This is a genomic window from Bacillus sp. AR8-1, from assembly GCF_008042345.1.
GTDB lineage: Bacteria > Bacillota > Bacilli > Bacillales > Bacillaceae_G > Bacillus_A > Bacillus_A cereus.
The window spans coordinates 1-115,343 of record NZ_QNUB01000006.1; the positions used below are offsets into that span (position 1 = coordinate 1).

Here is a 115,343-nt window from a genome sequence, read left to right on the forward strand (position 1 = left end):
TAGTTTAGCTAGAGTATTAAGGAAGGAGGGAGTAACAGAAAAAGATATAGTAGCAATTATGGTAGATCGGTCTTTGGAAATGATTATAGGGATTTTAGGAATACTAAAGGCAGGGGGAGCATATTTACCCGTAGATCCGGAGTATCCAAATGACAGAATAAGTTACATGTTAGATGATAGTAGAGCTTCTATACTTTTAGTGAAAAATCAATTAGCAAAAGACGTTATGTACAGTGGTAAGGTGATAAATTTAAAAAATCATTCATTATATGAACAAGAAAAGAGCAATTTACTGAATAGTAATCAGCCAAATCAATTAGCCTATGTAATTTATACTTCTGGAACTACGGGAGCCCCAAAGGGAGTGATGGTTAAACATAAGGGAGTTGTTAATTATATTTATTGGGCAAAAAAGAGCTATGTAAATGATGGTAAATTTGATTTTCCATTATATTCTTCAATAGCGTTTGACTTAACAGTAACTTCTCTGTACACGCCGCTTGTTACAGGAAACAAGATTGTTGTGTATGAGGGGACAGATAAAGCGCTACTGATAAGAAGAATAATAGAGGAAAATAAAATTGATATTATAAAATTAACACCAACGCATTTAAGATTGTTGGAAAATATGGATTTATCAAAATCAAAAATAAAGAAATTAATAGTTGGTGGGGAAGAGCTAAAAGTAGAACAGGCCGAAAAGATATATCGAGCATTCAATGAGAATATAGATATATACAATGAGTATGGACCGACAGAGGCAACGGTAGGATGTATGATCTATAAATATAATGTTGAAAAAGATAAGGGAATTTCAGTTTCGATTGGTGTGCCCGCAGATAACACAAAACTATATGTTTTAGGGAAGAACATGGAGCTACTTCCAATTGGCGTAGCCGGAGAATTATGTGTAAGCGGTGATGGGCTTGCAAGCGGATATATAAATAGAGAAGAGTTAACAGCGGCGAAATTCTTGGATAACCCATTTGAACCCAATAGTAAAATATACAAAACTGGAGATGTAGTGAAGTGGGTACCAGATGGTAATATGGAATACCTAGGGAGAATGGACAATCAAGTTAAAATAAGGGGTTATAGAATAGAAATCGGAGAAATAGAAAATCAGCTTTTAAAGATCAAAGATGTTAAAGAAGCTGTAGTTATGGCAAAAAAAGATCAAAATAAGAATATGTTTCTCTGTAGTTATATAACGTCTAATAAAAAAGTGGAAGCTTCAAAGATTAAAGAAAAATTAACCAGGGAACTTCCGATGTACATGGTACCAAGTTACATTATTCAAATTGACAAGATGCCTTTAAGTTCAAATGGAAAAATAGATACAAAGGCGCTTCCTGTCATTGACGTAGCAGAATTAATAGAATCAAAATACGAAGAACCAAGAGATAAAATAGAAGAAATTTTAGTGAAAGTTTGGGAGAAAGTTCTAGGAATAGATCCGATAGGTATTAACTATAATTATTATGAAATCGGAGGAGATTCAATAAAGTCAATATTAATCGTATCGGAACTTCGGAAATATCACTTGAGACTCGAGGTAAAAGACTTAATGCAATTTCCTCGAATTAAAGAATTACGTGAACATATTAAATTAGATGATATCCAGGTTGATCAGTCGGCAATTGAAGGTAAAGCTGAATTGGTTCCGATTCAAAAATGGTTTATTGAACAAGAATTTTCACAAAAAAATCATTATAATCAAGCTTTTATGTTTTACAAGCAAGATGGCATCAATGAAAAAATATTAAGAAAGTCATTTTTGGAAATAGTAAAACACCATGATGCCTTAAGAATGATGTATATAAAAGAAAATGATGAATTTAAGCAATGGAATAGAGGCATTGAGCAAGCTGAAGATGCATTTAGCTTAGAGTTATATGATGTAAGAGGAGATGAAAATCCTGAAAGAAGTATTGAAATGTTATCTAGTGAAATTCAAAAAGGAATGAGTTTAGAAGATGGCATCTTAATAAAACTAGGTTTATTTAAGACTAAAACAGGAGATCACTTACTTGTAGCAATTCATCATATGGTTATTGATGGGCTATCGTGGAGAATATTGTTGGAAGATTTAGAAACACTGTATTTAAAAATAGAAAATGAGGAAGAGGTAAAATTACCTCAAAAAACTACAGCCTTTAAAGAATGGACTCAAAAGCTCAATGAATTTGCAAAGGGCAAAGAAATTCAGAAAGAATTAGACTATTGGAAAGCGTTGGAGAGCATACCATTTGAGACGCTACCAAAAGATTTTTCTGAATGTGAAAGCTTATATGAAGAGAGTCAAGAGATTAGCATAAACTTTACAAAAGAACAAACAGAGAAACTCTTGAGGAAAACAAATGCAGCATATAATACACATATTAATGATATACTGCTTTGCTCATTAGGATTGGCTGTAAATAAATGGTGTGGAATGGACAAAGTGTGTGTGAGTCTTGAAGGACATGGGAGAGAGGATATTTTAAAAGATGTTTCGATAAATAGAACAATAGGCTGGTTCACTTCAGTATATCCAGTTACTTTGGATATGAGCTATAGCGATAACCTCTCGTATTCAATTAAACTAACAAAGGAGACATTAAGACATATTCCTAACAAAGGAATAGGGTATGGAATTCTTAAATATTTATCAAACGTTGAAAAAGGTATCTATTTTAAGTCAAAACCAGAAATTAGTTTTAATTATCTTGGTGAATTTGGTCAGGAAGAAAGCGATGGTCTGTTTCGCTATTCTAATATCCCAACTGGTATTAGCATTTCAAGGGAAAATAAAAAATCACATAGTATTGAGATCAATGGTCTCGTTATTGAAGGACAGTTAAGATTCATATTTAGCTACAATACGAAGGAATATAAGTGGGAAACAATAGAAGAATTAACAAATGTTTATAAAACTAGCTTAAGTGAAGTGATAGAGCATTGTGAGAACAAGAAAGTAGCTGAAAAAACTCCATGGGATTATGGCGATCCAGATTTAGATTTAGTGAATTTGAAAAAAATAACTGCATGTGGTAAGGCAATTGAGAAGATCCATTCTCTTTCCCCAATGCAGGAAGGTATGTTGTATAACTCTATTATTGAAAAAGATTCAAGTGCCTATTTGGAGCAGAGTGAACTGACTATTGAAGGAATAGTTGATGTGGAAATTCTTAATAGCATATTAAATAAAATTATAGAGAAATATGAAATATTAAGAACGGTATTTTTCTATGAGGATATTAGTGTGTTTAAGCAAGCGGTTTTAAGAAAAAGGAAGATTAAAATACATTATGAGGATATAAGTCACTGGGATATCGAAACAAAAGAAAATTATATAGAGCAATTTAAAATAAGGGATCGAAACACTCGCTTTCAATTGACAAAAGACTCTCTAATTCGAGTATCAGTGATAAAGGTTCAAAACAACATATTTAAAATAATATATAGTTTTCACCATATCATTATGGATGGCTGGAGTATTGGAATCATACTTAAAGAAATAATGGATAATTATAAAGCATTTGTTAAAGGAAAAGAAATTCCGATAGAAAAAACTGTATCATATAGCAGGTACTTACAATGGCTTGATCAACAGGATAAAGTAGTCGCATTAGAGTATTGGAAAAATTATCTTCATGCATACGAACAAGAGATAGTGTTTCCAGAACACCGCTTAAAGGTTGATAAATATAAACGTAGACAAGAGCGAATATCGCTTACTGAAACAATAACAGCCAAATTAAAAAATTTAGCAGAAACAAATAGTATTACCTTAAGTTCAATTATACAAACAGCTTGGGGTGTGTTGTTGCAAAAGTATAATAATACAAATGATGTTGTATTTGGTTCAGTTGTTTCGGGTAGACCAAGTGAGATTAATGGTATTGAAAATATGGTTGGCTTATTTATTAATGCTGTGCCTATAAGGCTAAGAATAAAAGATACTACATCTTTTATTGAACTTGCTAAAAAAATAAATAAAGATTTTATTGAAGCTAATACATACAGTTATTGTTCATTAGCAGAGGTACAGGCGCTGACCAATATGAAGAATAAACTTATCAATCATGTAGTGGTATATGAGAATTATCCACTTGATATGAATCTAGCAAGTTTTCATAGCAATTATGAATCAGAATTAAAAATAACTGCTACTTCGGGGTTTGAACAAACGAATTATAATTTAGAGCTTCTAATCATACCTGGCAATGAGTTAAATATGAAAATAACATATAATAACAATATTTATAGTAAAGAAGTAATAAGTGCGATACTTCAGAATCTAGTGAATGTTTTAAATCATTTAGCTTTTAATCAAGAAGTGAAAGTATCAGATATTGATATGGTAAGTGGTGTAGAACGGAATAAGTTATTGCGGGAATTTAATGATACAGAAGTAATATATTCAAAAGAAAAGACTATTCAAGAGTTATTTGAAGAACAAGTTGAAAGAACGCCGACAGCAATTGCTTTAGAATTTAATGGAGAATCCCTGACTTACAATGAGTTAAATAAAAAGGCGAATAAATTAGCACGAATTTTGCGAAGAAATGATGTGAAGGAAAATACTGTTGTTCCTATCTTAGTAAGAAGATCTTTTAATCTTATTATAGGGATTTTAGGGATATTAAAAGCTGGAGGGTGTTACTTACCGTTAGATCCAGAATATCCTGTAGACAGAATTGACTATATGTTGGAAGACAGTAAAGGAAGTTTACTTTTAACAGAAGAGAACCTTTCGAATCATTTGAGCTTTACTGGATCAATTATTAGTATTGATTCACAGGAGTTAGAATATCAAATGGATTCTAATGTAGATAAAATAAATAAAGCTGAGGATTTAGCTTATGTAATTTATACTTCAGGATCTACTGGGAAGCCCAAAGGAGTAGCCATCGAGCATCGAGCGTTTCATAATTTTATTAAGGGAATAACAGAACGAATTGACTTTACCTATAATAATGTAATCCTTGCGGTGACTACATGTTCTTTTGATATTTTTGGTTTAGAGACGATTTTGCCTTTAATCAAGGGGGGGAAAGTAGTCATTGCCAATGAGACGGAGCAAAAAGATCCTTATCTATTAAATAAAGTTATTGTTGATTCGGAAGTAAATACAATCCAACTTACTCCTTCTAGATTAAAATTAATGTTAAACAGTAGTAATAGCAAAGAATGTTTTGAAAAATTGAATTTGATAATGGTAGGAGGAGAGGCTTTTCCTCATGATTTACTTTATCAACTTAAAGAGTGTACAAACTCCAAAATTTATAATATGTACGGCCCAACTGAAACTACTATATGGTCGACTATAAAAGATTTAACCAAAGAAAATAGTATAAATATAGGGAAACCTATTGCGAATACGCAGGTTTATATTATTGATGACGTTGGGAATACAGTGCCTATGGGAAGTGTAGGTGAATTATGTATTGCTGGAGACGGTCTGGCCAGAGGTTATTTAAATAAAGAAGAATTAACTGTAAAAAAATTTGTGGAAAACTCATTTGTTAATGTAGGAAAAATGTATAAAACGGGAGATCTGGCTAGGTGGTTACCTAATGAAGAACTAGATATTATCGGAAGAATAGACAATCAAGTGAAAATTAGAGGATATCGAATAGAATTAGGTGAAATTGAAAATGTCGCAAATCAATATGGAAAGATCAAGGAATGCATAGCAGTTGGCAAAACAAATTCATTTGAGGTACAAGAATTAGTGCTGTATTATGTAGCGAAAGAAAAAATCAATACATCAGAATTAATTAAATATTTATCGTCTATGCTGCCTACGTATATGATTCCGCAGATATACATGGAGATTGATGAAATTCCGTTGACCACAAATGGAAAATTAAATCGAAAAGCGTTGCCCGAACCTACTCGTAATCGTCCAGAGTTAAATAGTAATTACGAAGAAGTGGTGACTGATATTCAGAGGGATATTAGGAATATATGGATTGGTATTTTGAATATTAAAAAAGTTGGAATCCATGATAATTTCTTTGAGGCAGGAGGCAATTCTATCAAAATTGTAGCTATGCATAATGAAATTAAAAAACTGTATCCTAAAAAAATTCAAATTACTGATATTTTTGCACATCCAACTATATACAGATTGGCACAATTCATTGAATCTATTGAGAAGTTTGAAGAAATATCGACTTCAGTAGCCAAAGATATAACGCCAATTGAATTACCTTTAGAATATTTTTGGTTGGAAGATTGTTTAAACGAAGAACCTCTTTTGAAATTTAAATTAACAGAAGATGAGTATTCAGGATTACTGGGGATTTGTGGTGATAATTATGAAATATACCATCTGTTATTAGCATGTTATGTGTTCCTATTAGCTGATACGTGTGGAAAAAACCTTGTTACTATTCAGCTGGATAATCAAGGGGAAGAACAAATAAGTCAAATATCTGTTGATGTATCAGGGGTAGAAAATTTTTATGACATTATAAGAACTATCAAAGATAAAATTGGAAATGTAGCAAAATCTCAACAGTATTCTATCGATTCTCCAAGTGAATTATTTGATTCAGTAATTGATCATTGTATTTTTCCATTGTTTAGAGTATCGAACAATTCAAATGTTAATTATTTAAGGACTTACGATTTAGTGTTTGAAATTCATGAGGGACATAGTGAAGTAGAAATTATATGTATATATAATGACCAAAAACTGAATCAAAGTAAAATTAAGGATTTATTTTACAACTATATTAAGCTGATTCAAGTTATAACACAAAGTACAGTAAGTGGTTCAATATAAATGTAAGAATGAGGCAAAGTTAATCTTGCATTTTTATATGAGAGGTAATCAAAGTGTAAGGTTAACTTCGCTAAGTTAAATTAATTATTAAAAATAAGATAGATGGAGGCTTTAACATGCCAAAATTAGGTTTTTTATTTTCAGGACAAGGATCTCAATATATAGGAATGGGCAAAAATTTATATAATAATTTCGCTATTGCAAAGGAAACTTATGATGAGGCAAGTGAAGTATTAGGGTTCGACCTTGGAAAATTATGTTTTGAAGGCAACGCTAATGAACTTTCTCAGACTGAAAATACACAACCTGCAATACTTACAACTAGTATGGCTCAATTCCGAGTTTACATGGAAGAGATAGGGGAAGAACCTCATTATTTAGCGGGACATAGCTTGGGAGAATATACTGCTTTGGTATGTGCGGGTGTCATTGATTTTTCAGATGCTGTAAAGCTTGTAAGAGCCAGAGGTATGTTTATGAAAGAAACAGCAAATGATGGATTAGGAGCTATGGCTGTTATTAGAAATATAGATGAAAAAATTGTAGAAGAAGAAAGTTATAAAATTTCTTTAAGTGGAAGGGTTATCGGTATATCAAATTACAATGGAGAAAAAGATGTTGTGGTATCAGGGGAAGCAGAGGCTGTTGCACAGGTTTGTGAAGAGCTGAAGAGTAAAGGTGCAGAAATTTTCAAATTAAATGTTAGTGCTGCCTTCCACTCACCGATAATGGAATTAGCGGCTGATAAATTTAAAAATGAGTTGAATAGATACGCCTTTAAAGATCCTAAATATAAGGTCTTATCAAATGTTACGGCGTTGCCTTATGAAGATAAGGATCAAATATTGGACATTTTAGGGAAACAGATTGTAAAACCTGTGAATTGGTATGCAATAATGAAATACTTGGAGCAACAACAATTAGATAACGTGATTGAATTTGGCCCTAAGGCCACGCTAAGGAATCTTGTAAGAAACAATATATCAAATATTGGAGCATACAGTTATGACAAAGAAGAAGATATAAAAGAAATGAAGGAAGAAATCTTTGCAAAAGAAGTCTCTCATCGAAAAAACAGGTATTCTATTATTTCAAGAAGTTTGGGGATAGCGGTGGCTACTAAAAATAATAATTGGAATAATGAAGAATACACTAGAGGTGTTATTGAGCCTTATGAAAAAATTGCGATGCTTCAAACTGAACTAGAGGCAACTAACAAAATGCCTACAATAGATCAAATGCAAATGGCTGTAGAAATGCTAAAATCAGTATTTCAAACTAAAGGAACTCCTAAAGATGAACAACAGGAAAGATTTAATCAATTGTTTGACGAAACAAATACAAAACACTATTTTGAGAACTTTGAAATTTAATTTAAGATACCAAATTTTGCTTACTATTAGTGAGGTGAGAAGATGAAAACAGATTTTATAAGTTTAAGTGATTTAAAGGCTGCTGCTTTTAAAAATGATAAATTAGGAATTAAAGAGAAGCAGAGGAAAGAAGTTATTGGAATTAATAATATTTCTGAAAATGATGTTGCAATTATAGGGATTTCTGGTAAATTTGGCAAGGCTAATAATTTAAATGCTTATTGGGATCTATTAATAAACGGAGAAGAATTAATCAGGGATATTCCGATAAACAGAAAAGAAGACGCTGATAATTATTTAGAATACAGTGGTGCTAAAAATAAAAATAAAGATGTGAACTACACAAAAATAGCCTATTTAGATGAAATTAATAAATTTGATTGTGATTTTTTTGAAATAATTCCTAATGAGGCTAAGTTAATTGATCCTAGACAAAGATTATTTGTCGAAACAGCATGGAATGCTTTGGAAGACGCGGGCTATGGAGGCGGCAAATTATGTGGAACCAAGACAGGAATATATGTAGGGCTAAGTAGTGATGGATCAAATGAGTATTTTAAGCTAATTGAAAAGGGAGATCAATCATTATTAGGTTTAGCAACTGCGGGTAATATTAAGTCGGTTATTGCAAGTAGATTAGCATATATATTGGATTTTAAAGGCCCTACTATGGTAATTGATACAGCTTGTTCTTCATCACTTGTTACACTCCATACCGCATGTCAGGCTTTAAGAAATCGTGATTGTGATACAGCTTTAGTTGGAGGAGTAAATATAAAGATTTTTCCTAAAACAGAAAAAGAGAATGAATGGAATATTGGTATTACATCGTCTGATTCACTTGTAAAAACATTCGATGATAAGGCTGATGGAACAAATAGTGGCGAGGGTGTGGCTGCAATTCTGCTTAAACCGCTGAATAAGGCAATTCTTGATAAAGATCAAATTTATGCAGTTATTAAAGGAAGTGCAATTAATCAGGATGGTAGTTCAGTGGGAATCACAGCTCCTAATGTAGCTGCACAGGAGAATGTTATTTTAGATGCCTGGAAGGATGCACATATAGATCCTAAAACGATTACATATATAGAGGCTCATGGTACAGGCACTAAATTGGGTGATCCAATAGAAGTAAGTGCGATACAACAGGCTTTCAGCAAATTTACAGATCGTAAACAGTTTTGCGCGATTAGTTCTGTAAAAACCAATATTGGTCACTTGGATAGTTTGGCAGGATTAGCAGGTTTAATTAAAGCAGTCATGGCATTAAAACATAAAAAAATTCCCCCAAGCTTAAATTTTAAAGTTCCAAATAGAAATATTAATTTTCATGAGTCGCCTGTTTATGTAAATGATAGAGTGCTGGATTGGACTAATAATGATGGAGTATATCGATGTGGTGTTAGTAGTTTTGGTTTAAGCGGAACCAACTGTCATGTCATTTTAGAAGAACCACCTAAAATTGAACAACGTGAAGAAACTGTTTTTTCTGAAAATATTTTTACAGTATCAGCAAGAACAAAAAAGTCATTATTCAATTTACTAAACAGTTATATCGAATTTTTAGGGGAAGAAAAAGAAGTTAAATTACATGACATTTGTTATACGATGAATACTGGAAGGCTAGCTAATAAATTTAGAATTGCCCTTATTATAAAAACAAAAGAAGAATTGTTAGAAAAACTAGAATTATTAGTTCGATCGGAATGGAAAACATATCTGGATAAAGATATTTATTTTCAAATTATTGAAAAAAATACCAGGTTTATAGGGAGGAACATTTTTTCAACTCATATTAATGAGTCGCATACAAGCCATGAGATAAAGAGGATAATTAATAGAATAAGAAAAGATGTCACTCATATTAACAAATCTGATTTACAGTTTTTAAGTGAATTGTATTGTAATGGAGCAGATGTTAATTTTGAAGAACTATATCGGAAATTTAATTTCCGAAAAGTGAGCTTACCTACTTATTCTTTTGATGGAAAAAGAATGTGGATAGATTTAAAAGAAAAGAGTAATTCAATATCTAACAAGAAAGATAAACATCCTTTAATAAATAATCTTGCTTTACAATCATTTAATATGGAAGTCTATGTGTCACATTTAAATGTTAAAGATTATTGGATTTTGAATGAGCATAAAGTGGACAATTATTATGTTGTTCCTGGTACTACATATATAGACACAGCAAGAGAAATTGGAAAAAGATATTTTGGTGATTCATGGAACATTGTTTTAAAGAACGTAATGTTTCCACACCTTTTGCAAGTAAAAGATGTGGAAACAAGAGAAGTCCATACAATTATAAATATAAAAGAGGATACGTTAGAATTTAGTGTTGTAAGTAAGTTAGGAGAAGGGGAATGGGTCAAGCATGCAGAAGCGTTAATTGTTAAGGAAGTAAAAGAGAGGCCCAAAAAATATGATATTGAAGTTTTAAAAAAGAACTATGAATCTGTTTACATCATTCAGAAAAATAATCGTAGTTTAGTAGATGTAAACCAAAAAGACTATGAATCTGTTTATTTTATAGAAGATACAAACAGGTCAGAAAGTATAGTAAGCGTTGGTGATAGGTGGAAATGCACCAATGCAATCTACAGGAATAATGAAGGAGTGTTATGCGAACTAGAAATTAAGAAAGAGTATCAGAACGATTTTGATTACTATAGTTTGCATCCTGCCATGATGGATTGTGCTGTAAATGCAGCTACTTTTACGATAAATGATGAAAGCTATTTGCCTTATTATTATAAAAACTTTCGAATCTTTGGATCTACGCCTAAAAAGTTTTATAGCTATATAACAAAGAAAACTAACGATAATGAGGAAACTGGTAAATTTGATATATTGCTATTAAATGAGGTTGGAGAGGTATTTGGGGAAATAAGTAATTATATTGTAAAGAAAGTTCATGGTTCCACAGAAAAAATAGATAAAAGCAAGCAAATGTATCATAAGTTAGCATGGGTAAGTAAGAAAGACTACACATTTGAAAAGAAATATGATAATCGTAATATTTTATTATTTAAAAATGAAGGGGAATTATCTAACAAGATTGCAAAGCAATTAAGAGTGGATGGGAAATCTGTTATTGAAGTAGAGCCAGGGAAGCGCTTTTCTAAGATTAGTAATTGGAAGTATACAATTCGTGGAGAACAAGAGGATTACGACAAATTATTTGAAGCTATAGCAAATGAAAATATTACTCAAATTATTCATTTAATGACAATCAATAATGAAACAGATGAAGAGCTACTACAACTTCAGAAAAAACTATCTATAGGATTAGACAGCTTATTTTATTTAACTAAGTCAATAATTAAGAATACGAAAAATAGTATAGAACTATTGTTATTCACCGATTTCGCGCATCGGGTTAATGGTGAAGAATTTAAAATAAAACCACATAATGCAGCTTTCTTTGGTTTTGGAAAGGTCATAGAAAAGGAATATCCAAAACTAAGTGTGAGATGTATTGATATAGATGATAAGATTTGCGTGGAGGATTGTATTACTGAAATAAACTCAAAAAAACAAGTAGAACTGGTTGCATACAGAGATAAAGATAAATATGTTCAAGAATTGCAAAATGTTGATATAAAAGCTCTTCCAGAAGAGAAAGTGGAATTTAAGAAAGATGGCGTCTATGTTATTACTGGTGGCATGGGTGGAATAGGCTTAGAAATGGCCAAATATATATCGTCCAAGGAAAATGTTAATTTAATTTTAATTGGGCGTTCTGGTTTGTCAGCAAAGGCGATTGAGGAAAGTAAGATTGCTTATAAAATCAAAGCTATTAATGAAATACAAGAGAGTGGTTCGAGAGTTGAATGTTATAAAGCGAATGTTGCGAATGAAAATGAAATAAAAGAAGTATTTAGAGAGATAAGGAAAAAATTCAATAAAATAGACGGTGTTATACATGGGGCTGGTGTTTCTGGAGAGGGGTTTATTTTTAGAAAAGAGAAAGAAGTATTTGATAATGTAATTAAACCCAAAATTCATGGAACATGGATAATGAATCAACTTACAAAAGATGATCAATTGGACTTTTTTATTATGTTTTCATCCATCACGTCATTGGGAGGCAGTGTGGGACAAGCTGATTATGTGGCAGCCAATGCTTACATGGATTCATTTGAGGAATTTAGGAGTCTAGTAGCCCCTGAACAAAAGACATTGACTATTAATTGGTGTGGTTGGAATGATGTAGGGATGCTCGCTGAATATATTGATAAGCGTAAAGAAGAGCATAAGGATAATAATGGGTTTAAGACTATTAACTCTATTGAAGCAATATATGCATTTGATGAAATCATACAAAAGGAAATTTCAAAAGTTATTATTGGAGAAATTGATTATAAAGTACTTGGTGTTCATAAAGGCTTGATTAAATTTCAGATATCTTCAGATATTTTACAACGCATAGATCAAACAGTCTCAAAAGATAAAATCAGTGAAGAAATGAATTTTGTACAGGTTAATCATATTGATTATAACAGTATAGAAAATAAGATTTTAAAGGTTTGGATAAAAGTTTTAGGATTAGAGCAAATCGGTATCGATGATAAATTTTACGATTTAGGAGGGGATTCAATATCGGCTATCTATTTGATGAAGGAAATAGAAAAAGAATTCCCATCACTGATCGATGTATCAGATATTTTTACCTACCCATCAATTCGTGAAATGGCATCTTATATTGAATCTGAATTAAAAAATGATGATGATTGTGTACCTAGCCAAATTTTTGAGGATAATCATAAAGAAGATGATATTGATGCTATTTTGAGTAAATTAGCTTCCGGTGAGTTGGAAGTAGGTGAGGCAAATAAACTGATATATTCAGGACAAAAATCATAGAAAGACGTCTTGGTTGTGAAAAAAAGAAGGTTCTTTTTTTCACAACCAAGACAGCCATAAAAAGGGTTTATTTTTTGGAATAATATTCGGAAGTGTGAAGGCAGATGAAGTGCCATTTCTTAGCACTGCTCAAAGAAATATTTGCTTTGGGATTTTATGTAATTGAATATTAAGAACCACAGAAATATAGTGGTTCTATTCGCCGCAAAGGTCAGAATCGACGGTTTGCCCCTAATAACAAAAATGAATTAATACAAAAAATTTATGTAGGAGTGATTAAAAAATGAGTGTAATTCAAACCTATATATTAGAACAGGTAAAGCAGCGCAAGATAACACAGGAACAAGCAAAAAAGATGCTTCAAGAATTAAATAGTGAAAGTATGCAGAGTGAGGATATTGCTATTATTGGGATATCTTGTAAACTACCTAAAGCTAATAATACAGAAGAATATTGGAATAACTTAATAAATTCTTTAGATTGTAAGGTGAATTATCAGGAAGAAATGATTAAATATATTAAACCTATTGTAAATAATAAGGGATTTACAGATTTTCTTGGATCTGGATTTTTGACAGAAGAGCAGGCAGATGACTGGAAGCTTGGTGGTTACTTAGAGGATGTGGATAAATTTGATGCTGAATTTTTCAGTATCTCTCCTAAAGAAGCAAAGGCAATTGATCCTTCTCATAGAGTATTGCTGGAGACCGTATGGACCGCGATTGAGGATGCTGGGTATGGTGGGGATAAAATTTATGGAAGTAATACTTCTTTATTTGTCGGAAAAGATCATGTGAATAATACTCTGTATCGTTATATTACGGAATTAGAATCTTCAAGTATGACAGGGAATTGGCCTGGTTTGATGGCGGGAAGAATAAATTATTTATTGAATTTAAAAGGAAATTCTATGGTTTTAGATTCCGCATGTAGTTCAGGTTTACTAGGGGTGCATTTAGCTTGTAATGCTTTAAAAAGCAAGGAATGTGAAATGGCAATTGTTAGTGGGATTTCATTAGGGTTCTTTCCACGTTTCGAAACATCTCGAAAATCTATGATGGAATCTAAAAGCGATAAAGTAAACGCTTTTGATAAAAATGCAGATGGTACATTTTTTAGTGATGGAGTAGCTGCTGTTATATTGAAGCCCTTAAATAAAGCTAGACAGGATGGCGATAATATTTACGCTGTCATTAAAGGGAGTGCAATCAATAATGATGGAGCTTCTAATGGCTTAACCGCACCTAATGCAATAGCGCAGGAAGAAGTTCTAATTAAAGCTTGGGAAAATGCACAGGTTAATCCAGAAACTATTCAGTATATTGAGGCGCATGGTACAGGTACAAAATTAGGTGATCCTATAGAAGTTAAGGGGATTACTAACGCATTTTCGAAATATACAGATAAAATACAGTTTTGTGGAATAGGATCTGTCAAATCTAATATAGGTCATACTGTTGCTGTTTCGGGTTTAGCGTCTTTAATTAAAATTGTTTTGTCAATGAAACATAATATAATACCTCCAAGTATTAATTTTAAAGAACCTAATTCATTGATCAATTTTGTTAAGTCACCGGTATTTGTAACTGATAAGCCGCATAAGTGGCCAAGAGGTAGTGTACCGAGAAGAGCGGGAATCAGTTCATTTGGATTTGTAGGAACTAATGCTCATGTTGTTGTAGAAGAACCGGTTATTCAATCAAATGATGAGTTAAGTTCAAAATTAACGTTTGAAGTATTCACGTTATCAGCTAAGACAGAAAAATCTTTAATTCAATTGCTCAAAAAATATAATGAATTTTTCAAACAGGGAACTCAAAAAAGTCTAAAGAATATCTGTTATACCGCAAATACCGGCCGAGGTCATTATGGCTATAGGTTAGCTATCATAGTCAAAAGCTATGAAGAACTTATACAAAAAATTGATTTGCTCTGTAATCAAAATTTAAATGATATATCAGAGAAAGGAGCATATTTCGGCTATCATAAAATTGGCTCTGATCGAAAGCAAATTATGGATGAAGGTGAAATTACGTTATCGGAACATCGAAAAATGAATACGAAAGTAGATAATTTATTGTTAGATATTTCAAACGAGAGTAATGAATATTTAGTGTTAAATCTTACAGAAATATGTGATTTATATATTAAAGGAGCTAAGGTTAATTGGAAAAAGATATACGTAGATGAAAAAAGAAATACTGTTAGTTTGCCTACGTATCAATTTGAAAGAATACAGTGTTGGGGAGAGGTGAAAGATAGACGAGATGAAACACCGATTCAAAAAAATATTAGTCATCCTCTGATTGATCAGTGTTTGGCAGATTCAATGAATGAAACTATTTATTCTACAACATTTAATGTGGATAAAGATTGGGTGTTAAGTGATCATAAAATTATGGGAGTTAGTGTAATCCCTGGAACAACTTATTTAGAGATGGGGCGAAAGGCAAGTTCTGAATTTTTCGGGAATAACAATTTGGAATTAAGAGATGTTATCTTTTTTACCCCATTACTGGTACATCAAGATGAAAATAAAGTTGTTCATACCATTATAAAGAAAGAAAAAGAGGGTGTCCGATTCACCATAGCTAGTAAGGAAGGAGAGAAATGGATCACTCATGCGGAAGGGAAAGCTTATGAATTAAAGGAAATGAAATCAATAATATTTGATTTGAATTTAATGAAAAAGGATGCCAGCAGAGAAAAAATTAAAGTTGAATACAAAGATGATACGCAATTGACCAGCAATGTATTTACGTTTGGACCTAGGTGGCTAAATTTTAAAGAAGTAATCTTGGATCATGATGAACAATTGGTGGAATTGAAACTATCTGATGAATTTAAAGGGGACTTAAAAGATTTATTGTTACATCCATCTTTACTGGATAATGCAGCCAATGTATTTATTGGAGAAGATGACGATGACAGTACATTCCTCCCACTTTCTTATAAAAGTGTGAAGATATATTCAGCGATGCCTCAGCATTTTTATGCACATGTCATAAAGAAATCAAGCAATAAAGAGACGAAGGTTTGTAATATACAATTAATTGATACTGCGGGTGTTGTTTTTGCGGAGATTACGGACTATGTATTAAAGAAGGCTAATCGCTTAAACACTATTTTTGATGAAAATTTAGAAAAAGAAAGTTCGTTTTATCATCTAAAGTGGGTTCAGGGATCAACCCCAGTTAAAGTTAATGCCACTACTAATGAAACGATATTAGTATTCAAAGATAAACAGGAGATTTATAAAAAAGTTCTCAAAGAGCTACAATACGATAATCATAATATTATCCAAGTAGAATTTGGGAACCGCTTTGAAAAGATTAATGATCAACAATTTATTATTAATGGAATGGCAGACGATTATATTAATTTAATAAACGAAGTAAAGGGACGAAATATTACTAAAATCATTCACTTATCTTCAATGACTAATGGTGAAGCAATTCATTTTAGTGACTTAAAAGAATTACAACATAACGGATTGTATAGTCTATTTTATTTAGTTAGGGGTATAAGTGTTAATAAAGTCAAAAGAAATATTGATTTGATTTTAATTTCTAACAACGTGACAGAAGTAACTGGGAATGAGAAGACAATTAATCCTTTGGGGGCTGCAATGTTTGGGTTAGGCAGTGTAATTTCACAAGAGTTTTCAAATATAAAATGTAGAGCGATAGATATAGATGATCACACCGCTATTACCTCCATCATTGAAGAAATAAAGAGTGAAGACAAACATTATCAAATTGCCTTTAGGCATAACATCCGTTATATAAGTGAGCTAGATATATTTGAACATAATCATGATAAACAAGGTACTGGACTAGAGATTAAGGAAAATGGAGTTTATATGATTACAGGTGGAACTGGTGGAATAGGACTTGAAATCGCAAAATATTTGGCTGGAAAAAATAAAGTGAATATAGTATTGCTAAATCGTTCTAAGTTACCAGAGATGGAATTATGGGAAGATATTATTAATGATGGCTCAAATCAAAAGCTTTCAAGAAAGTTAGAGACAATTAGAAGTATTCAGGGAATGGGATCAGAAGTAAAGTGCTATAGCTGTGAAGTTTCCGATTTTAGTAGTATGAGCAAAGTTATTAGAGAAATAAAAGAAAAATACGGAAAAATAAACGGTATATTCCACTGCGCAGGAGTCGCAGGTGAAGGATTTATATTTAGAAAACAGGAGGCTGTTTTTGAAGAAGTTATAAATCCAAAGATAAGTGGAACTTGGTTAATTGATTACTTAACCAAAGACGAAAATATAGATTTTAGTATCTTGTTCTCTTCAATCAATTCGATTTTTGGTGGAGCTGGACAAGGTGATTATACAGCTGCGAATGCATATTTAGATTCTTTCTCTTATTATAGAAACAAAAAAGGAAAAAAGACTATTTCTATAAATTGGCCAGCGTGGGATGAAGTTGGTATAGCTGTAGATTATGGAGTTACTGATGAATTTTCCATTTTTAAATTATTAACGGTTAATAAAGCCCTTAGTATATTAGATACAATGGCAGATAATGACCTAACAAATGTTATACCAGGTAAATTAAATATGGATATATTAGAAGTTGCTACAGATGAATTACCTTTCGAACTGTCAATAAGTGTAAAAAATAAACTAAAAGAATCTAAAAAAACTAAGGTTGAGACAGAAAAAAGTTCTCTAAAGAATAGTGCTAGTGATGTTGTAATAAAAGGTAAAGGAGAATACTATTCTGAAACAGAAAAAAACATTGCACAAATGTACTCTATGGTTTTAGATATTCCAGAATTAGACTTATATGAGAGTTTTAGTGCCATGGGTGGAGACTCAATTATGGCAACACAGTTATTAAACCTCATTAATCAAAAATATCCTAATCTGGTTGACATTTCTGATATCTTTACGTACCCTTCTGTTGTTGAGTTATCGGAATATATTGATAGAGAAATTAATAATAATGATAATTTGAAAAACGGAGAAACGAATGTAAGTAACGATAATAATTTAGAGAAAGAACTTAGGGATTTATTTGATGATCTTCAAAAAGGAAATATAGATATACAAGATGGATTGAAAATATTAGGAAATTAAGTGCGTTTTAAAAATGTGATGAAAGGGAGAGTAAATATGGGAAATAAAACAGCTATTATTATTGGAGCGGGTGTTGCAGGAATGGCTGCAGGATGTTATCTACAGATGAATGGTTATAAAACAAAGATTTATGAAATGGGATTATTACCTGGAGGGCTTTGCACTGGTTGGAGTAGGAAAGGCTATTATTTTGATGGATGTATTAGTTGGCTTGTCGGTTCAGGACCTAATAATACATTCCATAAATTTTGGAAGGAACTAAACATTATACAAAATATGGAGTTTATTAATGATGAAGAGTTTGCAGTTGTTAATTTTAAAGATGGATCAACATTTACACTGTATTCTGATGTAGATAAATTAGAACAAGAGTTTCTTAGAGTTGCTCCGGAAGATGAAGAAACAATTAAAGTTTTAACAGATGCTATTCGAGTAATTTCTAGTGTTGATTTGGATTTAGATAAGGCACCAGAGTTGTTAGATCTTTCAGATTTTGAAAGGTTTAAAGCCAAAGCGGGCCCTTATATGAAAGTTATGAAAGAGTGGGGAAAGGTTACAATTGAGGAATTTTCCAAACGCTTTAAAAGTCCCTTGGTGCGAGAAAACTTTAGCCGAATTTTTTGGTTTAATATCGATACATCCATATCTTATTTTATAGCAACTATGGGGTGGGCCAATAGTAAATCTGCGGGCCATCCTGTAGAAGGATCATTACAATTTGCGAAGATAATAGAGAAAAGATATGTTGATTTGGGTGGGGAAATACATTATAAATCAAAAGTTGCTAATATTTTAGTTGAAGATAATAGAGCAATAGGAATAAAGTTGAAAAATGGTCAAACATATAAAGGGGATTTAGTTATCTCCGCAGCAGATGGATATAATACGATTTATGAAATGTTAGAGGGGAAATATGTGAATGAAGATTTGAAATATTGTTATGATAATTTTAAAACAAGTGCGCCACAAATTTATGTAGGATTAGGGGTATCAAAAGCATTTGAGAATGTCCCACACTATATGAGTTTGGAATTAGAGCGTCCTCTTAATGATCACGGTTGTAAGGATGTAAACAATATATTTGTAAAAATATATAATAAAAACCCTTCTTTTGCTCCAAAAGGAAAAACCAGCATTGTGGTATATGCAAAGACCTCAAGTGAATATTGGGAGGCTTTGCAGAAAAATAATCGTGTAAAGTATGAGAATGAGAAGAAAGCAATAGCTAATGAAATCATTGATTTATTAGATAAAAGGTTCGGAGATATTAAATCAAATATTGATGTAGTAGATGTTTCTACGCCATATACAATCAGAAGATATACAAATAATAGAAATGGAAGTTGGCAGGGCTGGGAGAAACAAATGGCTGCCATTATACATGAAAAAAAATTAAAAAGAACACTTCATGGTTTAGAGGATTTTTATATGGTAGGGCATTGGAGTCAAGTTGGAGGCGGATTGCCAAGTGTTGTATTACAAGCGAGAAATTTGGTTCAGGTATTGTGTAAAGAAGATGGGAAAATATTTAATACAAAAATAGATGAACCTCATTATGCCAATTTACTTTAAGGGGGGAGTTCTGTAATAAACCATAATACTACATGTATCTCAATAAAGAAGACAGTATAAGGGTGATAAAATCGTGGATGATATTTCTATAATAAATAAATATATCTTAGAGCAAGTAAAAGAGAAAAAAATGGATAGTGAAATGGCTCTACGTATTTTAAAGGAGCTATCAAATAAATCGCAAAAAAGTAATAGAGATATAGCCATTATTGGTATTTCTGGCAGATTTGCTGAATCCAATAATATAAAGGAGTATTGGAATAATATTTTGAATCGTACTTGTTGCATTAGGGATTTGCCGCAGCAGAGAAGAATGGATATTGATCCATTATTAAATAACCCTAATAAGAATTCATATTTTAAAGCCGGATTTTTAGATGAGATTGATAAGTTTGATTCAGCATTTTTTAGAATTTCACCAAGAGAAGCTATGCTTATGGATCCGAAACAAAGAATATTTTTAGAGACAGTATATCAAGCAATTGAAGATTCAGGATATGCTGGGAATAAAATATATGGATCAAATACTGGTATTTTTGTTGGCCATGATCACAGTGGGGATCTAAAGTTTTCGTATGATTCATTGGTAAAAAATGCGGATATGATTGCAATGACAGGGACATATCCTGGAATACTTGCCAGCAGAACTTCTTATATTTTCAATCTTAAAGGACCGAGCCTTGTTATTGATACTGCATGTTCTTCTGGATTAGTTTCAGTCCATTTGGCATGTGAGGCTCTTAAAAATGGAGAATGTAATATGGCTATTGCAGGGGGGGTGAATTTATTTTTACGACCTGAAAACATAGGTACGATGAATGAGATAGAAGCAGAAAATGCACATATAAGTATTTTTGATAAAAATGCGAAGGGAACAGCATGGGGAGAAGGTATCTCTGCCATAATATTAAAGCCACTAAATAAAGCTATTGAAGATAGGGACAATATATATGCTGTTATTAAAGGGAGCGCTATTAATAATGATGGAGCTTCAAATGGAATTACAGCTCCGAATGCGGATGCACAAGAAAAACTAATTTCTCGGGCTTGGGAGAACGCTAAAATCAGTCCAGATACTATATCATATATTGAAACTCATGGAACTGGAACAATTTTAGGGGATCCAATTGAGATTAAAGGGATAACAAATGCCTTTAAAAAGTACACTGATAAAAAGCAGTTTTGTGGTATTGGTTCAGTAAAACCTAATATTGGGCATACTGTAGGAGCATCAGGAATGGCTTCCTTGATTAAAGCTGTTATGGCATTAAAAGAGCAGGTACTTCCTCCTAGTATCAATTTTAATGAACCTAATCCTTTAATTAATTTTACGACTTCACCTGTGTATGTGAACGATAGAATACGTAAATGGAAGAAAAATGAAACGCCTAGAAGAGCGGGGGTCAGTTCGTTTGGCTTCAGTGGAACAAATTGTCACATTGTTTTAGAAGAAGCTCCAATAATAGATGAGAAAATAGGCCAAGAACAGGTTATGGAAGTATTCACTCTTTCAGCTAAAAATAAAGAATCGTTATACAATTTAATAGAAAAATATACGGATTTTGTTATTGAAGAAACTGATTTAAATCTTTCAAATCTTTGTTATACAGCTAACACAGGTAGAAAGCACTGGGAGTACAGGATATGCTTAATGGTAAAAGATAAGGAAGATTTAAAAAGAAAAATTGAAAAGTTACGAAATGTGTCGCTTGATTTTCAAAATGTAATAAAGCTTTCATATATGGAAGAGCGTAAACTTAAAAACATTGCGAATCAAAAGATTGAGTATTATAAACAAAGTGGTAAGAAAGATATGACGGTATTACATGAAATATGCGAACTTTATAAAAGAGGTATTGATATTGATTGGGAAAGTTTATATGAGGGGGAAGAGAGAACGAAAATTAGTATGCCTGTATATGCTTTCTTACGTGAAAGACATTGGGTAAATCTACACAAAAAATTACCAGTGCAACAAAAACAGAACATTAATATTGAAAATAGAGTTGAAAAGATTTGTCTTAATGGTAGACAGGATCATCAGTATTCAGAGATAGAGACGATGGTCGGACGAGTATGGGGAGAAGCTCTTGGAATAAATCCAATAAATGTAACATCAGATTTCTATGAAATGGGTGGCGACTCAATTATAGCAATTGAAATTATTAATAGAATTAATAAAAGAATGAACATCAATATTTCAGTAGCAAATTTATTTAAATATCCTGATATAGAGAAATTTTCTAGTTATATTAAAAGACATTATAAGAGTAGTCATACGGAACTCAATGATTATATGGCTATTCCAAAGGTAGAAGAGGCAGAGTATTATGAAGTGTCTTCAGCACAAAAGAGAATCTTTATTTTAAATAAGTTGAATCATAATAGTACATCATATAATATACCATTTTTTCTAATGATAGAAGGACAGTTAGATGAAAAACGCTTAGAATTAGCATTCAGGAAACTTATTAAAAGGCACGAAGTTCTAAGAACTTCTTTTGGTTTTGTGGATGAGAAGCTTATACAAGTAATAGAGGAAAATGTTCATTTTCACTTAGAGAGATATAGTGCTAGGGAAACTGAACTAGAACATGTAATCAATAATTTTGTACGACCTTTTAATTTAGAAAAAGCGCCTTTAATACGTGGAGGATTAGTGGAAGTTAGTAGTGATAAGCATCTTTTAATGATAGATGTACAGCATATTATAGCGGACGGAGCATCTATACCGATATTACAGAAGGAATTAATCTATTTATATGAGGATCAATCATTACCGCGATTAAAAATTCAATTTAAAGATTTCGCAAAATGGCAAAATAAATTATTTGAAACGAATGATATGAAAAAGCAAAAAGAATATTGGTTAAATGAATTTAAAGGAGAGCTTCCGATTCTCGATTTACCAGGAGATTTTTCAAAAGGTTCTGATGAGAGTGATCAGGGAGCGCGACTCTCATTTTTTGCAGGAAAAGAGCTTACATCTAAACTAAATCAATTTAATTTAAAAGAAAAAGTCACTTTATTTATGACTTTAATGGCATCATTTAATGTGCTTTTATTTAAACACTCGGGTCAAGAGGATATAATTATTGGTTCACCTATAGCTGGGAGAAAGCATAAAGAACTTGAAAATATGATAGGTATGTTTGTAAATACAATTGCACTAAGAAATCACCCTTCGGCAGAAAAAAACTTTAAAGAACTACTTGAACAGGTGAAAGATAGTGCATTAAAAGCATATGAAAATCAGGATTATCCATTTGAAGAGCTTGTTAATGCATTAAACATTGACAGAGACTTAGATAGAAATGCCTTATTCAATGTAATGTTTGTACTCCAGCTAATGGACAATCCGACAATTGAAATTAATAAATTGAAATATACACCATATAATTATGAGAATAAAACAGCTAAATTCGATCTGTTGCTTCAGGCTTTTCCTGGTCAGGAGGATATTAAATTTGAATTCACTTATTCTTCGAAAATATTTAAAAGAAATACTATAGAAAAGTTTTCTCAGCGATTCCTTATGATTCTTGAGAGTATTGTTTCGCAAGAGAATATTTTAATTGGTGATATAAATATATTGGATGAAAATGAGAAAAAAGAAATTACTAGTCATAGTAATATATTAATACCAAGTAACCGAAACAATGGAACAATCTGTGATATTTTTGAGAAACAGGCAGAACTGATGCCAAATCATGTTGCAGTTATGGGATTAGATGGAACATTAACTTATAGAGAATTAAATAAGAAAGCAAATCAAATTGCCAGATTACTCATTAAAAAAGGGCTTCAAAAAGAAGACGTTGTTGGAATAATAGCAAATCGTAACACGAACTTTGTAGCAGGAATAATGGGGATTATAAAAGCTGGTGCAGCTTATTTACCATTAGATCTAAATTATCCTGAAAAAAGAATTAAGTATATGCTAGAAGATAGTGGTGCCCGCATGTTGCTTACTGAAAGTGAAAAAAGAAATCTAGTTAAGCATAGTATAGAGGAACTATATTTAGAAGATATAGATTCAGAAAGTAGTGATAATCTGAGCGATAGAGTAGTACCAGAAAGCCTTGCATATGTGATATATACTTCGGGATCAACTGGATATCCTAAAGGAGTTATGATTGAGCACAAAAGTATAGTGAATTTAGTTAATGCGCTTGATGAAAGAATTTATAACATGCATGGTTCAAATTTGAATGTTGCTTTGCTAGCTCCTTTTGCATTTGATGCGTCGGTAAAACAAATTTTTTCAGCACTGCTTCTCGGACATTCTCTTCACATTATACCTGAAGATGCCAGACAAGATGTTACAAAGCTTGCAGTATATTATAAGGAACATAAGATTGATATATCAGATGGTACACCAGCCTATATCAGCTTATTATCTGAGACATTATCTTATAGTGATATAGGGGTAAAGCATTTTATCATAGGTGGGGAAACGTTATTAATAGAAGAAATTAAAAATTTTTATAATAATTTCAAACTGACTAAACCGCCGTATATTACGAATGTGTATGGACCTACTGAATGTTGTGTTGATGCCACGACATATATGATTGACCCGGAAGCAATTGACTTTATTAAAGAAATATCAATTGGCAAGCCAATAAAAAATTGCTCAATCTATATACTTGATGAAAAGAAAAAACTAGTACCTAAAGGAATCGTTGGAGAAATATATATAGGAGGAGAAGGGGTAGGAAGAGGATATCGTAATAATGAAAAGTTAACTGATTTCAAGTTTATTCCAGATGTATTTAATCCAGAAGTGAAAATGTATAAAACCGGAGATTTAGGGAAATGGACAGAGAATGGTAATATTCAATTCATGGGAAGGAGCGATCGTCAAGTAAAAATAAGAGGGTTTAGGATTGAGCTAGATGAGATTAAAAATAGGATTCTATCTTTTCAAGGAGTAAAAGAAGCTGTTGTGATTGTAAGACAGGATTCTATTTACGCATATGTTGTATGTAAGGATGAGGATTTACTTTTTCATTTGAAAGAATATCTAAAGCAATATCTGCCGGATTATATGATTCCTTCAGGTATTATGGCTATCGAAGAAATCCCAATTACAAACAATGGGAAAGTGGATATAAGTGTATTGTCGAATTTTGAGAAATCGATAAATGATGAAACCCAATATATTGCTCCTAGAAATCATATCGAGGAAATAATAAGTACAGTTTGGGCTGAAATACTCAATATTCCTAAAATTGGTATAAGAGATAACTTTTTTGTTTCAGGTGGTGATTCAATAAAGGCAATTAAAGCTGCTAACAGAATGGAAAAGTATAACGTGAAACTAGAAGTGAAGGATATATTCCAATATCAAACAATCGAGGGGATAGCTAGTAAGATAAAAGATAGAAATTGGGTAGTTGATAACAGTGTAGTTACTGGTGAAGCTGGACTTGTACCTATACAAAATTGGTTAATGGAACATCATAAAGAAACATTAAATCATAGAAATCTTTCTTTTATTTTATATAGAAAAGAAGGGTTTGGAGAAGAAAACATTAGGAAGATTTTTACTAAGATTATTCAACATCATGATGCTCTAAGAATAATGTTCAAAGATAAAAGCGGAGAACTAGTGCAAATAAATAGGGGATTGGAGGGGGAATTATTTGATTTTCATATTATCGATGCAGTGGATTCGTCAAACATTAATCTGGAAGTAAAAGTAAATCAAATACAATCGAGTATGGAATTAGGTAAGGGACCGCTCGTGAAACTAGCTTTAATCAAGGCGATGGATGGTGAGCATTTGTTAATAATTATTCATCAAATGATTATTGACCACGTGTCCTGGAGAATTATATTGGAAGATTTCAATATTGCATATACTCAATTAAAAAATAATAAAGATATTAAGTTGCCGAATAAAACAGATTCATTTTTAAAGTGGTCAAAATATCTTTATAAATATGCGGATAGTGAAAAATTGTTACGCGAGAAAGAATATTGGAGCAAAGTTGAAAGTATTCATATGTTGCCAATACCTACTGATTTTGATTCTAATCTTAATAGAGTAAAAGATAATCAGTTGATATATAGACAGTTTGGTCAACAAGAAACTAAAAACGCAATAAAAATAATTAAAGCCAACAGAAATCTAAAAATCGAAAGTATATTTTTGACTGCCTTGGGATTAACAATGAAAAAATGGATAGGAAGAGATGAACTTGTTGTTAATTTAGGAAATCATGGACGCAATTATTATGGTGAAGATATTGATGTTTTCAGAACAGTAGGAAGATTATCTGTGATCTATCCTGTAGCTTTGCAACTGGTCGAAACCGAAAATATCGGCTCATCTTTAAATTATGTTAATGATTACTTGGATAATATCCCTAATAAAGGGATAGGACATGGGATTTTAAAATATTTGAGCAGCAATAAATCGGAGATGACTTTTACGTTAAAACCGGAGATTTCATTTAACTACATGGGTGAATTTGATACGGACATAAATACGGAAAACTTTACTGTATCCTCATTACCAAGTGGGAAAGACATAAGTAATGAGGAGGTTTGGAACTATAAATTGAAATTTATTGCTTTGGTAAGAGAGAATAAATTAAATATTAGGGTTGAATACAATCAAAAGCAGTATAACAGAGCAACAATTGAAACACTGTTAGATCAATACATGGAAAATTTAAATAAAGTGATAAAAGACATAGAAATCATAAATGCATAAACTTAATTTAATCGGGGGTTAGCGATATGACTAATACAATTAAAGATAATTCTCAAGAGCAAAAAAAATATCCTCAGGCCGTGGTCATGCAAATGGTATCAGGGTTAGGGTTTTCTCTTGCAGTTAGAACAGCGGTAGAACTAGGAATCTTTTCTGCATTTAAAAATGGGAAGGTTTCAATTGAAGTTTTAGCTGACTCATTACATTTGAACGCTTCGGCACTAAGTAGGCTATTAAAAGTGTTAGAATCTATTGGGCTAGTAATTCAGGAGGAAAGTTCCCACTATGATGTTACAGAGTATGGTGCTACTCTTGTACCTGGTAAAACACCAAAGTCTATTGAACCATTGGTAGAATATTTGTTACATGAAACAGTGGTACAGTCTATGTTCAAAATGGATTACAGTATTCGTACTGGAAAATCTTCTTTTGAAGCAGTGTACGGTGAAAAATGGTATGAATATAATAAGCATGATCAAGAATATTTGAAAATAATGGATAAAGCTATGGAAATTTATTCTAAAATGAGTTTACCAGCCCTAGTGTCTTCATATCCTTTTGAACAATTTGATGTTATTGTTGATGTTGCGGGAGGAATGGGGCAACTAATAACAGGGATATTAGATTCAGTTCCTGAAGCAAGAGGCGTATTATTTGATTTGCCAAAGACGATATCAAGTGCGAAAGATCGTTTTGCATCTACAGAAATTGGTAAACGTTGTGAATTTGTAGCTGGCAGTATGTTTGAACAAATTCCTTCAGGCGGTAGCTTATATATTATAAGTAAAGTATTAAATGATTGGGATGATGAAAATGTGGTAAGAATCCTTAAAAATATATCTGATGTTATGTCTGATGATTCAAGGCTTATTATTATTGAGAACGTACCGAACAATGAGAAGCTTTCACCAGAAGAAGCTTTTCGTGATTTGTTATTTTTAGTTTGTTCCGATGGTGGAAGGGTTAGAAAGGAAAATGAATTTGCCAAGTTAATTGAAAATGCAGGGTTAAATTTATTGAATGTTATACAAACCCCAAGTAAGTTTTCGATTTTGGAATGCAGAAAAAAATAATAGTTTCATTTTACCAGTGGGCTGATATATTTGAATGATAAATTTTTAACAGCCTAAGCTGTTTCCTGAATGGAAACAGCTTTTTTAATTGCGCGCCCGGCTAGTTTAGGTACAGCTTAATGGTGAAGCCAAGTTACCTAAAAGCTGACAGGCACTGGTGGAGAAATCCCAAGGTTGAAGCACTATGACAAAGTAACTTAACCACTAATAGAAGTGCGCCAAAATCAGTGAATCGTAATATAAAGTGAACCTTGCAGCTTCGTTAAAAGTTATAAAGTCTTCCGGAATTTCATATGTTTTATGACAAAATTTATTGTTCTGATATTTTGAATGAAGCGTGGAGAAGGGCAAAATGGAATAGAGGAAATGGTGGAATAGATAGACAAACAAGGGGGATTATTTATCAATATGAGGAATGAAACGCTCTCAATGAATTAATTATATATGAAATTGAAAAGTAAGTCCTATCATCCACAAGTTGTAAAAAACTATATTCCAAAGGGGGATGGGAAACAAAAGTCACTTGGTATTCCTATTATCAAAGAGGTTCTGGTGCAAAAACTCTAAACTTTTGAAAATAATCTCCCAAATCCGGACATACTGATAGTATTACTCTAGAAAAAGATTATTTGAATGGCATATGAAAATTGGTCGTACAACCAGAATTCATTAATCTGTAGATGAAGAAGATGAAAAAGTTTATATTGGGCATTGTGGATGTCATTTAGGGACAACTTCTTATTGTTATATTTATATACAATAGTTATTTAGAATTGTAGTAGGGGTATATCTTTGCTAACTAAACCAGTACAACCGCCATAGTACACTCATGTCAGCCTATAAAAATATTAAAGATGAAAACTTTAGATACTATATTTTAAAGCAAAAAGCAGACGTATTTCATGCGATGAAAAGCTTTTTTAGAGAAGAATCAGGCGAGAAAATGGCAGAACCTCTTTTAAAGAGGTTCTTTTTTTGTAAACTTTTTATTTTTTTAGTTGACAATGATAATGAAAATCATTATCATTTATTCGAGAAATGATTACATTTCGAATTATATATTTCGGAGGAGATGTAAAGTTGAAACAAAATAAAAGAAAACGTATAAATGCAATGATTATAGCGGCGGCGTTATCACTTCCGTTTGCTGTTTATTCAACACCTGCTTTAGCGGCAGTAGCAATTGAGGCGAATAAAACTGGACAAGGTTTAGAAGATGGTACATATGACGCTGTTATTAAGGCATACAAAGATAAAACGAATGAAGAGTCTATGGCAGCTGTTTATATAAAGGACCCGAAATTAACAATTGAGAATGGAAAGAAAATTGTAACAGCAACATTAAGTGATAGTGATTTCTTTCAATACTTGAAAACAGAGGATATTCATACTCCAGGTGTGTTTCATGATGTGAAAGTAATATCAGAAGACAAAAAGAAAAATGGAACGAAAGTGATTCAGTTTGAAGTAGGGGAATTAGGAAAAAGGTATAATATGCGAATGCATATTTATATTCCAACAATGGCCTATGACAATAAGTACCAAGTACAGTTTGAAGTAAATACATTGAATTTAGATAAAGATGTTCCAGAAGCACAAAAGGAAAATAAAGAGGATAAAGTGGATCAACAAGATGCGAATGTAATAGTAGATAAGCAATTACAAAGGCATATTAATAAATATAACTTGAATAGAGAGAATCTAGATAATCCAATAACTAAGGAAGATTTATTAAAAGTTAAATCCTTAATAGTCGTTGAAGCTAAAAGTAAAGGAATAAAAGCCGTAAGTGGTCTAGAATATATGACGAACTTAGAAAACTTAACGTTGGAAGAAGTTAAGTTAAAAAATATAAAATTTATCTCGAACTTGAGACAATTGAAATCATTAAGTATAACCTATGGTGAACTTGAAGATATTGGACCTTTGGCTAAGTTAGAGCATATTGAGTTTTTAACTTTGAGAAACAATAAAATCTCAGATTTAAGTCCATTAAGCCAAATGAAGAAGATTAAAATGCTAGATTTAAATAGTAATTATATAAAAGATATTAAACCATTATTTACAGTGAAATCTTTAAGGACTTTGACTGTAGCAAATAATCAAATTAGTAATGCAGGTCTTGAAGGAGTTCACCAATTAAAGAATTTAAAGACATTTGAAATAAGCAATAATGGATTGAGTAATGTTGAACATATTAATGGAATGAATAAATTAATTGAATTAGGGCTTTCCAAAAATGAATTAGTAGATCTTACGCCATTATCAAAATTGTCAGGGTTACAGAAATTAAATCTAGAAGAAAACTATATTTCAGATATAATGCCACTTAGTCAATTAACAGGTTTATATGATTTAAAACTAGGTTCAAATGAAATTCGTGATGTTAGACCAGTTCAAGAACTAGGAAAAAGAATGTATATCGATATTCAAAGACAAAAAATTTTTTTAGATGATGTAGAAAAAGATAAGGAAGTTAAAATACCTATCTATAATTTACAAGGAGAGCCACTTGATACTATTCAATTGAAGAGTGAAGATGGGATCGTTAATAATGGTTCTGTTAAATGGGGGACTACCGGTGAAAAAACATATGAATTTATGTTGGATATAAATCCAGAAGAGAATCGTATTAAGTTTAATGGAACAGTAATTCAAAATGTTGTTGAAAGATTAGACGAAATCAAGGAAACAATAAAAGAGAATAATGAACAAAAGGAAAATGTAATTCTCGATAAAACTTTACAACAACATATTAATAAAGAGAATTTAGGTAGAGAGAATGTAAACGCTCCTATCACAAAAGAAGATTTATTACAGATTAAAAAACTAGAGATACTTAAAGAAAAAGGAAATGAGATAAAAAATATAACAGGTTTAGAGTACATGACGAACTTAGAAAACCTCACTTTAGAAGGAGTAGACCTGAAAAATATTGAGTTCATCTCAAACTTGAAGCAATTGAATAATGTGAATGTATCTCATAATCAAATTGAAGATATAACACCACTATCTTCATTGGAAAATTTACAGTGGTTAAATCTTGCGGACAATCATATTAAAGATGTAACGGTTATTGGTTCTATGCTAAACTTATTTAGCTTAAATCTAGCTGGGAATGAGATTCGTGATGTAAGGCCGTTAATACAATTAGGTCAGTGGTTTACAATTGATGTTGGAAGACAAAATATCATTTTAAATGATGCAAAAATAAACGAAGAAATTCAAGTTCCTGTATATGATTTAGAAGGAGAAAGTATTGAAAATATTCAATTGGCAAGTGAGGGAGGGACGTTTAATAACGGAGTAATAAAATGGAATACCCTAGGTGAAAAGGTGTATAAATTTGATTTAGATTCTGATGAAATTAGCATCAGGTTTAACGGAACAGTTATACAGAATATAGTGGAAAAAGAAGAAGTAAAAGAACCAACAAAAGAAGTCGCAGAAACAAAAGAAGAAGTGAAAGAACCGGTAAAAGAAGTTGAAGAAACAAAAGAAGAAGTGAAAGAACCGGCAAAAGAAGTTGAAGAAACAAAAGAAGAAGTAAAAGAACCGGTAAAAGAAGTTGAAGAAACAAAAGAAGAAGTAAAAGAGCCGGTAAAAGAAGTCGCAGAAGCAAAAGAAGAAGTTGAAGAAGCGAAAGAACCAAAGAAAGAAGTAAAAGAATCAGCAACAGGATTGGATCAAGAGCCAAAAGGGAATAATCAAGTTGTTGAAAACGAGGGAAGAAAAGCAGACACTTTAAATAAACAACATACTAATAAGCCGGAGGAAGGCAAGAAATTTTTACCATCAACAGGCGGTGAAGCTAGCACATCGACTTTACTTTCTGGCATAACACTTGTTCTTTCCGCACTAAGTATGTTCGTATTTAGAAAGAGATTATTTAAGAAATAAATAACGTTTAATCTTATTATTATATATAATTAATTTTTTCTTTTTTGAGAAGATATTATCATGGCGGTTTTATTAGAAACATGCATATGATGGTGTCTTTTGTATAAGAGATAGAATAAAACCCCATTCGTATGAAAATTATATTTCATACGAATGGGGTTTATTTAATTTACTTTCCCGCCTTTATTAATAGGGAATTCAGGATTAATTTATTGGCCGAATACTTTATTTAAAAGAGGTGCTAATCGTTACATAACTTTTTTTACTTTTTGCGTAACTTCTTTCGTTTGCAAATTAACATCTTCTTTTCGTAGCTCTTTAAAGAGTGAAATGACCATAAGAACGACTACAATAGAAAATGGTAGCGCAGCAATTATAGCTGCGATTTGTAGTGCATTTAATCCTCCAGCTTGTAATAAAATAGCGGCAATTATCGCGATTGTTAATCCCCATATAAGTTTTAAACTATTTTTCGGTGATAAGCTTCCGTTACTCGTTTGCATGGAAACAACAAATGTTGCTGAATCGGCAGAAGTAACGAAAAATGTGGCTACTAAAATTAACCCGATAATCGTTAAAAATGTAGAGAATGGTAGATGTGAAATAACAGCAAATAATCCAATCTCTGTACCATTTTTTGCAATTTCATCAGCTATTCCAAGCGATTGGAACATTTCCATATGAATTGCGGTACCACCAAATACTGCAAACCAAAATGTACAGATAAGAGTTGGGACTAATACAACTCCAAAAATAAATTCTTTTATTGTACGCCCTTTAGAAATACGTGCGATAAATGTGCCGACGAATGGAGACCAAGAAATCCACCATCCCCAATAGAAAATAGTCCAGTTTTCAATCCAAGAAGAAGATTTTTCATTAAATGCTCCTAAATTTAATCCCATACTAGGCAAAGCTCCAATATAAGAACCGAGTGTAGATGTGAAATATTTCATAATAAATACGGTTGGCCCTAAAAGTAAGAAAGAGATGAGTAAAATACCTGCAAGAGAGAAATTCAAGTTACTCAAATATTTAATCCCACGATCTAAGCCAGTTTGTGCACTTGTTAAATATAAAACAGCGAAGATAGCTATAAGTACGAGCTGGGTAAGTAAAGTGTTATGAATGGAAGGGAATAAATAGCTTAATCCTCCAGCAATTTGTTGAGCACCAATCCCAACAGATGGTACAATGCCAAACACTGTGGCTAAAACAGCTAAAATATCAACTGTTTTTCCGATACGAGAATTTTTCGATCGATTAAATAATGGAGTAACTGTAGCCCCGATAGTGCTACCTTTTTGTTTGCGGAATGTGAAATATGCAATTGTTAAAGCGACCATTGCGTATAGTGACCACGGAAAGAGTCCCCAGTGGAAAAATGAATATTGCATAGCGAGTTTGGCGCTTTCTTCTGTACCTGCTTTTCCTGTTAATGGATCTGTAAAATGTGAAATCGGTTCAGCGATTCCATAAAAGAGGAGTCCAATTCCCATTCCTGCCCCAAACAACATGGATAGCCAAGATGGATAATTATATTTTGGCTTTTCTCCATCTTTACCAAGACGAATAGAACCGTACTTAGAAAATGCTAAATAAGCAGCCAAAATAATCATTGTAGTCATAAGTAGAGAGTAAAACCACCCAAATTTATTGAGGATAAATGAGTTTAAAGAAGATGTAACACTTTGTAAATCGTAGCCTTGTATCCAACTTGCTGGGGTAATTCCCCATATAATGAATAATGTTGTTAGCAAGAAGGAGATATAAAATACACTGTTTTCTTTTTTTATCATAGAATCCCACCCTTATTTAATAAAGTTAACAATTATAGTAATCATAACAATTAAGTTTTTAATTGTCAAAAAACTCCCTTTTTTTAACATGAAAGGATGTAATTTGTTTTAGGGAGGTAAAGAGCAATGCGTTCACGATATGTACAAATTATAGGAAGAAATAATATGAAATATTGCATTTTATATTGTTACATCCAGATTTTATGTTAAATTCTTGAATGGAATATTAAAATAGGGGGCAAGGATATGAACAAGAAATCAAAGATCAATAAAGTGATGCTTAGCATTAGTACAATGGCTTTATCGTTAGGCGCACTTCAAACTCATGCAGCAGCGGAAGAAAAAGTACCGTATAACGTGTTGAAAACGAAACCGGTTGGAATTGAAAAGTCGGTAGATGAAGTTGGACATATTTCAAAAGTTGATGAAACTTTATCATTTCAAGAACGTTTAAAAGTAGGAGATTTTTCACAGCGACCAGCATCTATTACGAAGAAAACTGCAGTAAAGCAAGTTAAAGAAAGCTATTCAATGGCTGATTTAAACAAAATGAATGATCAAGAATTGGTTGAAACGTTAGGCAGTATTAAGTGGCACCAAATTACAGACTTATTTCAGTTTAATGAAGATGCAAAGGCTTTTTATAAAGATAAAGGAAAAATGCAAGTCATTATAGATGAATTAGCTCATAGAGGTAGTACATTTACAAAAGATGATTCAAAAGGAATTCAAACGTTTACTGAAGTGTTGCGTTCAGCTTTTTATCTTGCATTTTATAATAGTGAATTAAGCGACTTAAATGAAAGAAGCTTCCAGGATAAATGTTTACCTGCTTTAAAAGCAATCGCAAAAAATCCAAACTTTAAGCTTGGTACAGTTGAACAAGATACAGTCGTATCTGCATACGGTAAATTAATTAGTAATGCTTCAAGCGATGTTGAAACGGTTCAATACGCATCGAATATTTTAAAGCAATACAATGATAATTATACTACTTATGTAAATGATCGAATGAAGGGACAAGCAATATACGATATTATGCAAGGTATTGACTATGATATACAGTCGTACTTAACTGAGGCTCGTAAAGAAGCGAATGAAACGATGTGGTATGGAAAAGTAGATGGGTTTATTAATGAAATAAATCGTATTGCTCTTCTAAATGAAGTAACGTCAGAAAATAAATGGCTCGTTAATAATGGCATTTATTTTGCTAGCCGTTTAGGGAAGTTTCATAGCAATCCAAATAAAGGATTAGAGGTTGTTACACAAGCCATGCATATGTACCCGCGCTTAAGTGAACCTTATTTTGTTGCGGTAGAACAAATTACAACAAATTATAATGGTAAAGATTATAGTGGGAATACAGTAGATTTAGAGAAAATACGTAAAGAAGGAAAAGAGCAATACTTACCAAAAACGTATACATTCGACGATGGATCAATTGTGTTCAAAACAGGAGATAAAGTATCAGAAGAAAAAATTAAGAGACTATATTGGGCTGCGAAGGAAGTAAAGGCACAGTATCACCGTGTAATTGGAAATGACAAAGCGTTAGAGCCAGGAAATGCGGATGATGTATTAACGATCGTAATTTATAATAGTCCAGATGAATATCAGTTAAATAGACAATTGTATGGATATGAAACAAACAACGGTGGAATTTATATTGAAGAGACAGGAACATTCTTTACATATGAGCGTACGCCAGAGCAAAGTATTTATAGTTTAGAAGAGTTATTCCGTCATGAATTTACTCATTATCTGCAAGGGAGATATGAAGTTCCTGGTTTATTTGGAAGAGGAGATATGTATCAAAATGAAAGGCTAACTTGGTTCCAAGAAGGAAATGCAGAGTTTTTCGCAGGATCTACTCGTACGAATAACGTTGTACCAAGAAAGAGTATAATTAGCGGATTATCATCTGATCCTGCAAGCCGTTATACAGCAGAGCGTACACTATTTGCTAAATACGGTTCTTGGGATTTCTATAATTACTCGTTCGCATTGCAGTCTTATTTATATACGCATCAGTTTGAAACATTTGATAAAATTCAAGATTTGATTCGTGCGAATGACGTGAAAAATTATGATGCATATCGTGAAAATCTAAGTAAAGATCCTAAGTTAAATAAAGAGTATCAAGAGTATATGCAGCAGTTAATTGATAATCAAGATACATACACTGTACCAGAAGTAGCTGATGATTATTTAGCTGAACATGCAACGAAGTCATTAGGAGCAGTGAAGAAAGAAATTAGTGATACGTTGCCTATGAAAGATACAAAAATGACAAAACATAATTCTCAATTCTTTAATACATTTACATTAGAAGGTACGTATACAGGTAGTGTCACAAAAGGTGAATCAGAAGATTGGAAAGAAATGAGTAAAAGAGTAAATGAATCTTTAGAACAATTGGCGCAAAAAGAATGGAGTGGCTACAAAACTGTTACAGCATACTTTGTCAATTATCGTGTGAATAGCTCAAATGAATTTGAATATGATGTAGTCTTCCATGGAATCGCAAAAGATGATGGAGAAAATAAAGCTCCAACGGTTAATATAAATGGCCCTTATAATGGTCTTGTAAAAGAGGGAATTCAATTTAAAAGTGATGGCTCAAACGATGAAGATGGAAAAATTGCTTCTTATTTATGGGAATTTGGAGATGGAAGCACAAGTGCAGAAGTGAATCCAGTACATGTATATGAAAGAGAAGGTTCTTATAAAGTATCGTTAAGAGTAAAAGATGATAAGGGAAAAGAGAGCAGAAGCGAAACAACTGTTACGATTAAAGATGGAAGTTTAACAGAATCAGAACCAAATAATCGTCCAGAGGAAGCAAATCGTATCGGGCTAAATAGTACTATAAAAGGTAGTCTTATTGGTGGGGACCACACTGATGTTTATACATTTAATGTAGCATCAGCGAAAGATATCGACATTTCTGTTTTAAATGAGTATGGAATTGGGATGACATGGGTACTTCACCATGAATCAGATATGCAAAATTATGCGGCTTACGGTCAAGCTAATGGGAATCATATAGAAGCAAAATTTAATGCAAAACCAGGTAAGTATTACTTGTATGTATATAAATATGATAATGGCGATGGAACATACGAATTGTCAGTAAAATAAGTACTTTTCCAATGTATGTTTAACTTTACTTTTTGTGGAAAATAGTATATTATATAGATATATAATATATCGGTTATTTTCTAGGAGGAGCCTGTCACAATAGGTTTCTCCTGTTCTTTTTTAGAGGCCTGTCTTACAGGCTTTTATTTAAAAGGTAAATAACTGAAAATTAAGAACGATAATCTTTGAAAGAGGTGGGGCATACACATAACAAAAAAGGATTGTTTAAGAGAGGGGGATAAGAAATGGCTTTGTTTGGTTATCCACTTGAAACAATTTATTTATATGGATTTATTATTGCTACTATACTCACTGTTATTTATATCTTTTTTGGAGATATATTTGAATCAATATTTAGTTTTGGGGGCGGATCTGTATCCGTTGTTACTTTATTACTTAGTTTTTTCGCCATGTTATGTGGGCTTAGTTATATAGGAGAGTACTTATTCTCCTTTAATAGTATTACTATTTTCGGGGCTGCATTTGCTATATCTTTTATCGGTGTTTTCATCATGAAAATACTAATTTTAAAACCGATTGCAGAAGCAGAACAAAATACGATGCAACGTATGGATGAATTTATCGGTTGCAAAGGAGAAGTCATTACGACAATTCCTACAGAAGGATTTGGTGAAGTATTAATTTCATCCCAATTTGGAAGTAATGCAATCCCAGCTAAAACTGTTGGAAAAAAAGATATTTCGCAAGGAACAGAGGTTATTATAGAGGGAGTCCAAGATGGTGTTTTACTTGTACAAAACATCGCTTATTCTTTAAAGAAACCAAAATTATAAGGAGGAATTTACATGACGATTCCATTAATTATCGGTGGAGTTTTACTCGCAATTTTAATTCTACTCATTTTAGTATTTATTACGAAGTATCGTACGGTTGGTCCGGATGAAGCGTTAATTGTTACAGGGAACTGGCTTGGTGGAGGAAAGAATGTAGTTACCACTGATGATGGAAAGAAGATTAAGATTATTCGCGGGGGCGGTACTTTCGTAGTTCCAATTATGCAAAGAGCAGAGCCTTTAAGCTTATTAAACTATAAATTAGAAGTTGGTACACGTGATACGTATACGAAACAAGGTGTACCGATCACAGTAAACGGTGTTTCTATTATTAAAGTGGGATCAACAATTGAAGAAGTTTCCACAGCAGCTGAACAATATTTAGGAAAAGAAACAGAAGAGTTAAAAATAGAAGCAAAAGAAGTTTTAGAAGGGCATCTCCGTGCTATCTTATCTTCTATGACAGTAGAAGATGCGTATAGTAATAGAGAGCAATTTGCTCAAAAGGTACATGAAGTAGCTTCTACAGATTTAAAGAAGATGGGACTTCGCATTGTTTCTTTCACAATTAAAGAAATAATGGATAAAAACGGATATTTAGATGCGCTTGGTCAGCCGCAAATTGCGACCGTTAAGCGTGATGCAACAATTGCGAACGCAGAGCGTGAAAAAGAAGCACGTATTGAAAAAGCACGTGCTGAAAAAGAGGCAAAAGAAGCAGAATATCAACGTGATGCACAAATCGCTGAAGCTGAAAAACATAAAGAATTAAAAGTACAGTCCTATAAGAGGGAACAAGAACAAGCACGTGCAGACGCTGATCTTTCTTACGAATTACAACAAGCGAAAGCACAACAAGGTGTTACAGAAGAGCAAATGCGCGTTAAAATCATTGAGCGTGAAAAGCAAATCGAGTTAGAAGAAAAAGAGATTGCGCGTCGTGAAAAGCAATACGATGCAGAAGTTAAGAAAAAAGCAGATGCAGATCGCTATGCTGTTGAGCAATCAGCAGAAGCAGAAAAAGTAAAACAAATTAAAAAGGCAGATGCGGATCAATATAAGATTGAAGCTGAAGCGAGAGCTCGTGCGGAAGAAGTACGTGTGGAAGGTTTAGCGAAGGCGGAAATTGAAAAAGCACAAGGTCAAGCGAAAGCGGAAGTACAAAAAGCGCAAGGTACAGCAGAGGCAGATGTTATTAGATTAAAAGGTTTAGCAGAAGCAGAAGCAAAACAAAAAATCGCAGAAGCATTTGAATTATATGGTCAAGCGGCAATTATGGATATGGTTCTTAAAATGCTTCCAAGTTATGCGAAGGAACTTGCAAGTCCGCTTAGTAATATTGATAAAATCACAGTTGTCGATACAGGCGGCGGTGGTAAAAATAGCGGGGCCGGAAAAGTTGCGGGTTATGCGACTGATTTAATGGCAACGATGCAAGAAACGTTAAAAGCTTCTTCTGGCATTGACTTAAAAGAGCTATTAGAAGGATTTGCAGGAAAAGGAGCGGTACAACAATTATCAAGCGATAAACCTATTGTATCTGTAGTAGAAGATGAGAAAAAAGAAGTAGAAAAAGATAAAGATAAAGAATAGTAAGGTGGAAAGAACCTCTAGTAAGTGAAATACTAGAGGTTCTCCTATGAATTATAATATTTCGAATAATATACATTTTTATACATTGTTTTAATTATTTAATTTATATAGAATGAAAAAGATATGTATCAATTCTTTAGATGTATAAAAAGATAGAGAGTCTCATTGATACATTTAAATCGTATTATTTTTATAGAAAGATTAAATGTTAATTAATTACATTTAAAACGGTATGGAGGGGTAGAAGTATGTTTCAAGGGAAATTAAGGAGTAGTAGTTTAAAAACAAAGTTACTTGTATCATTTATTATTATTTTAATTCTTCCAAGTATTGTAATTGGTTGGACGTCTTATCAACAGGCGAAGACGAATTTTAATGAAACAATTTTAAACTCGGCGAAAGATAATATAAAAATTTTGGATAATGTAATTAATAAGGAATTGGATAGTAAAAAAATAGATGCAACTTATTTTACGAAATTATTTACACAATCAAGTTACCAAGCAGATCAAATTCAAAACATACAAAATAAACTAGAAGAATACAATAAACTGCATCCAGAAATGGAAGCAATCTATACAGGATCTAGTAATGGACAGTTCATTCAATCACCAGCTATTCAGATGCCAGATGGATATAATCCTACAGAAAGAGATTGGTATAAAGAGGCAGTGAAGAAAAGCGGAGAAGTAATTGTAACTGCTCCATATAAGTCAAAAACGACAGGAAATATTGTTATTACACTAGCAAAACAAAACGAGGATAAAAGTGGAGTTCTTGGGATTGACTTAATCATTAATGATATCGTTACTACTTCTAAGATGGTTAATATCGGTAAGGAAGGATATGTAGCGATATTTGATCAGGATAAAAATGTAGTAGCGCACCCGAAAATGAAGCCAGGAGAGAAATTAGAAGAGAAACTTAGTAAAGAATTGTATAAACAGGAAGCTGGGGAATTTCATTATTCATTAGATGGTGAAGATCGCAATATCACTTTTAAAACGAATAAGAAAACTGGATGGAAAATAGCAGGAATTATGCCTTCCAAAGAAATTATCGAAGCGGCTGAACCTATTTTCTATAAAACAATAACTGTTCTTGGAATTTCACTAATAATCGGTGGGATTGTAATTTACTTCATAATTGCGTCTATTATTAAACCGTTAAAACAACTTGTCATATCATCGAAGAAGATTAGTGAAGGTGATTTAACAGAATCAATTACAGTTCATTCTAAAGATGAAATTGGACAGCTAGGAGAAAGTTTTAACGAGATGGCTGCATCGTTACAAAGTGTCATTTCCAATATAAACACTTCAGCAAGTCATGTAGCGGCATCTTCAGAAGAATTAACAGCTAGTATGAAGCAGACAAGCGAAGCAACGGAACAAATTACACAGGCTATAGAGCAAGTATCAAGTGGTGCAGAAATACAAACGAAAGAAGTTGAAGAAGGAGCAACATTGTTAGAAGAAGTTACAGAAGGAATTCAGCGTGTTGCAGATAGTTCTTCATTAGTATCTACAGCCTCTATGTATACGAAGAAAAAAGCTGAAAATGGTGGGAAGTTAGTTGAACAAACTGTGAATCAAATGCAATTAATTCATGAGTCTGTTTCACAGTCAGACAAAATCATTGGTTTGTTAGACGATAAGTCGAAACAAATTGGAGCAATCCTTGAAGTAATTCAACATATTGCAGAACAGACAAATTTATTAGCGTTAAATGCGGCAATTGAGGCTGCGAGAGCTGGAGAGCAAGGTAGAGGATTTGCAATTGTAGCAGATGAAGTGCGAAAGCTAGCAGAACAATCAGGACAGTCATCTACGGAAATTGGGAAACTAGTGAAAGAGATTCAATTTGATATAAAAGAAACAGTAAGCTCTATGAATCAAGTTGGAGCAGAAGTACAATCAGGACTTGTAGTTGCAAATGAAACGAAGCAAAGCTTTGTCGAAATATTGAAGTCTACAAATGATACAGTTGTACAAATTGATAGCATGGTAGATGTAGCAAAACAAATGACGGTAGATGCAAAACAAGTAAGTGCATCTATTAATGAAATTGCAGCTACGATTGAAGAAAATGCCGCAAGTGTTCAAAATATTGCTGGTTCCTCTGAGGAACAATTAGCTTCAGTAGATGAAATAAATGCAGCAGCAGTCCATTTATCACAAATGGCAGAAGAATTACAAGAGATGATTGGTAAGTTTAAAATATAATAATAAACTGTTAAGAAACGAAGTAGTACTTATGCTTCGTTTCTTTTTTTATGAAGATAAAAAAGAAAGAAATATATAGTAACCGTGTTATGATAATAAAAAACTGTATTTTCTTTAAATTCTATCTTTAATCATGTTAGGGGAATGGTTTTGAAATTTAAAAAATTAAAACTCCAACCGAGAATTACATTAACTATTAGTACACTTATTTTAGTTGTACTTATGCTAACGAGTTATTTATTTTATTACATATTATCTGAAACGGTAGAAGAGCAAATTGGTAAACGTGCTTTGCATGTTGCGAAAACAGTTGCCGCGATACCAGAAATTCAGGAAGCTTTTCAAAAAGAAAATCCAGCTTCTATTATTCAGCCAATCGCAGAAAAAATTCGAATTGATACAGAGGCTGACTTTATTGTAGTTGGAAACAAAGAGGGGATTCGTTATGCACATCCTGAGCGAGATAAAATAGGAGAAAAAATGGTTGGCGGAGATAATAAAGGCGTTTTATTAGAAGGGAAATCTTATGTTTCTAAAGCTAATGGATCATTAGGCCCTTCGTTGCGTGGGAAAGTCCCAGTCCGTAACCAGGAAAATGAAATTATTGGTGTGGTGTCTGTTGGGTTTTCAATGGCTGATATTCATGGAGCAGTAGAAGTGTATGGAAAGCGGGTATTCTGGATTACAATAATAGGTCTTTTAATTGGGATAATTGGCTCTATATATTTAGCGGCAAGTATAAAAAGAATGATGTTCGGGATGGAACCAGAAGAAATTTCATCTTTATATGAAGAGCATAGTACAGTGATTCAATCTGTACGTGAAGGGATTATTGTAATCGATAAAAATGGCATGATTAGTTTAGTCAATCAAGCAGCTTATGATATTCTTTCGCTAGATAAGCAACAAAATATTATTGGGGAATTTATTTTAAATGTAATTCCTAATTCAACGATACTAGATGTACTTCAAACTGGTGAAGAACAGTTTGATCGTCAATTAAATATAAAAGGACAGGCTGTTATTGCGAACCGTCTACCTATTAAAGTAAAGAATAAAGTAACTGGCGTTGTATCGAGCTTACGTTTGAAATCTGAAATGGATCAGTTAACAGCAGAATTATCTCAGACGAAGCAATATACAGAGGCATTACGAGCGCAAACGCACGAATATAACAATTTATTGTATACGCTTTCAGGTCTTATCCAATTAGAATCATACGAAGATGCTTTAGAGCTTATTCATAAGGAAACAGCGGTATATCAAGATTTTGTTCAATTTATTATGAAGCGGATTCAAAATCCATGGCTAGGTGGAATTTTAATTGGATTTTATAATAGAGCACGAGAGTTGAAGATTGATTTTATGCTAGATAGAGAAAGTGGTTTAGACAAATTAAGTCCACATATTGAGAGTAATTATGTCGTTTCTATTTTAGGAAATTTAATTACGAATGCATTTGAAGCAATTGAAAAAAATGAAGAGAATGATAAGAAAGTAAGGATGTTTGTAACTGATATTGGAGAAGAAATATTAATTGAAGTGGAAGATTCAGGGCAAGGGATTCATGATGAAATAATTACTAGCATATTCTATAAAGGCTTTTCGACGAAAGAAGGAGGAGAGCGAGGGTATGGATTAGCAAAAGTGAAAGAGTTAGTAGAAGATTTAAATGGAAGTATTGCGATTGAAAAAGGGGATTTAGGTGGTGCGTTATTTATTATTGCACTACCGAAAGAGAGAGGCGAATAGTAATGGGTGAGGAGATTGAAGTATTAATTGTAGAAGATGATATTCGGATTGCTGACATTCATCGTCGTTTTACTGAAAAAATTGAGGGATTTAAAGTAATTGGAACGGCAACGACTGGAGAACAAGCGAAAGAATGGCTAGAGCTTGTGAAGCCACAGCTCGTGTTATTAGATGTGTACTTACCTGATATGCAAGGAACGGAACTTGTCACATATATTAGGAATCATTTGCACGATACAGATATTATTATGATTACAGCGGCATCGGAAACAGATGTAGTGAGGCACGCCCTACGGGGCGGAGTAACAGATTATATCGTAAAGCCACTAATGTTTGATCGATTTAAAGCAAGTCTAGAAGGCTATCAAAAAAAGATTATACAGTTAAAGAAGAACAATCAATTATCTACGGAACAAATTGAATATTTATGGTCTCAAAGAGGCGTGAAGGGAGATCAAATAGAATATGTCCCGAAAGGGATAGATCCTTATACTTTAGCGAAAGTAAAAAAGCATATGTTAACAGTTAATGAAGAAGGGATTACAGCAGAAATGTTAAGCTCAATGATTGGAGTAAGCCGATCAACGGCAAGGCGCTATTTAGAGTATTTGATATCTGGGAAGAAAGTCCACGCAGAGCTAATATATGGAAGTGTTGGGAGACCGGAGAGACGGTATTTTCTTGCTTCTTCATAATAAAAAACAGTAGAGGATTTTATTTCTTCTACTGTTTTTTTGCATCTTATATTGGAATAATCCCAATTACAATTCCGGTAATTAACATAACCATTGTCGTTCCAACGGCCCACAATAAAGTGAAGCGTTGATGTTCACCGAAATCAACTTTGGCCATTCCGACCAATAAATAAGTGGAAGCGACAAGAGGACTTAATAAGTGAACGGGTTGCCCAAGTAAGGAAGCGCGTCCCATTTCAGCTGCACTAATTCCGTAAGTAGCAGCAGCTTTCGTCAAAATAGGTAATACCCCGAAGTAAAATGCATCATTAGACATGAAAAATGTGAATGGCATACTGAGAAGTGCTGTAATAATTGGTAGTTGTGGTCCAAGTGCATCTGGTATAAGAGTTACTACACTGTTAGCCATTGCATCTACCATTTTTGTTCCAGATAAAATACCAGTGAAAATACCGGCAGCAAATACGAGAGAAACAACTGCTAATACATTCCCTGCATGAGAAGCAATACGTTCTTTCTGTTGCTCTAAGTTTGGATAGTTAATCATAACAGCAATAGCAAAAGCGACTGTAAATAAAACAGGTAACGGCATAACTTCTAGTATGAGACAAACAAGTAATGCAGCGGTTAATAAAAAGTTAATCCATAGAAGTTTAGGGCGTTTATGCGCTGCAGCTTCAACAGTTGCAGCTTGCTCATCCATTGTTTGCATTCGTTTTAAATACTGTACATCCATAATTCCTAAACGTTTTCTTTCTTTTTTTCCAAGATAGTAGGCAACGAAAACAACCCAAATTGCACCAGCAATCATTCCTGGAATAAGAGGTGTAAATAATTCGGAAGCCTCAAGTCCAAGTGCGCTCATAACACGAGCTGTGGGTCCACCCCAAGGTGTAAGATTTGTTACCCCCGCCCCTAACATAACAACTCCAGCTAATATGAGGGGGTTCATTCCAAGGCGCTTATATAGTGGATACATTGCGGAAACTGTAATCATGTATGTTGTTGTACCATCACCATCTAGAGAAACGATAATAGTCAATATAGCCGTTCCGACAACGATTTTTAAAGGATCTCCTTTTACAAATTTTAAAATCTTACTAATGACAGGATCAAATAAACCGCTATCAATCATAATCCCAAAATATAAAATAGCAAACATAAGCATAATACCAGTAGGTGCTAATTTTTGAATCCCCTCTAACATCATAGGCCCCATATTGGCATAGAATCCGCCAATTACTGCAAAAACACTCGGAATTAATATTAAGGCTACTAGTGCTGACATACGTTTCGTCATAATTAAAAACATAAAGACAAATACCATCGCAAATCCAAGTAGTGCTAACATGTAATTTCCCCCTCAAAAGAATGATTGCGCTTTCAAAATAGAATAAAAATTCAGAAAAAGGTTTTTTATTTATAATAAAAGCAGCTATTCAAATGGTAAATAATTTGAAAAATAACATCATTAGAAGCATAATTTTTATTTTGTTCATTTTGTTCACGGTAGTTAATTTGAATTTTTAAAAAGTAAGCCACTCCTCGTAAGAATGGTAGAATAAGATGAAAATAGTGAAGTGTGAAATAGGGAGTAGATGTTATATGAAAACGAGAATAGAAGAGATTTATAGCTCTTATGAAGGAAAAGTAGAGGAGATTTTTATTAATGAATCTTCTTACGTATATGAATGGGAAAAATTACTGATGATCCGAAAAAATGACGGTGAGCTAAAAAAAATTGCAGTCGGGATTAGTGGAAATATAAGATTGGTAAATGTAGAAGTTGGACAGGAAATTAGTGCGGATACATTATTAGTTAAATTAGAAGATGATTTATTAATTACAGGTTGTGAGTGATGAGAGATGTGTAGAAATAACTACACATCTTTTTTTGTTTCCTATATTACAAAAAGCACATTGTTTTTTCACAAATCTCACACAACCTTTTGGTATTCTTTTCGTGGAGTATACGGTTTCTAGGGAGGAATATTGATGAAAGTAAAATATGTCGTACTTGCTATATGTTTATGTTTCGTATTTACAGTAGTCGGGTGTGGGAAAAAGGAAACAGCAGCTGTTGCCATTGATGAGAAACATGATAAATGTGATATTTGCCAAATTGGGGTAACAGATAATCAATTTGCAACAGAAATTATTTTAGAAAATGGAAAAGCGTTAAAGTTTGATGATATCGGTTGTATGTATAAATGGATGGAGATCAACTCAGATGAAAAGACGAAAGAGAAATTTGTCCGAGATTATGATTCGAAAGATTGGATTTCGTTAGAAGACGCTACTTACGTATATGATAAAACAATAACGACACCGATGGCTTATAATGTCATTTCATTTAAAAATAAAAAAGATGCAGAGAGCTTTGTATCTAACTATAAGGGGAAAGTTCTTTCGTATAAAGAGCTAGCAGAGCATAAATGGGAAATGAATAAAGAGATGATGGGGAAACCGAAAGCAGGAAATCATGGTGGACATCATTAATAGAAAAAGACAACTATGTAGTTGTCTTTTTCTATTATTACTCAGGTGCAAATATAGAAAAGGTGTAAAATTTTTAGCAGAACGGTTACAATGGAATATAGTAACCTAAAGCAATCATTTATGTACTTTTTAGAAATGTATACAAATGCGGTAAAAACGTGCTAAACTAATTGCTTCATAATGTTAATGATGGGGCCATCAGGCGTATCATTTCAATAGGTTGAGAAACATAGTATAAGCTTAAGATAATCCGATTAAAGAAGGAATCTAAAGGGCTTATGGATAAATGTACTCAAGAAGAGTTATTGTATGTGATGGAGGAATGGTTAAGAAAACATTATCTTTCATAGGAGCTGTAGTTGTGAGAAAACAAAAAATTTTATTATGTATTTTATTAGGACTTTTAATGACGGTAGTGGCTTGCGATAAGCAAGAAGAACCAGAATCGAAACCGGTTCATGTGAAAAATGAAAAGAAAAAAGAGAAGCATAAAGAACAGGAAGAATCTAAAGAAGAGAAAAGTATAAATTTAATGGACAAACAGTTGTTACTTTCAGCTACTCTTGGAGACACAGAGACAGCTATGAAGTTGATTCAGGATGGAGCGAATATAAACGTAGAAGGTGACAACGGAGAAACGCCTGTCCTTGCAGCGACGTACCAAAATCATGTAGAGACAGTTAAAGCATTAATTGGTGCAGGTGCTAATATTGAAATTAAAGATGAGAAAAAAAGTAATCCACTTCTTTATGCAAGTAGAGAAGGATATACGGATATTGTAAAAGTATTAATTAATGCAGGAGTTAATACGAAAGAAACGACTAGGTCAGGTGGGACAGCACTTATTTCTGCATCTGAACGTGGCCATGTAGAGGTTGTTAAAGAATTATTAGAGCATACAGATATTGATGTGAATTATAAAAATGAACGTGGTGGAACAGCGCTATTAGAAGCAATTGTATTAGGAAATGGTAGTGAAAACCATAAGAAAGTAATTCAATTGCTTATTGATCACGGTGCAGATGTAAACATGGCTAACAAGGAACATCTGACGCCACTGCAATACGCTGAAAAAAGAGGTTTTAAAGATATTGTAAATATGTTGAGGGTAGCTGGAGCGAATGAAGTAGTACAGCCACAACAACCAGTAGAGTAAAAAACGAAAAATAATCCCATTTAGATAGACAGAATGAAGAAATCAGTTAGTATGATGGATTCAGTAATGTGTATTTGAATGGGATTTTTATTTTGAACATGAAAAATAGATTATGAATGGATGGTATATGGAGTAAATAAGGAGGCAACCTTATTTGGCAATTGTAAAAAATGAAAAAGTAGTTTCTGTTTGTTGCAGTGCCAGAAGTACGCCCGTAGCTGCTGAGGCAAGTGTGGAAACTTTAGCGGAGTTTCAAGGGAACGGATATGGTACTGATGTTGTTACAGCCTGGGCCATATCAATACAAGAGAAAAGGCGCATTCCACTTTATAGTACCGCTTGGGATAACTTTAGTTTGCAAGCAGTGGCAAGCAAACTAAAAATCATTAACTATGGAATGAATTTACATATTGATTGAATTTTAAGTATTGTTTCGTTCTATTTATTTATATTTTAATATCTAGATTAATGTAAAAAATGATGTGGTGAATATTAACATTCGATTAACACCTAATTAACAATCTATCAAAACTGACTTAATAAATGCGTAATATAGTAAAGGTAACAAAATAACTAGGGTAGAGAATATTTGAGAACACCCACTTACATATAATGTGCCACTTTCTTAGGTGTGCTCTATTCCCTAGAGTTCAAATAAGGAGAAAGGCGTTCTATGTAAGTAGGTGTTTTTAGTTTGGATAAAAATAGAATAGTTAGGTGGAATGAATGTTTAAAGAACCTTATATTGCGATGATAAAGGATTGGAAAGGATACAAAGCATACAAAAAATTGCCGAAAACAGTTTTTCTTATGACTGGTTCAATGCTGGAATTACCAGAGCGTGTATATGAATTGCAGAAACATGGACATGATGTATTTCTTCATTGTGATTTTATACAAGGTTTAAATACGAATACAGAGGAAGCGCTTTTGTATATTCAAGATGTTATCGGGGCACAAGGTATTATTTCAACAAAGGGTTCGACAATTCGAAATGCTAATAAAATTGGATTGAAAACAATTCAACGTATTTTTATTGTAGATACTTTATCTCTTACTAAATCAATTGAAAATTGTAAAACGACTAAACCAAATGCAGTAGAGATTATGCCGGGGATTATGCCTTCTATAATTAAACAGCTAGTAGAGGAAATAGAGTTTCCTATTATTGCAGGCGGGTTGATTCAAACGCGAGAAGATGCGGAAATTGCAATTCGTGCAGGAGCAAGTGCGATTTCAACAAGTCATTATGAAGTATGGATACATGAAGAAAAAAGGAGTGCAACTTTGTGATTGAATTGAAAAATGTTTCAAAGGTATATAAAAATGCAGAAGAGACAGCGGTTAAAGGCGTATCGGTTCATATTAAGAAGGGCGAATTTTTTGTTTTAGTTGGACCTTCGGGATGCGGGAAAAGCACATTATTACGAATGATCGCTGGCTTAGAAGAGATTTCTTCGGGAGATTTAATTATTAATGAACGTGTTGCAAATGATCTAGAGCCGAAAGACCGTAATCTATCAATGGTATTTCAAAATTATGCATTATATCCACACTTATCTGTAGAAGAAAATATTTTATTTGGACTTAAGGTAAGAAAAGTACAAAAAGAAGAGCGACAAAAGCGACTAATGGAAGCTATTGAAATGGTAGGACTGAAAGAGTATGTGAAAATGAAACCAGGTCAATTATCAGGCGGACAAAGACAGCGTGTTGCGCTTGCTAGGGCGATCGTGAGTCAAGCACCAATCTGTTTAATGGATGAACCACTTTCGAATTTAGATGCGAAATTACGTGCGCAAATGAGAATTGAAATTAGAGAAATTCAGCAGCGATTAGGAATTACGATGATTTACGTTACCCACGATCAAATAGAAGCGATGACTATGGGAGATCGTATCATGGTTTTAAATAAAGGAAGTATACAGCAAGTTGGAACACCACTTGAAATATATAACGAACCAGCAAACGAATTTGTTGCAAGCTTTATAGGTTCTCCTTCTATGAATATAAATGATGGGGAAGTAAATAAAGAAAAAGGTGTATTACATATAGGACAATTGCAAATTCCATTATCTATTAGACAGTTAAAGCAATTACCAGAAGGAACAATTCGCATAGGCATGCGCCCTGAGCATATTGCACTGTCTGAGGAGGGACAAGAAGTGACGTTGCAATCTGTAGAAGTATTAGGGAATGAATCTATATTGAACTTTGCGGTAAATGGAACAACTTGGAGTGCGAAAGTTATCGGACAGTTACTCCTGAACAAAGGTGACAAAGTAAAATTATTATTCTCGCAAGAAAAGTTATGCTTCTTTAACGAAAACACGAATGAACGCTTAAAAGTGGTAGCTGAAGAAGAGTTGAAAGTGGTGGCGAAATAATGATCGAAGTAAGTAAGTTACCAGTTCAAACAAAGGTGTCAAAAAAGAAAAAATTATGGGAGAGAACGAAAGATTTAAGAATAGGATTATTGTTTTTGGCGCCATCTATTTTGCTATTTTCGATTTTTCTGTTCTATCCATTGTTTAGGACGATTTATTATAGTTTTTATTTAACCGATATACATGGAGAAGCTAATCTCTTCGTTGGCTTAGAAAATTATCAATATTTATTCTCTGATCCAGCCTTCTACAAAAGTATAAAATCAACTTTATTATTTGTTTTATATACAGTTCCTACGAGTATTATATTTGCTTTGTTTCTTGCATTGATTGCAAATGGAAAGGTAAGAGGTATTGGGTTATTCCGAGTTCTGTTTTCTTCGACGATGGGAATATCAGTAGCTGCTAGTGCAGTGATTTGGCTATTTTTATTTCATCCAAGTGTAGGATTATTTAATAATATATTAGCCTCTATGAACCTTCCTGCAATCGCATGGTTAACGAGTCCGGACTGGGCACTATTCTCTGTATCAGTTACAACAGTTTGGGTGAATACAGGTTTTGCATTTTTAGTTATATTAGGTGGTTTACAAAATATTGATACGTCTTTATATGAGAGTGCATCTATAGATGGTGCTAGTTATTTATATAAGCTTCGCCGTGTTACATTACCGATGCTATCGCCAACTTTATTCTTTATTGTAACAGTAACATTAATTAGTGCGTTCCAAAGCTTTGGACAAATTGATATTTTAACGCACGGTGGACCAAATGATGCAACGAATTTAATTGTGTACTCGATTTACAAAGAGGCGTTTGTGAATCATCAATTTGGAACAGCAAGTGCACAAGCGATGGTATTATTTGTTTTCATTTTCGTTGCTACATTACTTCAATTTAAGTTTGCTGAGAGAAAGGTGCATTATAAATGATTGTTAAACAGTGGAAACAAAATTTCCTATTATACATGCTACTCATTATTAGTGCAGTGATGGTGTTTTTTCCTGTACTGTATGCATTTTTAATAAGCTTTATGACACCAGACGATATTCAAATGAGAAGGTTATTTCCGACCCAGTTTACTTTTGATAATTTCATTAATATTTTTCAAAAAGTACCGCTTTTTACATACTTATATAACAGTTTAATTGTATCGACAGTCGTTATGATTGGACAACTTATCGTATCAAGTTTAGCAGCTTATGCTTTTGTTTTTCTTCAGTTTAAAGGGAGAAACTTAATTTTCTTCCTGTTTATTTCAACGATGCTTATTCCGTGGGAAGCAACGATGGTGCCTAACTTTTTAACGATTCAAAACTTTGGCTGGATCAATAGTTTCGCCGGGATGACAGTGCCGTTTTTTGCAACAGCTTTCGGTATTTTCTTGTTACGCCAACATTTTATGACACTCCCGAATGAACTGAAAGAAGCTGCTTTTATTGAAGGGATTGGAAATATAAGATTTTTATTCAGCGTTGTAATACCGTATTGTAAAACGAGTTTTATTACGCTTGGAGTATATAGCTTTTTAACAACATGGAATATGTATTTATGGCCACTTTTAGTGACCACTGATGAAAAAGTAAGAACAGTGCAAATCGGTGTAAAGCAGCTTCAGTCTCAAGAAGTTGCAACTGATTGGGGAAGTGTAATGGCCGGTGTTACGGTTATCGTTATTCCAACATTGATTTTACTATTTTTAGGACAAAAACAATTACAACAAGGATTAACAAAAGGTGCAATTAAATAACTAAGAGAAGGTGAGCTTAAAATGAGTTTAGTAAAAAAAGGTGCTGCTCTATTAATGGCAGCAACAATGGCATTATCTAGTGCCGCTTGTTCAAATAGTAAAACAGAGGGAAAACCTGAAGCGCAGGCAAAAGTAGCACCAGTTGAAAAAAATGGTGATAAAACTGTAATTCGCTTCTGGCATGCGATGGGTGGAAAAACACAAGGTGTACTAGATGGTCTTGTTGCAGACTATAATAAGTCACAAAATAAATACGAGATAAAGGCAGAGTTCCAAGGGACATATGAAGAGTCTTTAACAAAATTTAGAACGATGTCTGCAACGAAAGAAGCGCCAGCTCTTGTTCAATCGAGTGAAATTACAACGAAATATATGATTGATAGCAAAAAAATCACACCAATTGATAGCTGGATAAAAAAAGATAAGTACGATACGTCAAAATTAGAAAAAGCAATTACAAATTATTATTCAGTTGATGGAAAAATGTATTCTATGCCATTTAATTCATCTACACCAGTATTAATTTATAATAAAGATGCTTTTGCAAAGGCGGGCTTAGATCCAGAGAAAGCTCCGAAAACATATGCGGAATTACAAGAAGCAGCGAAAAAGTTAACGATTAAAGAAGGTGGAAATGTAAAACAATATGGATTCTCCATGCTTAACTATGGTTGGTTCTTTGAAGAATTGTTAGCGACACAAGGTGCTTTATATGTAGATAACGAAAACGGCCGTAAAGATGCTGCAAAGAAGGCGGTATTTAACGGTAAAGAAGGACAGAAAGTATTTGGAATGTTAGATGATTTAAATAAAGCTGGCGCACTTGGAAAGTATGGAGCAAGTTGGGATGATATTCGTGCCGCGTTCCAGTCTGGACAAGTTGCTATGTATTTAGATTCTTCAGCAGGTGTTCGTGATTTAATTGATGCATCTAAGTTTAATGTAGGTGTTTCATATATTCCGTATCCAGAGGATTCGAAACAAAATGGTGTTGTTATTGGTGGAGCATCATTATGGATGACGAATATGGTTTCAGAAGAAACGCAACAAGGTGCTTGGGACTTTATGAAATATTTAACGAAGCCAGACGTACAAGCAAAATGGCATACTGCAACAGGTTATTTCTCAATTAATCCAGATGCATATAATGAGCCATTAGTAAAAGAGCAATATGAAAAATATCCGCAGTTGAAAGTAACAGTAGATCAACTGCAAGCGACGAAGCAAACTCCGGCAACACAAGGTGCTTTAATTAGTGTATTCCCAGAATCAAGAGATGCAGTTGTAAAAGCATTAGAAGCAATGTATGACGGGAAGAATAGTAAAGAAGCGTTAGATGAAGCTGCCAAAGCAACAGATAGAGCAATTAGCATTTCAGCTCGTACGAGTCAAAAATAAGAGAAAGCCGTATCCTTAAAAGGGATACGGCTTTCTCTATAGGGAGATAAGGGATCAAAGAAATGATGAAGTCTTATCTCTTTTATATGAGTAAAGGGTCTAGAGTGAATGTTGTCCTTTTCATTATTTATTTAACTCCATTGCGACTTGTTTACCATTTACGAAAACCTCTACTACCGCTACTACAACTTCCATTACTTTTTTCATCTCTCATCTCTCCTTATTTTTTGTTTCATTTCTTACTCTCAGTATAAGGAAATACAGTAATTACAACTATCGAATTGGATGACAAGAGACTTACATTGTTGTAAGGATAATAGTTTAGTTTGTAATAAAGTGAAACTGTAATCAGTGGGGGACTTACTGCCCGTTAATGCGGGATTTAAATTCTGAACTTTCTGTCGTTTTGAACTATAATTAGAAAGAGGGGGGGATAATATGAAAAGAATTCTTGTTATTAGTGATATTCATGGAGAGATAGAAAAGTTCGAACAGTTATTGGAAGAAGCTCAATATGATGCGAAACAGGATCAATTAATCTTACTGGGAGATTATGTAGATCGTGGTCCAAATGCGCGTGCTGTAATTGAAAAGGTAAGAGAATTGAAAGAAGAGGGAGCACTCATTTTAAAAGGAAATCATGAAGATATGATGATTAAGGCGTTAACGACAAATGAGGAACGTTCATGGAACCATTGGGTAAAAAGAAATGGTGGAGATAAGACATTATATAGCTATGGATTTGTAGAAGAGGATATTGCGGTTAATGAGAAAGACTTCCAAAAACCGATGTTACAATCTCGTGTATTAGAGGAACATATAAAGTTTATTCAAGAATTAGATCATTACATTGAAACAGAAGAGTATATATTTGTACATGCTGGGGTTGAACCGATGAAACGAGTTTCTGAATCTGAACCATATACGTTAATGTGGATCCGTAATGAATTTCATAATGGATATAGTGGTGAAAAGGTTGTTGTATTTGGGCATACGGAAACAAAAACGCTTCATGGTAGTGAGGATTGCGGAGTGTATTTTGGGAGTAATCGTATTATTGGAATTGATGGCGGGGCTGTGTATGGTGGTCAGCTAAATTGTTTGGAGTTGCCGAGTAAAAAGGTATATGTAATAAAAAATTGAAAGAGATAAGAGGAATCTTATTTCTTTCAATTTTTTATTAAGCTAAATTTAAGACAAAGTTTTTATAATAAAACTTCAAAATTTTAGAAGGAAATAGTTAAAAATGAAAATACGTAATGTAACTACATTCTTTTGTTATGAAGAGAAGAAATGTAATAATAAATAGAATTGAACTATTTGATGGAAGGTGAGAGCATGCGATTACTTGTAGTAGAAGATAATGCCTCGTTATTAGAGTCTATCGTACAAATTTTGCGTGATGAATTTGAAGTAGATACGGCAATAAATGGAGAAGATGGATTGTTTTTAGCGCTTCAAAATATATATGATGCAATTTTGCTGGATGTGATGATGCCAGGGATGGACGGATTTGAAGTAATTCAAAAAATACGTGATGAAAAGATTGAAACACCAGTCCTGTTTTTGACAGCGAGAGATTCTTTAGAAGATCGGGTGAAGGGATTGGATTTTGGTGGAGATGACTATATAGTTAAGCCATTCCAGGCCCCTGAATTAAAAGCGAGAATTCGCGCTTTACTACGCAGAAGTGGTAGTTTAACAACCCAGCAAACGATTCGTTATAAAGGGATTGAATTGTTCGGAAAAGATAAAGACGTTCAAGTAGATGGACAAAGTATTAAGTTGACATTGAAACAATATGAGCTACTAGAGTATCTCATTCAAAATAGCGGGAAGATTTTAATGCGTGAACAAATTTTTGATCGTGTTTGGGGATTTGATTCAGATACGACAGTAGCCATTGTGGAAGTGTATGTGCATCATTTGCGTAAAAAATTAGAACCATTCGGTTATCAGAAAGATATTCAAACCGTTCGAGGTATTGGATATATATTAAAAGAACAATGAAAAAGGGAAGTATGTTTCAAAAGACACGCATTCGTTTGACTATAGTGAATTCATTAGTATTTATCCTATTAATAGGTATATTAGGTAGTATTATTTATTCATACACATATAAGCGTATTTATAATGAAGTGGATCAATCTATAAAAATGATGGCTCAGTATAGAGAAAAATTAGATGTTAAAATACCACCAAGAAAACGTATGGAGAATATCCAAATTGGAGATCCGCGAGTAACTAGAATAACTTGGAATGGGAAAATAGTGAAAATAGAGGGCGATAACCGTAAATTCCGTTCTATTTTTGAAGAGAATTTGGAAAAGTTTTCTCCGGAAAAAATAGGGGAGTTACAAGATATCAAAGTACAAGGACGATATTTTAGAGCATTTTCGCTTCAAAAAGATGGAGAAATAGTTCAAATCGTGCGAGATATAACAGCGGAAGAAGGAATGTTAAATACTTTATTTTTAATTCTTATTATAGGTTGTAGCATAGGAAGTTTATGTGCAATAGGAATCGGCTTTTTCTTAGCTGGTAGGGCACTCGTACCTATTCAAAATTCATGGGAGAAACAGCAGCAATTCGTTTCTGATGCATCACATGAACTCAGGACACCACTTGCAGTTATTCAATCAAAAACGGATGTTTTATTCCAGTCACCATCCGCTACGATAGAAGAAAAAGCGATGGATATTTCTACAATTTCAAAAGAATGTAGGCGGTTATCGAAACTCGTTAGTAATTTATTATTGCTAGCACGTTCTGATTCTAATCAAATTGAGATGGATAAGAAAACATTTGAACTTGATAAATTGTTAGAAGAAATAGTAGCTCCATATAAGGAGATTGCTTCTTATCAAGAAAAAGAAATGATGCTAAAAGTAGAACGTGGTGTATCTTTTATGGGGGATAGAGAGCGGATTCATCAAATGATGGTCATACTGTTAGATAATGCGATGAAGTATACAAACGAAGGTGGGCATATTCAAATCGATTGCACGCAAACGAGTAGTTCAATTCGTATACATGTGAAAGATGACGGGATAGGAGTGAAAGAAGAAGATATTCCGAAATTATTTGATCGTTTTTATCAAGGGGATAAAGCAAGAAGTACGTCAGAAGGAGCTGGATTAGGTCTTTCAATCGCAAATTGGATTGTAGAAAAGCATTATGGAAAAATATCAGTAGAGAGCAAATGGGGAGATGGAACTTGCTTTGAAGTGATTTTCCCTAAAAATCAAAAAATATAAGTAAGAAGACGATCTTGTTTTTACAAGGTCGTCTTTTTTAAGGGAAAGTTAAGAAACTATTTATATTATGTATGGCATAAAGAAAGTTCGTTACATGAAGAAGAGACTAGGTGTATGTGAGTGAGTTTTATCAATCATAATGTTATCTCAAGCAGCGATGAGATGTATGTATAGTATTAAAAAAACTAGGGGAATGATGGGAAAGAAAGTATAAGAGGGAGGAATTAATTTTGAAAAAGAAAATGATGACGGTATTCACTATTGGAGTAATGAGTTTAAGTATATTAGGGGGTGCCTCTCCTTCTGAAACACAAAAAGGAAAGACAGATTACACACAGCGCAGTAAAGAACAATTGAACAATGGTAAGATACATGCAGTGCATACAGAAGAAAAAGCAGAGAAACTAGGTATTGAAACGGAAGGAAAAGAACAAATTACACTAGAAAAAGAAATTCATGAAACAGAAGTAGGAAGGGAAGCAGAGCAGTTAGGCATATCGATTGAAGGAAAAGATGTTGGGACGCTGTCAGAAGAAATCTATGAAACAAAAGTAAAGCAAGAAGCGTTAAAGCTAGGTATATCTATAGAGAATACATCAATTGTAGATTTAATTACTCAAATTAATGCGATTAAAATTAAAGATGAAGCAGATAAATTAGGTATTTCGACAGATGGACAAGAAATCGAAGACATCGCGGAAGAAATCTACGGAAAGAAAGTAAGAGAAGAAGCAGGAAAGTTAGATATTTCTCAAAAAGGAAAAGAAATTGAAGAGTTAGCACAAGAAGTGTACGAACAAAAAGTACAGGAAGAAGCAAAAAAATATCATATTGATTTGTATGGTAAAGATATATATCAAATATTAAGAGAAATTAATGAACAAATGGTGCTACAAATGGCAGATGAGCTTAATATGGATAAAATGAATATGAATATTCAAGAGTTAGCGGAAAAGATAAAAAAAGATCAGCCTGAAAAAGGAAAAGAACTAAATTTTGTACCGATGATACGAACGGATGCTGACGCATTTTATTCTTATTTAACGAATTAATAAGGGCGTGAAAGCGATAAGAAAATTGAAGTGGTATATATGTACAGCTTTACTAGGTACAGCAATATGGAGTGTATATACAAATGGAATTCCAAAGTATGTAGAGAAGTTAACATTCTCAAATATACAAAGAGGAAAAGAAACGGAGTTTAGTAATAACGATGAAAAAGTCATCTTATCAAATGTTCCATTAATTCAGCAGTTACCAGAATTGGATAGAGGCTGTGAAGTGACAAGCTTAGCGATGATGTTACAATACGCTGGTGTTTCAGTGGATAAGATGACATTAGCAAATGAAATAAAAAAAGTTGATTTTATAGACGATGGTGTGCGCGGGAATCCAAATGAAGGATTTGTAGGTAATATTTATACATTCTCTGAATCAGGATACGGTGTATATCATGGGCCACTTTTTCAGTTAGCGGAAAAATATTTACCTAATAAAGCTGTAGACTTAACAGGGAAGAATATAGAAGAAATTTATAAGAAGGTAAAAGCAGGGCAACCTGTAGTCATGATCACAAATGCAACATTTGCACCATTAGATGCAGATGAATTTACTACATGGGAAACAAATAGTGGAGATGTTTCAATTACGTATAATGAACATTGTGTAGTGCTTATTGGATATGATAAGGAATTTGTATATATTCGAGATCCTCTTAATGAAAGTTTAGATGTAAAAATACCGAGAGAAAGTTTTGAAAAGGCATGGATGCAAATGGGGAGTCAGGCGATTAGTTATGTGAAAAGCTCTAAATGAATGAGTAAGGAAAGAGATGTAAGGAATTGTAAGAGGAGTTTTTGTGGGGGTTTTTTGTTACGAAATAAGAGAACTTGAACTTATTATATAAGCTGAAGTTCTCTTATTTTTTTATGATTAAATCTTTAGAAGGAGTGAATATGAAAAAATGCATAATTGACGAAAAATTTACATGTTATCATTATATATTGTTTTATATATGTAAATTGTATAAAATGACACAAGTATCCACATTACATAAAGGAGGCTTATTATGCAAAAAATATTTAACGGGGTTAAATGTATGAGTATCAATAAAAAATTAATCATTTCATTTTTTATTATTTTAACTATACCAGGAATTATTATCGGTGGTGTTTCATATCAAACTGCCAAAACAAATTTTGAACATCAAATGACAGATAAGGCAAAGGAGAATATTTCGATTTTAAATACTGTTATTTCTCAAAATATAGAAGAGAAATTTGTTGATGCGACGTACTTTGCAGACATCTTAACAGAGGATACATATCCAAATGGACAAGAAGAAATAGTAAGAACGAAGTTAGCACAATATATAAAGCTTCATCCAGAAGTTGAAGGTATTTATATTGGAACAGAGACGGGAAAGTTTATAAGAGAACCATTTATTCAAATGGCTGATGGGTATAATCCAACAGATAGATCTTGGTATAAAGAAGCACATGAAAATAAAGGGAAAGTAATTGTTACTGCGCCATATCAGTCAGCATCTACAAAAAATATGGTAGTGACAATTGCGAAAGAAGTAAAAGATGGTAAAGGTGTTATAGGAATTAATTTAAACTTAGATAACATCTTAAAAATTTCCAAAATGATTAACATTGGTGAAAAAGGTTATGCAGTTATTTTAGATCAAAATAAGCAAATTGTTAGTCATCCATCTAGAAAACCAGGTACAAAAGTTACTGATCCTTGGATTAAACCAATTTATGAAGATAAACAAGGAAATGTGTCTTATACAGAACAAGATGATAAAAAGAATTTAATCTTTGCAACAAATGAGAAAACAGGCTGGAAAGTAGTTGGAGTTATGTTCGATGAAGAAATTACCCAAGCTGCAAATCCAGTGTTTTATAAGACTTTAATTGTTATTGCTATCGCTATTGTATTTGGTAGTGTATTAATTTATTTCATTACAAAGTCTATTACAAGGCCATTACGAAAAATAGCTGAATCGGCACATAAAATTAGTAAGGGAGATTTAACAGAGAAAATTACAATCCATTCCAAAGATGATATAGGGAAACTAGGGAATTCATTTAATGAAATGTCTACGTCTTTACAAGATGTAATTACCCAAATTAGCTTTTCAGCAGAACATGTTGCAGCATCGGCAGAAGAGTTAACAGCGAGCGTACAGCAAGCGAATGATGCGACAGATCAAATTACAATTGCAATGGAGCAAGTATCAGGTGGGGCTGAATCACAAAGCCAAGGTGTTGAAGAAGGTGCGGCTACATTACAACAAGTAAATACAGCAATTCAAGATGTAACTGGAAGCGCAGAGTCAATTTCTATTTCCTCATTACATGCGCGAGAAAGAGCTGAAGAGGGAGAAGATTTAGTTGAACAAACCGCAAAACAAATGCAGTCTATTTCTAGGTCGGTATCCGAGTCAGATGCTATTATTAAACTTCTTGATGAGAAATCAAAGCAGGTAGGAGCTATTTCTGAAGCAATTCAAAATATCGCTACTCAAACGAACTTATTAGCTTTAAATGCGGCTATTGAAGCAGCAAGAGCAGGTGAACAGGGACGAGGATTTGCTATTGTAGCAGATGAGGTTAGAAAATTAGCAGAGCAATCAGGAGAGTCATCTGGAGAGATTGCAAATTTAATTGCAGAAATTAAGGCGGATATTGAACATACTGTTAAGGCAATGGATAATGTGAATGGAGAAGTTCAACAAGGCCTTGATGTTGTAACAAAAACGAAAGTAAGTTTTACGGAAATTTTAAGTTCTACTACACATATTGTTTCTCAAGTTAATCAAATGGTAGAAACAACGAAGAGAATTGCGGGAGATGCAAATGAAGTGACAAATGCTATTGATGAAATTGCAGCGGCTGCAGAAGAAAATACAGCTAGTATGCAAAGTGTTGCAGCTTCAACAGAAGAACAAGTTAATTCAATGGAAGAAATTAGTTCTGCTTCGCAAAACTTAGCTGGGATGGCAGAAGAATTACAAGCGATGACTAGTAAATTTAAAGTATAATAACAGCAGATAAGTAAGGTGAAAATAATATCACCTTACTTATTTTTCTATTCAGCAATTAGGGGAGTCATTAACGGGATGAAAAAAAGAAAAAGACTATGGAATTTATGGAAAACGATTACATTGTTAGTTTGTACAGTTGTGATTTTCTCTTTACTTGTGACAGATATATTAATTAGTCACAATGTAGAACGGACAACGGAGGATAACCAAGCAGAGAAAGCAAAAACAATTGCACACATTGTGGCGAATGATTCGATTGTAATCGATGGCTTGATTGGGAAAGCAGATACTTCTGCAATCCAAACGTATACAAATAGGATATTAAAAAACACAGGTGTTCAATTTATTGTAGTTATGGACATGAATGGAATAAGAAAATCACATCCAAATCCTCAAAAAATAGGTCATCATTTTATTGGGGGAGATGAAGGGCCTGCATTGAAAGGAAAGGAACATGTATCACTGGCAGAAGGAACTTTAGGTATTTCAATGCGAGTGTTTGTACCTGTATTTTCTGAAACGGGTGAACAGCTTGGAGCGGTGGCGGTCGGTATTTCAGCAGATAATGTAAAAGAGAGAGTTAAGGAAAGTAGATATATCATTTATATTGGAGTTGGAGTTGGAGTATTAGTCGGAATTATAGGAGCGATATTGCTAGCTAGACATATAAAGAAAAGCTTATTCGGTCTTGAACCTCACAGGATAGCAAAAATTCTTGAAGAAAGAAATACGATGCTACAATCTGTAAAGGAAGGTATTATTGCTGTAGATAAAGAGGCTAGAGTAACGCTAATTAATAATGAAGCGAAACGTCTATTTAAAAAAAGCGGACTTGAAGAAGATTTTATCGGTAAAGATGTTGAGTTGTATATGCCGAATTCACGTATAAAAGAAGTATTGCAAACGGGAGAAGTACAATTAAACGAAGAACAAAATATTTATGGAATTACGATTGTGACGAATCGAGTTCCTTTATATGTAAAAGGAGAAATAGTTGGCGCAATTGCAACATTTCGTGATAAAACAGAGATTCGAAAACTAGCAGAGGAACTAACTGGTATTAGACTATATGCAGAAGCATTACGGGCACAATCTCATGAGTTTATGAATAAGATGCATGTCGTATTAGGGCTTACACATATGAAACAGTATGAAGAATTACAGAAGTATATAAGCGGTATGGTATCAGAGCATCAATATGAAATTGGTGGAGTTATGAAAAGAATAAAAAATCCAGTATTTGCTGGTTTTTTACTAGGTAAGCTCAGCTATGCTAGAGAGAAGAATATCAAATTAATTATAAGTGAAGATTCTCATATGCCGGAAATAGATGATGAAAGTATTACTCATGAACTTATTACGATTGTGGGAAATTTAATTGATAATGCGTTAGAGGCAGTGACGAATTGTGAAAAGAAGCAAGTTGAAGTTGAGATACAACAAGGGGATATATTAACTATTACAGTGCAAGATACGGGAAAAGGTATACAAGAAAAAGAAATAGAGGAATTATTTACGAAAGGTTATTCCACAAAGGGAGATAACCGCGGTTATGGTTTGTATCTTGTAAAAGAAAGTATACAGCGAATAAATGGGGAAATTGATATACATTCATTAGTAGGAAAGGGAACAACGATAACAATTGAAATACCTAAAGGTAGGGATGAGAGGCAAATATGATTAAAGTTTTAATTGTAGAAGATGACCCGATGGTAGCGATGTTAAATACGCATTATTTAGAGCAAGTAGGAGGGTTTGAACTTGTTCAAGCAGTTAACTCAGTAAAGTCGGCGATAGAAATATTAGAGAAATCACGAGTAGATTTAGTATTACTTGATATTTTTATGCCTGAAGAGACTGGGTTTGAGCTTTTAATGTATATCCGGAACCAAGAAAAAGAAATCGATATTATGATGATTTCAGCTGTACATGATATGGGGAGTATAAAAAAAGCATTACAATATGGCGTAGTAGATTATTTAATTAAACCATTTACATTTGAACGATTTAAAGAGGCATTAACTATATATCGAGAAAAACTTACTTTCATGAAAGAACAACAAAAAATTAGTCAATCGGAATTAGATTCGTTAATTTTACAAAAAGAAAAAAGGGAGCCTACTGTCACGAAAGAGCTTCCGAAAGGGTTAACGAAGCAAACGTTGCAATTAATTTGGCAAAAAATCGATTCTTTGAATGGAAGCGTGTTTACAACAGATGAAATGGCACAATTAGTTGGAATTTCAAGAGTTTCTATTCGAAAATATGTAATGTTTCTGACTGACATTGGGGTGTTAGAAAACGAAATGATGTACCAACATGTGGGAAGACCTGTAAGTAAATTAAGATGTGTTAATCAAAAGAAAATAGAGTTTTACGTATAAGCGACTTAGTATAAGTCGCTTATACTTTTTTTAATTACAAAATCAATTACAAAACTTACAAAAACTATTTTTACTATTGAAAGCGTTTTAATATTGTTATTAAGAAAACGAGGGGGTGCCATATGGGAATTCAAAAGAATGTGGAAGCGGTATCATTTTCTGAAGGAAATGAAGTACAAAGAGAATCTTTCGCTTCTAAAATTATGAATGTAAAAATCGGTGTTATACCTTTACCGTTATATGTAGTATTGGCTGCTATTATTTATGGGGCATCTGTATATAATAAATTGCCAGCAGATATGATTGGTGGATTTGCAGTTATTATGATCATGGGGATTTTCTTAGGCGATATTGGGATGAGAATTCCAATTTTAAAAAATATCGGCGGTCCAGCAATACTTTCGTTATTTATTCCATCATTACTTGTATTTTTTAACTGGATGAATCCAGCTTCAATGGAAGCCGCGACTATGTTAATGAAAAAATCGAACTTTTTATATTTATATATTTCTTGTTTAGTAGTCGGAAGTATTTTAGGAATGAACCGTAAAGTGTTAGTACAAGGTTTCGTTCGCATGTTTATTCCTTTAGTAGTAGGGACGTTAGCTTCTGTAGCAGTAGGATTATTGGTCGGTTCATTATTTGGATTTGAAATGAAGCAGACATTCTTCTTTATCATCGTACCAATTGTGAGTGGTGGTATCGGGGAAGGAATTTTACCACTGTCGCTAGCTTATAGTGATATTTTAAATGAATCATCAGCAACGTTTGTATCACAGCTTATTCCAGCAGCTATTATTGGAAATATGTTCGCAATTGTAAGTGCAGGGTATATGAAGCGTTTAGGTGAGAAGAAACCGGAGCTTAGTGGTAACGGTGTATTAGTGAAAACAGACAATCAAGCAGAATTATTAAAAGAACAAAATACAGAGAAACCAATTGACTTCTCATTAATGGGAGCAGGTTTATTAATTGCGTGTACGTTCTTCATCTTCGGAGGATTTGCTTCTAAGTTCATCGGTATTCCTGGGGCGATCATTATGATTTTCTCAGCAGCACTTGTGAAATACTTTAAATTAATGCCAGCAAAAATGGAGCAAGGAGCATTCCATTTATATAAATTTATTTCGAAGAATTTAACTTGGCCTTTAATGGTTGGATTAGGATTGCTATATATTCCATTAAAAGACGTAGCAGCAGTTCTTTCAGTAGGATATGTTGTTGTGTGCGCATCGGTTGTTCTTACAATGGTAGCATCAGGTTTTCTTGTAGGGAAAGTGATGAAAATGTATCCAGTCGAATCGGCGATTGTAACTGGATGTCATAGCGGTTTAGGTGGAACTGGAGATGTTGCTATTTTATCGGCTTCAAATCGTATGGAATTAATGCCGTTCGCGCAAATTTCTACTCGTTTAGGCGGAGCGGCAATGGTTGTAACAGCGACAATATTATTAAAGATGTTTTCATGATTAAACAAGCTAGCTATATTCATATAGCTAGCTTGTCAAATTAAGGGGAGATTATAAGTATGTTAGCAAATCAAATTAATGAAAGATCATTGTTATTGCATAAAGAATTAGTAGGGAAAATTGAAATTACAAGTAAAGTAGAAGTAAATTCAGCGGATGATTTAAGCCTGACGTATACACCAGGTGTAGCGGAGTCTTGTAAAGCAATTGCGGCAGATGAAGAAACGGTGTATGACTATACAGCACGTGGCAATATGGTGGCAGTTGTTTCAGATGGAACAGCGGTACTTGGTTTAGGAAACATTGGACCGAAAGCGGCTATGCCTGTTATGGAAGGAAAAAGTATTTTATTTAAGAAATTTGCGAATGTAGATGCTTTCCCATTATGTTTAGGCACAACGGATGTAGATGAAATCGTTACCCTTGTAAAAAATTTAGAGCCTACATTTGCAGGGATTAATTTAGAAGATATTGCAGCACCGCGTTGTTTTGAAATTGAAAAACGACTAAAAGAAGAAACGAATATTCCTGTATTCCATGATGATCAACATGGAACAGCTATTGTCGTTTTAGCAGCTGTTATTAATGCATTAAAAGTTGTTAGTAAACAAATGGATAATGTGAAAATCGTTATTAACGGTGCGGGTTCGGCAGGAATTGCAATTGGAAAATTATTATTAAAGGCTGGTGCAAATCACATTACGCTAGTTAGCCTAGAAGGTATTGTTTGTGAAGGTGAAACATGGATGAACGAAGCACAAATTGAAGTTTCCAAAAAGACAAATCGTGAACATGTGCGTGGAACGTTAAAAGAAGCGATTCACCAAGCTGATATTTTTATTGGCGTATCTGCTCCTAACGTATTAACGAAAGAACTTGTACAGACGATGAATGAGAAAGCAATTGTGTTTGCAATGGCGAATCCAATTCCAGAAATCTTCCCTGAGGATGCATTAGAGGCTGGGGCAGCTGTAGTAGGAACTGGGCGCTCGGATTATGCGAATCAAGTAAATAATGTATTGGCGTTTCCCGGAATATTCCGCGGTGCGTTAGATGTGCGCGCAACTGATATTACAGAAGAGATGAAATTAGCGGCAGCATATGGGATCGCTAACATCATTACTGACGAAGAACGTAATGCGAATTATGTAATCCCGAATCCATTAGATAAAAGAGTTGTTCCAAGTGTTGCAGAAGCAGTAGCGAAAGCAGCTATTGATTCGGGCGTGGCGCAAATTACGAAAATACCAAGTTATTAATAGCTAAAAGCAGTGCCTAAAAGGCACTGCTTTTTTGAGATAAGAAATCAAAATAATGAAGAAGTGTAGAATTATTTATGTTTCTTCACTATTTATTTAATTCCATTGCAACTTGTTTACCATTCACTAAAACCTCAGTTACTGCTACGATTACTTCTATCATTTTTTTCATCTCTCATCTCTCCTCGTTTCATTTCTTACTTTAAGTATAAGAGAAGAGAGATAATTCAACTATCGAAGTACATGACGTAGAAATTACATTATTGTAAGAAAATGGTTTATTTTTGTCACTTTACTCAGCAGTGATTACAAACTGATCATAATATTTTTCATTCACATATATATTTAATAACCATAATCCAGATGAAGGTAGTGACATAGTGAGAGGGAGTTCGTTTGCAGTAGAATCGATTGTATTTGAAGTGGTCCAAGTTTGTTTGGAAGTTTCTTTTTGAAAGAGTACTGGTGTCGGAGTTACAGATCCTTGTTTTAGCGCAATAATAGACAATTTTCCAGTTGGTATTTCAGAATCTAGAAAGTACCACATTATTTCATTTTGTTCATTCGCGATAATAGGACTATCAGCCATTGCGATTTTTCCTTCGATGCCTTTTAAAGGTATTTTTCCGTCTATGAATGAGGGGGCTTCTTCCCAATTTACATCTTTTAAAACACTAAGATGAAAGAAGGAAGGTGCGTTCACTTGATTGGATGACGTTGTGACAGCTTCAGTTTTAGATGCTTTTGAATCAGGTTGTGCTGGTGTGCATCCAGTGATGAGGAAGGAGAGAAGTAGCATAGTTCCGATTTTTTTCATGGTGCCACACTCCTAGTTTTTATTGTTAGTGTAATTGTATTTGCTAGAAGGCGGGACAATTCCTTTAAAGTATAAAAAGAGGTCGTAAGTTTTGTACGACCTCTTTTGACATTTTTTATCCCGTAAAAGCCCGATTGGTGTAGGTTAATAATCAGTGGGAGATAGCCCCACTAATTAAAGTTTCACTTTATACTTGTTCAGTTGTATAGGTTGGTTCGGTTTCTTTTTGAGGCATCGTCAAAAAAATAACGGACAGAACGATACATACGCCGCCTAATAATTGATATGTTCCAAAAGATTCATTTAGCCAAGTAATTGAGACGATGGCAGCTACAAGGGGTTCAATGCTAGATAAAATGCTTGTTTCTGTTGCTGCTAAATATTTAAGACTACCGATATATAGAAGGAAAGAAAGGGTACCACTAATAATGATAAGAATAAGCATAGAAAAAGTTTTTAGTGTAAGGGTTTGTGAAAAGTGATTCCACCCGAATGAACGATTATAAATAAGTAGTGCAATTCCTCCGATTAACATCCCCCAACCAATTACTACAGTTGTCCCGCATTCTTTAATGAGAGAAGCCGGATGAAGGGTATAAAATGCAAATCCAATTGCTGTTAATAGTCCAAAAATAATAGCTTCTTTAGATAAAACAACATTTTCAATTGAGCCATTTGTAATAATAAAGTATGTTCCTATTAGCGCGGCTATAATTGCGAATAGTTGCATGGAAGCAGGGAATTTTCTTTGTTCAAATGCAACATACATGGTTATAAGAACAGGACCTAGAAATTGAAATAGTGTTGCTGTGACCGCGTTACTAATATGAACTGTTTCGATAAAGGCGTATTGCGCACCAAGCATGCCGAGAATAGAAAAAATAATAAGTTGTATAGAATATCTAGGGTGTTTCCAAATTTGAAATATGTTTTGTTTCTTTATAAGTAAGAAAGACAAAATAAATATTCCTGCAAGCAACAATCGAATTGTTAAAAAATCAATTGAGGATACATTAGTATGTTGAAATAGCCACTGAATCATTGGACCAGATAATCCCCATAATGTAGCCCCTGTAATAATCATAATGAGTCCGATACGTCTACCATTGTTCATTATCATGTTTCTCCTCTCCGGTATTTGATTTTTTATGTGTGACATGATAAAAGGAATTATATATAAAATCTGGTACTGTAAAAAGTATCAGATTTTAGTTTTATTAAGGGGTCAGATATTATGTTAGAATTAACGCCTAATTTAAATATGAATAGTAAAAAGGCATTGTATGTGCAATTGTATGAGTATATAAAAAAAGAGATTAAAGATGGATCGATTGTCCCTTTTACGAAATTACCGGCTAAGCGAAAGTTAGCGATACATTTACAAGTAAGTAAAAATACAGTAGAGGCAGCGTACGAACAATTACTTGCAGAAGGTTATATTGAGTCGATATCGAGAAAAGGTTATTTTGTATGCAAGATTGAGCAAATGGTTCATGTAGAGGATAGCGGAGATAGAATAGAAGAAGTACCGTTTCAGGAGAAGAGTTATAAATTTGATTTTACACAAACAGGAATTGATACAAATGCTTTTCCATTCAATATGTATCGGAAAATTGTAAATGAAGTATGGCAGCCGTATAATAACGAACTTCTCTTTCTAGGACACCCTCAAGGAGAAGCAAGCTTAAGAGAAGAGATTGCGAATTATTTGTATGAATCTAGAGGTGTGCGTTGTTCAGCTAGTCAAATTGTATTAGGAGCGGGAACACAAATATTAGTGAAACTATTGTTTCAATTGTTAAAGGGAAGCAATTATGCAGTTGAAAACCCAGGGTATCATAGGAAGATGGTTGTTTTTGAACAGGGAGAAGCAAGAGTCCAAATGTTATCTTTAGATAGAGATGGAATTTGTATTGCAGATTTAGAAAATAGCAATGCGAATGTTGTATTTGTTACACCTTCCCATCAGTTTCCATATGGAATGATTATGCCTATTACGAGAAGGGTGCAGCTTTTACAATGGGCAAAGAAAGAAGAGAGCAGGTATATTATTGAAGATGATTATGATAGTGAATTTCGCTATTCTGGAAAGCCTATACCGGCGCTGCAAGGGTTAGATACAGAGGGGAAAGTTATTTATATGGGGACGCTATCTAAAGCATTATTACCATCGCTACGGATGAGCTATATGGTGTTGCCGAAGAAATTAATTAAAAAGTATCAACAGCAATATTTATTTTATACACAAAGTGTTTCAAGAATGGACCAAGAAGTGATTAGAAGATTTTTAAATGAAGGCTATTGGGAAAAACATATTCATAAAATGCGTGTCGTCTACCGAAAGAAGAGAGATCGACTTGTTTTTGAAATAGAGAAGTATTTCTCTAATCGTGTTGAAGTGATAGGAGAAGATTCGGGATTACACATTTTATTAAAAGTGCATAATGGAATGCGGGAAGAAGAATTAATTCAAGAAGCTGCGAAACATAGTATCAAAATATATCCTGTGTCTACGTACTATAAAGACGATACTGCACCTGAAAATGTAGTTTTACTTGGGTTTGCGATATTATCAGAGGAAGAAATTGCGAAAGCGATTCAATTATTACACACGGCATGGTTTACAAGAAAGTAAAAAACATCCTCCAAACATGAGGATGTTTTTTATTATTTATTTTCATCTAAGAATAAGACCATATGCTCTTCGTCCCAATATTGTCCGTTATATTTTAATGAACGTTCTTGTACACCGAATGTTTTAAAACCTAATGATTCATAAAGTTTTTTCGCTCCATCGTTGCCAACAACAACATCAAGCATAACTTGTTCTACTTCTAAAGATTTAGCAAGCTCAAGACATTCTTTAATAAGTGCTTTTCCTGCTCCAAGTCCACGCGCTTTTGGAGATACATATACAGAACCGATTTTAGCTTTATGTTCTTGTTTTACATATGGTTTCGTTTCCAGTGTTGCAACCCCGATTAATTTTCCATCTTTAAATGCACCTAGCGTATAGTTTTCATCTTGTGCTAATTTTTGTGCTTTATATTCAATCGCACACTCTTTATTAATAATATCTTCATAAGAAGAGCTGAATGCTTCAGGGTTTTGCTTTAATCCTTCTACGCGAAGTTCTAAGTAAATTTCTGCTTCGTCTTTTGTTAATACATGGATATCCAATTATATCACCCTCCAAATCTTTGCAAATGTACCTTTATCCCGCTATTCGCGGGCAGTAAGACTCCAACTTTAAAATTCGGCAAATGCGCGGAAGTTAAGTGGGAGATAAATGCCCGTAAATGCCCGATTGGTTCAACTAATAATCCATGGAGTGAACCTTTCCATGGATTAAAGTTTCACTTTATTTTATATTGAAATAAGAATAATTTCAAAAGCTTAGCTTAGATGAGCTGTTTTTATGAACAAAATAACACCAGTAGTGTTTACTACTACTGGTGTTTTCACACGCATATTATTCAAAAGGTAGCTCGATTATAAAGTTTGTTCCCGCTCCTAATTGGCTTGTTACTAGAATGGAACCGTTATGCAATTCTACAATTTCCTTTGCAACAGCTAGCCCGATACCTTTTCCGCCTGTAGCTCGTGTTCTAGATTTATCGACACGATAAAAGCGGTCAAAAATATGCGGGATATCTTCTTCAGGAATACCTTCACCTTCATCTTGTACACTTATTGTAAAAGAATCTGTTTTCATGAGTACACGTATCGTAATAGATGTGTTTTCTGGCGAATGTTGATAAGCGTTGTGTAATAAATTTAACATAACTTGTTCCATACGTCTTTCGTCTATGCAAACTTCTAAATCATCTTTGCAATATACATGAAGCTGCATTTGCTTATTTGTTAATGTTGTTTTTGTTTTTTCTACCATTCGTTCTAAAAATGGCTGAAGAAGCACTTTTTGTTTTTTTATAACAAATTGGTGTTGTTCTAATTGTACAAGCATAAATAAATCTTGGACGAGATCGGTTACACTATCCGTTTCATCCTCAATGATTTGTAAGTATTCTTCTCGCTCCTCTTTTGTTAAAGAGTCTCTCTTTGCTACCTTCGCATAACCTTTCATATAGGTCAATGGAGTTAATAGTTCATGAGCGACACTAGCGAGAAATTCATTGCGCTCTTTTTTCATATACGTAAGTTCACTCGATAAATCTTCAATTGTTTTTGCTAAACTTCCGAGTTCATCATTTCGTTTAATACCTAATTGAATTGGCTTGTTTAATTTTGACATTTTTTCTGTCGCTCTCTTCATTTTTACAAGTGGTTCTGTAATAACGCGTGAAAAAACAAAGACAGAAATTGTTGTTAAAATAATTGTTAAAACGCTAATGATAAGAAATTGGTTCATGAGTTTAAGCAACATATTTTCTAGGAAAGATGTTTTTAATAACATATATAGCTTTCCTTGAAACTTTGTTGTGTTAAGTGGGCTTACTGTTGTGATGAACTTTGATTTTTTCCAGTTCCTTTCAACGACTAAGCCGCCGTCTGGGACAGTTTCTGTTTTACAAGTAAGTTGTTTTTGCATATCTTTTGTTACGGGTTCTGAGGTGGAAATAATTTTGCCGTTATGGTCAGTAATAATGATAGCTATATCGGAGTTAGAAATTGATTCCGATTCAACTAAGTGTGCAGCCTCATTCGTAATATCGAACTCAGGGTACACAGGACGTTTAGGATTTTTATTATGTTCAGCGTGTTTCATTTCTTTATAATATTCATCCCGTCTCTCGCGGCTTTTAATTTTTTTACTATAGCGATTACCTTTCTCTAAAAGAGCATCTGTTTCCTCTACAATACGCATTTTTGAAAGGCTTTTATAAAAAGATACGAAAGCAATTGTTTCAATACATAAAGCTAATATTAAAAAGTATGTCCCAATTTTAAGGGAAAGTTTACTCATTTTTTCACCATACCTTATTCATAATAAAGAGTCAGTGGTATACGATTTCCCACTGACCGAAGTAATTATTCACTTTTCCATTTATATCCGACTTTATAGACCGTTTCTAGGTAATCTTCAATCGGAAATCCTTTTTTGCGTAGTTTATCACGGATATTACGAATGTGTGAGTCAATTGTTCTATATTCGATATCTGTTTCATAGCCCCAAATTTTTTCGATTAAATCATCTCGGCTATAAGCACGGTTTGTATTTTGCAAAAATAGCCCGAGTAACGAAAATTCGATAGGAGTTAGCGAGATTTTTTCATCATAAACTGTGACAGTATGTTTTGTTTTATCCCACTCAATACCATTGAAACTAACAAAGCCATCTTTTTTTGTACGGCGTAATATAGCCTCGATTCGTGCGACTAATACATGCTCATCAAATGGTTTTGTAATATAATCATCTGCGCCCATCGTGAGGCCTTTCACCATATCGTAGTTTTGGTTGCGAGCTGTTAACATAATGATAGGAACGTTGGAAATTTGACGAATTTGATAGCAAGTATCCCATCCATCCATATTTGGCATCATAACATCTAATAAAATAATATCGAATTCTTTTTGTTCGATTAATTTTAGTGCTTCAAGGCCAGAGGTAGCTTTCATACAAAAATAGCCGCGAGGGCTTAAGAACAGATCTAATAATCGTAACATACGTTCTTCATCGTCTACTAATAAAATTTTTACCATAATCTTGTGCACCCCAAACTGTTCATTCTACTTGTATAGTTTACATGAAAATAATAAAAAACTCTTTTTATGTGATTGAATGGAGGGCTGATTTTTTCGCTCAGAGTAATTGACATAAAAAATGCACTAGTTTTGCACAACTATTTTTTATAATAGAAAACGTAGCGACACAAAATACCCTATGTTGCGACATAACGTCATGTCATTTTATTTATAAAATGACAATTCCATTCTATTGTGTATGTGAGATAGAGAGGGTTTTCGTATTCACCTCGCATCGGATAAGAAAAATTTCCTATCTCACACTTTTTTTAAAAGGAGATCATACACATGAATTCAAAAGAAGAAATTTCAAAAAAAGAAAAGCAAGATCGTAATACGGTTGTCATGTGCGTTGCCGTATCTATGGTTATTATTATAAGTTGCGTAAATAAAATTTTGGGGATTTTATAATATAAAAAAAGCTGATTGCTTCTTAAGAAGCAATCAGCTTTTTTCGTTGTTAGGGGGAGTATTTCTATATAATAAACCAAGGTAAAATTGCTAATCCAGAAGTTATAATTGCTGTAGTAAATATTAAAAGCATAGCTCGTTTGTTTTGTTTCATGTCACATTCTCCTTTACATATCAAGTACATGCGATCAGTGTGAGATGTGGTTCCCCACTGAGTAAAGTGTCACTTTATATTTTTAGTATAATGAATGGTAAGGATTGGTACGATCGATAAAGGTGACATGAAGATTACATTGTTGTAATGAAAAAAGCATCTTTCTTAATAAAAAGATGCTTTTGGAAAACTATATTGAAGTATTAATCATTTAAGAACAGAACCATATGTTCCTCGTCCCAATATTGACCGTTATGTTTTAATGAACGCTCTTGTACACCGTAAGTTTGGAAACCTAATGATTCATATAATTTTTTGGCACCGGCGTTACCAACTACAACATCGAGCATAAGTTGTTCTACATGTAATTTATCGGCATTTTCAATAATTGCTTTAATAAGAGCTCGTCCTGCTCCAAGGCCACGCGCTTTTGGGGAAACGAAAACGGAACCGATTTTTGCTTTATGTTCTTGTTTAATAAAAGGCTTTGTTTCTAAAGTAGCAATGCCGATTAAATCATCATCTTTGAAGACCCCTAGAGTATACTTATCCGGATTGCTTAATCGTTTTGCCATAGCAGCTACAGGATCCTCATGTTTCAAAACATCTTCATAGGAAGAGCTAAAAGCTTCCGGGTTCTTCGTTAAACCTTCCATACAAACTTTTAAATATATTTCTGCGTCCTCTGTCGTTAATAAGCGAATTTCCATAGTTGTAACCTCCTTGGTCGATTTCAAATAAAATAAATCCATTACTTTTATAAGATTGTGTATGTGTTTTGTTAGCAGTCTCTTTTAATTTGTAAAAGAATGAAAAGATATATGCTACAATGCTTTGTTTTTTAATATGTAATGAAATTATATATTAACTTTATTAACTATTCAAGTCTTTAATATATTACATTTTCATAACTAAAATAACTCCTCAATTGAGGAGCTATTTTAGTTATTCGATTGATAACCATCAATTCGATGTGGATGTGTGTAAATATTACAAGATTCATTTCTAATAAATCCTACGACTGTAATGCCTAAATCGTGAGCAAGTTGCAATGCTAGTTTTGTTGGGGCAGATTTAGATAGAACAATTTCACATCCGATTTTTGAAACTTTGAGTAAAATTTCGGATGAAATACGTCCGCTAAATGCGATAATTTTTCCTTTAACAGATATATCATTGCGTAAACAATGACCGTATATTTTGTCTAATGCATTATGTCTTCCGATATCCATTCTTGATAGAAGGATATTATTTCGATCACATAGCGCGGTATTGTGAACACCACCAGTTTGGCGAAAGGTAGTGGAAGATTGTTGTAAAGTATTCATTAAGTAAAAACATTCTTCAGGAGTAATTTTTACATGTATATCATGTAAGTCTTTTGCTTTTGCCGCATCGTTTACGAAAATAAAACCTTGTCTACCTTTTCCGCAGCAAGAAGTGATGTATCGTTTATTATATAAAGTTTGATAGAGCGGATTCACTTTTGATGATTTTACATGGACAATTCCGTTATCTTTTTGAACCCATAGTTCTTCAACATCGTTATAGGAAGAAATAATCCCCTCAGAAATTAAAAAACCAATTACCATATCTTCAATATAATTTGGTGTGCATACGACTGTTACATATTCTTCACCATTCAATTTAATAGTAATAGGAGATTCTGTAACAATCTCGTCAAGTTGTTTTGAAAATGTACCAGATTGATAACGTACAATTGTATAAGTCTCTTGCGTAGGCCCCATATTTAATTCCCCTTTTATATGTATTTCTCTCCCACATTTATCATAAAACAATGGGAAAAATAAAAACACCTATTAACAAGAAGATCACAGATTATTTTGGTTATTATTGTATATGTACGATATAATAGAACTGTAGAATAGTGATATTTTCAAGCTTTCGTAGTTATACCTTATAACATCTAGAATCGACTTCATAAGAAAGTATTTGGGTAGAGCGTTTCAAAAATATGTACAGTAATGCGGTTTTGAAAACGGATTCATAATTGTGTTGTACAGTTGGTTGTAAGGAGAGGGGAAACTATGGCAGAACAGACAGTCCGTGTAACCGTCGATGGTAAAGAATTTTCTGCATCAGGTGAAAAGACGATACTACAATTATTTAACGAGAGTAATTTGGAACATCCTCAAATTTGTCATGTACCAGAAGTAGATCCAATTCAAACTTGTGATACGTGTATTGTAGAAGTAAATGGAAAGTTATTGCGTGCTTGTTCAACGAAATTAGAGAACGGTATGCATATCGAAAGACAGTCCCAGCGTGCAAAAGAGGCACAGACTGAGGCAATGGATCGAATATTAGAGAATCACCTACTGTATTGTACCGTTTGTGATAACAATAATGGTAACTGTAAAGTCCATAATACAGTACATATGATGGGAATTGAGGAACAGAAATATCCGTATGAGCCAAAAGTAAGTGCGTGTGAAGTGGATATGTCACATCCATTTTATCGATATGATCCAAATCAATGTATTGCTTGTGGGCAGTGTGTAGAAGTATGTCAAAACTTACAAGTGAATGAAACTATATCGATTGATTGGAGCTTAGACCGTCCACGTGTTATATGGGACAATGGTGTAAGTATAAATGACTCATCTTGTGTAAGTTGTGGACAATGTGTAACAGTATGTCCATGTAATGCGTTAATGGAAAAAACAATGCTGGGTGAAGCTGGATTCATGACAGGATTGAAACCGGATGTGTTAGATCCGATGATTGATTTTGTAAAGGATGTAGAGCCGGGATATAGTAGTATTTTAGCAGTTTCAGAAGTAGAGGCTGCGATGCGTAAGACGAAAGTGAATAAAACAAAAACAGTTTGTACATTTTGTGGTGTAGGTTGTTCATTTGAAGTATGGACGAAAGACCGCCACATTTTGAAAGTACAGCCTGTTTCAGATGCGCCGGTTAACGGTATTTCCACATGTGTAAAAGGAAAATTTGGATGGGATTTTGTAAACAGTGAAGATCGTATTACAAAGCCATTAATTCGCCAAGGAGATATGTTTGTTGAAGCTTCATGGGAAGAGGCTCTTGAAGTTGTTGCATCCAATATGCAGCATATTAAATCAGAATATGGAAGTGATGCATTTGGATTTATTTCTTCTTCGAAAGTAACGAATGAAGAAAATTATCTTATGCAAAAACTAGCCCGTCAAATATATGGAACGAATAATGTAGACAACTGTTCCCGTTATTGTCAATCTCCAGCAACAGATGGTTTATTTAAAACTGTCGGTATGGGAGGGGACGCTGGAACAGTGAAGGATATTGCGGAAGCAGGCCTTGTCATTATCGTTGGAGCAAATCCAACAGAAGGACATCCTGTACTTGCAACGCGTGTAAAACGTGCTCATAAATTACATGACCAAAAATTAATTGTGGCGGACCTTCGTAAACATGAAATGGCAGAGCGTGCGGATTTATTCATTCATCCGCGCCAAGGAACTGATTATGTATGGCTCGCTGGTATTACGAAATATATTATTGATCAAGATTGGCACGATAAAAAGTTCATAGCTGAAAATGTGAAGAATTTTGATGAATATAGCAAAATGGTAGAAAAGTATACGCTTGATTATACAGAAGAAATTACGGGGATTTCGAAAGAAAATCTGAAAGAAATGGCTCGTATGGTATATGAAGCAGATGGTACTTGTGTACTTTGGGGAATGGGTGTAACTCAAAATACTGGAGGAAGTACAACTTCAGCAGCAATTTCAAATCTATTGCTTGTTACGGGTAATTATCGTCGTCCTGGTGCAGGAGCATATCCATTACGCGGACATAATAACGTACAAGGCGCTTGTGATATGGCAACATTACCAAACTGGCTTCCAGGTTACCAAGCAGTTTCAGATGATGCGCTCCGTGCGAAATTTGAAAAAGCATACGGTACTACAATTCCGAAAGCACCAGGCTTAAATAATATTGCAATGTTACTTGCGGCAGATGAAGGAAAACTGCGTGGTATGTATGTTATGGGTGAAGAAATGGCTTTGGTAGATTCGAATGCCAACCATGTACAACATATTTTAGCGAATTTAGATTTCCTTGTTGTTCAAGATATGTTCTTATCGAAAACAGCTCGTTTTGCAGATGTTATTTTACCGGCAGCACCAAGCTTAGAAAAAGAGGGAACATTTACGAATACAGAGCGCCGTATTCAAAGATTATATGAAGTATTGAAGCCGCTTGGTGATTCAAAGCCAGACTGGTGGATTTTACAAAAAGTAGCTCGTGCACTTGGCGGGGACTGGAATTATGAAAATCCAAGTGAAATCATGGATGAAATTGCATCGCTTGCACCTTTATATTCTCAGGCAACATACGATCGTTTAGAAGGATGGAATAGTTTATGTTGGGGTAGCCATAATGGCAGCGATACACCACTATTATATGTGGACGGATTTAACTTCCCAGATAAACTAGCTCGTCTATCATTAGATGAATGGGTACCACCAGTTGTAGCGCCAGATGAGTATGATTTACTTTTAAATAATGGTCGTATGTTAGAACATTTCCATGAAGGGAATATGACGAATAAATCGGCTGGTATTTTATCTAAAGTATCTGAAGTGTTCGTTGAAATCTCGCCTGAACTTGCCCTAGAGCGCAATGTGAAAGATGGTGGTCTTGTAGAATTAGCATCACCATTTGGGAAAATTAAAGTACAGGCACTTGTTACAGATCGTGTAACGGGGAAAGAGCTATATTTACCGATGCATGCAACGGTAAATGAAGCGGCAATCAATATTTTAACTGGAACGGCGACAGATCTTTATACGTGTACACCAGCGTACAAACAAACGATGGTAAAGATGCGTGTACTACGTGAAAAAGGGAATCGTCCGTTACCATCTTCAAACCCGAGAGATAAAAAGCGTAATCCGCAAAACGGTGTTGAAATCCAGCAAAAATGGCAAAGAAAACAATACGTATCACTTGTGGACTAGGGGGCGGAGAGAGTGGCGAAAGAAATTACTGTAATTAAAAAGAAAGTTGTAACAGAGGAAGAACAGAAACAGCAAGTAGCAGATGAACTTCTAAATGAGCTATCTAATAATCGTGAAGCAGTAGAAGAAACGATGCAGCTTTTAGCACAGTTGCAGAAGGCTGGTATATTAGATGCGGCAATTAGTTTACTTGCTGCGAAGGAAGATGTTTCAAAAATCGCTGTGGAGCAATTAAATCGTGAACCCGTTAAAAATGCGTTAAATAATATGATGGGGGCAGGAGAAGCGTTATCTTCAGTTGACCCAGAAATAACGAAGCAAATTACGTCAAGTTTAGTTACAGGATTGCAATTTGCAACAGATGAATTAAATAGTGGCAAAAAAACAAAAGTGATGGATTTCTTTAAAGTATTAAAAGATCCAGATATCAATAGAGCTATTACATTCGGTTTTAGCTTCTTGAAAGCATTTGGACAAGGGCTAGAGAAAAAATAGAATAAATGAAAAAGTGATGGGAAGTAGCCATCACTTTTTTCATTATATGTATAAGAGTGTTCATGTTAAGCGGAATATATTATTATTAAAAAGATGGATTAGAACTGGAAATATGGAATCCATCTCAAATACCGTTTTAGAATTTGGAGGAATATATGCAACACCGTAAAAAACTATCTATACCAGGAGTAATGAGACATTCCTTTCAAACAGTTAAATTTGCTTTTTGGAATGTATTAACTTTTCAACTTGCTTATAAATTATTAGCAGCGATTGTGTTTGTTCCGCTATTTGGAATTATTTTTAATAAGTTATTGTATTTTGGTGGTTATGCAAATGCGACAAATGATGAATTATTAGCGTTTTTAAAGACGCCTTATGGCATCTTAGCAATCGTAATTTTATCATTGTTAGCACTGTTTCTTATCTTTACGGAATTTGCGGTGCTTATTATTATTTCGTATTTCGCTCATAAAAGACAGAAGGTGAAATTACGTCCGATTTTATATAAAACGGTAACGTATTTACCTACTCTTTTCACATATTGCTTACCAGGATTTATTTTATATGCTGTCGTATTGTTGCCTCTTTTAAATATGGGATATGAAACGGCATTAATCCCGCAAATTCAAATTCCTAACTTTATTACAGGAGAACTGTTTAAGACAACGATGGGGCAAGTTGGTTATTACACGTTCTTTGCTGTAGTCGCGTATTTGAATCTTCGATGGATTTTCGTTCTACCTATTGTTGTTTTAGAGCAAAAATCATTTCGCGTGGCAGCACGTAAAAGTGCAAATTTAGTAAAGGAAAGCTTTTTTAAAGTACTACTCTTTTTAGTAGGGTTTTTTATTTCAATTGGAATTGTATATGTCGTATTTTTGGGAATATATTTATTGTGCCTATGGGGTGTTTATGAATTTACAAACCCGAAAGGAACATTTGCATTATTAGCTGAATCAACGATTTCTGTATTTTTAACGAGCACATTGTATTTATTCAGCTTTATCGTGACGCCATTTTATATTATGGCGATTACGCGATTATACTTACAAAAGGTACCGGTTGAAGATGTTTTATTAGAAGAAGGATTAGATTATTCGAAAACGAAAGCAGATAAATGTTTCTTCCAAAAACATCGTTGGAAATTCATTGGCGTATACATTGTAGGGATTATTACTGCGGGAATGGTCGTTGCCTTCATTGTAACGTTTATTTCAAATTCGTATAAAGAACCGATTATTATGGCGCACCGCGGGTATATATCAAAAGGCGTAGAAAATACGAAAGAAGCTGTGCAAGGTGCTATTGATGCAAAAGCAGACTACGCTGAAATAGATGTATTACAAACGAAAGACGGTGAACTAGCGGTTATACATGATTTGAAGCTGAAACGTCTCGCAAATGCAAATGTGCATGTGTCAGATTTAACGATGGCTGAGTTAAGGCAGCTTACCCTTAGTCAAGATGGACTTTCAGGACAAATAAGTACACTTGATGAAATCATTAAGCTAGCAAATGGCAAAATCAAACTTAATATAGAAGTGAAGCTTCATGGGGGCGAAAAAGACTTTGTAAACAAAGTCTTAAAAACGATTAAAGATAATGAATTTGAGAAGCAATGTGTAATTCAAACGTTACACTATCCGCTTATTAAAGAGTTTAAGCGTGCAAATCCAGATATAAAAGTAGGGTATATATTGTATGCAAGTAGAGCTAACTTAAAGAATGTGAAGGCTGACTTTTACGTAGCAGAAGAATATATGTTAAATAAGAAATTAGTAAAAGAAGCAAGGAAGTTAAACAAACCAATTTACGTATGGACAGTAAATGATATGGAAAATTTAAAGGCATATTATAAGTTAAACGTAGATGGTATCATAACTGATTACCCTGAAGATGCACGTGAAACAATTAAGATGTTAAAAGAGCAAGAAGCGGAAGAAAGTGATCTGTTTGATAAAATTACTGAGACGACAGATGATTTGTTTTTAAAATTATTTATAAGTTACCCAGCTGCTAGCTAAATGCTAGCAGCTGTTTTTTTGTGAAAAGAATATATCTCTAAAGTATTAAGTAAAGTAATAACTGTATATGTATACGTTATCGCTTAGTTTTTTACATTGTTACATTATTGTCAAATAATAAATGATTACTGTTTATTTTGAAGAAGTATAATAAAAATTGAGTGAAAGATAATGGAATGTCACGAAACCCCTAATAGAATCAATGTTTTATATATTTACACTATTCTAAATATATAAACTTTATAAAAATGATATGTTAGCGTTTTCATAACTTTTAAGTTATGCTAGAATAAGGACATAAGTTATTAATTATTACAAAAAGAAAAAAGAATCTCTTTTTTCTGTTAATTATAAGGGGGCATTTCATTATGCGTATTGGGGTACCAGCAGAAATTAAAAACAACGAAAACCGTGTGGCAATGACACCAGCAGGTGTTGTACATTTAATTCGTAACAATCACGAAGTATTCATTCAAAAGGGTGCAGGTTTAGGATCTGGTTTCACAGACGCTCAGTATGTTGAAGCGGGAGCAAAAATTGTTGATACAGCTGAAGAAGCTTGGAACATGGAAATGGTTATGAAAGTTAAAGAACCAATTGAAAGCGAATACAAACACTTCAGTGAAGGCTTAATCTTATTCACATACTTACACTTAGCTCCAGAGCCAGAATTAACAAAAGCGTTAATTGAGAAGAAAGTTGTTGCGATTGCATACGAAACAGTACAATTAGAAAACCGTTCTCTACCATTACTTGCACCTATGAGTGAAGTAGCTGGTCGTATGGCTGCACAAATTGGTGCGCAATTCCTTGAGAAAAACAAAGGCGGTAAAGGTATCTTACTTGCAGGTGTTCCAGGAGTTAAACGTGGTAAAGTAACAATCATCGGTGGTGGACAAGCTGGTACAAATGCTGCTAAAATTGCAGTTGGACTAGGTGCGGATGTAACAATCATCGACTTAAGTGCAGAACGTCTTCGTCAATTAGATGACATTTTCGGAAACCAAGTAAAAACTTTAATGTCTAATCCTTACAATATTGCAGAAGCTGTAAAAGAGTCTGATCTTGTAATCGGTGCAGTATTAATCCCAGGTGCAAAAGCTCCAAAACTTGTAACAGAAGAAATGATTAAATCAATGGAACCAGGTTCTGTTGTTGTAGATATCGCGATTGACCAAGGTGGTATTTTCGAAACAACTGACCGTATTACAACTCATGATAACCCAACTTACGAAAAACACGGCGTTGTTCATTATGCAGTTGCAAACATGCCAGGTGCGGTTCCACGTACATCAACTCTTGCATTAACAAACGTAACAGTACCATATGCAGTACAAATTGCGAACAAAGGCTACAAAGAAGCTTGCCTAGGCAACTCTGCATTACTAAAAGGTATTAACACATTAGATGGCTATGTAACATTTGAAGCAGTTGCAGAAGCTCACGGTGTAGAGTACAAAGGTGCTAAAGAATTATTAGAAGCAGAAACAGTATCTTGCTAATAGAAGCATTATACAAAACAAAATCGAACAATATATAATACAACATGATAAGAGCTAAGAGATAATACCTCTTAGCTCTTCTTAGTAAAAGGGGGCATACATCGTGGCCAACCTATTTAAAAAGAAATCCGTTACGCAATTGTTAGGGGAAAGTAAAAGTAAAACTTTGACGAAAACGCTAGGGGCATTTGACCTAACAATGCTAGGGATTGGTGCGATAATTGGTACAGGAGTTCTAGTATTAACTGGATTAGTAGCAGCAAGAGATGCTGGTCCAGCAGTTATTTTTTCATTTATGATTGCAGCAATTGTTTGTGGATTTGCAGCATTATGTTATGCAGAAGTTGCATCTACACTTCCTGTTTCAGGTAGTGTGTACACATATTCGTATGCAACAATTGGTGAGTTTGTTGCTCATTTAATGGGATGGACATTACTATCCGTATATGTCGTAACGACTGCCGCAGTAGCTGGCGGATGGACTGGTTATTTCAATAATTTAGTGAGTGGACTGGGACTTGAAATTCCGAAAGCGTTGCTAACAATTCCAGCGCAAGGTGGTATGGTAAACTTACCAGCAGTTATCGTTACGTTAGTGATAACTTGGTTATTATCACGAGGTACGAAAGAAAGTAAGCGTGTGAATAACATAATGGTATTAATTAAAATTGGTATTGTTGTTTTATTCATTGCAGTTGGTGTATTCTACGTGAAACCAGAAAACTGGATACCATTTGCACCTTACGGTTTAAGTGGAGTGTTCGCAGGGGGAGCAGCAGTATTCTTTGCTTTCTTAGGATTTGATGCATTAGCAACTTCTGCTGAAGAAGTAAAAAATCCGCAACGTGATCTACCAATTGGTATTATTGCTTCGTTAGTTATTTGTACAATCATTTATGTTGTAGTTTGTCTCGTTATGACGGGTATGGTTTCTTATAAAGAGCTAGATGTACCGGAAGCGATGGCATATGTGTTAGAGGTTGTAGGACAAGATAAAGTGGCTGGTGTAATTGCTATTGGAGCTGTAATCGGTATTATGGCTGTAATTTTCGCTTACATTTATGCGACAACACGTGTATTCTTCGCAATGAGTCGTGACGGTTTATTACCAAAATCTTTTGCGAAAATTAACAAGAAGACTGAAGCGCCAACATTTTCAGTTTGGTTAACAGGAATTGGTAGTGCTTTAATTGCTGGATTTATCGATTTAAAAGAATTGTCGAATTTAGCGAATATTGGAGCGTTATTAACATTCGCCATGGTTGGTGTAACTGTTATCATTCTTCGTAAAACGCATCCGAAATTACAACGTGGATTTATGGTACCACTTGTACCGATCTTACCGATTATTTCAATTGCATGTTGTCTATTCTTAATGGTAAATTTACCGTTAACAACATGGATATACTTTGGTATTTGGTTAGCGATTGGAGTAGTTGTATACTTTGTTTATTCGAAAAAGCATAGTCATTTAAAAGACGATGGAAGTTCGCAGGATAATTTAGATCAAGCTAATTAAAGGGATATAAACACAGTAAGCCTTGTGCGTCTAGGGAGCGCGCAAGGCTTTTTCTTTTGTTGAAATAAAGGGAACATATATTACTTTGTTGAATTTTTATGTCGGAATATGAAAAAAGGGTGTGCGAATTGTACATCCTTTTTTGTATGAGAATATAGAGGATGCGGAAAATATGTATATGCCTTACTAAAATGTGAACGAAATGTTCATAAAAAAAATTCAGATTTCATTGACACATATGAGTAGGCGCTCATATAATAAGAGTATAAGATATATGAATGATTGTTCATATGTTCAATTAAAGAGGTGAGCTATAATGGCTGGAAATAAAGTAGAAACACCACAAGAGACATGTTCTCAAACGATAATTCATGAAGAAGTTGTTGAGCAAGTAAAACAAACAATTCCAACTGATGAAAGTTTAAGTAAAGTAGCAGAACTATTTAAAGTATTAGGTGACCGTACACGTACGAGAATATTACATGCGCTATTTGAAGCTGAAATGTGCGTTTGTGATTTAGCTTATTTATTAGGAATGACACAATCATCTATTTCGCATCAGCTTCGTGTGTTAAAGCAAGCGAAACTTGTGAAGAATCGTAAAGAAGGAAAGGTTGTTTATTATTCGTTAGCTGACCAGCACGTAATTCATATCTTCGAGCAAGCGTTTGAACACGTAAACGAAGAAGAATAAAAAGAACGCGAGGAGGGAGAACGATGGCTGAAGCGTTAGTGAAAAAGAAACTGATGTTAGAAGGTTTAGATTGTGCGAATTGTGCAATGAAAATTGAAAAAGGTGTTAGGAATATAGAAGGAGTAAATTCTTGCTCTGTAAACTTCGCAACAAAGACAATGATCTTAGAAACAGCACAAAATAAAGAAAACGAAGTTGTTACGGAAGCAAAACAACTCGTTACAAAATTAGAACCGCATATTAAAGTGCAAGAAGAACAAAAAAATAAAATTGCTAAAGAAGTATTTATATTAGAAGGTTTAGATTGCGCGAACTGTGCAATGAAAATTGAAAATAAAGTGAAGGAAATGCCAGCTGTCTCAGAAGCAACTGTTGATTTCGTATCGAAGAAACTACGAGTAGAAGTTGCGAATAAAAGAGAACTAGAAGCAACTGTAGCAAATATAACAAATGTCGTTCAAAAGTTAGAGCCAGATGTGAAAGTTGTTCGTGAAGAGAAGAACGGTCATGACCACGGACATAGTCACGATCATGGTGAAGCAAACGTGAAAAAGATGGTAGGGAGATTAGTGGTCGGCGGAATTTTGACAGCAATTGCTGCATTAGCGGGCTTACCACAAATGGTAACAATTCCGTTATTCGTCCTTGCTTATTTATTAATAGGTGGAGATATCGTTTGGAGAGCGGTAAGAAACATAACTCGTGGCCAAGTATTTGATGAAAACTTCTTAATGGCAATTGCAACTGTAGGAGCCTTTGCAATTCAGCAATATTCAGAAGCTGTAGCAGTAATGCTATTTTATCAAGTAGGAGAACTATTCCAAAGCATTGCGGTAAACCGCTCTCGAAAATCAATTACTTCATTAATGGATATTCGTCCTGATTATGCGAATGTAAAGATTGGGAATGAAACGAAACAAGTATCACCAGAAGATGTACAAATTGGCGATTATATTATCGTTAAGCCAGGTGAGAAAGTACCATTAGACGGAAAAGTAATTGAAGGAACATCAATGGTAGATACTTCAGCATTAACTGGTGAATCTGTACCACGTGAAGTTGAAGTTGGAAATGATGTATTAAGTGGCTTTGTGAACCAAAACGGTGTATTAACAATTGAAGTTACAAAAGAGTTTGGTGAATCAACTGTATCGAAAATTTTAGATTTAGTTCAAAATGCAAGCAGTAAAAAAGCACCAACAGAAAACTTTATTACGAAGTTTGCGCGTTACTACACTCCAGTTGTAGTTATTACAGCGGCGATCATGGCGTTTATTCCACCGCTTATTTTAGAAGGGGCTACATTCTCTGAGTGGATTTATAGAGCTTTAGTGTTCTTAGTAATCTCTTGTCCATGTGCGTTAGTTGTATCCATTCCTCTTGGATTCTTTGGAGGTATCGGTGGTGCATCTAAAAGTGGTGTGTTAGTAAAAGGTAGTAACTATTTAGAAGCTTTAAATGATGTAAAATATATTGTTTTTGACAAAACAGGAACATTAACAAAAGGTGTTTTCAAAGTTACAAAAATGGAACCGAGCGAAGGTACTACAAGCGAAGAGTTATTAGAGTATGCGGCATTTGCTGAAGTGTATTCTAACCATCCAATTGCCCAATCTATTCGAAAGGCATATGGAAAATCAATTGATGAAAAAATAATCGATGATTATAACGAAATTTCTGGTCACGGTACAGTCGTAAAAGTACAAGGAAAAGAAATTTTTGCAGGTAATGCAAAATTAATGAGAAAAGAAAATATTGAATTTAAACAACCAGAAACAGTAGGTACATTAGTTCACGTTGCTGTAGATGGAAAATATGCAGGTTATATTGTTATTTCTGATGAGGTAAAAGAGGATTCGAAACAAGCGATTCAAAAGTTAAAAGAACTAGGTATTAAAAAGACAGTAATGTTAACTGGTGATGCAAAAACAGTTGGTGAAGCTGTCGGTAAAGAATTAGGCTTAGATGAAGTTCATGCGGAATTACTACCGCAACAAAAAGTAGAAGAGATTGAAAAAATTGATGCAGCGAAGCATGGAAAAGAAAAAATTGCCTTCGTTGGTGACGGTATTAACGATACACCAGTATTAGCCCGTGCAGACGTTGGTATTGCGATGGGTGGTTTAGGATCAGATGCAGCAATTGAAGCGGCAGACATCGTTATTATGACTGATGAGCCTTCAAAAATTGCGACAGCTGTAAAAATTGCAAAACGCACAAGAAGTATAGTGTGGCAAAATATCATCTTTGCTTTAGGTGTAAAAGGGATCGTTCTATTACTTGGTGCCTTTGGTATTGCAACAATGTGGGAAGCTGTTTTCTCAGATGTTGGTGTGACACTACTTGCAGTGTTAAATGCAATGCGTGTATTACGAGTGAAAGATTTATAAAAAAGAGGACGCAACCTGCGTCCTCTTTTTTATTGGTTATTTTGTTGAAATTGATTTAATAAAATAATATAATATTAAAATTTACAAATAAAAAACATTCGTCGTATTATTTTAATATATTTTTTACAAATATCCATATAGTATTGAAAAAACAGAGAAGGAGAAACTTCTCTGTTTACTTTTGTATGTTTTTTTCAACTTGTTCTCGAACAGTTTGAATGTAATTCATTTTATGATCCCAACATTCTTGGCTTAAATCGACAGGATACTCTTCGGGATTTAAAGTTCGCATGTATTCTTCCCAAAATAGAGCGAGACTCTGTTCATTATATTGTTGAATATCTAATATACTTGGTAGTTCATATGTTCTTTCACCGTTAACGAAAATGTCTTTATGGAGTTCACGGGCTTCAAAGTTTGTTACGAATTTACTTATATATGTGTGAACTGGATGGAACATTTTTAAGCGCTCTTCTTTTCCAGGTTCTTCAGAATCTAACGCAATATAATCGCCTTCTGCATGATCGTTAACCCGATTGATAATACGATAAATTCGTTTCAGTCCTGGAGTGGTAATTTTTTCAGGATTAGATGAAATTTTAATCGTATCATTTAATTTTCCGTCAGTATCTTCAATTGCAACTAGTTTGTAAACAGCCCCTAATGCAGGTTGCTCAAAGGACGTAATTAATTTTGTCCCAACACCCCATACGTCAATTTTTGCCCCTTGAGATTTAAGGTGCATAATTGTGTATTCATCTAAATCGCTAGAAGCGATAATTTTTGTATTTGTAAACCCTGATTCATCTAGTAGTTTTCGTGCCTTTTTCGATAAATAAGCCATATCACCACTATCAAGACGTATACCATAGAAATCAATACGATCCCCAAATTCTTTTGCAACACGAATTGCATTTGGAACACCAGATTTCAATGTGTCATATGTATCAACGAGAAAGACGCACTTCTTATGAGTTTCAGCGTATTTCTTAAACGCAACGTATTCATCGCGATATGCTTGAACGAAAGAGTGAGCGTGTGTGCCAGCTACAGGGATCCCGAAGCGTTTCCCAGCACGAACGTTGCTTGTAGAGGAGAAACCACCAATAAAGGCAGCGCGTGTCCCCCAAAGGGCGGCATCGAACTCATGGGCACGTCTTGTGCCGAACTCTAAAAGCTCATCATTACTTGCAGCATGTTTCATACGAGCAGCTTTTGTTGCAATTAATGTTTGGTAATTCACAATATTTAAGAGGGCGGTTTCAATAATTTGTGCTTCACCCAGTGGTGCATCAACACGTAATAAAGGCTCGTTATTAAATACAACTTCACCTTCTTGCATACTGCGAATCGTCCCAGTGAATTTCATATTTTGTAAATAATGAAGGAATTCTTCTTCAAATTTTAATTCTGCTAAATAAGCGATATCGCTTTCAGTAAAACTGAAATTTTCTATGTACTCTACAATTTTCTCAAGGCCAGCAAAAACAGCGTAGCCGTTCTCAAATGGAAGCTTTCGAAAATATAAATCAAAAACAGAACGGCGATTATGAATACCATCTTTCCAATATGTATAAGCCATGTTGATTTGATATAGGTCTGTATGTAAGGCATAACTATCGTCTTTATAATGAGTCATCGCGAGAACACCTCCATAATTTGGTTATAGTATACCAATTTTTCACCATTCGTAGCAAAGAAGAGATATTGAAGTGAAGTCAAGAGAGAAAAAAATGAAATTATGCATATTTTTTAGAAAATTTATATTTATCAATTTATATTTCTCCAGATTTTATGTATTATTAGAGTAATGGGGTAATGAGAATGGAGGAGGACAATGCAACAAACATTAGAAAAAATAGGCAAACAAGTCTTTTACAAACGGCTTCAGCAAAAAATGACACAAGAAGAATTATGTCAGGGCATTTGTTCTGTCTCATACTTAAGTAAGATCGAAAATGGAAAGATCGAAGCATCAGAAGAAATTCTACAATTGCTCTGCGCAAGACTAGAAATTGCTGTGACGGATTTGAGAGATGTAGAAGAAGATGTGAAGGGGAAGCTAGATGAATGGTTAAATGCACTAGTTCATTTAGACAAGCAACAAGTAGAACGTATATATGAAGAGTTGCAAGGTGAAATGAAGCATGTGTTGGATTTTGAAATTATAAATTATTATAAACTGCTGTATACACGTTATTTAATTATGAAAAGGGATATTTCTGCACTCGAAGAAGAATTAGATAAGTTGAAGAAGGTATATAAAAAATATTCTCCATTTCAGAAGTTGTTATATATGTATAGTAGAGGATTATTGTGCTGTTTACAGTATAGATGGAAGGATGGGCTAGATTACTTATTAAAAACAGAAGTAATGGCCAAAGAACAAGGGTATCATGAAACAGGTTTGTATTATAATATAGCGCTTGCATATACTCATTTAGATATTCATCATCTTGCAATTCATTTTGTAAATATGGCATTAGAAGGATTTCGTAGTGAATATAAGTTTAGAAACATAATTAATTGCCAAATCCTTATTGCGGTAAGTTATACAGAAAAAGGTCAGTATGAAGAAGCTTTAAAAATGTATGAGAGTATATTGAGAGAGGCCACATCTTTTGCTGATAAGGATGTACTATTAGCTATTACTTTAAGTAATATGGGAAGTATCTATTATAAAAAAGGCAAATATCAGCAAGCGAAAAAATATTATTTAGATAGTCTACAACTTCAAAAACAAATAGATTTAAACTATTTAGATACAATATACGAAATGGCATTAGTATGCATTAAATTAGAAGAATTGGAAGAGGCAAGGACATTAATTGATAAGGGAATTGATGCAGCAAAACAGGAAGAGAGATTTAATGCAAAATTATATTTGCTTTTAATGCTTAGATATAAATATTTTGAAGAAGCAAAAGATTATAAAGCATTTTTGGAAAATGAGGCTATCCCGTTGTATAAATCTGCAGGAAATAAAATAGAATTAAAGAAAGTATACGTTGAACTAGCAGAACATTTTTCCAGTTTATCGAGATTTGAAGAAAGTAATCGATATTATAGGTTAGTTATTGATTTAATGAATGATAATAAGGAGGAATAAACATGAAAAAGATGGTATTTGGAGTATTGGCGTTTATATTGACTCTTACAGTTGCTGGAGGAATACATCAATATAGCAGTAAACCTGATATTGTTGGTCAACAAGCTAAAACTGTTGAACAAGTTAATTTATAATCTCCACCCTTTCCAATCGGAAAGGGTTTTTTCAATATTTGTTCCTCAAAATTCTACAAAACTTGAGAAAATAATTATTTGAATTTTTAGTATATTAATAGTGGAAACATAATGCTAATATGAAACTACTCTTTTTCAAAAAAATTTTTTATTAGGGGGAAGGTTCATGAAAAAGAAAAGTTTAGCGTTAGTGTTAGCGACAGGAATGGCAGTTACAACGTTTGGAGGGACAGGCTCTGCATTTGCGGATTCTAAAAATGTACTCTCTACGAAGAAGTACAATGAGACAGTACAGTCACCTGAGTTTATTTCTGGTGATCTAACTGGAGCGACTGGTAAGAAAGCAGAATCTGTTGTGTTTGATTACTTAAACGCAGCAAAAGGTGATTACAAGCTAGGGGAAAAGAGTGCGCAAGATTCTTTCAAAGTGAAACAAGTGAAGAAAGATGCTGTAACTGATTCAACAGTAGTACGTATGCAACAAGTTTACGAAGGAGTACCTGTATGGGGTTCTACTCAAGTAGCTCACGTAAGTAAAGACGGTTCTTTAAAAGTATTGTCTGGAACAGTTGCACCTGATTTAGACAAAAAGGAAAAGTTAAAAAATAAAAATAAGATTGAAGGCGCAAAAGCAATTGAAATCGCGCAGCAAGATTTAGGGGTAACACCGAAATATGAGGTAGAACCAAAAGCGGACTTATATGTATATCAAAATGGTGAAGAAACAACATATGCATATGTTGTAAATCTAAATTTCTTAGATCCAAGTCCAGGAAACTACTACTATTTCATTGAAGCAGACAGCGGTAAAGTATTAAATAAATATAATAAATTGGATCATGTAGCAAATGAAGATAAATCACCAATTAAGCAAGAGGCTCCTAAACAGGATGCGAAAGCAGTAGTAAAACCTGTAACAGGAACAAATAAAGTAGGAACTGGTAAAGGTGTATTAGGAGATACGAAATCACTCAATACAACATTATCTGGCTCATCTTACTACTTACAAGATAATACGCGCGGAGCAACGATTTTCACATATGATGCGAAAAATCGTACTACATTGCCAGGAACTTTATGGGTAGATGCAGATAATGTTTTCAATGCAGCGTATGATGCAGCGGCAGTAGATGCTCATTACTATGCAGGTAAAACATATGATTATTATAAAGCTACATTTAATAGAAACTCTATTAATGATGCAGGGGCACCGTTAAAATCAACAGTTCATTACGGAAGTAAGTATAATAATGCATTCTGGAACGGCTCACAAATGGTATACGGAGATGGAGATGGTGTAACATTCACTTCATTATCTGGTGGAATTGACGTAATTGGTCACGAATTAACGCATGCTGTTACGGAAAATAGCTCGGACTTAATTTATCAAAATGAATCAGGAGCGTTAAATGAAGCGATTTCTGATATCTTTGGTACTTTAGTAGAATTCTATGATAACCGTAACCCAGATTGGGAGATTGGTGAAGATATTTACACGCCTGGTAAAGCGGGAGATGCGCTTCGCTCTATGAGTGATCCAGCGAAATATGGTGACCCAGACCATTATTCTAAGCGTTACACTGGTACTAGTGATAACGGTGGGGTTCATACAAACAGTGGTATCATTAATAAACAAGCTTATTTATTAGCAAATGGTGGTACGCATTCGGGTGTAACTGTAACGGGCATTGGTAAAGATAAGTTAGGTGCAATTTATTACCGTGCAAACACACAATATTTCACGCAATCTACTACATTTAGCCAAGCTCGTGCTGGTGCAGTACAAGCTGCAGCTGATTTATATGGTGCGACTTCTGCGGAAGTAGCGGCAGTTAAGCAATCGTTTAGTGCTGTTGGTATTAACTAAGGATTTAAAGGATAGCTATTAATAAAATACCTCAAAAATAAAGAAGGAGCATAGGCTCCTTCTTTATTTTTTTCTCCATTTTTTCCACAAATAATATAATCCGATACAACCTGCGATTGTCACAATCCACTTCGCTTCATTTGTTCCGTTCATGACTTGGTATGCCGAATATACTTCAATCAATAATGCCGGTATTTTACCTATTGTACTGGCAATACTGAAGGAGAGTAATGACATTTTCCCTAGAGCTGCAAATAAAGTCACGATACTTGATGGGATGAAAGGTATCAATCGAAACGATAGAACGAGTAGAAAGGCCTCTCTACCTTGTACATAAAGAAGACGCTCTACCTTTGGGTACTTATTTACTTTATCGTGAGTGAACTTTTGAAGGCCTATGCGGTAAATATAAAACGAGATAATAGCCCCTAAGGCCTCACCTGCGATTGAAATGATTGTGCCATTTGTTACACCGAAGAGCTGTATATTAATGGCGGTTAAAAAGATGCTAGGAATAACGCCTAAAAGACTAATGATGATGTTAATTAAGATACTAAGTGGAATTGCGATTGAATAGTATTCTGTTAAGAAATTTTGAATCGTTTCAGCCATTGTTTAAAATCCTTTATCTTTTTTTGCATTACACCATATTTCGTTTGTATAGGCAAGGGTAAATTTACATAATGTAGAAAAACGTTGATAAGAAGGGGTCTTTATACCTTATGTGGGTATTGGGTATATAAAAACAGGGGTATTTTAAAATGTTTTGAAAAACACTATAAAAACCTTTGTATAAAAGAGTTTTATAGTTATATTATCACTGTTTTTATATGGGAAATAATCATAAAATATAGGGGGTATATATTATAAAAGTCGAAAAATAGAGGATTGATGAAATTGCGCGGGTAAATATGGAAAAATAGATGAAAAAAATGAAAACTGATAGATTTTTTCGTTGTGAAATTGACTTTTAGTGAAGTTGCGATAATAATCATGAAAGAGGTGATATGATGAAACGAATAAGTAGTCTTTTCTTGAGTGGTTTATTGGCACTAATGCTGATCTTAAGTGGATGTGCAGGAAAAGAACAAAAAACAGAGAAACAAACAGGGAATCAATCGACATCAGTAGAAAAAATTAGTGATAATATTTTAGATGAAATGGAAGGGCCACCTAAAAATGGTCATACGATTGAAAGACATGTAGGCAAATCAGAAGAAGATTTGAAGAATCGCTTGAAGACAGATAAAGTATCAGCAGCAAGTACATACTATGACAAGGAAACAGCAACGAAAGCTGTAAAAGATAGTTTGAAGCAGCATGATAAGGAAATTCAAGACTGGTTAAAAAATTCTAAAGAGGCTCGTCTCGTATTAAATACAACACATTCATTCCCGGTTGGAAAAACGGTAATAAAGAAAAATATGAGTGTAAAAGACAAGTTGGTAAAAACTGTTACTGTTTTAGCAAGAGATAAGTCAGGAGAATTAGGGTTTAAGATTATTACTTCTTATCCATCTGATAAATAAGAAGGGGGAGTACATTATGTATACGACATTACAATACTTTCTTAAATCGTACTGTACGTTAAGTATTCATGAGGATGAAATAGTAAGCGTGATGGAAGAGTTTATTGAACAAGAAGACGAAGAAATCGTTTTGAAATTACGTGATGAATTAATAAATATGAAGAAAAAGAACGTGTGGGAAGAGGCGTGTGTATTAGCTGCGAAGGAAGGGAATCGTATGTGGTCTTTAGAAGAAACGAAAGACCATCTTGAAACTTTTTTACTATTACTGCAAAAGAAAAAGGCGTGATTAAATCACGCCTTTTTCTTTATGCTATTCGGTTGATATTATCTATTCTTTTGGAGCGCTTTTATATACGCTTTTTGAAATTTGTCCATTTGATATTACTGCCCCGTTTTGTGTTACTTTTTTATACGTAACCGCTGTGATTTTATCACTAGTCCTACTAATTACTTGGGAAGAAACTTCAACATTTTTACCAGTATTTGTACCGAAAATGCGTGTAGTAATACTACCTCCATTTGAAAATGCTTGAATATAAATATGATTGCCCGTATTATTTTTAAATTTTAAATCTGGACCATAATCTGCTACTGCTGCATCTTGCCCAAGTGGTAAATAATTTACCGGCATAGAATGATTGCTTCGAGAAACAATGCCTAAATCTGCCCTTAAAGCTGCGCTGTATAAAGTACTACTGACTTGGCAAACTCCTCCGCCTGCACTTTGTATTACTTTACCTTGTGAATATACTGCTGCAGATTTATAACCATGTGCAGCATCAGTTACGCCAACGCGGCCATTAAAACTAAATGTTTCATCAGGTGCGACAATAACCCCACTTAAAGTATTGGCTGACTTATTTACGTTAAATGATTGATTTCCGTTACGGCCGGCCATTGGAGTAGAATATTCAGCGATGACTTCTTTAATACCCATTTTCTGTATGTCTTCTGTAGAACGTTCTGGTTTTATAAATGTAACTGGCAATGTAACATCTGATTTACCAGTAGTAATAGCTTCGTTTGTTAAATCGTTTAGTTTCCCTTTATCAATTTTTTCTCCGTTTTGGCTTTGACTAACATTTACTGTTGAGCCTTCAATACTCAATTCTGCATTAACAGGATTTTTTAATGTTTCATTATATTTATCTTTTATAAAGGTTTCATAAGCTGTTGCATTTAATTGTGGTGTTAATTTATAGTCACGTTTTAATTCACCGTTTTCAGCTTGCTTACGCATTTTGTAACGATTCATTACGTTTCCTTCTTGTTCTTTGAAGATTTTGTCAATAATATCTTTCTCTTTATAATTTATCCCTAAATCTTTCCATGTGTAAGTTTGTTTATCGTTTTGGAATATGTAGGTAAGGGATTTTTGATCTAACTCAGTTACCTTTTGATTAATAATTGCTTGAATATCTTTCCTATTTTTTCCTTCGAGAGAAATACCTTCAAATGTAGTATTTGGTAATGCAGTAGTATTTAATTGATTATTTAATTTGGATACATATTGATATCCCCCAACACCGCCTACACAAAGTAATATGCCCCCAGCAATTGCAGAACCAATCAGTATTTTACTTAGCTTCATTTATTTCCCCCCAGAAATTTATGTATAAATATATGTATTACATTTTTTGTATAAAAATGATGAAAATAACATTATGTACGTACTAGTATACTATTATTTTCACTGTGTGTGTAATGTTTTCATAAAAAATGTTACATAGCTGTAATAATTGTCACTTCTTGTCACAATGTGTATGAAAAATATGTTGAAAAATATAATAAAAAGGCTGTCTAGAAAGATCTAGCAGCCTTTTTATTATAATTTTTTATGTTCATTTTTATTCGTAACACCGAGATGTTTTTGAAGGGTAGTTGAAATAGTGTCGACGCTTTTTTCATTTGGAACGTAATAATAAATACCACCTATATATTTATCTGTACCTTCTACTTGCATTTTTTCCATCTTTAAATTTGAATCCATTGAATTTTTTGTAATTGTCATCATATCATCAAACGTTAAATTGGTTTTTAAATCCTTATCGACAGCGTCTAGTAGGCCACCGATTTTATTAATGGAATTAAGAGATAGTGCCTTTTCAGCAATGGCCTCTAATACAAGCTGTTGTCGTTGGCCACGCATATAATCACTATCGATATGACGAGTTCTAGCTAGCGCCAATGCTTCTTCTCCATTTAAATGTTGACGTCCTTTTTTAAGATGAATTGCATCTGCTTCATCTTTACTATTTTGCTCTGTGAACTCAACTGGAACGTCTACAGTAATACCACCAAGAGAATCAACAATTTTAATAAAGGATTTAAAGTTGAATTTTACATAGTAATCAACTGGAACATCTAAAAAGTTCTCTACCGTATCAATTGTGCTGTCTACACCACCGAATACGTGCGCATGTGTAATTTTATCGTATTTATCACGTGATTTAATGTAGACGCGTGAGTCACGTGGAATGCTTACAAGTTTAACGGATTTATCGTTTTTATTAATTGTTGCAAGTAATAACGCATCTGTTCGAGTCGCTTTTCCATAACCTTTTTCCCTAATTTCACTTTCATCAACACCCATAATAAGTACGGAAATGTTGTCGGTCATAGGTTTAACAGCTTTTTCACGTTTACTGGACTTATCTCCTCGACCTAGTTCAGCATAAGCATTATTTAAGACGGACTTTGCTTTACTGTATATATGGAAGGAGTAGCCTCCTGCTCCAAGTGCTACAATTAGTAATGGAATAAGAAGGAACCAAAGTAGGCGTTTTTTCTTTGAGCGTCCTTTTTTGGCTCGCGTATTGTTGTTCGTGTCGGATTTCATCATTTTTTCTCCTTTAAAACTATCAAAGTGTATACATTTAGAAGTGTATTCAAACACATAAAAAATATTTTACGCTAAATAAAAGCGATTGTACATGTATAAAAAATAGATGTCTTGATTATTTATAAGACACCTATTCGTTATTGTATACAAAAGATAGGGATAAGAAAATGATAAAATTTTACCTAATTACAACATAATGCTTACGATAATTGCAGATAAAATGCTAACGAGAGTAGCTCCATATAGTAATTTAAGGCCAAACCTCGCAACAACGTTTCCTTGTTCCTCGTTTAGTCCTTTTACCGCACCTGAAATAATACCAATGGAAGAGAAATTGGCAAAAGACACAAGGAAAACAGAAATAATACCAACTGTACGGGGGGAAAGGCTATTAGAAATTTTACTGAGGTCCATCATTGCAACAAATTCATTTGTTACAAGCTTCGTTGCCATAATGCTGCCAGCTGCGACAATTTCAGAACTTGGTACACCGATAAGGAATGCGATAGGTGCAAATATATAGCCGATTAATTGTTGGAACGTAATACCGAATATAATGAGGAACAGGTCATTAATACAACTAATTAATGCGACGAATCCGATGAGCATAGCGCCGACAACAATGGCTACACGAAAACCATCAAGAATGTATTCTCCAAGCATTTCAAAAAAGCTCTGTTTTTCACCTTTGATTTCTAAAATATCTTCGTCATCTTTAACGTCGTAAGGGTTAATGATGAGTACGATAATAAAACCGCTAAATAAATTGAGAACGAGTGCAGTTACTACATATTTAGGTTCAATCATTGTCATATAGGCACCTACGATAGACATAGATACGGTTGACATAGCAGAGGCACAAAGTGTATAAAGACGGTGTTTTGGAATTTGAGCTAATTGCTTTTTCACTGTAATAAAAACTTCTGATTGGCCGACAATGGCAGAGGCAATAGCGTTGTAAGATTCTAATTTCCCAAGACCATTTATTTTACTAAGAAAGTACCCGATCCAATGAATAAAAAATGGTAGTATTTTGAAATGTTGTAATATGCCAATTAAAACAGAAATAAAGACGATTGGTAATAATACATTAAGGAAAAATGGCATTTCACCTTTATTTGCAAGACCACCAAATACGAAATTTATTCCATTAGCAGCATACTCGAGTAGCTTGGTAAACAAACTGGAAATGATTCTAATTAGTATGAGGCCGACTTCTGTATTTAGTAGTAAATAGGTTAAAATTAACTGTATAATAAGCATGATAAAAATTGGTTTAAATTTAATATGCTTCTTATTATTGCTAGCAATATAAGCGAGCAAGAAAACAACAATTAGTCCGACGAAAAAAGTAATGAATTTCATGATAAGCCCCCTAAAAGAGATATTCTGCTATATATGTTTTTCATTTCAAGAGAGAATATGCATCTTTGGTAAAGAAAGGAATAGAGAGAGTATGAATATATGTAGAGTGCATCACGTTGCAATTATTTGTTCGAATTATGAGACGTCAAAGTATTTTTATACTAGAATATTAGGATTTAAAGAACTGAATGAAGTATATAGAAAGGAACGAGATTCTTATAAATTAGATTTATGTGTAGGAGAAGAGTATCAAATCGAATTATTTTCATTTCCAAATCCGCCTGAGCGCAAAAGTTTTCCAGAAGCAGCAGGTCTTAGACATTTAGCATTTGCTGTTACAAATATAGAAGAAGCTGTGAAGCATTTAAATCAATGTGGTGTTGAGACAGAATCGATCCGTATTGATGAAATAACGGAGAAGAAATTCGTCTTTTTCCAAGATCCCGATGGTTTACCTTTAGAATTGTATGAGGTTTGAAAATTGGTGGATTTTATATAGAGTTGCTTTCCAATAATTGAAGAAACTAAAGTGAAACTTCTTTTTAAAAGGAGGTGTAACTTTAGCTAAGAAAGCTAAAGGACATATGTGGATATTTTAAAATTATTGATGGTAGTCATTCTTATTGGGTTAACAGCATTTTTTGTGGCTGTTGAGTTTGCAATTATTAAGGTACGTAGCAGTCGTATTGATCAACTCGTTAGTGAAAAAAGACGAGGTGCACTGGCAGCTAAAAAGGTAACTTCAAATTTAGATGAATATTTATCGGCCTGTCAGCTAGGTATTACAATTACTGCTTTAGGGCTCGGGTGGTTAGGGGAACCAACTATTAAACATTTACTCGAGCCGTTGTTTTTAAAATTACAATTCTCACCTGCAATTTCCAGTACAGTTTCATTTATTATTGCCTTTGCAGTAATTACATTTTTACATGTTGTCATTGGGGAACTTGCTCCAAAGACATTTGCTATACAAAAAGCAGAACAAGTTAGCTTATTGTTATCGAAACCACTTATTTATTTTTACCGAGTTATGTATCCGTTTATTTGGGCTTTGAATGGTTCAGCGAGGGTTGTAACTGGTTTATTCGGATTACATCCAGCTTCTGAACATGAAGTAGCTCATTCAGAAGAAGAATTAAGGTTAATCTTATCTGAGAGCTATGAGAGCGGAGAGATTAACCAAAGGGAATTTAAATATGTAAATAATATTTTTGAATTTGATAATAGAGTAGCAAAAGAAATTATGGTACCTCGTACGGAAGTTGTAGGCTTATATGAGGACGAACCATTTGAAACACATATTAAAGTAATCGCACAAGAAAAGTACACGAGATATCCTGTATTTGGTGAAGATAAAGATGAAATTATTGGGATGGTTAATGTAAAAGATTTATTTATTCGTTATATGGATGGGAATCGGGACGAGGAGTGCTCGATTATGCCATATACAAGGCCAGTTATTGAAGTGCTAGAAAATATTCCAATTCATGATTTACTATTACAAATGCAAAGAAAACACATTCCATTAGCTGTATTGTATGATGAATATGGTGGTACAGCAGGGATTGTTACACTAGAAGATATTTTAGAAGAAATTGTTGGAGAAATTCGAGATGAATACGATGAAGATGAGAATCCACCTATAGAGCATGTAAGTGAAGGTTATAAAATCGTAGAGGGAAAAGTGCTTATTAGTGAAGTAAATGATTTGCTTGGCATACATTTAATTGCTGATGATGTAGATACAATTGGTGGCTGGATTATGGTACAAAAACAAATCGTTGCTGAAGGAGATGTTATTGAGAAACACGGTTTTTATTTTAAAGTCCTTGAAAAGGATATGCATCAAATTAAACGAGTGGAAATAAGGAAAGTAGAAGAATGATTTTCTATAAACTTTAATAAAAAGGATATACAGAAAAATAAATGTTTGCGCTTTCAAAAAAGGTGCTATATAGTGAAGGTGGATACTGAAAAATTCTTCTGAATGATACTCGTGTTTTTAGAGGGCGGATTTTTTGGATAAGGATTTAGAATGAAAAAGTATAGGTGATAAAAATGATAGCAACGAAGGATATACGTATAGAAAAAGATTTTTTAGGTGAAAAAGAAGTACCAAATGCAGCTTATTATGGTGTACAAACATTACGTGCCGTAGAAAACTTCCCAATTACAGGATATCGCATTCATCCATCACTCATTACAGCAATGGCAATCGTGAAAAAAGCGGCGGCACTTGCGAATATAGATACTGGTTATTTAGCTAAAGACATTGGACATGAAATTGCAGAAGCAGCGCAAGAAATTGTTGATGGAAAGTTTCATGATCAATTTATCGTGGATCCTATTCAAGGCGGAGCCGGAACTTCTATTAATATGAATACAAATGAAGTAATTGCGAATAGAGCGTTAGAACGTATGGGGTATGAAAAAGGTGCGTATGCGAAAATTAGTCCAAACACTCATGTGAACATGGCCCAATCAACGAACGATGCGTTTCCAACAGGGATTCATATTGCAACTCTTATGATGTTAGAAGAGCTTCTTATTACAATGGAAGCACTTCATTCTGCTTTTCGTAAAAAAGCAAAAGAGTTTGATCACGTTATTAAAATGGGACGCACACATTTACAAGATGCAGTTCCAATTCGCCTTGGACAAGAATTTGAAGCGTATAGCCGAGTGCTTGAGCGTGATATAAAAAGAATTAAACAGTCTCGTCAACATTTATATGAAGTGAATATGGGGGCGACAGCTGTTGGTACAGGATTAAATGCAAATCCTACGTATATTGAACAAGTGGTAAAACATTTAAGAACGTTTAGTGGATTCCCACTTGTTGGTGCAGAGCATTTAGTTGATGCAACGCAAAATACAGATGCATACACAGAAGTATCTGCAGCACTTAAAGTATGTATGATGAACATGTCTAAAATTGCAAACGATCTTCGTATTATGGCGTCTGGTCCACGTGTTGGGTTAGCTGAAATTCAATTGCCAGCACGTCAGCCGGGTTCATCGATTATGCCAGGTAAAGTAAATCCAGTTATGGCAGAAGTGATTAACCAAGTCGCATTCCAAGTAATCGGAAACGATCATACAATTTGCTTAGCATCAGAAGCAGGACAATTAGAGTTAAACGTAATGGAGCCTGTGCTTGTATTTAATTTAATTCAATCTATAAGTATTATGAATAATGGATTCCGTGTATTCCGTGAATATTGTATTGAAGGAATTACAGCAAATGAAGAATTGCTGAAGCAATATGTTGAGAAAAGTGTTGGAATTATTACAGCAGTTAATCCTCATATTGGTTATGAAGCAGCATCTCGTATTGCACGTGAAGCAATTGAAACAGGAAAATCTGTTAGGGAGTTATGTTTAGAACATGGTGTACTGACAGAAGAGGAATTGGATATTATTTTAGATCCATTCGAAATGACTCACCCTGAAATTGCTGGAGCTTCTTTATTAAAAAATAAAAAAATGTAATGTGAAAAACACCGATCCATTTGGATCGGTGTTTTATTTTTAAAAGATATTAAATACAGCGTTTAATTGAAGTAAGCTAATAACAGCTAAGAAGATTAAACTGTATTTCATTGCTGTTTTAAATAGAGCAGATTCTTTCCCAACTAGTCCAACTGCGGCACAAGCAACTGCTACAGATTGTGGTGAAACCATTTTTGCCATTGTACCACCTACTACGTTTAAGGCAACGAGTGTAGAAGGAACGATGTTTAACTGGTCTGCTGTTACTGCTTGAAGTGGTGCGAATAAAGAACCACTTGAAACTACTGAACCTGTAATGAATACGCCAATCCATCCTAAGATTGGAGAAAGAACTGGGAATGCATTACCAGTAGAAGAGAATGCAAGTCCAAGTGTAGATGACATACCAGAGTAGTTCTCTACGTAAGCTAAAGCGATAACGCTACAAATTGTATATACTGGAGCTTTTAATTCTTTCATTGTTTCAATCATTAATTCTTTAACCATTTTACCTTTTACGCGGTAAACGATAAGTGAAACGATAATTGCTAGTACAATCGCAGTAGTTGTAGAAGAGAATACATCGAATTTGAAAACAGCTGCGAAAGGTGTATCAGCTTTTGTAATTGGTGTAGTTTTCATAACAGCATTATGAAGACCAGGGAACTGAATGTTAAATACTAAGTTCGCTAACGCACCATCTGGAGCAAATAAAGCTTTAATCGGTTTTAAGTTAAAGATTGTTACAAATGCAGTTAAGAATACGAATGGAGACCAAGCATATAAAATTTGATTGAATGTATGTGATACTTTAGTTTCTTGTTTTTCTTCTTTAGTAGAAGATTTTGGTTGCCAAACACGTAAGAATAATGCAAGAGCAATCATACTTACAACGGCTGCGAAAATATTAGTAAGTTCTGCACCTAAGAAGTAAGTTACAGCGAATTGAGTAATTGCGAAAGAAACACCACTTACAAGAATACCTTGCCAAGTTTCTTTAATACCTTTAATTCCATCGACCATTGAAACAAGTAAGAAAGGTAAGATGATACTAATGAAAGGTAAAATAAGAACAGTTTGACGACCGATAGTTAATGCGTCAAGTTCAGTTAATTGTGCTGGTACTGTAACTGGAATACCCATAGCACCCATAGCACCACCAGCGATATTAGCTACTAAACAAATACCTGCTGCTTTTAATGGGTTAAATCCCATACCTACAAGTAGTGCAGCTGTAATAGCAACTGGAACCCCTAGACCAGCTGCGCCTTCTAAGAAAGCACCGAAAGAATAAGCGATTAATAATACTTGTAAACGTTGATCATTTGTAATGCTTGAAATACTATCGCGAATAATATTGAATTGCTCTGTTTTAACAGTTAATTTGTAAAGGAAAATTGCGGCGATAACGATAGTACAAATTGGATAAAATCCAGATAAAACACCGAATCCGGCAGATGCTACAGCTACTGTTGCTGGCATTTTATAAACAAATATTGCAAGGATAATAGCGACAATCACACTATAAAGACCAGCCATGTAACTTTTCATTTTGAATCCCATTAAACAAATGATGAAACAAAAGATTGGAAGTGCTGCGATTAGTGCAGATAGCCAAATATTGTTTAATGGGTCATAAATTTGTGTCCAAGTACTCATAATAATGACAACTCCTATCTATTATATGTGAAGAAATTCACATTATTTGTGAAACTATTCACAATCAACTTACATGCTTAGTATATTCTCCTTCAACACTATTGTCAACGTAAAAAAGTATAATTATTCCATAATAGTGTTAAAAGAAAAGCTTTGTTCATAAAGTAGACAAAAAACACACTCAAATGAATTTAAGTGTGCTGTATAAGTTATTTGCATATTATTTTGCTTATTCAGATGGCATGTTCCTTATAGGCGTATATTAGATGCCATCTTTTATATCGAGTATAAAGTTTGATATATGAACTGATCTGTCCTGTTTGATCTAGTGAGGGAGGAATGGTGAGTAGATTTAATAGGAAGTTTGGCACAACAGTCCAACCGCTTGCAATACGAATAAAAAATTAGAAACAAATTTTTAATACCACATCATCTCTTTTTACTGAAAATTCCTTTTAGCGTAACAAAGAGGTTAAGTATAGTTCAGCTACATTACGATAGGTTATCAATTATAGACGGTATTTTACAATACCGTTACTGTGCATTTCAATGAGGTGAAAATATAACAAAAAGCCTGATAAAACAACGTTTGCAAGCAAAGTATTCGTAGGCCATTATTTTGCTTTTTCGTTATATCATATAGTATAATATTCAAAATCAACAAGGATTTTTTCCTGAATTTTTGTTGATGAAAATGGAAAAATTTTTCGGCTTTATAGGTTGATAAAGTTATGTCGTAACAGGAAATATAAGAACAGATATATAAATAAATAAAAAGAACATAAAAACGCAAATAAAAACGAAAATGAGGGGAACTTTATGAGCCAAAATCAATTCGAATGTCGTATTTCAGAAGAAGATGTACAAATGTTAAGAGCGTTAGCTCACCCACTTCGTCTACGTCTAGTAATGGAACTTATGCAAAGAGGAACATGTAATGTAACACAACTACAGGAAGTATTAGAAATTCCGCAATCAACGGTTTCACAACATTTAACGAAGTTAAAGCAAAATAAAGTAGTGCGCTTTGAAAGACGAGGATTAGAAGTGTATTACCAAATCCATAATGATAAAGTAAGTGCGGTAGTAAAAACATTATTTTCTTAAAATTTGAATATTATGGAAAAAGACGTGTAGAATATACGTCTTTTTTTATTTGTCGGAAAGGTAGCGAGAGAGTAAATATTAGCATGTGAGGAAGAAATGACTATCAATCAACATGCTGCTTTACGGAATATATTCTAAAAGGAAAAGAAAAAATAGAAAGGAGTGTAGTAAGCAAAAGGAGGGATATTAGTATGGATGTGAAACGTGTGAAACAAATCTTATCTTCTTCAAGTAGAATTGACGTTACATATGAGGGCGTACCAGTATGGATTGAGAGCTGTGATGAGCAGAAGGGGAGTGCTCAAGTGTATGATGTATCTAATCCTGGTGAGAGCGTTCATGTGGACGTGACAGCTTTAGAGGAGAAATAATAAAAAAGACGCTTCTAATTTTAGAAGCGTCTTTTTGTTATTCCATCATATGTGCAATTTTCTTAGAGAACATAAGAAGTACTAATCCCAGTACAATTACGATAATACCGATGCTTGCGAATACTTCTAAATATCCTAAAGATTGAGTGAAAGCGGCTAATTGTCCTGCTAATAAGTTTGCGAAGCCAGTACCAGCTAACCATACACCCATTAATAATGATGCTAATTTAACAGGAGCGATTGCACTTACCATAGATAATCCGATTGGTGATAAGAATAACTCACCGATTGTGTGGAACATGTAAGTGAATACAATGAATAGTAAGTTTGCTTTCATTGTAATGTTACCTTCATCGCTACCAGTTTTTAAAACAGCTAAAGTTAGAACTAAATATCCAATCCCTAGTAAAATCATACCTAATGCCATTTTTGTTGGGATTTTTAAATCACCATTTTTTGTTTTTGAAAGCTTAATCCATAACGCAGAAACAGGTAATGCTAGTAAGATAATGAATAGTGGGTTTACAGATTGGAACCAAGGTGTTGGAATTGTAAATCCACCAATTGTACGATCTACGAACTTATCTGTGTAAAGTGTTAAAGAACTACCAGCTTGTTCAAAGCCTGCCCAGAAGAATACAACGAAACAAGTTAAAATTAAAATTGCAACAGTACGTTTTTTCTCTTGTGGTGTTAAAGGTTTTTTCTCAACAGCTTTTGCATTTTGTTCTTTAGATTTTTTACCCACAACTGTTGTTCCAGCTGATCCTAAGTAACGAGGTGCTAATAAGTTAAATGCAATCTGTCCAATAATCATACCGATACAAGCTGTTAAGAAACCGTATCTATAATCTGCGAAGTACCCGCAAATGAATGGAGCGATAAGAGCTCCTAAGTTAATTCCCATGTAGAAGATAGTGAAGGCACTATCACGACGAGAATCGTTGTCGCTATATAATTGACCTAATAAAGTCGAAATATTCGGTTTGAAGAATCCGTTACCGATAACTAATAATCCTAATCCTAAAAATAGTCCAGTTTTCGTATTCATTGAAAATAGTACGAAGTTACCAAGCGCCATAATGATACCACCAATAGTAATGGCATGTCGCTTCGTAATGAAATGGTCAGTTAACCAACCACCAATAATAGGTGTGAAATATACAAGCATTGTGAAAATACCGTAAATTTGAACTGCAACTGCTTTATCAAATCCTAAACCGCCGCTTACTAAGCTCGTTGTTAAATAAAGAACTAATAAGCCACGCATTCCGTAATAACTAAATCTTTCCCATGCCTCTGTAAAGAACAACAAGTATAACCCTGGTGGATGTTTTTTTGGTGATTGTTGCTCTCCAGCTTTGTCTAATTTTAAAGCTGCATCCATGTTTGTTTCCCCCTAATCCTGTATAACGGATATTTATGTAATCATTTTAATTTACAAAATATTTAGAAGTCAATAGAATTATATGGAAATAGAAAGAAAATTTCTAAAAAAGTTCTATTTTTCTTCAACCGTTACTGTATTTTGCCCTGAAAACGAGATGATAAGCGTTTTCAAATGTAATAATTGAATTCTAAAAGAAAATAAAATAGTGATTAATCAGAAAATTTAGATTAAAATATTTATTCTGATATAGAGAAAAAATATTTTATTTACTTTTATAATATAACATATTGGGAATAAAAATACAAAATGAAATAATGTGACACTTCAGTGAAATGAAAAAACCAGCTCCATCAAAGAGAGAGCTGGTTAGAATGAAATTATTTAACAAAGCGCTTTTCGATATCATCTAGTAATAGGTTAGCAGCCATTACACCGCCAGCTGTATTCCAAATAACATCGTCGACTTTGTATGCTTTACCATTTTTTACGGCATTTAAATTTTTAAATAGAGGATCGTTTATATATTCTTTTTCTAGTTCAGATCCTTTTTTCTCATTTCCTTTATCGAATGTGAAGTAGAATAATACGTCACCATCCATAGCAGAAATACGCTCTTTAGATACGTTACGCTCTGCAAAATCATCTTTGTTTTGATCTCCAGGACGTTTAAATCCAAGTTCTTTTAAAATAACACCAGAGAATGTATCGCCATGATAAATACGAACATCACCAGGCATGAAACGAACCATAGAGATTTCTTGATTTACTTTATCGCCAAGTTTGCCTTTTAAATCTTTCATACGTGATTCGTAATCAGCTACAACTTTTTGACCTTCTTTTTCTTTATTTAATGCTTTTGCATAAAATTTGAAGTTATCTTTCCATTCCCCACGTAATGTTTCTGAGAACACAGTAGGTGCAATTGCTTTTAGTTGTTCGTACACTTTTTCGTGACGCATTTTGTTACCGATAATTAAGTCTGGTTTTAAAGAAGCAATTGTTTCAACGTTAACTTGTCCTTCATCACCAACAACTTTTACATCTTTCATTTTATCCTTAATATGTGGATACCATGGATCACCAGTCCAAGACTTTACAGCACCAACTGGTTTCACACCTAATTCAAGTAAAGCTTCAGTTCCTTCATTTGTTAAGATAACTACACGTTTTGGATTAGCAGGAACTTCTGTTTTACCCATTGCATGTTCTACAGTAACCACTTCTTTTTTATTATCTTCTTTTGTAGATTCTTCTTTGTTATTTGATTTTCCACAAGCGCTTAAAAGCATTGAAAATGCTAGTAAAAATACAAATACTGTAAACGATTTTTTCCGCATGAAATTCATTATGTACCCCCTACATGTTGAGAATATTTTTCAATAGCAAGCATGATATTAAGCCTTTATCTTTTGATTGTCAATACATATGGTTGAAAATAATTCTCATTTCCGTTGACAATAAGAATTAAGTTGAAATACACTTACAACGTATCATTATACATTGAAGGGGAAACGCTGCATGTTATTAAAAACAAATCAAGCAAAATGGATTGGATTATTTGTTGGAATCATTGCAGTCGTTATTTGTATTTGGGGAAGTATTATTTTCGGATATACAAATACGAGCTGGAAATTAGCGCTAGATGCTTTTTTCCATTTTAATGGTTCTAATGAACATATTATTATTCAAAATGTGCGCCTTCCAAGGGCACTTATAGCAGCAAGTGTTGGTGCTAGTTTAGCCATCGCGGGTTGTCTTATGCAAACTTTAACTAAGAATCCACTTGCTTCTCCAGATTTTATTGGATTAAATTCAGGTGCTGCGTTCTTCATAGTTGTAGCAATTGTAATCTTTTCAGTAACATCATTATCAGCTTTCACATGGATTGCCTTTTTAGGAGCGGCGGTTGCCGCTGTACTTGTATTTGCTTCTAGTTCTTTAGGAAAAGAAGGGACTACTCCTCTTAAGTTAACGTTAGCAGGGGTCGCAATTAGTGCGTTATTTTCATCATTAACACAAGGATTACTTGTGTTAAATGAAAAAGCGCTTGAAGAGGTATTATTTTGGCTTGCCGGATCTGTGCAAGGGAGAAAGTTAGAAATTTTACAATCTGTATTCCCATATTTATTAATAGGATGGATTGCATCTCTTATGATGGCAGGGAAAGTAAATACATTGATGATGGGAGAAGACGTCGCGAAAGGACTTGGACAACGAACAATTTTAATGAAATCATTCGTGTTACTTATTATTGTACTATTGTCTGGTGGTTCAGTTGCGGTTGCTGGCCCAATTGGATTTATTGGAATTATTACTCCGCATTTTGCTAGATTTCTTGTTGGAGTTGACCACAGATGGAGAGTGCCTTATAGCGGATTGTTAGGTGCAATACTACTAATATTGGCTGATATAGCAGCAAGATATGTCATTATGCCACAAGAAGTACCAGTAGGAGTTATGACAGCATTTATTGGAGCACCGTTCTTTATTTATATTGCACGTAAGAGAGGGCTTAGCAAATGAAGAAATATATTCCGTTTCGTATAGGAAAAGGCGAGCTCTCGTTTTTAATGTATAAACGAGCTTGTCTCGTCTTGTTAAGTTTACTAGTTGTTTTAATAGGATTATTCTTTGCGAGCGCAGGTATGGGAGACATGAAAATTGCTCCTTATGACGTATGGCAAGCAATTACCGGAAATGGCGATGCAATGTCAAATATGGTTGTAAATAAGTTTCGTATGCCACGTATTTTAATTGCTATCCTCGTAGGAATTGCGCTTGCGGTAGCGGGCTGTATTTTACAAGGGCTCGTTCGAAATCCACTTGCTTCTCCTGATATCATCGGGATTACGGGCGGGGCAAGTGTCGCAGTTGTATTATTTTTAGCGTTATTTAGTGATAAAAATAATGCACTAACGGTAAGTATTCATTATATGCCGCTCGCAGCTTTTGCAGGAGCAACGATTGTAGCGGTTTTTGTATACTTATTTGCATGGCAAAATGATGGATTATCACCAATTAGTCTCGTTTTAATTGGTGTTGGATTTTGGGCATTAACGAAGGCGGCGACAACATTATTTATGTTGCTAGCACCAATTTATCAAGCGAGCCAAGCGAATGTATGGATTACGGGTACCGTTTACGGCTCTTCTTGGCAAAATGTTATGGTACTTGCGCCTTGGGTTCTCATTTTAACAGTAATATCATTTATCGCAGCTAGGCATTTAAATGCACAAGAGCTAGGGGATGATATAGCGGTAGGACTTGGGGTTCCTTTAACGAAGTCGCGTGTATTTATGTTATTACTTAGTACAGCTTTAATTGGTGGTGCGGTAGCTTTTGCCGGAGGGATTGGATTTGTCGGTTTAATGGCACCTCATATTTCACGAAGATTAGTTGGTTCTTTATACGGTGCATTACTCCCAGTTGCAGCTATTGTCGGTGCAATTCTAGTACTTGCTGCAGATTTAATAGGGCGTACAATTTTCACACCACTTGAAATTCCAGCAGGGGTATTTACATCAGCAATTGGTGCACCTTATTTCATTTATTTACTTTATAAAAGTCGGAATTCATAAAGGGAGATGAATATGCAAAAAGCATTGGAGACGAAACGCTTGACGTTGTCTTATGGTGAAACAATTATTATTGATGAGCTGAACTTAGAAATTCCAAAAGGAGAAATTACAATTTTTATCGGTTCTAACGGTTGCGGGAAATCAACTTTATTACGTTCACTAGCCAGATTATTAAAGCCAACAAATGGTGATATTTTGTTAGATAATCAAGCAATTCAAAGTATGCAAACGAAGCAAATTGCTCGTCAAATGGCGATTTTACCGCAAGGACCACAAGCACCAGAAGGACTTACAGTATTACAACTTGTAAAGCAAGGACGCTATCCATATCAAACATGGCTGAAGCAATGGTCAGAAAAAGACGAGGAAATGGTACAGAAGGCACTTGCAGCAACAGGTATGACAGAATTTGCTGAGCGTGATGTGCATGCTCTTTCAGGTGGGCAGCGTCAACGTGCTTGGATCGCAATGACACTTGCACAAGATACAGATATCATTTTACTGGATGAGCCAACTACATACTTAGATATGACTCACCAAATTGAAGTGCTAGATTTATTATTCGAATTAAATGAAACAGAACAAAGAACAATTGTTATGGTATTACATGATCTGAATTTAGCATGCCGCTATGCAGATAACATTGTAGCAATTCAAGATAAACAAATATATGCACAAGGTAAACCTGAAGAAGTGGTAGATGAGAAACTAGTACGTGATGTATTCCGAATGGAGTGTCAAATTAGTACGGATCCGTTGTTTGGAACACCGCTTTGTATCCCTCACGGAAGAGGAAGACGTGTAGTTAAAGAAGTTGCTCAGGCAATGAGATAAAAAAACGATGAGTGAGTCATCGTTTTTTTTATTTGGTACAAGAAAATAAGAGGAAGAGAGGAATACGTAAGCGACGTTTATACTCTTCTTCATCTTGAAAATAGGTTGGATTTGGTGTAGCTTCTTTTAATGATGTAATGGTAAATCCAGCTTGCTGTAATAATGTGAAATACTCTTCCGTTGTACGATGATATTTAATAACTTCTTGGTCAATCCATGGTTCAACCCGTTTGCCTAGTTTAAAATAATCATCGACGAGCCAACTCGTTCTTTTACCACTTGTTTGTAAGCTTTCAAATGAAGAAGTAATAACGGGATGTTGAACGCTAAAGATAAAGGTGCCATTTGTTTTTAAAGTTTGAAACACATTTTGAAAAATGATATCAAGATGTTCAATATAATGTAAGGCGAGTCTAGAGGTTACTAAATCAAAAGTGGAAGAGGGATAGGTATAATCTTTGAGGTTTAAAAAATGAACAGATCCATTTTTATTTTCTAGTTGTTTTTTAGCTTTTCCATACATAAGCTCGGAGCCTTCAATGCCGGTGTAAGAGTAGCATCCCTTTTCTAATAATTCCGCACCAAACTTAGCATCACCACAGCCTAAATCGAGAATTTGTTTTCCTTGCACATGACCAATGAGCTGAAAGAATACTGGTTTTTCAATGGATTCATTTGGGCTATTTTCTCGGTATTTTCGTTTCATATATTGTTCGAAAAATGCTGTGTTATTGTATACATCAGATTCTGTAAATGCCATGTTTGAAGCCTCCCTAAATATTTTTTTAATTCTATCAAATATGAAAAGTAAATGATAGATTTATTGTAATGAATCATATATAATCTAGAATTGTAAGCGGTTACTTTAAACTATTTTTCTATAATAAATTCTGAAAACGTGTTAAGCTAGTAGAGGGATTATTAGAACTATTAAGACAATAATCCGCTTACATGAACGATGGGAGGCTTCACAATGTCTAGTAAAACACTTGCGAAATTTTTAGAAGAAAATTTAGAGGATTTAAAATCAAAGGGGCTTTATAACGTAATTGATCCGCTTGAGAGTTCGAATGGACCAATCATTACAATTGGCGGAAAAGAATATATTAACTTATCTTCAAACAACTATCTTGGATTAGCAACAGATAGCCGTTTGCAAGAAGCAGCAATTGGTGCTATTCATAAGTACGGTGTTGGAGCAGGGGCTGTTCGTACAATTAACGGTACTTTAGATTTGCATATTAAGTTAGAAGAAACAATTGCAAAGTTTAAACATACAGAAGCAGCAATTGCTTATCAATCAGGATTTAACTGTAATATGGCAGCGATTTCAGCTGTTATGGATAAAAATGATGCGATTCTTTCAGACGAATTAAATCATGCATCTATTATTGACGGTAGTCGTCTATCAAAAGCAAAAATTATTGTTTATAAACATTCTGATATGGAAGATTTACGCCAAAAAGCAATCGCGGCGAAAGAATCAGGTCTTTACAATAAATTAATGGTAATTACAGACGGTGTTTTCTCAATGGATGGAGATGTTGCAAAACTACCAGAAATTGTTGAGATTGCAGAAGAGTTAGATTTAATGACATACGTAGATGATGCACACGGTTCAGGTGTACTTGGAAAAGGTGCAGGAACTGTAAAGCACTTCGGTCTTTCTGATAAAGTTGATTTCCAAATTGGTACATTATCAAAAGCAATTGGGGTAATTGGTGGATATGTAGCAGGGAAACAAAACTTAATTGACTGGTTAAAAGTTCGTTCACGTCCATTCTTATTCTCTACAGCATTAACACCAGCTGATGCGGCAGCTTGCATGAGATCAATTGAAATCTTAATGGAAAGCACAGAGTTACATGATCGTCTATGGGAAAACGGTCGCTATTTAAAACAAGGGTTAAAAGAACTTGGCTTTAACATTGGGGAAAGTGAAACGCCAATTACACCTTGTATTATTGGGGACGAAGTATTAACACAAGAATTTAGTAAACGTCTAAATGAAGAAGGCGTATACGCAAAATCTATCGTGTTCCCAACTGTAGCAAAAGGAACAGGTCGTGTTCGTAATATGCCTACAGCAGCTCATACGAAAGAAATGTTAGATGAAGCAATTTGTAAGTATGAAAAAGTAGGGAAAGAAATGGGCATCATTTAAGTAACGACATCTTTTGAATAGCTTGCAAATGAGGAGTGGGGAAAATGAAAAAAATTCTAGTAACCGGTTCTTTAGGGCAAATTGGTTCTGAACTAGTAATGAAACTTCGTGATGTATACGGCGCATCAAATGTTATTGCAACAGATATTCGTGAAACAGATAGTGAAGTAGTAACGTCTGGTCCATTTGAAACGTTAGATGTAACAGATGGACAAAAACTACATGATATCGCAAAGCGTAATGAAGTAGATACAATTATTCATTTAGCAGCTTTACTTTCAGCAACAGCAGAAAAAAATCCGCTATTTGCATGGAACCTAAATATGGGTGGACTTGTAAATGCTCTAGAAGCAGCTCGTGAATTAAACTGTAAGTTCTTCACGCCAAGTTCTATCGGTGCATTCGGTCCATCAACGCCAAAAGATAATACACCGCAAGATACAATTCAACGTCCTACTACGATGTATGGGGTAAACAAAGTAGCGGGAGAATTACTGTGTGATTATTATCATCAAAAATTTGGCGTAGATACGCGCGGTGTCCGTTTCCCAGGTTTAATTTCTTACGTAGCTCCTCCAGGAGGCGGAACAACTGATTATGCAGTTGAAATTTATTATGAGGCGATTAAAAAAGGTGCATACACCTCATACATTGCTGAAGGAACGTACATGGACATGATGTATATGCCTGATGCTTTACAAGCGATCATTTCATTAATGGAAGCTGATCCAAGTAAGCTAGTGCATAGAAATGCATTTAACATTACAGCAATGAGCTTTGAGCCAGAGCAAATTGCAGCGTCAATTCGTAAACACATTCCGACGTTTACAATGGATTATGCAGTAGATCCAGCTCGTCAAACAATCGCTGATAGCTGGCCAAACTCTATTGACGCAACAGCAGCAATGAAAGAGTGGGGCTTCAAAGCAGAATACGATTTAGATAAAATGACAACTGACATGCTGGCTAAGTTAAAAAAAAAGCTTGCAGCTGAGTTAGTGATGAATTAATAGGAAGGGTCGATTCTTAGGAATCGACTCTTTTTATTTGTATTTTGGGAATATGCAAATAATTACAAATGTGATAGAATGAGTTAATTTGTGTGTAAAGGGGAGACAAGGAATGGAGAAATGGGAGTTAGCAAAGGAAATTTACAATACGTCACGTTTAACGGGAACATTTAAACTTCGATCAGGACAAGTATCAAATCAATACTTTGATAAGTACTTATTTGAATCTAATCCAGTACTGTTATTAGAAATTACTAAACAGTTGAAAGAGCTCATTCCTCCTGATACAGAAGCACTCGCTGGTTTAGAGATGGGAGGAATTCCAGTAGCAACGGCATTATCTTTACAAACAGGTATACCAGTCGTATTTGTAAGAAAAGAAGCGAAGAAGTACGGCACATGTAAGTTGGCAGAGGGTGTTGATATTGCTGGGAAAAATGTTTGTGTTGTTGAAGATGTCATTACGACAGGCGGTCAAATATTATTAAGCACGAAAGATTTAAGAGAACTAGGTGCGAAAGTTAATCATGTTCTAGGTGTGATTGAACGAACAAAAGAAGGAAGAGATAACTTATTAGAAGATGGATTGCAGTTGCACTCCTTATTTACAATGGATGAGTTAATTGAAGGGGAAATGCAACATGCAAAGAGTTGATGTCGTATATGCACTAATACATGACGAAGAAACAGATAAAATATTAATGGTACATAATGTAGAACAAAACGTTTGGTCATTGCCAGGCGGGGCTGTGGAAAAAGGTGAAATATTAGAGGAAGCACTAATAAGAGAAGTGAAAGAAGAGACAGGTTTAACTGCTGCGTTAGGTGGACTTGTTGCGATCAATGAAAAATTCTTTGAAGAATCAGGGAATCATGCACTATTTTTTACATTCCGAGCGAATGTAGTAAAAGGTGAACTTATTGCGGAAGATGAAGGTGAAATTTCTGCAATAGAGTGGGTGGGTCGAACAATTGCGAATGAGCGCTTCCCATACTATGACGGAGGATTTGAATCTTTGTTAGAAGTAGCCATTCCATACAAGTTTCAACCAGAAACAAAGTAATTGAACGAAAAAACAGGAGCCACAAGGCTCCTATTTTCTATTCAATCGTCTTCAGTAATAACTTTTTCAATAGTGGTTTAATCTTTAGACGTAAATCTTCAGCGTGATTTGCAACTAAGAAGTGATGGTTATAAATGTTTTTCATCAATTGATAAGTTGCTTCTTTCGCTTCGCCTTCTTCGATGAAGATACCGATTACTTCCATACCACTTTTACGCGCGAGTTTAACAGCTTCATGCGTATCTAAAATTCCGTCTTGTTGATAGTCTAGCGCAGAAGGCTCACCGTCTGTGAAGACTAGTAAGAATTTATGTTTCTCAGGTCTTTTGGCAAGCTTTTCAGAAACGATACGAATAATATATCCGTCGCGGTTATCTTCTTCTTCACGAAGTTGCATAATTTCTGGACCAACGTTTGGTAACGTTGAGTTTTTATAATTTACAACTTCATGGATAACGTTCGGCTTATCTTCAGGTTTAGCGCTAGAGGCATCTTCCCAAAATCCGCTAATAGCGTGCGGGATTTTTAAAGATTTTAAAGCTTCATGGAATAGTACAACACTCTTCTTCGTTTCTTCCATTTTGTTATACATAGAACCAGAACAGTCAACTAACAGTTGGAATGCAACATCGAGTTCTTGTGACTCTTGTCCTTTTTTATAAAACATCCGCGGTTGTTTTTCGGTATAAATACGGAGGAATTTCTTACGAAGTCTTCCGTAATATTTATCACTATTCGCATTCGTTTTATTTTCAATCGTTTTTTCGATAATTTTCTTTAATTCTTTTACATCTTTATTGACGACTGATTTGATAGCTTGGTAATCTTTTTTCTCATCAATATTTACTTTGCGAGCTTCTTTAAATGTATGAGAAGCACCTACATTATACTTCCCATATGCACCGTCGTGCTGGCTAGAAGCGTGTGAAGCCCTTGCTTCTTCTGTATCAGCGCCATCAAAGTTGGATTGTGTACTTTTTTGAGAAGTACCTTGTACAGAACCAAGTGCTTGGTCGCCATCTTCTGATTCACGAGCAGTATCGCCCATCATGTTTGTTTTTGTTCCGCTTTCTAATTCAAAGCGTAAAAAGTTCTCGTTTTCGTTATTTTTATTTTCACGATGCCATGTGGAGAAACTTTCATCCATTTTGTTTTTATTTTCATCGTCATCTATAAGCTGCGTATCATCATTTGCTAAATCTTCGACGCGACAGTTCTTTTCGTCTGCAAGAACAGATAAGTAAAGTGGAGCATGTCCGAAATAGTTGTTAAGCATATCACTTTCAAGAAGCGCCTCTAAGCGATAGCGAATTTTCTCAACGATATACATAATATCTTCTGTATTACGTGCTTGGAATGTTTCATGTAAAATCGCTTCAATTTGCTCGAAATATTCATTATTAAACATTTCATATTTATCGCTCGTTAATGAAAGATAGCATAGGCAAAATAGACGATCAGCGTGATAATTACGAACACGGTTTATTTCATTTTGGGAGCCGAAGTAATTGCGGTACATTTCTTTTCGGCGTTTAAAAACATGCTTTGTGCCAGGACGTAAGTTCTTTACGATTTCCTCAACGCGTAAATCTTCTAATAGAACAAATAATTGTGTTAAAAACTTTCTTAGGGGCGATTCTTGCAATTCAATTGCATAAGAACGAATTAAAGTCATGTCCGAGTAATGTTTATTACCAAGTGCTTTTAAGAACACTTCGCTTTTTAATCCGATTACTGTATCTTCTTCTTTTCGATCATCCCAAAAGTGACTAATGACAACTTTCTTTTCAATTTCGTCGTAGTATGCTTTATAGCCATATTCAAGATAGGCATCGTCTTCTTTTAGAAGGGCATACATTAAGTTTTCCATTTGTAGAAACAGCGACGCATCAATTTTTTTGTCACTAAAAATTTGTCTCATAAATTATCCCTCAAAGAAATAACTTTCTGCTAATTCACGGACAGTCATTTGTTCTGTTTCATCATTAAGTTTTGCAATTATGCTTCGTTCAATCGCTCGCATAACAGGAATATATACACCTAAATCACATGCGTCGATAATACCACGAATACTTGCTGCTTCTTCACTTACACGTCCATCGCGAGCTAAAGGCATAAGG

General features: G+C 34.0%; 78 protein-coding genes and 4 pseudogenes (1 of these 82 running past the window's edge). 62 read left to right on the top strand and 20 right to left on the bottom strand.

Annotation, left to right across the window (positions count from 1 at the left end):
• Positions 1-58: 58 nt before the first annotated feature.
• The 9 genes and pseudogenes from DN400_RS02950 to DN400_RS02995 all read left to right on the top strand — a co-directional run bounded on the left by DN400_RS02950 (position 59) and on the right by DN400_RS02995 (position 31,390).
• Positions 59-6,778: a non-ribosomal peptide synthetase gene (locus tag DN400_RS02950; protein WP_240528004.1), complete on the top strand. Its 6,720-nt coding sequence runs from the start codon at positions 59-61 to the stop codon at positions 6,776-6,778.
• A gap of 116 nt (positions 6,779-6,894) precedes the next feature.
• On the top strand, positions 6,895-8,151 hold the full coding sequence (gene fabD, locus DN400_RS02955; protein ID WP_065229708.1) for an ACP S-malonyltransferase: 1,257 nt from the start codon (positions 6,895-6,897) through the stop codon (positions 8,149-8,151).
• 42 nt (positions 8,152-8,193) lie between these two features.
• Positions 8,194-13,023: a type I polyketide synthase gene (locus DN400_RS02960; protein WP_065229709.1), complete on the top strand. Its 4,830-nt coding sequence runs from the start codon at positions 8,194-8,196 to the stop codon at positions 13,021-13,023.
• Positions 13,024-13,306: 283 nt separating this feature from the next.
• The gene (locus DN400_RS02965; protein ID WP_147801538.1) at positions 13,307-18,121 is read left to right on the top strand and encodes an SDR family NAD(P)-dependent oxidoreductase; all 4,815 of its coding nucleotides are present in this window, start codon (positions 13,307-13,309) and stop codon (positions 18,119-18,121) included.
• 36 nt (positions 18,122-18,157) lie between these two features.
• Entirely contained in the window at positions 18,158-19,693 is a 1,536-nt protein-coding gene (locus tag DN400_RS02970; RefSeq protein ID WP_179953497.1) for a phytoene desaturase family protein, read from the top strand.
• A 73-nt stretch (positions 19,694-19,766) separates the two neighbouring features.
• A complete protein-coding gene (locus tag DN400_RS02975) occupies positions 19,767-26,417 on the top strand; it encodes a type I polyketide synthase (protein ID WP_147801540.1) in 6,651 nt (2,216 codons plus the stop codon).
• Between the two features lie 26 nt (positions 26,418-26,443).
• Positions 26,444-27,490 carry a methyltransferase gene (locus DN400_RS02980; protein WP_065229725.1) on the top strand — a complete coding sequence of 349 codons (1,047 nt, stop codon included), beginning with the start codon at positions 26,444-26,446 and terminating at the stop codon, positions 27,488-27,490.
• Between the two features lie 799 nt (positions 27,491-28,289).
• Positions 28,290-28,427, top strand: a pseudogene (locus DN400_RS02990) (sporulation protein YhbH); the annotation flags it as partial.
• A gap of 143 nt (positions 28,428-28,570) precedes the next feature.
• Positions 28,571-31,390: an NEAT domain-containing protein gene (locus tag DN400_RS02995; RefSeq protein ID WP_147801541.1), complete on the top strand. Its 2,820-nt coding sequence runs from the start codon at positions 28,571-28,573 to the stop codon at positions 31,388-31,390.
• 248 nt (positions 31,391-31,638) lie between these two features.
• Here the strand turns inward: DN400_RS02995 and opuD are convergent, their stop codons facing one another.
• Entirely contained in the window at positions 31,639-33,189 is a 1,551-nt protein-coding gene (gene opuD, locus DN400_RS03000; protein WP_147801542.1) for a glycine betaine transporter OpuD, read from the bottom strand.
• Positions 33,190-33,435: 246 nt separating this feature from the next.
• On the opposite strand from opuD, the gene colA reads away from it, so the two are divergent.
• The 7 genes and pseudogenes from colA (at position 33,436) to DN400_RS03030 (ending at position 43,392) form a co-directional block, all read left to right on the top strand.
• Positions 33,436-36,333, top strand: coding sequence for a collagenase ColA (colA, locus tag DN400_RS03005; RefSeq protein ID WP_071714234.1), 2,898 nt, complete (start codon positions 33,436-33,438; stop codon positions 36,331-36,333).
• Between the two features lie 245 nt (positions 36,334-36,578).
• Positions 36,579-37,127 carry an NfeD family protein gene (locus tag DN400_RS03010; RefSeq protein ID WP_001173146.1) on the top strand — a complete coding sequence of 183 codons (549 nt, stop codon included), beginning with the start codon at positions 36,579-36,581 and terminating at the stop codon, positions 37,125-37,127.
• Between the two features lie 12 nt (positions 37,128-37,139).
• On the top strand, positions 37,140-38,720 hold the full coding sequence (locus DN400_RS03015; RefSeq protein ID WP_098014254.1) for a flotillin family protein: 1,581 nt from the start codon (positions 37,140-37,142) through the stop codon (positions 38,718-38,720).
• A 248-nt stretch (positions 38,721-38,968) separates the two neighbouring features.
• Positions 38,969-40,003, top strand: a pseudogene (locus DN400_RS30235) (HAMP domain-containing protein); the annotation flags it as partial.
• An 81-nt stretch (positions 40,004-40,084) separates the two neighbouring features.
• Complete coding sequence (locus tag DN400_RS30240; protein WP_369812832.1) at positions 40,085-40,945, top strand: methyl-accepting chemotaxis protein; 861 nt, start codon at positions 40,085-40,087, stop codon at positions 40,943-40,945.
• A gap of 144 nt (positions 40,946-41,089) precedes the next feature.
• Positions 41,090-42,697 carry an ATP-binding protein gene (locus DN400_RS03025; protein WP_003269387.1) on the top strand — a complete coding sequence of 536 codons (1,608 nt, stop codon included), beginning with the start codon at positions 41,090-41,092 and terminating at the stop codon, positions 42,695-42,697.
• A gap of 2 nt (positions 42,698-42,699) precedes the next feature.
• Positions 42,700-43,392 carry a response regulator gene (locus DN400_RS03030; RefSeq protein ID WP_065229730.1) on the top strand — a complete coding sequence of 231 codons (693 nt, stop codon included), beginning with the start codon at positions 42,700-42,702 and terminating at the stop codon, positions 43,390-43,392.
• A gap of 46 nt (positions 43,393-43,438) precedes the next feature.
• Here the strand turns inward: DN400_RS03030 and DN400_RS03035 are convergent, their stop codons facing one another.
• Complete coding sequence (locus DN400_RS03035; protein ID WP_147801543.1) at positions 43,439-44,743, bottom strand: CitMHS family transporter; 1,305 nt, start codon at positions 44,741-44,743, stop codon at positions 43,439-43,441.
• Between the two features lie 254 nt (positions 44,744-44,997).
• On the opposite strand from DN400_RS03035, the gene DN400_RS03040 reads away from it, so the two are divergent.
• From DN400_RS03040 to DN400_RS03130, 20 genes and pseudogenes are all read left to right on the top strand, one after another.
• A complete protein-coding gene (locus DN400_RS03040; RefSeq protein ID WP_000857376.1) occupies positions 44,998-45,252 on the top strand; it encodes a hypothetical protein in 255 nt (84 codons plus the stop codon).
• A gap of 135 nt (positions 45,253-45,387) precedes the next feature.
• Positions 45,388-45,891 carry a nitrous oxide reductase accessory protein NosL gene (locus tag DN400_RS03045; protein ID WP_000865665.1) on the top strand — a complete coding sequence of 168 codons (504 nt, stop codon included), beginning with the start codon at positions 45,388-45,390 and terminating at the stop codon, positions 45,889-45,891.
• Positions 45,892-46,177: 286 nt separating this feature from the next.
• Positions 46,178-47,047, top strand: a complete 870-nt coding sequence (locus tag DN400_RS03050; RefSeq protein WP_000287336.1) for an ankyrin repeat domain-containing protein — start codon at positions 46,178-46,180, stop codon at positions 47,045-47,047.
• Positions 47,048-47,189: 142 nt separating this feature from the next.
• Positions 47,190-47,465: pseudogene (locus DN400_RS03055) on the top strand (GNAT family N-acetyltransferase); the annotation flags it as partial.
• Positions 47,466-47,773: 308 nt separating this feature from the next.
• On the top strand, positions 47,774-48,340 hold the full coding sequence (locus DN400_RS03060; protein WP_000472002.1) for a glycerol-3-phosphate responsive antiterminator: 567 nt from the start codon (positions 47,774-47,776) through the stop codon (positions 48,338-48,340).
• A complete protein-coding gene (locus DN400_RS03065) occupies positions 48,337-49,434 on the top strand; it encodes an ABC transporter ATP-binding protein (protein WP_065229733.1) in 1,098 nt (365 codons plus the stop codon). Before DN400_RS03060 ends, DN400_RS03065 begins: the two co-directional genes overlap by 4 nt.
• Positions 49,434-50,366, top strand: coding sequence for a carbohydrate ABC transporter permease (locus DN400_RS03070; RefSeq protein WP_000573797.1), 933 nt, complete (start codon positions 49,434-49,436; stop codon positions 50,364-50,366). The genes DN400_RS03065 and DN400_RS03070 overlap by 1 nt, the downstream gene beginning before the upstream one ends.
• Positions 50,363-51,184 carry a carbohydrate ABC transporter permease gene (locus DN400_RS03075; RefSeq protein WP_000635946.1) on the top strand — a complete coding sequence of 274 codons (822 nt, stop codon included), beginning with the start codon at positions 50,363-50,365 and terminating at the stop codon, positions 51,182-51,184. The genes DN400_RS03070 and DN400_RS03075 overlap by 4 nt, the downstream gene beginning before the upstream one ends.
• Before the next feature lie 21 nt (positions 51,185-51,205).
• Complete coding sequence (locus tag DN400_RS03080) at positions 51,206-52,582, top strand: ABC transporter substrate-binding protein (protein ID WP_000060580.1); 1,377 nt, start codon at positions 51,206-51,208, stop codon at positions 52,580-52,582.
• A gap of 438 nt (positions 52,583-53,020) precedes the next feature.
• Positions 53,021-53,725, top strand: a complete 705-nt coding sequence (locus DN400_RS03085) for a metallophosphoesterase family protein (RefSeq protein WP_000821970.1) — start codon at positions 53,021-53,023, stop codon at positions 53,723-53,725.
• A gap of 195 nt (positions 53,726-53,920) precedes the next feature.
• Complete coding sequence (locus tag DN400_RS03090; RefSeq protein WP_001238623.1) at positions 53,921-54,592, top strand: response regulator transcription factor; 672 nt, start codon at positions 53,921-53,923, stop codon at positions 54,590-54,592.
• The gene (locus DN400_RS03095) at positions 54,589-55,839 is read left to right on the top strand and encodes a sensor histidine kinase (protein WP_080017751.1); all 1,251 of its coding nucleotides are present in this window, start codon (positions 54,589-54,591) and stop codon (positions 55,837-55,839) included. The genes DN400_RS03090 and DN400_RS03095 overlap by 4 nt, the downstream gene beginning before the upstream one ends.
• A gap of 230 nt (positions 55,840-56,069) precedes the next feature.
• The gene (locus DN400_RS03100; RefSeq protein ID WP_000728588.1) at positions 56,070-56,891 is read left to right on the top strand and encodes a hypothetical protein; all 822 of its coding nucleotides are present in this window, start codon (positions 56,070-56,072) and stop codon (positions 56,889-56,891) included.
• Between the two features lie 7 nt (positions 56,892-56,898).
• Positions 56,899-57,654 carry a C39 family peptidase gene (locus DN400_RS03105; RefSeq protein WP_080478015.1) on the top strand — a complete coding sequence of 252 codons (756 nt, stop codon included), beginning with the start codon at positions 56,899-56,901 and terminating at the stop codon, positions 57,652-57,654.
• Positions 57,655-58,048: 394 nt separating this feature from the next.
• Positions 58,049-58,951 (top strand): annotated as a pseudogene (locus DN400_RS30245) (HAMP domain-containing protein); the annotation flags it as partial.
• Between the two features lie 120 nt (positions 58,952-59,071).
• Positions 59,072-59,890: a methyl-accepting chemotaxis protein gene (locus DN400_RS30250; protein WP_434166820.1), complete on the top strand. Its 819-nt coding sequence runs from the start codon at positions 59,072-59,074 to the stop codon at positions 59,888-59,890.
• 78 nt (positions 59,891-59,968) lie between these two features.
• Entirely contained in the window at positions 59,969-61,573 is a 1,605-nt protein-coding gene (locus DN400_RS03115) for a sensor histidine kinase (protein WP_000746401.1), read from the top strand.
• A complete protein-coding gene (locus DN400_RS03120) occupies positions 61,570-62,277 on the top strand; it encodes a response regulator (RefSeq protein WP_098014245.1) in 708 nt (235 codons plus the stop codon). The genes DN400_RS03115 and DN400_RS03120 overlap by 4 nt, the downstream gene beginning before the upstream one ends.
• 122 nt (positions 62,278-62,399) lie before the next feature.
• A complete protein-coding gene (locus DN400_RS03125; protein WP_000512725.1) occupies positions 62,400-63,746 on the top strand; it encodes a 2-hydroxycarboxylate transporter family protein in 1,347 nt (448 codons plus the stop codon).
• Positions 63,747-63,805: 59 nt separating this feature from the next.
• Positions 63,806-65,005, top strand: a complete 1,200-nt coding sequence (locus DN400_RS03130) for an NAD(P)-dependent malic enzyme (protein ID WP_025118066.1) — start codon at positions 63,806-63,808, stop codon at positions 65,003-65,005.
• A gap of 292 nt (positions 65,006-65,297) precedes the next feature.
• On the opposite strand, the gene DN400_RS03135 is transcribed toward DN400_RS03130, so the two are convergent.
• Both DN400_RS03135 and DN400_RS03140 read right to left on the bottom strand, forming a co-directional pair.
• On the bottom strand, positions 65,298-65,822 hold the full coding sequence (locus DN400_RS03135) for a DUF4871 domain-containing protein (protein ID WP_025118065.1): 525 nt from the start codon (positions 65,820-65,822) through the stop codon (positions 65,298-65,300).
• 187 nt (positions 65,823-66,009) lie between these two features.
• Positions 66,010-66,936, bottom strand: coding sequence for a DMT family transporter (locus DN400_RS03140; protein WP_001059057.1), 927 nt, complete (start codon positions 66,934-66,936; stop codon positions 66,010-66,012).
• A 120-nt stretch (positions 66,937-67,056) separates the two neighbouring features.
• Here DN400_RS03140 and pdxR point away from each other — a divergent pair, with 120 nt between their 5' ends.
• Positions 67,057-68,457 carry a MocR-like pyridoxine biosynthesis transcription factor PdxR gene (pdxR, locus tag DN400_RS03145; protein WP_086387699.1) on the top strand — a complete coding sequence of 467 codons (1,401 nt, stop codon included), beginning with the start codon at positions 67,057-67,059 and terminating at the stop codon, positions 68,455-68,457.
• A 32-nt stretch (positions 68,458-68,489) separates the two neighbouring features.
• Here the strand turns inward: pdxR and DN400_RS03150 are convergent, their stop codons facing one another.
• The 3 genes from DN400_RS03150 to DN400_RS03165 all read right to left on the bottom strand — a co-directional run bounded on the left by DN400_RS03150 (position 68,490) and on the right by DN400_RS03165 (position 71,486).
• The gene (locus DN400_RS03150; protein ID WP_000351212.1) at positions 68,490-69,002 is read right to left on the bottom strand and encodes a GNAT family N-acetyltransferase; all 513 of its coding nucleotides are present in this window, start codon (positions 69,000-69,002) and stop codon (positions 68,490-68,492) included.
• Between the two features lie 292 nt (positions 69,003-69,294).
• Positions 69,295-70,749, bottom strand: a complete 1,455-nt coding sequence (locus DN400_RS03160; protein ID WP_063546416.1) for a HAMP domain-containing sensor histidine kinase — start codon at positions 70,747-70,749, stop codon at positions 69,295-69,297.
• Positions 70,750-70,814: 65 nt separating this feature from the next.
• Entirely contained in the window at positions 70,815-71,486 is a 672-nt protein-coding gene (locus DN400_RS03165) for a response regulator transcription factor (protein WP_000238956.1), read from the bottom strand.
• A 330-nt stretch (positions 71,487-71,816) separates the two neighbouring features.
• On the opposite strand from DN400_RS03165, the gene DN400_RS29755 reads away from it, so the two are divergent.
• The gene (locus tag DN400_RS29755) at positions 71,817-71,939 is read left to right on the top strand and encodes a hypothetical protein (RefSeq protein ID WP_001085006.1); all 123 of its coding nucleotides are present in this window, start codon (positions 71,817-71,819) and stop codon (positions 71,937-71,939) included.
• Between the two features lie 357 nt (positions 71,940-72,296).
• On the opposite strand, the gene DN400_RS03170 is transcribed toward DN400_RS29755, so the two are convergent.
• Positions 72,297-72,803: a GNAT family N-acetyltransferase gene (locus DN400_RS03170; protein ID WP_000405868.1), complete on the bottom strand. Its 507-nt coding sequence runs from the start codon at positions 72,801-72,803 to the stop codon at positions 72,297-72,299.
• 231 nt (positions 72,804-73,034) lie between these two features.
• Positions 73,035-73,841, bottom strand: a complete 807-nt coding sequence (fdhD, locus tag DN400_RS03175) for a formate dehydrogenase accessory sulfurtransferase FdhD (RefSeq protein ID WP_000529238.1) — start codon at positions 73,839-73,841, stop codon at positions 73,035-73,037.
• Between the two features lie 300 nt (positions 73,842-74,141).
• On the opposite strand from fdhD, the gene fdhF reads away from it, so the two are divergent.
• The 7 genes from fdhF to DN400_RS03210 all read left to right on the top strand — a co-directional run bounded on the left by fdhF (position 74,142) and on the right by DN400_RS03210 (position 85,705).
• Positions 74,142-77,078, top strand: coding sequence for a formate dehydrogenase subunit alpha (fdhF, locus tag DN400_RS03180; protein ID WP_098255467.1), 2,937 nt, complete (start codon positions 74,142-74,144; stop codon positions 77,076-77,078).
• A gap of 12 nt (positions 77,079-77,090) precedes the next feature.
• Positions 77,091-77,573 carry a helical membrane plugin domain-containing protein gene (locus DN400_RS03185; protein WP_001040540.1) on the top strand — a complete coding sequence of 161 codons (483 nt, stop codon included), beginning with the start codon at positions 77,091-77,093 and terminating at the stop codon, positions 77,571-77,573.
• 155 nt (positions 77,574-77,728) lie between these two features.
• Entirely contained in the window at positions 77,729-79,600 is a 1,872-nt protein-coding gene (locus DN400_RS03190) for a glycerophosphodiester phosphodiesterase (protein WP_001164720.1), read from the top strand.
• 368 nt (positions 79,601-79,968) lie between these two features.
• Positions 79,969-81,102 carry an alanine dehydrogenase gene (gene ald / locus DN400_RS03195; RefSeq protein WP_001219741.1) on the top strand — a complete coding sequence of 378 codons (1,134 nt, stop codon included), beginning with the start codon at positions 79,969-79,971 and terminating at the stop codon, positions 81,100-81,102.
• 103 nt (positions 81,103-81,205) lie between these two features.
• Entirely contained in the window at positions 81,206-82,621 is a 1,416-nt protein-coding gene (locus DN400_RS03200) for an amino acid permease (RefSeq protein ID WP_001284896.1), read from the top strand.
• Between the two features lie 316 nt (positions 82,622-82,937).
• A complete protein-coding gene (locus tag DN400_RS03205; RefSeq protein ID WP_000918378.1) occupies positions 82,938-83,315 on the top strand; it encodes an ArsR/SmtB family transcription factor in 378 nt (125 codons plus the stop codon).
• 23 nt (positions 83,316-83,338) lie between these two features.
• Positions 83,339-85,705 carry a heavy metal translocating P-type ATPase gene (locus tag DN400_RS03210; protein ID WP_098255465.1) on the top strand — a complete coding sequence of 789 codons (2,367 nt, stop codon included), beginning with the start codon at positions 83,339-83,341 and terminating at the stop codon, positions 85,703-85,705.
• 175 nt (positions 85,706-85,880) lie between these two features.
• Here DN400_RS03210 and DN400_RS03215 read toward each other — a convergent pair whose 3' ends face one another.
• Positions 85,881-87,344, bottom strand: a complete 1,464-nt coding sequence (locus DN400_RS03215; RefSeq protein WP_000150177.1) for a nicotinate phosphoribosyltransferase — start codon at positions 87,342-87,344, stop codon at positions 85,881-85,883.
• A gap of 198 nt (positions 87,345-87,542) precedes the next feature.
• On the opposite strand from DN400_RS03215, the gene DN400_RS03220 reads away from it, so the two are divergent.
• The 3 genes from DN400_RS03220 to DN400_RS03230 all read left to right on the top strand — a co-directional run bounded on the left by DN400_RS03220 (position 87,543) and on the right by DN400_RS03230 (position 90,815).
• The gene (locus tag DN400_RS03220; RefSeq protein WP_001187938.1) at positions 87,543-88,814 is read left to right on the top strand and encodes a helix-turn-helix transcriptional regulator; all 1,272 of its coding nucleotides are present in this window, start codon (positions 87,543-87,545) and stop codon (positions 88,812-88,814) included.
• Positions 88,815-88,816: 2 nt separating this feature from the next.
• Complete coding sequence (gene nprX, locus DN400_RS03225) at positions 88,817-88,948, top strand: quorum-signaling peptide NprX (protein WP_000738910.1); 132 nt, start codon at positions 88,817-88,819, stop codon at positions 88,946-88,948.
• 166 nt (positions 88,949-89,114) lie between these two features.
• Positions 89,115-90,815 carry a M4 family metallopeptidase gene (locus tag DN400_RS03230; RefSeq protein WP_000730376.1) on the top strand — a complete coding sequence of 567 codons (1,701 nt, stop codon included), beginning with the start codon at positions 89,115-89,117 and terminating at the stop codon, positions 90,813-90,815.
• A 63-nt stretch (positions 90,816-90,878) separates the two neighbouring features.
• On the opposite strand, the gene DN400_RS03235 is transcribed toward DN400_RS03230, so the two are convergent.
• Complete coding sequence (locus tag DN400_RS03235; protein ID WP_000852231.1) at positions 90,879-91,427, bottom strand: TVP38/TMEM64 family protein; 549 nt, start codon at positions 91,425-91,427, stop codon at positions 90,879-90,881.
• A 398-nt stretch (positions 91,428-91,825) separates the two neighbouring features.
• Here DN400_RS03235 and DN400_RS03240 point away from each other — a divergent pair, with 398 nt between their 5' ends.
• A complete protein-coding gene (locus tag DN400_RS03240) occupies positions 91,826-92,344 on the top strand; it encodes an RNase A-like domain-containing lipoprotein (RefSeq protein ID WP_000822706.1) in 519 nt (172 codons plus the stop codon).
• Positions 92,345-92,360: 16 nt separating this feature from the next.
• The gene (locus DN400_RS03245; RefSeq protein WP_000288806.1) at positions 92,361-92,633 is read left to right on the top strand and encodes a hypothetical protein; all 273 of its coding nucleotides are present in this window, start codon (positions 92,361-92,363) and stop codon (positions 92,631-92,633) included.
• A 42-nt stretch (positions 92,634-92,675) separates the two neighbouring features.
• Here the strand turns inward: DN400_RS03245 and DN400_RS03250 are convergent, their stop codons facing one another.
• From DN400_RS03250 to DN400_RS03260, 3 genes are all read right to left on the bottom strand, one after another.
• The gene (locus tag DN400_RS03250) at positions 92,676-93,938 is read right to left on the bottom strand and encodes a VanW family protein (protein ID WP_000777371.1); all 1,263 of its coding nucleotides are present in this window, start codon (positions 93,936-93,938) and stop codon (positions 92,676-92,678) included.
• Between the two features lie 234 nt (positions 93,939-94,172).
• Positions 94,173-95,189, bottom strand: coding sequence for an LCP family protein (locus tag DN400_RS03255; RefSeq protein WP_002153524.1), 1,017 nt, complete (start codon positions 95,187-95,189; stop codon positions 94,173-94,175).
• Positions 95,190-95,375: 186 nt separating this feature from the next.
• Positions 95,376-96,554, bottom strand: a complete 1,179-nt coding sequence (locus tag DN400_RS03260; RefSeq protein WP_000668876.1) for a NupC/NupG family nucleoside CNT transporter — start codon at positions 96,552-96,554, stop codon at positions 95,376-95,378.
• A gap of 91 nt (positions 96,555-96,645) precedes the next feature.
• Between DN400_RS03260 and gloA2 the strand changes: the two genes are divergently transcribed.
• The 3 genes from gloA2 (at position 96,646) to aspA (ending at position 100,046) form a co-directional block, all read left to right on the top strand.
• Positions 96,646-97,032, top strand: a complete 387-nt coding sequence (gene gloA2, locus DN400_RS03265) for an SMU1112c/YaeR family gloxylase I-like metalloprotein (protein WP_001017682.1) — start codon at positions 96,646-96,648, stop codon at positions 97,030-97,032.
• 108 nt (positions 97,033-97,140) lie between these two features.
• Entirely contained in the window at positions 97,141-98,439 is a 1,299-nt protein-coding gene (locus tag DN400_RS03270) for a hemolysin family protein (protein WP_000353320.1), read from the top strand.
• A gap of 173 nt (positions 98,440-98,612) precedes the next feature.
• Positions 98,613-100,046, top strand: a complete 1,434-nt coding sequence (aspA, locus tag DN400_RS03275; RefSeq protein ID WP_000562125.1) for an aspartate ammonia-lyase — start codon at positions 98,613-98,615, stop codon at positions 100,044-100,046.
• Positions 100,047-100,085: 39 nt separating this feature from the next.
• On the opposite strand, the gene DN400_RS03280 is transcribed toward aspA, so the two are convergent.
• Positions 100,086-101,705: an L-lactate permease gene (locus tag DN400_RS03280; protein ID WP_000109093.1), complete on the bottom strand. Its 1,620-nt coding sequence runs from the start codon at positions 101,703-101,705 to the stop codon at positions 100,086-100,088.
• A gap of 819 nt (positions 101,706-102,524) precedes the next feature.
• Here DN400_RS03280 and DN400_RS03285 point away from each other — a divergent pair.
• Positions 102,525-102,812, top strand: coding sequence for an ArsR/SmtB family transcription factor (locus tag DN400_RS03285; protein WP_000081428.1), 288 nt, complete (start codon positions 102,525-102,527; stop codon positions 102,810-102,812).
• Positions 102,813-103,003: 191 nt separating this feature from the next.
• Positions 103,004-103,183 carry an acid-soluble spore protein H gene (locus DN400_RS03290; protein ID WP_000382679.1) on the top strand — a complete coding sequence of 60 codons (180 nt, stop codon included), beginning with the start codon at positions 103,004-103,006 and terminating at the stop codon, positions 103,181-103,183.
• A 37-nt stretch (positions 103,184-103,220) separates the two neighbouring features.
• Here the strand turns inward: DN400_RS03290 and DN400_RS03295 are convergent, their stop codons facing one another.
• Together DN400_RS03295 and DN400_RS03300 are read right to left on the bottom strand one after the other, a co-directional pair.
• Entirely contained in the window at positions 103,221-104,570 is a 1,350-nt protein-coding gene (locus DN400_RS03295; RefSeq protein WP_000338315.1) for a peptide MFS transporter, read from the bottom strand.
• A 380-nt stretch (positions 104,571-104,950) separates the two neighbouring features.
• Positions 104,951-105,919 carry an ABC transporter substrate-binding protein gene (locus DN400_RS03300; protein ID WP_001010277.1) on the bottom strand — a complete coding sequence of 323 codons (969 nt, stop codon included), beginning with the start codon at positions 105,917-105,919 and terminating at the stop codon, positions 104,951-104,953.
• A gap of 172 nt (positions 105,920-106,091) precedes the next feature.
• Here DN400_RS03300 and DN400_RS03305 point away from each other — a divergent pair, with 172 nt between their 5' ends.
• From DN400_RS03305 to DN400_RS03315, 3 genes are read left to right on the top strand one after another with little or no spacing between them, the layout of a single operon-like run.
• Positions 106,092-107,096: a FecCD family ABC transporter permease gene (locus DN400_RS03305; RefSeq protein WP_000925211.1), complete on the top strand. Its 1,005-nt coding sequence runs from the start codon at positions 106,092-106,094 to the stop codon at positions 107,094-107,096.
• Positions 107,093-108,151 (top strand): FecCD family ABC transporter permease, encoded by a 1,059-nt coding sequence (locus tag DN400_RS03310; protein ID WP_000760059.1) that lies wholly within the window; start codon positions 107,093-107,095, stop codon positions 108,149-108,151. Before DN400_RS03305 ends, DN400_RS03310 begins: the two co-directional genes overlap by 4 nt.
• 12 nt (positions 108,152-108,163) lie before the next feature.
• Positions 108,164-108,985 carry an ABC transporter ATP-binding protein gene (locus DN400_RS03315; RefSeq protein ID WP_001167953.1) on the top strand — a complete coding sequence of 274 codons (822 nt, stop codon included), beginning with the start codon at positions 108,164-108,166 and terminating at the stop codon, positions 108,983-108,985.
• A gap of 28 nt (positions 108,986-109,013) precedes the next feature.
• On the opposite strand, the gene DN400_RS03320 is transcribed toward DN400_RS03315, so the two are convergent.
• Positions 109,014-109,745, bottom strand: coding sequence for a class I SAM-dependent DNA methyltransferase (locus DN400_RS03320; RefSeq protein ID WP_000885964.1), 732 nt, complete (start codon positions 109,743-109,745; stop codon positions 109,014-109,016).
• Positions 109,746-109,958: 213 nt separating this feature from the next.
• Here DN400_RS03320 and DN400_RS03325 point away from each other — a divergent pair, with 213 nt between their 5' ends.
• The 4 genes from DN400_RS03325 to DN400_RS03340 all read left to right on the top strand — a co-directional run bounded on the left by DN400_RS03325 (position 109,959) and on the right by DN400_RS03340 (position 113,223).
• Positions 109,959-111,149, top strand: coding sequence for a glycine C-acetyltransferase (locus DN400_RS03325; RefSeq protein ID WP_000095904.1), 1,191 nt, complete (start codon positions 109,959-109,961; stop codon positions 111,147-111,149).
• Between the two features lie 44 nt (positions 111,150-111,193).
• Positions 111,194-112,159, top strand: coding sequence for an L-threonine 3-dehydrogenase (locus DN400_RS03330; RefSeq protein WP_000723124.1), 966 nt, complete (start codon positions 111,194-111,196; stop codon positions 112,157-112,159).
• 112 nt (positions 112,160-112,271) lie between these two features.
• Entirely contained in the window at positions 112,272-112,814 is a 543-nt protein-coding gene (gene pyrE / locus DN400_RS03335; RefSeq protein WP_000417032.1) for an orotate phosphoribosyltransferase, read from the top strand.
• Entirely contained in the window at positions 112,801-113,223 is a 423-nt protein-coding gene (locus DN400_RS03340; RefSeq protein ID WP_001189939.1) for an NUDIX hydrolase, read from the top strand. The genes pyrE and DN400_RS03340 overlap by 14 nt, the downstream gene beginning before the upstream one ends.
• A 37-nt stretch (positions 113,224-113,260) precedes the next feature.
• Here DN400_RS03340 and DN400_RS03345 read toward each other — a convergent pair whose 3' ends face one another.
• Positions 113,261-115,144 (bottom strand): vWA domain-containing protein, encoded by a 1,884-nt coding sequence (locus DN400_RS03345; protein ID WP_001248879.1) that lies wholly within the window; start codon positions 115,142-115,144, stop codon positions 113,261-113,263.
• A gap of 3 nt (positions 115,145-115,147) precedes the next feature.
• Positions 115,148-115,343 carry the end of an ATP-binding protein gene (locus tag DN400_RS03350; RefSeq protein WP_000892992.1) on the bottom strand. 698 nt of this gene lie beyond the right edge of the window, so 196 of the gene's 894 nt are visible here — the last part of the coding sequence; its start codon lies off the right edge, out of view — the gene reads right to left on this strand; its stop codon occupies positions 115,148-115,150.

Coding starts and splice junctions, on each gene's coding strand:
- DN400_RS02950 (WP_240528004.1), top strand. CDS start 59: ATGGTAGATCGGTCTTTGGAAATGATTATAGGGATTTTAGGAATACTA.
- fabD (WP_065229708.1), top strand. CDS start 6,895: ATGCCAAAATTAGGTTTTTTATTTTCAGGACAAGGATCTCAATATATA.
- DN400_RS02960 (WP_065229709.1), top strand. CDS start 8,194: ATGAAAACAGATTTTATAAGTTTAAGTGATTTAAAGGCTGCTGCTTTT.
- DN400_RS02965 (WP_147801538.1), top strand. CDS start 13,307: ATGAGTGTAATTCAAACCTATATATTAGAACAGGTAAAGCAGCGCAAG.
- DN400_RS02970 (WP_179953497.1), top strand. CDS start 18,158: ATGGGAAATAAAACAGCTATTATTATTGGAGCGGGTGTTGCAGGAATG.
- DN400_RS02980 (WP_065229725.1), top strand. CDS start 26,444: ATGACTAATACAATTAAAGATAATTCTCAAGAGCAAAAAAAATATCCT.
- opuD (WP_147801542.1), bottom strand. CDS start 33,189: ATGATAAAAAAAGAAAACAGTGTATTTTATATCTCCTTCTTGCTAACA.
- colA (WP_071714234.1), top strand. CDS start 33,436: ATGAACAAGAAATCAAAGATCAATAAAGTGATGCTTAGCATTAGTACA.
- DN400_RS03010 (WP_001173146.1), top strand. CDS start 36,579: ATGGCTTTGTTTGGTTATCCACTTGAAACAATTTATTTATATGGATTT.
- DN400_RS03015 (WP_098014254.1), top strand. CDS start 37,140: ATGACGATTCCATTAATTATCGGTGGAGTTTTACTCGCAATTTTAATT.
- DN400_RS30240 (WP_369812832.1), top strand. CDS start 40,085: ATGAAGCAGACAAGCGAAGCAACGGAACAAATTACACAGGCTATAGAG.
- DN400_RS03025 (WP_003269387.1), top strand. CDS start 41,090: ATGGTTTTGAAATTTAAAAAATTAAAACTCCAACCGAGAATTACATTA.
- DN400_RS03030 (WP_065229730.1), top strand. CDS start 42,700: ATGGGTGAGGAGATTGAAGTATTAATTGTAGAAGATGATATTCGGATT.
- DN400_RS03035 (WP_147801543.1), bottom strand. CDS start 44,743: ATGTTAGCACTACTTGGATTTGCGATGGTATTTGTCTTTATGTTTTTA.
- DN400_RS03040 (WP_000857376.1), top strand. CDS start 44,998: ATGAAAACGAGAATAGAAGAGATTTATAGCTCTTATGAAGGAAAAGTA.
- DN400_RS03045 (WP_000865665.1), top strand. CDS start 45,388: ATGAAAGTAAAATATGTCGTACTTGCTATATGTTTATGTTTCGTATTT.
- DN400_RS03050 (WP_000287336.1), top strand. CDS start 46,178: ATGTACTCAAGAAGAGTTATTGTATGTGATGGAGGAATGGTTAAGAAA.
- DN400_RS03060 (WP_000472002.1), top strand. CDS start 47,774: ATGTTTAAAGAACCTTATATTGCGATGATAAAGGATTGGAAAGGATAC.
- DN400_RS03070 (WP_000573797.1), top strand. CDS start 49,434: ATGATCGAAGTAAGTAAGTTACCAGTTCAAACAAAGGTGTCAAAAAAG.
- DN400_RS03075 (WP_000635946.1), top strand. CDS start 50,363: ATGATTGTTAAACAGTGGAAACAAAATTTCCTATTATACATGCTACTC.
- DN400_RS03080 (WP_000060580.1), top strand. CDS start 51,206: ATGAGTTTAGTAAAAAAAGGTGCTGCTCTATTAATGGCAGCAACAATG.
- DN400_RS03085 (WP_000821970.1), top strand. CDS start 53,021: ATGAAAAGAATTCTTGTTATTAGTGATATTCATGGAGAGATAGAAAAG.
- DN400_RS03090 (WP_001238623.1), top strand. CDS start 53,921: ATGCGATTACTTGTAGTAGAAGATAATGCCTCGTTATTAGAGTCTATC.
- DN400_RS03095 (WP_080017751.1), top strand. CDS start 54,589: ATGAAAAAGGGAAGTATGTTTCAAAAGACACGCATTCGTTTGACTATA.
- DN400_RS30250 (WP_434166820.1), top strand. CDS start 59,072: ATGGAGCAAGTATCAGGTGGGGCTGAATCACAAAGCCAAGGTGTTGAA.
- DN400_RS03115 (WP_000746401.1), top strand. CDS start 59,969: ATGAAAAAAAGAAAAAGACTATGGAATTTATGGAAAACGATTACATTG.
- DN400_RS03120 (WP_098014245.1), top strand. CDS start 61,570: ATGATTAAAGTTTTAATTGTAGAAGATGACCCGATGGTAGCGATGTTA.
- DN400_RS03125 (WP_000512725.1), top strand. CDS start 62,400: ATGGGAATTCAAAAGAATGTGGAAGCGGTATCATTTTCTGAAGGAAAT.
- DN400_RS03130 (WP_025118066.1), top strand. CDS start 63,806: ATGTTAGCAAATCAAATTAATGAAAGATCATTGTTATTGCATAAAGAA.
- DN400_RS03135 (WP_025118065.1), bottom strand. CDS start 65,822: ATGAAAAAAATCGGAACTATGCTACTTCTCTCCTTCCTCATCACTGGA.
- DN400_RS03140 (WP_001059057.1), bottom strand. CDS start 66,936: ATGAACAATGGTAGACGTATCGGACTCATTATGATTATTACAGGGGCT.
- pdxR (WP_086387699.1), top strand. CDS start 67,057: ATGTTAGAATTAACGCCTAATTTAAATATGAATAGTAAAAAGGCATTG.
- DN400_RS03160 (WP_063546416.1), bottom strand. CDS start 70,749: ATGAGTAAACTTTCCCTTAAAATTGGGACATACTTTTTAATATTAGCT.
- DN400_RS03165 (WP_000238956.1), bottom strand. CDS start 71,486: ATGGTAAAAATTTTATTAGTAGACGATGAAGAACGTATGTTACGATTA.
- DN400_RS29755 (WP_001085006.1), top strand. CDS start 71,817: ATGAATTCAAAAGAAGAAATTTCAAAAAAAGAAAAGCAAGATCGTAAT.
- DN400_RS03170 (WP_000405868.1), bottom strand. CDS start 72,803: ATGGAAATTCGCTTATTAACGACAGAGGACGCAGAAATATATTTAAAA.
- fdhD (WP_000529238.1), bottom strand. CDS start 73,841: ATGGGGCCTACGCAAGAGACTTATACAATTGTACGTTATCAATCTGGT.
- fdhF (WP_098255467.1), top strand. CDS start 74,142: ATGGCAGAACAGACAGTCCGTGTAACCGTCGATGGTAAAGAATTTTCT.
- DN400_RS03190 (WP_001164720.1), top strand. CDS start 77,729: ATGCAACACCGTAAAAAACTATCTATACCAGGAGTAATGAGACATTCC.
- ald (WP_001219741.1), top strand. CDS start 79,969: ATGCGTATTGGGGTACCAGCAGAAATTAAAAACAACGAAAACCGTGTG.
- DN400_RS03205 (WP_000918378.1), top strand. CDS start 82,938: ATGGCTGGAAATAAAGTAGAAACACCACAAGAGACATGTTCTCAAACG.
- DN400_RS03210 (WP_098255465.1), top strand. CDS start 83,339: ATGGCTGAAGCGTTAGTGAAAAAGAAACTGATGTTAGAAGGTTTAGAT.
- DN400_RS03215 (WP_000150177.1), bottom strand. CDS start 87,344: ATGACTCATTATAAAGACGATAGTTATGCCTTACATACAGACCTATAT.
- DN400_RS03220 (WP_001187938.1), top strand. CDS start 87,543: ATGCAACAAACATTAGAAAAAATAGGCAAACAAGTCTTTTACAAACGG.
- nprX (WP_000738910.1), top strand. CDS start 88,817: ATGAAAAAGATGGTATTTGGAGTATTGGCGTTTATATTGACTCTTACA.
- DN400_RS03230 (WP_000730376.1), top strand. CDS start 89,115: ATGAAAAAGAAAAGTTTAGCGTTAGTGTTAGCGACAGGAATGGCAGTT.
- DN400_RS03235 (WP_000852231.1), bottom strand. CDS start 91,427: ATGGCTGAAACGATTCAAAATTTCTTAACAGAATACTATTCAATCGCA.
- DN400_RS03240 (WP_000822706.1), top strand. CDS start 91,826: ATGAAACGAATAAGTAGTCTTTTCTTGAGTGGTTTATTGGCACTAATG.
- DN400_RS03245 (WP_000288806.1), top strand. CDS start 92,361: ATGTATACGACATTACAATACTTTCTTAAATCGTACTGTACGTTAAGT.
- DN400_RS03250 (WP_000777371.1), bottom strand. CDS start 93,938: ATGAAGCTAAGTAAAATACTGATTGGTTCTGCAATTGCTGGGGGCATA.
- DN400_RS03255 (WP_002153524.1), bottom strand. CDS start 95,189: ATGATGAAATCCGACACGAACAACAATACGCGAGCCAAAAAAGGACGC.
- DN400_RS03260 (WP_000668876.1), bottom strand. CDS start 96,554: ATGAAATTCATTACTTTTTTCGTCGGACTAATTGTTGTTTTCTTGCTC.
- gloA2 (WP_001017682.1), top strand. CDS start 96,646: ATGAATATATGTAGAGTGCATCACGTTGCAATTATTTGTTCGAATTAT.
- aspA (WP_000562125.1), top strand. CDS start 98,613: ATGATAGCAACGAAGGATATACGTATAGAAAAAGATTTTTTAGGTGAA.
- DN400_RS03280 (WP_000109093.1), bottom strand. CDS start 101,705: ATGAGTACTTGGACACAAATTTATGACCCATTAAACAATATTTGGCTA.
- DN400_RS03285 (WP_000081428.1), top strand. CDS start 102,525: ATGAGCCAAAATCAATTCGAATGTCGTATTTCAGAAGAAGATGTACAA.
- DN400_RS03290 (WP_000382679.1), top strand. CDS start 103,004: ATGGATGTGAAACGTGTGAAACAAATCTTATCTTCTTCAAGTAGAATT.
- DN400_RS03295 (WP_000338315.1), bottom strand. CDS start 104,570: ATGGATGCAGCTTTAAAATTAGACAAAGCTGGAGAGCAACAATCACCA.
- DN400_RS03300 (WP_001010277.1), bottom strand. CDS start 105,919: ATGAATTTCATGCGGAAAAAATCGTTTACAGTATTTGTATTTTTACTA.
- DN400_RS03305 (WP_000925211.1), top strand. CDS start 106,092: ATGTTATTAAAAACAAATCAAGCAAAATGGATTGGATTATTTGTTGGA.
- DN400_RS03310 (WP_000760059.1), top strand. CDS start 107,093: ATGAAGAAATATATTCCGTTTCGTATAGGAAAAGGCGAGCTCTCGTTT.
- DN400_RS03315 (WP_001167953.1), top strand. CDS start 108,164: ATGCAAAAAGCATTGGAGACGAAACGCTTGACGTTGTCTTATGGTGAA.
- DN400_RS03320 (WP_000885964.1), bottom strand. CDS start 109,745: ATGGCATTTACAGAATCTGATGTATACAATAACACAGCATTTTTCGAA.
- DN400_RS03325 (WP_000095904.1), top strand. CDS start 109,959: ATGTCTAGTAAAACACTTGCGAAATTTTTAGAAGAAAATTTAGAGGAT.
- DN400_RS03330 (WP_000723124.1), top strand. CDS start 111,194: ATGAAAAAAATTCTAGTAACCGGTTCTTTAGGGCAAATTGGTTCTGAA.
- pyrE (WP_000417032.1), top strand. CDS start 112,272: ATGGAGAAATGGGAGTTAGCAAAGGAAATTTACAATACGTCACGTTTA.
- DN400_RS03340 (WP_001189939.1), top strand. CDS start 112,801: ATGCAAAGAGTTGATGTCGTATATGCACTAATACATGACGAAGAAACA.
- DN400_RS03345 (WP_001248879.1), bottom strand. CDS start 115,144: ATGAGACAAATTTTTAGTGACAAAAAAATTGATGCGTCGCTGTTTCTA.